Genomic DNA, 84,582 nt, shown 5'->3' with positions numbered 1-84,582 from the left:
ACTTAACTTAGAAAAGAAAGCGAATAATAAATAGAATGCCGCCAGATTATGACTCTGGTGAGAATACATCTTCGATGTTAGGCATTTTAAGCATCACGCGCTTGGCATAGGAACAGTGCGGATGAACCTGCCAACCGTGTTCTCGAGAAAAGACTATGGCTTCTTTGACCAACATACGCCCGAAGCCACGCCCCTTCATAAGCGGGATAAACGTTCACAAAGGAGATAATTAAAGTGTTTTTCTCAGGCATAATGGTGTAAGTCAATCGCCCAACTTCTTCCTGATCATGACTCATACTAAGATATCCACCGTTTCCAGATTGATGATTTTTAAAATTCATAATGGTGTATTTTTTACATTAACCTATCAAGTTTAGTGCTAAACTGGTTTGTATGGAAAAAATGACAATGCCTTGACTGATTTTTAAATCCTTTTGATAAGGGACAATATTGAACATTATAATAGCGTTATTTTAAAAGAGAGCATTTTGAAATATATCTCTAAGGCGTTCTTATTGAAGTCCTATTGTCTTATTTTAGGAAAAAATGTCTTAATAAAAATCAATTTATTTTAAATTATCGGAAAAAATGTCTCGTTTTGCTTGCTTTTTTCTAATAGAATGGTTTTTGATATAGAAGAGATGTAAAAGATTGTATAACGAAAAAAAATAATCACATCAAGATATGAACTTAAACCAATTTACTGTAAAATCTCAAGAAGCCATCCAGAAAGCCCAACAAGTGGCTATGGAATTTGGCAACCAAAGCATAGAACCTCAACATATTTTGGAAGGTGTTTTCCAAAGTGATGAGACTATTTCAACTTTTTTATTGAAAAAATCCGAAGCCGATGCCAGCCTCGTTAGAGAGCGAAATAGAGAGAGCATAGAAGCACTACCCAAAGTAGAAGGGGGCAATTTATACCTTTCTCAATCGGCGAATAAAGTTTTATTAGAAGCAGCCAACATTGCCAAAAAAATGGATGATGAATTCGTGACTATTGAGCATCTTTGGTTGGCTTTAATTGATGTCTCTTCTCCTGTAAGCACTTTGTTAAAGGATATGGGCGTGACCAAAAGCCTGTTGGAAGGTGGAATAAAAGAACTTAGAAAAGGCAGCAAAGCCAATTCAGCGAGTTCCGAAGAAACTTATCAGAGCTTAAGCAAATACGCTAAAAACTTTAATGAATTAGCAGCGGAAGGCAAGTTAGACCCTGTGATTGGGCGTGATGAGGAAATCCGCCGTGTATTGCAGATTTTATCGCGGAGAACCAAGAATAACCCTATTCTCATTGGGGAACCTGGGGTTGGTAAAACTGCAATAGCGGAAGGCATTGCCCACAGAATTATCTCGGGAGATGTTCCTGAAAACCTGATGGACAAGACCTTATATTCCTTAGATATGGGGGCGCTTGTTGCTGGAGCCAAATATAAAGGCGAGTTTGAAGAGCGTTTAAAATCTGTGGTGAATGAGGTGACCAAGTCCAATGGACAAATTATTTTATTCATCGATGAAATTCATACTTTAGTAGGTGCTGGCGGTGGTGAGGGCGCAATGGATGCAGCTAATATCCTAAAACCAGCATTGGCAAGAGGCGAGTTGAGAGCCATTGGTGCGACTACGCTTAATGAATATCAAAAATATTTTGAAAAAGATAAAGCTTTAGAGCGTCGTTTTCAAAAGGTGATGGTGGAGGAGCCAGATGTAGAATCTGCGATTTCCATTTTGCGTGGTATCAAAGATAAATACGAAGCCCACCACAAAGTGAGAATTAAAGATGAAGCCATCATTGCCGCAGTAGAGCAATCTCAGCGCTATATTTCTGACCGCTTTTTACCAGATAAAGCCATTGACTTGATTGATGAAGCCTCTTCTAAACTCAGAATGGAAATCAACTCTAAGCCTGAAGAATTAGATGTTTTAGACCGAAAGTTGATGCAGATGGAAATAGAATTGGCAGCCATTTCCAGAGAAGGCAACCAAGTGAAAATAGACCATCTAAAAGAGGATATTGCCAAAATTACTGAGCAACGCAATGAAATCAATGCGAAGTGGCTCAATGAAAAACAAAAATCTGAGGACCTTACACACATTAAAAAAGAAATAGAATCTCTAAAATTAGAAGCTGAAAAAGCCTCTCGTATGGGGGATTATGCTAAGGTGGCAGAAATCCAATACGGAAAACTGCGCGAGAAAGAAGATGCCTTGCAGACTTTAGAATTAGAGATGCAAAACCATCAAAACGAACTCATTAAAGAGGAAGTAACGGCAGAAAATATTTCGGAGGTTATTTCTAAATGGACGGGCATTCCAGTTACCAAATTGGTGCAGTCCGAGAGAGAAAAATTGTTGCATTTAGAAGATGAACTCCACAAGCGTGTGGTGGGACAGGAAGAAGCCATACAAGCCGTATCAGACGCCATCCGTAGAAATAGAGCTGGGCTTAATGATGAAAAACGCCCTATCGGTTCTTTCCTTTTCTTAGGAACCACTGGGGTGGGGAAAACGGAGTTGGCAAAGGCGTTGGCAGAATTCCTTTTCGATGATGAAAACAATATGACCCGTATTGATATGAGTGAATACCAAGAGCGGCATTCCGTATCGAGATTGGTGGGTGCGCCTCCGGGATATGTGGGCTATGATGAAGGCGGGCAACTGACAGAAGCCGTGCGCAGAAGACCTTATTCCGTGGTGCTTTTAGATGAAATAGAAAAGGCACACCCTGATGTTTTCAACACGCTATTACAAGTTTTGGATGACGGAAGGTTAACGGATAACAAAGGTCGGGTGGTGAACTTCAAAAATACCATTATCATTATGACTTCTAATTTAGGTTCTCATATCATCCAAGAGAATTTTGAGCAACTTAATGACAGCAATGAGGAAGAAATTATCGCTAAAACGAAAGAAGAAGTCTTTGGCGTACTGAAGCAAACTTTGAGACCAGAGTTTATCAACCGTATTGATGAAGTGGTGCTCTTCCAGCCATTGAGCAAGAAAGATATTGGTAAAATTGTCCACTATATGCTGAGAGGATTTAACCAAATGTTAGAAAAACGAAACATCATAATGACTGCAACAGAAGATGCTGTAGCCTACATCGGCGAGAAAGGTTATGACCCAGTATTTGGCGCGAGACCGCTCAAGAGATTACTCCAACACGAGGTGCTTAATCAGCTCTCAAAAGAGATTCTCGCAGGGAAAATCAACGATGGCGACCGCATTACGCTGGATTACTTTAAAGAAAGTGGTTTGGTATTTAGACCTACAGAATAGAATAAAATATAAATAATTGAGAAAAACAGGCACGCAATAAGTAGTGCCTGTTTTTTTTGTTTTCTATGATGATTTTTTACTTTTAATCATCGCCTCTAAGGCATCCCACATTTCAGTAGGGATTTGTTCCAACATATTGAATTCGCCAGCCCCTTGCAGCCACTCGCCACCATCTATGGTAATCACTTCCCCATTGATGTAAGCGGAAAAATCGGACACCAAGTAAGCCGCTAAATTGGCTAATTCCTGATGCTCGCCCACTCTTTTTAGAGGTACTTTTTTTCTCATATCAAATTTTTCTGCCAAATCGCCAGGCAGCAATCGCTCCCACGCTCCTTTGGTAGGGAAAGGTCCAGGTGCTATAGCATTGGTTCTAATATCGTATTTCGCCCATTCCACCGCGAGACTTCGGGTCATCGCTAAAACGCCCGCTTTGGCACACGCAGAAGGCACCACATAGGCGGAGCCTGTCCAAGCATAAGTGGTTACAATATTGAGGATGGTCCCTTGTTTTTTCTGGTCTATCCAATGTTTCCCTACAGCGAGGGTACAGTTTTTAGAGCCCTTAAGCACGATGTCAATAATCACATCAAAAGCATTGGCAGAAAGGCGCTCGGTAGGGGAGATGAAGTTGCCCGCAGCATTGTTGAGGAGGATATCAATTGACCCAAAAGCTTCCAACGTTGCCTCTACCATAGCGGTAACCTCGTCGTAATGGCGAACATCGCAAGGCAAGGCTAATACTTGCCCACCAGTTTCGGCTTCTAACTCTTGTGCTGTGGCTTTCAGTTTTTCAAGGTTTCTTGAGGTGATCACCACTTTGGCACCTAATTCTAAAAAATATTTGGACATCGCCTTCCCAAGTCCACTGCCGCCGCCCGTTACTATAGCGACTTTATCTTTTAAAGCGCCAGAAGGCAGCATCGGTTGTGTATAGTTCATCGTAATTTTTTTGATAAAGATAAATAATTTTTTGATATGAAGAAGGTTGGGGCGCAGATAATCTCTTTCAATCAAAAAATAACGAGATGAAAAAGCACCGATTTTATGGTAATAATAATGAAAATAAGGGCTTAAATAAAAGGGAGGGTTTGTTGTATAGGATGTATTTTTTGAGTAATTTTGCAAAAATTTAGACTACATTTTAAAGATAAAATATGAATATCACTATCGTAGGAACAGGCTATGTGGGTTTGGTTACAGGAACTACCTTAGCTGAGTTAGGAAATACTGTATTTTGCGTAGATATAGATGAGCAAAAAGTAGAGGGAATGAAGAAAGGCATCGTGCCAATCTACGAGCCGAACTTGGAAGAAATGTTTTTGAGAAATATCCACGCCCAGCGCTTATTTTTCACTACAAAATTAGAAGAGGCTGTCAGCCAGTCCGAAGTGATATTTTTGGCATTGCCAACCCCTCCAGGGGAAGATGGCTCTGCGGATTTGTCTTATGTTTTAAAAGTTGCTGAGGACATCGGTGAGATGATGACGGAATACAAGGTGATCGTGAATAAATCAACGGTACCCGTGGGAACCGCAGACCAAGTGAGAGCGGTGGTCGCTTCTAAAACTTCAGTAGATTTTGATGTGGTTTCCAATCCAGAATTTTTGCGTGAAGGCTTTGCTGTAAAGGATTCTATGAACCCTGCGAGGGTTGTGGTGGGCACTTCTTCTGAAAAGGCTAAAAATATTATGGCAAAAATCTACCAACCTTTTACCAATACGGGAGTGCCTATTATTTTTATGGATGAAAAATCATCGGAATTAACTAAATATGCAGCCAATTCCTTCTTAGCGGTTAAGATTACCTTTATGAACGAAATTGCTAATTTCTGCGAAAAAGTGGGTGCAGATGTGGATAAAGTTCGCCTTGGTATGGGGAGTGATGATAGAATTGGGCACCGTTTTCTATTCCCAGGGATTGGCTACGGTGGCAGTTGCTTTCCGAAAGATGTGAAGGCTTTGATAAAATCAGGGAAACAACAAAACTTTGACTTCCAAATTTTGGAATCTACCGAAGAGGTCAACCAATCGCAAAAAGTCGTGCTGGTATCAGATATAGAAAACTATTTCGGTGGTGATTTGAAAGGTAAAAAAATTGCACTTTGGGGCTTAGCTTTTAAAGCCAATACCGATGATATCCGCGAGGCTTCTTCTTTGGATAATATTAAAATCCTTTTAGATAAAGGGGCTACAGTAAAGGCTTACGACCAAATAGCGGAAGCGAATGTTAGAAAGATTTTAGGCGACCGCATCAGCTATGCGGAAGATATGTACTCTGCATTAGAAGGCGCAGATGCCCTATTGATTGCGACAGAGTGGTCAGAGTTTAAAAACCCCAACTTCCAATTGATGGCAGAAAAAATGAACCACCGCGCTATTTTTGATGGTCGGAATGTCTTTTCTTTAGACCAAGTAGAGGGCAGTGGATTTTACTATAAAAGTATAGGTAGAAAAATCATAGAAGGCTAATGGATACCAAAGAAAATAAAATATCAACCTTAGGTTTTTTCAATTACTTCAAAAAATTGGTAGGGTGGCATATCTACGGATATATCATCCTCAACTTTTTGGTGGGGCTTATGGATGGTTTGGGGTTGACAATGTTTATTCCTGTGATTAAATTAGCCACACAACAAGGACAAAACGATGATGAAAATTTAGGGAAATTTCAGATTATTGCTGATGGTTTTCATTGGGTGGGGTTAGATTTTAACTTGACCAATGCTGTGCTACTCATCGTGTTTATATTCATTATAAAAGCGGCTATTGTCTACGCTAAATTGATTTATTTTAATAAACTTCGGCTTTCATCTATGCGAAAAGTTAGGTTGAAATTAGCCGATGCTTTATACCACCTCTCATATGAAGGATTCACCAAGATGGATTCTGGAAAACTACAAAATAGTATGACACAGGAGGCGGTACGCGTTATTGCAGCGATGATTGGCTATTTTACCTCCATACAAAATATCGTAATGCTGACTACTTATGTAGGTTTGGCGGTGGTATTGGATTGGCAGTTTGCTATTTTAGTGGCTATCGGAGGGATTTTATCCAATTTCTTCTACAAATATTTAAACCATTTTGTGCGTGAAAAATCACGACAGCTTACTGCGATAGGAGAGGATTTTTTCGGACATTTGGTACAAGCCATTCATAACTTCAAATACCTGAAAGCCACCAATTCTTTTAACAAATATATCGGTCGGCTGAAAAAAAATATTCTATTAGGAGAGGAAGTAACTTATAAAATGAATAAAATTACTTCCTTATCAGAGGCGCTACGGGAACCCTCTATTATGATTATTATTTGTGCCGTTTTGATGATTCAAATCCAAGTTTTGCACAAAGATATTGGACCTATATTAGCCAGTCTTTTAATGTTTTATCGTTCATTAGGTTATTTGGTATCAATGCAAAACTCTTATATGAGTTTCATCAGCTCATCGGCAGGAGTAGAAGCAATTGAAAAACTATTCTCACAATTGGATCACTATTCAGAAAAGGAATACGCAGAATCCATTGAAGATATAAACACTATTTCAGCAAAAAATATTACGCTAAACTACGGCACCAAAACGATATTAGACCATATCAATTTAACCATCAAGAAAAATACTTCGGTGGCATTTGTGGGAGAAAGTGGAGCGGGAAAAACCACTTTGGCAAACATTATTTGTGGACTACAAGCCCCAACTTCGGGAACATTAATGGTAAATGACAAAAGCATCTACCACACCAATTTAGCTTCTTACCGAAATAAAATAGGCTATATTACCCAAGAGCCTGTCATATTTGATGATACTTTATTTAATAATGTAACCTTTTGGGCACCTAAAACAGAAGAAAACCTCGAGCGATTCTGGCGAACTTTAGAGATGGTTTCTTTAAGAGCCTTCGCCCTTGATTTAGAAAATAAAGAAGATGCGCCTTTGGGGAATAATGGAATTTTAATCTCAGGAGGACAAAAGCAGAGAATCTCCATCGCCAGAGAATTGTACAAAGATATAGAGCTTCTCATTATGGATGAGGCAACTTCTGCATTAGACTCTGAAACAGAGAGGTTTATCAAAGAAAATATTGATATGCTGCATGGTAAACTGACTATGGTAATTATTGCCCATAGGCTCTCAACCATTAAAAATGTAGACCATATTTGTTTATTAGAAAAAGGAAAAATCATCAATAGTGGGCAGTTCCAAGAATTGGTAGACCAGTCGGATAAATTCAAAAGAATGGTAGCCCTACAAGAAATTTAAAAAAAATAGAAAAAAATGACCACCTTAAACCTTATCGGCAGGGATAAAGAATTATTTACCACAGATATAGCCACGCATCGTGAGGTGTTGGCGGAGATCGTTTCACGCTCCAAGTTTTTAGTGATAGGCGGAGCGGGATCTATCGGCAGTGCTACGGTGAAGGAAATTTTTAAAAGAAACCCCAAAAAGCTCCATGTGGTGGACATCAGCGAGAACAATATGGTGGAGTTGGTGCGTGATATCCGCAGTGCCTATGGGTATATTGATGGTGATTTCCAGACCTTTGCGTTGGATATTGGCTCTGTGGAGTACGATGCTTTTTGGGCTGCCGATGGCGATTATGATTATGTGCTCAATTTTTCAGCATTGAAGCATGTTCGCAGTGAAAAAGACCCTTATACACTGATGCGAATGATAGAGGTAAACATCCTCAATACCGATAAAACCCTGCAACAAGCCATTGACAAAGGGGTGAAAAAATACTTTTGCGTATCTACCGATAAAGCCGCCAACCCTGTGAATATGATGGGTGCATCTAAGCGGATTATGGAAATGTTTTTGATGAGAAGGAGCCAAGAGATCACCATTTCTACCGCTCGTTTTGCCAATGTTGCCTTTTCCGATGGCTCGCTATTGCACGGTTTCAACCAACGATTAGAGAAAAAACAGCCCATTGTGGCACCCAAAGATATCAAGCGCTATTTCGTGATTCCCAAAGAATCTGGCGAGCTGTGCCTGATGTCCTGCATTTTTGGCGAAAATAGAGACATTTTTTTTCCGAAACTCAGCGAGCATCTACACTTGATCACCTTTTCAGACATTGCAGTTAAATATTTAGCCGCCAAAGGTTACACGCCTTATCTCTGTGATACAGAGGCAGAAGCACGAAATTTAGTCCAGACTTTGCCCAACGATAAAAAATGGCCGTGCCTATTTACGCTGAGTGATACCACGGGCGAAAAAGACTTTGAAGAATTCTATACCACGCAGGAAACCTTAGATATGGAAGCCTTTGAAAACATTGGCATCATCAAAAACGAACTGACTGTGGAGGAAGATAAATTGGCACTTTTTGAGGAAACCATAGCCCAACTTAGAGCCGATAAAAAATGGGATAAACCCCAGATTGTAGATTTATTTATGAAAATGCTCCCTAATTTCAACCATAAAGAAACGGGCAAATATTTAGACAGTAAGATGTAATTCTGATATGGAAAAAGCCGACCAACTGATACAATTCGTTCAGGAACAATACCAAACCACCGATTTTATTCCGCTGCACGAGCCTCGGTTTCGTGGGAATGAGAAAAAATACCTTTTGGAGACCATCGATTCCACTTTTGTGTCCTCTGTGGGGGCTTTTGTAGATGCTTTTGAAGGGCAGATGCAAGCCGTTACGCAGACCCAAAAAGCCGTTGCCGTGGTCAATGGCACTGCCGCTTTGCAGGTAGCACTTCGGTTGGTGGGCGTGGAGGCTGGCGACGAGGTCATTACACAATCCCTCTCCTTTATCGCTACGGCGAATGCCATCAGTTACAACCAAGCCATCCCCGTTTTTGTAGATGTAGATTTAGACACGATGGGACTGTCGCCCAAGGCATTAGAAGCGTTTTTGATAGAAAATGCCGAGCTGCGTGGCGAGGCTTGCTACAATAAAAAAACAGGTCGGAAAATCGCTGCCTGCGTGCCGATGCATACCTTCGGATTTCCAGTGCATATGAATGAATTGATCGCCGTTTGCCAAGCGTGGCACCTTCCGATTGTAGAAGATGCCGCCGAATCTTTGGGCAGCGAGTACCACGGCAAACCCTCGGGATCATTAGGTTTGATGGGCTGTTTTTCGTTTAATGGAAACAAGATTGTGACCTGTGGCGGTGGCGGTGCCATCGTTACGAATGATGAACATTTAGGTACCCAAGCAAAATACCTGACCACCACAGCAAAAAAGCCACATCCGTATGAATTTTTTCACGATGAAATTGGCTATAACTACCGAATGCCCAACCTCAACGCCGCGTTGGCGTGTGCCCAATTGGAGCTGTTGCCTCGTTATTTGGAGGATAAGAGGGCGTTGGCAAAAGCCTATGAAGCCTTTTTTGCTGGCACCGATTTTAAATTTCGCACTGAAACGCCCAACACCCGAGCAAATTATTGGTTGATGTGCGTAGAATTAGAAAACCGAAAAGAGCGAGATGCCTTTTTGCAATACACCAATGCCCACCAAGTGATGACACGCCCCATCTGGACGCTGATGCACCACTTACCAATGTATGCCCATTGCCAAAAAGATGCCCAAACCAACGCCGAGTTTTTAGAAGACCGAATTGTAAATATCCCAAGTAGTGTAAGATAAATGATGGATTTAAGACAAGATATTTATTATCAAAAAGATTATGTAGCACTCTATTTAAAAGAGGGTGATTCTATTTTTGAATTTGAATATACTGAGGGTGATAAAACATTTTATCAACTCACCATAAAAAGACCCATACGCCAAGTGGGCGAGGTGCTGTTAGATGAAATTTATTACGACTTAGAAACCGCTTATGGTTATGGTGGTTATCTCTGCAATACTGATGATATGGTATTCATCGAAAAAGCGTGGACAGCCTATCAAAATAAATGTAAAGAGGAAAATATCATAGCGGAGTTTGTGCGTTACCATCCTTTTAATGAGAGTCATTTTATTTTAAAAAATCAATTTTCTTTCTATACTAAAGATAGAAATGTAGTATTGATGGATTTGAGTTTATCAGATGAAGAAAGATGGGAAGGCTACGCATCAAGAACAAGAGGCAAATTACGAAAATGTGATAGAGAGTTGAAAATAAGAAAGAGTGAAGATATAGGAGCATTCATGAAATTGTACAATGAAACTATGGATAAAAATAATGCTCAATCTTTTTTTTATTTTGATAAAGATTTCTATAATAAAGTTCTAAAAATAAAAGAAATAGAATTGTATAATATCTATTATGAAGAAACTATACTATCATCTTCATTTTATATTTTTAGTCGAGATTTTGTTCATTATTTTCTTTCAGGTAATAATTATAATGTACAGAAGAATCATAATGCTAATTATTTTATTTTTGAAAAAATAGCGAGTATAGCAAAAGAAAGAGGTATAAAATATTTTAATTTAGGAGGAGGACGTTCAGGTGATCCCGAGGATTCTTTGTTTAAATATAAATCCTTATTCTCAGATTATAATCGTCCATTTTTCCTTTCAGGTGCTATTTATAACAAAGAAAAATACGATGAACTCAATCAATTATGGCAAACTCAAAACCCTGAGCATGAGGTTAAATTTTTTCTAAAATACAGAATATGAACAACAGTAGTGTATTCATCATAGCGGAGGCAGGCGTTAATCATAATGGAGATATTGCATTAGCCAAAAAACTCATCGATGCCGCCGCAGAGGCAGGTGTAGATGCCGTAAAATTCCAAACTTGGAAAACCGAATTATTGGTAACCCCAGATGCTGTGCAGGCAGAGTATCAAACAGAAAATACAGGCAAGGAAGAATCTCAGTTTGCTATGCTTAAGCGTTTGGAGTTATCTTATCCAGAGTTTGAAGTCCTCAAAAGCTACTGCGAGCAAAAAAACATTCGTTTTCTATCTACCCCAGATGAGGCGGTTTCTGCCCAGTTTCTCAATAATTTACAAGATATATTTAAAATAGGTTCTGGAGAATTGACCAATATTCCATATTTAGCATTCATCGCACGGTTGGGCAAAACGGTCATTCTCTCCACAGGAATGGGGGATATGGAAGAAATTCATACCGCTGTGAGAACCCTAAAAGAGAATGGGTTAGAAAATCATCAGATTAAAATTTTGCACGCCACCACCGAATACCCCACGCCTATGGAGGAGGTCAATCTCCGTGCGATGCTCCAAATCCAAAGGGAAACAGGCTTAGAAGTGGGTTATTCCGACCATACTTTGGGCATAGAAGTCCCTGTGGCAGCGGTAGCATTGGGGGCTAAGGTGATAGAAAAACACTTTACTTTAGACAAAAATATGGAGGGCCCCGACCATAGAGCCAGCTTAGACCCACAAGAATTAAAAGCCATGGTGGTTGCCATTCGGAATGTAGAAAAAGCCCTCTCGGGCAGCGGCATCAAAGAGCCTACGCCTTCGGAGATGAAGAACAAACCCATTGTGCGAAAAAGCATCGTGGCAGGGCGATTGATTAAGGCAGGTGAGGTGCTTTCGGAAGAAAATTTAGCCATCAAACGCCCAGGAACAGGAATTTCTCCGATGAAATGGGCGGAAGTCATTGGCAATAAAGCCATAAGAGATTTTGAACCCGATGAGATGATCGTATTATGAGAAAAATTTGCATCGTTACAGGAACCCGTGCCGAATACGGCTTGCTCAAACCGCTAATCCGAAAAATAGAGGCAGACCCAGACTTGGAGTTGCAGCTCATTGCGTGTGCGATGCATCTGTCGCCCACTTTTGGATATACGGTGCAAGAGATTGAAAAAGACGGTTTTAAAATCAGCAAAAGGGTGGAGTGTTTGCTCTCATCGGATAGTGCTGTGGGCGTGTCTAAGTCCATTGCTTTGGCGGTGTCGGGCTTCGCTGATGCCTATGCGGATTTACAACCCGATTTGGTGGTGGTATTGGGCGATAGAACGGAAATTTTAGCCAGTGTGATTGCTGCCAGCGTTGCCAATATTCCCATTGCTCACCTCCACGGCGGCGAGACTACGGAAGGGGCTTATGATGAAGCCATTCGGCACAGTATTACCAAATTTTCGCACCTGCATTTTGCCTCTACAGAGGTGTACAGACAGCGGATTATCCAACTGGGCGAACAGCCAGATACGGTGTTTAATGTCGGTGCTATCGCCATTGATTCGATAAAAAATCTACCTTTGCTATCCAAAGAAGAATTTGAACAATCTATTCATTTTCAATTGGATCAAAGGAATTTGCTGATCACCTATCACCCTGTAACACTGGAAAAAAATAGCCCAGCGGAAACCTTTGCCAACCTCCTCCGTGCGGTAGATGCCTTGCCAGATACCCACCTGATTTTTACCCACGCCAATTCGGATAAAAATGGGCAAATCATCAATGAGATGATCAAAAACTTCGTGGCACAGCACCCTAACAAGGCGGTAGAAATTCCGTCTTTGGGGCAGTTGCGGTACTTGTCGGCATTGCAGTATGTAGATGCTGTGGTGGGCAATTCTTCCAGCGGCGTGTCGGAGGTGCCAGCGTTCCACATTCCTACGGTCAATATCGGCGATAGGCAAAAAGGGCGATTGATGCCAGAGAGCGTGATCAATTGCGGCAACTCTTATGAAGAGATTCAGCACGCCCTCGCCCAAGCGTTGGACCCTGATTTTGTGGAGCAAACCAAGCATCAGCCCTCGTTATTTGGCGAAGGAACGGCAGCGGAACAGATGCTCACGATTATCAAAAATCATCAAGATATTGCGTTGAAAAAATCGTTTTATGATTTAAAAACGGATAAAAACTGAATACAATGAAAAAATTTCCCCTCATCCACCAAAAAGCCACCATCACCGAAGGATTGAGAGCCCTCAATCAGGTGCAGCATTTGAGCCGATTGATTTTGTTTGTGGTAGATGATCAAGAGCGCGTGATAGGCTCGGTAACCGATGGCGATATCCGGCGTTCCATCGCTGCGGAAGAGAATTTGCAGAAGACCTTAGGCGAGATTTGCAACACTTCGTTTCGGCATTTGAAACAAGGCGAGACGTTCCAAAGTTTTGAGGCTTTTCGCAAGGCGGATATTAAGATTTTGCCTGTTTTAGATGCGGAAAATAGAATGGTAGACCTCTTTGACCTCAATAAAATCAAAGCGAACCTTCCCTTAGAAGTGATGCTGATGGCTGGGGGCAGGGGCAAACGCCTAAGTCCGCTCACGGATACCACGCCCAAACCGATGTTGCCACTGGGCGGAAAACCCATTATAGAACACAATATAGACCGCCTGATTTCTTTCGGGATAAAGAAAATTTATATCTCCGTGAAGTATCTGGCAGAACAGATTATAGACCATTTGGGCGATGGTAGCGAGAAGGGAATCGAGATAGAATACATTCGGGAAGACCAACCGCTGGGCACGGCAGGGGCATTGAGTTTGGTGGAGAAATTCAACACCGATTATGTGCTTCTGATGAATAGCGACCTGTTCACGAGTGTGGATTTTGAGAGTTTGTATAGAAAAATTATAGATGAAGGGGCAGAAATGGCGATAGCCTCCACAGAATACAAGGTAGATGTGCCATATGCGGTGTTTGAAACCGAGCAAGACCAAGTGGTGGGCTTTAAGGAAAAACCCTCGTATATTTACCACGCCAACGCTGGGGTGTATATCCTAAAACGAGAGCTCATCAATGAGATTCCTAAAAATCAGTTTTTTGACATTACAGACCTGATGGACAGCGTAGTAGACAGCGGAAGAAAGTTGGTTTACGACCCGATTATCGGCTATTGGATAGACATCGGCAAACCCGTAGATTACACCCAAGCCCAAGAATTTGTAAAGCATTTGGAAAAATAAACAAAGTATGTTAGCATTGATTCCTGCCCGAGGCGGCTCCAAAGGTTTACCAGGGAAAAATATAAAAAACCTCAACGGCAAACCACTGATTGCCTACACGATAGAAGCGGCATTGCAAGCCCAAAAGATCAGCCGAGTGGTGGTCAATACGGATAGCCCAGAGATTGCCGAAGTGGCTGTAGCCTATGGTGCCGAAGTGCCTTTTATGCGTTCGGAGGCGTTGGCGACTGATGACGCCCGCTCGATTGATGTGATGAGAGATGCCATAGAGCGAATGGAGCATTTAGGTGGCGTGGCGATTCCTCATTTTGTGCTTTTGCAGCCGACGAGTCCCCTGCGAACGGCACAACATATCGATGAGGCAGTGCAACTTTTTTTAGACCGAAATGCCGATGCGGTAATCAGCTGCAAAGCCGAAGAACACCCTATTTTTTGGCATAAATACCTAACGGAAGATGGCAGATTTGAAGAGATCTTCCCCAATGATGACCTAAAAAATAGGCAAGATATTAGACCCACCTACTGTCCTAATGGTGCCATTTATGTATTTGACAAAACGGTACTACAAACCGAAAAGTACTATACACCAAACACTTACGCCTACCTGATGGACAGACGCCATTCCATCGATATAGACACCATAGAAGATTTTGAGTATGCGGAATATATAATAAATAAACAATGGTAGATTATAATCAACAAGAAGAAGTAACCCTCTTTCTCCAAGGTATAGAGCGAGAGTACGCCGTGGATACATGGACATTAGGTGGTATTCATATATGGCCATTTGTGAAGGTAAGTCTTTATTTTTACATTTTTGGCTTGCGTAAGGATACGAATTTAATTTCTCTTCCGGAGTGTTCCAAACCTTCCTCTCGCCCTAGCCAAACAAAAGGGCTATTGCATAAGACTTTGTTTAGGATAACACACCCTCTCAAATTCAAAAAATTTCTATCAACATTACCAGAGAAGGACATCCTTTTCTATAGTCATTCTACATATAGAACGCTCCATAAAGGCAAACAGTTCAATAAGTTTTTTGATACTTTAATAGAAGAAGAATTTTCGGAGCAGCGGAACCAAATCGCATTCATTGAAGATTTTTATAATTATAACCCTGCTGATTTAGCCCATTCAGACTTAATTGTAGATGTAAGACAGGCTTTTAATTATTTTTTAACCACAGCCACCCAAAGGACACCGCCAAAATTAGAAGGTGCGGATTATCAGGAATTTATAGATCATTTAGATGAAGGCTTTGCGCTATTTAAATCTCAATTTAGCACCGAAAATTTTTTTAGTTTTTTCAGTACAATTTATTATAAATCTTTATTTTTTGAAGCGATTTTAAAGAAAATCAATCCTAAACAGCTGTATATCACTTGTTATTATTGCAATAGTAGTTTTCCGTTGATTATTGCTGCAAAAAAATTAGGAATAGAAGTGATAGAGATGCAGCACGGCGTTATGGATACCCACCACATTCCTTATGGATTTTGGACCAAAACACCACCCAATGGTTACGAAATGATGCCTGATGTCATCTGGAATTGGGATATTATTTCGGCTCAACTGATCCAAGAAAACTTTAAAAACACCCCTGTGAAACCTATGGTAAAAGGAAATCCTTGGGTAGATTATTTGAAAAAAGAGAAAATAGAAGGATTAGATGCTCAGTATATTCTATACTCGTTGCAGCCTTTTTTAGAAAATGAAATGTTATTTCCACCAGAAATGATAAAAGCCATCAATGAACTGCCATACGTATGGTATCTTAGGCTACACCCAAGGCAGGTATTAGACCAACCGATGCTGATAGATTATCTGAAATCCCAAGGAACAAACATGGCAAAAATCAACTTTGATTTGGCGACAGAAGCGTATTTACCACCTTTATTAGAACATGCTAAACTTCATATTACCCAATATTCTTCTTGTGTGATAGAAGCCGCATTGCTCAATAAAAAAACTTGGTTGATCTATGCCGATGCACAATTGTATTTTAAAGAATACATCAAGGCAGGAATGGCGGAATATGTAGATCCAGATCAATTATTTAACAAATTATCCAAAATCACAACCTATGATTAACCGAATAAAAAACACAATTCAGGTGCTGTTGGGCATCAAAGAAGCGCAATATCCTATCCAAAAGAAAGAGAAAGCAATTAGTTTTAATGATACCCCTTTTTCTTCTGAGGAACAGGAGTTTATAGACCAAACCTCAATGGAATTTATCTTTGCGGAGTTTGGAGAAGATAGAGTGAACGCTGGCGGGGCTGATTTGAGTGGGAAATCAAGGTTAGACCCTACGCTGAGTAGCTTAAAAAAATATTTCCCCAATGCGACCTACACGGTTTATACCGATTTTGATTTACAGATAGAAGGCGTGCAGACCAAGCGCGTGGTATCACCAGTAAAAAATGAGGACAATAACCCCAGATTTGGGCATCGTACCAGCGTGTATTTCCGATTTTTAGGCTTATTGGAATCTCACGCAGATTTTAAATGTGCCATTGATTCGGATATGGAAGTGGTCTCTACGGACATTCTCTCATTGGTCTATCTCACGCAAAAATTTGGTTTCTGTGTTCCGTATAATGCTCGTCAATTACTGCGACAAGATGCTAAAATGTCCTTGGATACCCACCCAATTACCGATGAAAGTAAAGGAATGGGAAGAGCCTATAACCAAACACCTATGACGCTCTGGAAAGGTTGCATTGATGGAGAAATTTATTATAAAAAAGGAGCGGAGTTGATGAAAAACAGCCCTGCGCGAGGTTCCTATATTATGTGGAAAGCCGCTTGGGAAACAGGGAGATTCCCATATGTATTACCCAAACAATTTTGTGTCTGTACCGAGGATATCGGCTGTGGAGATGAAGTGATTCTCCATGTAGGGCACCCTGCTGTAGAACAATATTATCATAATTAATACCTAAAATGATTCCTAAAAAAATACACTATTGTTGGTTTGGAAAAGGCGAAAAATCCGAGTTTATACAATACTGCATAGACACATGGCGACGGGTACAGCCTGATTTTGAAATTATAGAATGGAACGAAAACAATTTTAATGTAGAAGCCATTCCGTTTACACGCGAGGCCTATGCACAGAGAAAATGGGCATTTGTCTCTGATTATGCCCGTGCCAAAGCCTTGTATGAACACGGCGGTTTCTATATGGATACAGATATGGAGCTGCGGCTTCCTTTGACTGAATTTTTACCTCACGAAGCTATTTGTGGCTTTGAGATGGCAGGTGTACCTTATTCTGCATTTTGGGGTGTCGCGCCACAGCATAGCCTCGCCAAAGATATTATGGAATATTATGAGGTATTAGAAGGTTTTCAAGAAGTAACCAATACCGCTATTTTTTCTAAATTATTGGTAGAAAAATATGGTGCTGAGGCGTATAAAGATGAATATCAGGAGCTAAAAAACGGAATTAAACTCTATCCTTCCCATTATTTTTCGTTAGATTTGCCGAAAAATTTTGTGGTTCATCATTTTTCAGGTTCATGGCATGGGGCATGGTCGCATGAGGAAAATAATTTTAAAAACTTGGTTAATACCTATGGTTTAATGCATTTGTTTTCCAAAATCCCACAAGGTAAAAAAGAAGTGAAAAATGTAATATATAACCATCAACTGATGAAAATAGATGCTGTATTAGATCAAATTCCGCTTTCCTATATTGCAAAATACTTGAAAACTAAACTGTTAGAAAAACTCAATCCCCCAAAATAATAATACAAAAAAGCATGATAACCGTTTTTACCCCTACTTACAATAGAGCACATTTACTCTCTCGGGTTTTTGATAGCCTTAAAAAGCAAACCCATCATCATTTTGAGTGGATTATTGTAGATGATGGTTCCGAAGATGATACCAAAGAAGTTGTACAAAACTTCATCAAGGAAAATACACCATTTAAAATCCATTATTATCATCAAAAAAATCAAGGGAAGCATATTGCAATAAATCATGCAATAACCAAAGCTAATGGGGAATATCTATTAGTCTGCGATAGTGATGATTACTTAGAGCCTCAGTGTATAGAAACCGTGTATCAGTTGATTTCAAAAATTAAAGATAAGCAAGATTTTTCGGGCGTGGCTTATATTCGTTATTCGGATAAAATCAACTATGATGAGCGTAAATATAATAATAAAGTATGGGAAGGTACTACTACTCCTTATTACGATTGGGAGTTTCATGGAGAATTTCAAATAGTATATAAAACTTCTATTTTAAAAAAATTTATGTTCCCAGTATTTTCTGGGGAGAAGTTTTGTAGAGAATCATTGATCCATAGAAGGTTGCGTAGAGCGGGTTATCAAGTACTATACTCTAACTATGTTTTAGCTCATGGCGATTATTTAGAGGAGGGGCTGACCCAAAATTTTAATAAAGCATTATATGGAAGCCCGCGCTATAGTTTGCTGTATATCAAGGAGATGATTATAGATGAGAAAAATACAAAAGCAAAATTACAATTGGCTAAACAATATTACAACCTAATACGCCAGCACAAAAAATATTGGTATAAATTATTGGAATTACCATTTTCTCTTCATTTAAAAATGATAATTTCTCGTTTTAAAAGATAGTGTGAAAAAACTCAATCTCAAAAAATAAATATGTTATTTAACTCATTAGATTTTGCGATATTTCTACCCATAGTATTTATTCTGTATTGGTTTGTAACGAATAGGAACTTAAAATTACAGAATCTTCTTATTGTGGCGGCCAGTTATGTTTTCTATGGCTGGTGGGATTGGCGCTTTTTGATTTTGATTATTCTCAGTTCTGTGATAGATTTTGTCGCTGGGATTAACATTGCCAATGCTAAAACAGAAAAAAAGCGAAAATTATTCCTTTCATTGAGTATGTTAACCAATTTGGGGTTGTTAGGCTTTTTTAAATATTTCAACTTCTTTATTGATAATTTTACACAGGTATTTTCTTTCTTTGGACACCCTATTTCGGCATCTTCGCTGGATATTGTGTTGCCCGTGGGGATTAGTTTTTACACCTTCCAAACCATGAGCTATACCATAGATGTGTATAGGTGGCAGTTGGAACCTACACGAGATTTTATCGCATTTTCTGCCTTTGTGAGCTTTTTTCCGCAGTTGGTGGCGGGACCTATCGAGCGGGCAACACACTTATTACCACAGTTTTATAAAAAACGAACTTTTGATTATGAATTTGCCAAAGATGGTATTCGGCAGATGCTTTGGGGCTTCTTCAAAAAAGTGGTGATCGCCGATAATTGTGCGCATTTTGCCAATATTGTATTCAATGATTATGGTGATTATGGTGGCACTACCTTGGCTGTGGGTGCGGTGTTGTTTGCATTCCAGATTTATGGCGATTTCTCAGGTTATTCAGATATTGCTATAGGATTATCCAAATTATTTGGTTTTGATTTGATGCGAAATTTTGCCTATCCCTATTTTTCAAGAGATATTGCTGAGTTTTGGCGAAGGTGGCATATCTCCCTCTCCACTTGGTTTAGAGATTATCTCTATATTCCGCTGGGAGGAAGTAGAGGAGGCAATTGGATGCGGATTCGTAATACTTTTATCATCTTTTTGGTCAGTGGATTTTGGCATGGTGCCAATTGGACTTTTATCGTTTGGGGTGCCCTCAATGCTTTTTATATTTTGCCCTCCATTGTCTTGAAAACCAATCGTAAAAATCTGGATATTGTAGCGGAAAATACCCTATTGCCCAACTTTCGAGAGTTTTTGCAAATGGGAATAACCTTTTCGCTGGCGGTATTGGCGTGGATATTTTTCAGAGCACCGAATGTCAGCACGGCAGTAGATTACATTAAATCCATGTTCGTCAAGTGGAATGTAGGCATAGGCTATCCGATGAAGTTATTGAGCGGCAGTTATTTCATCTTGTTCTTTTTGGCGATAATGCTGTTGGCTGAATGGCTGATGAGAACCCGAGAGCATCCGTTTCAATTTGCGAGAATGAAGATTCCGCTTTGGACAAGATGGTGTATTTATGTATTTTTCACCCTGTCAATTTTATGGTATGCAGGTGATCAAGAGGATTTTATCTATTTTCAATTCTAACCCATTATCTCAACGAATGATTGTATGAAAAAATTGATTACACGGCTTTTAGTTTTTATTGGACTTATCGCATTAATTTACTTATTAATGGGTATAGATTTGGCAAATATGATAGAACAGAGAAGAATAAAATTAGATAAAAAAAACATTATTTTGGGCGATTCTAATACTAGGAATGGCATAGATGATAAAATTTTTACCGATTTTAAAAATTTCTCTCAAGGTGGAGAGTCTTACCTTTTTGCGTATACCAAACTGGATCTTTTCCTAAAAGAAAACAATAAAATAGATACTATTCTACTCGCGTTTGCACCGCATAATTTAATAAGCAACAAATGGGTAAATGGTACAGAGGCAGGGAATTTGCGTTACCGAATGGTAGAATATTTTCCCTATTATACCTCAGAACAGCATAAGGAGTTGTTTACAGGAAATCCTAAAAGTTATATTTCTTCATGGCAATATATGTGGGAAAGTTGGAAGGGTAAAAAATTCAATCCAGAACAGTGTACAAATCTTTTCTTTTTAGGTGGATTTCTTCCAAATAATAAAATTCAGAATGATAAAAATTTCACTCCAAAAGAATATGAACCTGCTGAAATCACGCCAATAGAAGTCAAGTATCTCAATAAAATTATTGCATTGTGTAGGGCCAATGGGATTACGCTTATTTTCATTGCTACTCCAAAAAATTACCTGCGAAAAGATTTCAAAAATTACTACAGACCAGAGTTTTACGAATATTATCATAACCATTACTCAGATATTCCTTATTTAGATTTTTATAGTCTCCCAATGCCGAAAGATAGCTATGCAGATATAAGCCATTTGAGTTATATTGGTGGAGAGTATTTTTCAAAATTTCTAAAAAATAACGGAATACAGAACTTAATTAAAAATCCACAATATAATAAACAATTAAAATGATAGTAGGCAATGGCTTAGTGGCACAGTTGTTTAAAGATACGGATTCGGATGCGATGGTGTTTTTTGCATCGGGTGTGTCTAATTCTTTGGAGACAGATCAACAGCAATTTCTGCGAGAGGAAAACCTCATTAGGCAAACGATAGCGGAAAATAGGGATAAGATTTTTGTGTATTTTTCCACTTGTAGCGTGTATGATTCTTCCAAAACAGAGAGTCCTTATGTGTTGCATAAATTGAGAATGGAACAGTTGATCGCAGAGCAATGTCCTCATTATATGATTCTTAGGGTGAGTAATGTGGTGGGCAAGGGCGGAAATCCCAATTTGCTGATGAATTATTTGATTCGTGCGGTGCGAGCGGGCGAGACGATCAATGTACACACCAAAGCCACGAGAAACCTCATCGATGCGGAGGATGTGAAAAATATAACGATTCAACTCATTGCCGAGCGCAAACTCAACCGCATTGTGAATTTGGCATATTTGGAAAATTACGGTATCATTGAAATTTTACAAATCATTGAGCGTCAGTTAGATCTGAGCCTTAACCTCAACCTCATCAAAACAGGGGCGGGCTACCAAATTGCCATTCCTGATGTGGAGCGATATTTTATTGAAAATCAACTGAGTAATAAAGAACGCTATATCAGCCGAATGTTGGAGCGGTATTATTTATAAATTATGCACCCCATCTTTTCTTGAAAATTTTCATACCCAAAGCGGTGGGCAAGGATTGGAGCAAGGCATTTTTTTTGGTTTCTTTAGAATATTGGTTAGAAAAATAATCCGTAAGGCTTAGCGTACTCAGTGTTTTATAATTGGCATATGATTCCATCCAAAGCGTTTCATTTTGTTGGGCTTTCCAGTTCATTTTTAATGTAACATCTTTAAAATGAATGAGATATTTCATTACCATAGCGTGGCGCTCTGGATTTTTTTCTGATTTTAATGCTTGGTCGATGTATTGCCCTATGGTAAACCAATTATCAAAATTCCGCTTCCCACGGTTGTGAATCACAGATTTTGGGTGGAGGAAATAGGTGTAAGTAATGCCTTTATGGATAGCAATATGGTTCATTTTGAGGACCAAATGAAAAGTCCAAAGTTCATCTTGGGCAAATAATCCTTTTACAAAATAAAGTTGGTTTTTTATTAAATAATCTACAATGAATAGCTTATTTACGGCGTAAGTTACTAATTTTGAATTTGAAAAAGCCTTTAAAATATTGTTATTACCTTTGATTTCTGATGCTTCAGCATTGATTTTGATACAGAGGGATTTTTTTCCAGTGCTTGATTCTTCGCATTCCAATTGAGAAATGGTCATTTCGGCACCAGTATTTTCGGCAATTTCCACCAAAGTGGAGATGCAATTAGGAGTGATGGTGTCATCGGAATCCAAGAAAAACAAGTATTTCCCTTCGGCGGTGTCTATGCCTTTATTCCGAACTACGGAGAGCCCCGAATTTTCTTCCAAGTGGTAGATTTTCCAGTTGTTTAATTGGTGCTCGGCAATGTATTTTTCAGCAATTTCCACTGAGCGATCAGGCGTTTGGTCGTTGATGAGGGTTACTTCTATATTAGGGTAATCTTGCTTGCGAACACTCTCCAAACACGCCACGATAAAATCTTCACACTTAAAAACAGGAATTGATATAGTAACTAATGGTTTCAAAACTCAAAATTTCCACAAAAATACAACTATTTTTTATATCTTTGCTGGGGAAAATAGGGTTAGTCATGAAAATGATGATTGTTAAAATATTTACACTTTTTAATAAGGTTTTAGAGTACGCGGAGCGAGAAAATACGAAGTTAGTACTAAAACGCGCAGGGCAAGTAGACGCTTCTGTTAAACCTGGTAAAAACACTTTTTTACAGATACAACCGAAGATCAAAAAACTCATAATAGAAGAAAATGTGTCTTGGAAAGATAACAATGCCATTAGAATTTATAATGGCGCAGAGTTTATTATGAGGAAGAATACTTATTTTAGTGATAGAGTCTCCATTAACTGCTTAGATAAGATAGAAATTGGTGAAAACTCATGGATAGGCGAAGGCTCTAAGTTGTATGACCATAATCACAAATATGTTACAGAACCTGAATACGAGTGGAAAATTAGAGAGTTTGACACGGCGCCAATCATTATCGGGAAGAATGTTAAGATATATAGTGATGTTACTATTTTAAAAGGCGTTACTATAGGGGATAATTGCATTATAGGTGCTAAATGTACGATATATAAGGATATTCCGCCGTATTCTATTGTAATCAATAAAACTGAAAATATTATTAAACCGATTTTAAAATAAGATAATGCATAATCCTCTCATTTCTGTAGTAATGTCGGTATACAATGCGGAAAAATATCTTGCTAAAGCTATAGATTCTATTTTAAATCAAACTTATAATAATTTTGAATTTATTATTATAGAAGATTGCTCTTCGGATGGTTCTTTAGAAATAATTAAAGAGTATGCAGCTAAGGATAACAGAATCAAAATACTCCAGAAAAAAGAAAATAAAGGAACACGCGGATTTATAGAAAACCTCAATTGGGGAATACAATCGGCAAAAGGAAAATATATTGCTCGGATGGATGCAGATGATATAAGCCATTTACAAAGGTTTGAAAAACAAGTTCAATATCTCGAGCAAAATCCAGAAGTGTTTATTGTAGGCGCCCATATCAATTTTATTGATGAGGAAGGAAAAATTATAGGAGAAAAAAAAGCACCAATTACTCCAGAACAAATCTCTTATACGATACTAAAAAGTATTCCGTTGTTTCATCCGGTGATTATGTTTAGGAATGAAGCGGTACATTATAGAGAAAATATTTGGTATTGTGAAGATTATGAATTGTATTTGAGGCTGATGACAGAGGGGAAAATTATGACTAATCTTGACGAAAAATTATTGGATTATAGATTGCTTACCTCTTCTATCTCTCGTAAAGGTCGCTCTTTGGTGAAATATATGTTTCTCAATAAAGCGTTTCAAATGTATCATGAAAGATTAAAAGAAGGGAAAGATAGTTATAAGAGTCTAAATCCAGATGACTATGCCAATATTCTCAATTTAGATTATAAAAATGAATGGACTGATTTGAAAATAGCAGCAGAGATTTGTGTGAAAAATCAATATAAAGAAGATTTGAAAATAATCATTAAAAAAAGAAAACAATTATATCCGGCTAAAAATTTAGGCTATTTAGAAAAAATGAGCCTATTACCTGATGTTTTATTCTCTATTACCTCTAAAATTTATAAGCGTATATGATGGATGTTTTTATAAAATCCTTTAACCGAGCGTATTATTTGGATCGTGCCATATATAGTTTGAAAAAATACCTTGTAGGTGAGTATCAAATTACGGTCTTAGATGATGGTACACCGCAGAGGTATTTGGATAAAATCAAAGAAAAATATCCTGAAGTTGAAATTAAAGCGAATGAAAGTGCAGCGCGAAAATCAAAAGCCATACGCGAAAATATAGAGAAGGGTACTGAAATCAATGGTTTTATAATTCCGACTAAACTTTGGAAAGAAGCTGTCAAAAATGCATCTTCCTATTTCATTATGACTGAAGATGATGTGTGGCTTACAGAGGAGGTAGATTTATCAAAATCGGAATCTATAATGATTTCTCATAAAAGTGTTTTGCTAAAAATAGGTTGGATTAGCCAGAGAAAAATCAATGCGAAGCTACATTCGTTATCTCAGGATATAGAAACTATAGAGCCTCGTTTTTATGTAGGGCCAAGAGCCTTAATGAAAGCTCTATTTGAAAATAAATTAAAACTATATTCCTTATTGCGTCGGCTGAAGGTTGTTACATCAGAAACATTTAATGATTATTGGGTTATGAATTCTTTGCTCATGGGCGTTTATAGAAAGGATTATTGGCTTTATTTATGGAATGGAATTGAAGGAAGGGTAGATGAACAGATGCAGTTACTTAATGCAACCCAATGGTATAGAAAATATAAAAATAATCTACATAATTATAGTAAGTTTAAAAAGTTGAAAATGAATACAACTTTTATCTCGTCAGCCACAAATTCTTACCATAAATATAAAGTAGACTGCGATATCAATTATTTTAATTATATAATGAATGAAGCGTGGTATGCGGGTGAATTTGATTCATTGAAAAATTTTCCTAAAGATATTCCAGAGGATTACTATATCCAATTTTTAGAAAAAAACTATTCTGAAAGGTGTACGCCTGAAAATTGGAAAAAATGGGCCTCGTATTTTAAAGAGCAATATAGAAGGCAAGAGGTGGATGTGGATTAAATAGAATATAAATTATTTATTATATAGAGATATATTTTTAAAATCTTTTAGCCACTCTTCGTAAAAGGATGATAACTTTCCATAATTATTATCTAATATTACAACATGTTTCCCCATTAGCACAGCAAGTATCATTCCGTGTAATCGTGTTGTATAGATGGTTTCGTATGAACTGAAAAATTCAATTCCCATATCAATGAATTTTTCTTTACGATGATTATCTTTAATACCGTATCTGTCATCTATAAAAAAAGAGAATAGGGGCATTTTTTTTAAAAAAATTGCAATGCGGTCTAACCGATGTTCAAACCTTAATTTTTTGTGTCTTTTTTCTACGGAGGTGTTAAATGTTGGCCAATCCAGTATATCATAAGGTTGTTCTAACTGTATGCTTAGTTTAATGTTTTCATTATCTTTTCTGTTCATGATAAGTGTTTTTGAGCCTTTATTAGATGTAGAAAACCGATCCAAATCTATGCAGAAAGCCATATCAGGTAGTAATAAAATGGTAGCTTTGTGGAAATATTTAAGGGCTAAATCATAAGATTTTTTATCTCTACAGCATATGGTAATATCAGGATGCTGGTTAATAATTTGAGCGTCTCTCAATAAAATATCTTCTGACTGATAATGTAAAGTTTGGGGTAAAATAATAATCTTATTATTTTTAAATTGGTGAATTAGTCTGATTCTAAATTCATTAACTACAGGGTAGATGTCTCCAAAATTACCACCACCATGCATAAGTAAGGTAGTGTTAGTCCTTATTTTATCAGCAGAAAAGAATTTTAAACTACATTCATAATATTTTTTATAAGGAATGTTTTTTAAAAAATAAAGCTCCCCCTCCCAAATTAAGTTGTCTCCAATATTATCATGGTCAGGAATATCAATAAGGGCAAAGTCTTGAGAAATTAAGGGGGTAAGACTCTCTTCTAAGATGCGTTTTAATTTGATTATTTTGTCAGAATTTATCATACAGCAAAGATATTAAAATATATTTGAAAATAGATGAAAATTATTATACCTTTGCAATCATTATGGCAGTATCACAAGACAAAATAAAAGTGTTATTTCGGCACCGTTCTATGGAAATGGGGGGCGTGGAAAAAGTGCTTCTCAGTATGCTTAATCATCTCGATAAACAGAAATTTGAACTTTCTGTGGGCATCAATCTGCACCAGGGCGAACTCCGAAATGCCATTCCCAGCGATATCAAAACTACTTTTTTAGCCAAAGGAAAAGAGGATTTTTCCAAGAATAAAATACTATATTACACCCAGTTAGCCTTAAGAAAATGCCAACTGAATTTATATAAAATTTGCCCTTGGATTCTGCATCAGTGGATTATGAAAAACAATGCCGATGTAGAAATCGCCACGGGGTATACCATGTTTGATGATGTGTTGAGGTCTGCCAATAAAAAATCAAAAAAAATCGGCTGGTTTCACTCGGATATCACTTTTCCCAAATTACAGCCCATTGTCCCGAAATTATTGCAACAAATCCCCAAATTTGATTACTTTATCTTTGGTTCTCAACAAGCTCACGATATTTTTGTAAGCACTTATCCAGATGTGGAATTGCCACCTAACCAAGTGGTTCTCAACGCTATTCCGATTGAAGAAATTAGAGTCAAAGCGGCACAAGAAACCATACAGCGAGAGGCTGTTCCTACTTTTGTAGGGGTTGGAAGGTTGCACAGTCGCAAAGGATTTCATACTTTATTAGAGGCGCATGCTCAGCTTTTAAACGAGGGTTTTGCCCATCAAATTTGGATTATTGGCGATGGCGAGGAATACGAGGCATTGCGACAACAAATCCAAGCCTTAGGCGTGGAGAAAAGTTTCTTACTATTAGGCACGAAAATGAATCCTTATCCGTATATTCAAGCGGCTGATGCATTTATTATGCCTTCGGAATCAGAAGGTTGGCCGCTCATTATTGCCGAAACGCTCATTCTCAAAAAACAGATTATCGCCACGCGCGTAGGGGGCATTCCAGAGATGATTCAAGATAGAGAAACAGGATTATTATGTGAATATAGTATTGCAGATTTAGCAAAAACCATGAAAATTTTCTTTGAAGATAAAGGCACTATTTATCACATTGAAAAAAATCTACAAGATATTGATAAGAAATTTGATAATCAGAAAATATTTAATACCGTTGAGGATATTATAATTAAAACCGTTAAAAAATGATATTTCTTTATAGAGCAATACTTAAACTTCATACCCTATATCAGGCATTTATAGGTCGTATTTATATAGAAGTGAGCAAGGCGAGAGGACTAAAAGTAGGGAAAAATGTTCAATTTATAGAGGCACCTGATTTTGGTTCCGAGCCTTTTCTTATTGAAATTGGGGACAATACAAAAATCACAGCAAATTGCACTTTTATCAATCATGATGGGGCGATGTATGTGATTCGCTCAATGGAAAAGTACGAAGATGCGCGAAATTTTGGACGAATTAAAATTGGAAAAAATTGCTTTATCGGGAATAACTGTACCCTTCTACCGGGCGCGTCTATGGGGGATAATTGTATATTGGGAGCGGGTTCCGTACTTAATTCCTCTATGCCAGATAATGCGGTCTATGCGGGGGTTCCAGCCAAAATGATATGCACCATAGAGGAGTATGGAGATAAAGCCCTGGCGCATAATGTTATGTATCCCCGCGAGCTGGAAGCCGACAGAAAAGCCTTAGAAGCATATATTGCAAAAAATTTACCTCATTCTTATAAACCCATCAAAACCTACCATGCCCACCAAGAAAAAAATCCTTATTAGAATAGGCTCTATGCGCCATGGCGGTGCCGAAAAAGTGCTGGCGACTTTCCTTAAAGAATTGCCACCAGAGCGGTATGAAGTGGATTTGTTGCTCAATCTCTATTCGGGGAAATATCTGTCCGAAATTCCAGATTGGGTTAATGTTTTGTACCTTAATCGAGGCGAAATGATTACCACCAACCGACCGCAGGACATTCCGAAAAAAGCGTTTAGAGTCCTGTATCAGTGGGTGTTGAAGAAATTTCCGAAGTTGTTGTATTCCTTGATTTTGAAAAATAAAAAATACGATGTAGAATTCGCAGCGATACACGGTTTTAGAGATGAAATTCTCAATTCGCCGCTTCGGGGTTCTAAAAAAATCGTGTGGATACATAACGACCTCCGAAAAACCGAGTTTTACAACTATACCGATGACGAAATTCGGAAGTTTTTTGGGTTTGATAAAATTTTAGTGATCTCAGAGCATATTCAGCAAGATTTTGAAAATTTAGCCCAAACCGATGAGGAACGACAAAAAATAGAACGAATTTATAACCCATTAGATACCCAAGATATCATCAATAGAAGTTTGCAATCTCTTGATAAAGAGGAATTTAACTTGTCTGTTTTCCTTTCTGTGGGAACTGTTTTTCCTCAAAAAGGTTTTGACCGATTGCTCAAAGTTCATCGAAGATTGTTAGATGAAGGCTTTCCGCATCGGGTTCAGATTTTGGGCGATGGCTATGATTTTCAGAATATTAAAAAACTGGTGGAGGAACTTGGCGTGGCAGAAACGGCAACGATGGTCGGCTTTACGGATAATCCATATCCGTATTTTAAAACGGCGGATTTTTATGTCCTCAGCTCCCGCTACGAGGGCTATCCAACGGTATTGTTTGAGGCGATTACACTAAAGAAAAACATCATCGCTACCGATGTTTCTGGGGTTAGGGAGATGCTTCTCAATGGAGATTTGGGCTGTATTGTAGAAAATTCCGAAGAAGGCATTTATCAAGGTATGAAAAGAGCACTCACGCAGCCAGAGGCATTTCAGCCGTATCAAGAGCGTTTGGCAGATTATCAGATGCCGTTTAATTTAAAAAACTCGGTTGAGAAAATCACAAAAATTATAGACCAACTTTAGCAATTATGAAAACCATTATACAAAAAGATTTTTACCGAGCAACGGGACAGTGGCTTTCTCCGTTTTCCATTTTGAAGAAATGTTGGAGCCCTAATTTGCATTATATTTATTGTTTTAGAAAGGCACAGCACTACTTGCATACCCCTATTTTAGGCGCGTTTTGGAAAGTGGTACTTCGGCATTATCAAATCAAATATGGTTTTCAGATTTATCCTGAAACTCAGATTGGCGAGGGTTTTTATCTTGGACATTGGGGCGCCGTGGTGGTCAATCCTAAAACGATTATTGGCAAAAACTGCAATATGGCGCAGGGCGTGACCATCGGACAACAGAACCGAGGCAAAAAACAAGGTACACCAATCATCGGAAACCAAGTCTGGATAGGGGCTAACGCTGTGATAGTGGGCAATATCAAAATCGGAAATAATGTGCTGATAGCCCCCAATGCCTATGTGAATACCGATGTTCCCGATAATGCCATCGTGGTCGGAAATCCCGCAGAAATTATCCCTAACGACAACGCTACCGAGGGGTATATCAACCATATGATCTCTTAAAAAACTGTTAAAATACTTTTACAACGATAGATAACAACAAAATTTGCACAATTTTTGATGCGGAAGGGCAGTGTCGGAAATTATGGAAAAGCGATGAAACTAATTTTTAAATTTTATATATGATGAGTAGTAATTCGTACGAAGTAATTTTCGAAAACAACAAAAAATGGGTAGAAGGAAAACTTCACCAAGATGCCAATTTTTTTAAAAAATTAGCCGAAACACAAACGCCTGAGTTTTTGTACATTGGTTGCTCTGACAGCCGTGCTACAGCGGAAGAACTGATGGGGATGAGCCCTGGCGAGGTCTTTGTTCATAGAAATGTGGCAAACATCGTGAACGCCTTGGATATGAGCTCTACCGCCGTTATTCAGTATGCTGTGGAACACTTGAAGGTCAAGCACATCGTGGTCTGTGGGCACTACAATTGTGGTGGCGTAAAGGCGGCGATGACCTCCCAAGACTTAGGTTTGCTCAATCCTTGGCTTCGTAATATTCGAGATGTGTACCGCATCCACCAAGCGGAGTTAGACAAAATTGAGGACGAGGGCAAGCGCTATGATAGACTTGTGGAGCTTAATGTGCAGGAACAATGCATCAATGTGATTAAAATGGCGTGCGTGCAAGAACGCTACATCTTGGAGGAATTTCCTATCGTACACGGTTGGGTGTTTGATTTAAGAACGGGCAAGTTGATAGATTTAGAAATTGATTTTGAGAAAATATTGAAAAATATTCAAAAAATCTACAACCTTACCGATTCTGATTGGGTGATGAGGCGCAGAAAAACCTCTAAACCTTAAAAAATATCATTTTTAAGATGAAACTGAGAAGCATTTTTGTATTATTGATTTTCCTTAATTTTATGGCGTTACCGAGTATCGCTAAGGTGATGGATTGGGAAATTCCAATGGCAAATATCACAGTTTCTGAAGAAGAAACCCACACGGCTCCGTTTTCGTTTTCGGAGAAAATACTTCCTGAGCAGATGAGCCTCAAAGCGCTTTTTGTCCACTTAGAGATAGAAAAAGCACCCCGTGTTTCTATACACACAGAGCCCGCTCATCGGTCGCCAATATTATCTATAACCACGCCGCCTCCCGAGGCTTAGGCTTTTTCTCAATTCCCAATTTTTATAACGATTTTTTGACTTCTTAGCGATGCTTTGGAGGGCTGATGTTTTGTATTGAATTTGCAGATAATCATCGGGTTAAAAATCGCGTTCAACTTATTTTTACCTTAATCTATAAGGTTAAGGCTTCACGATTATAATTTAATTTTACAAATGAAAAAAACATCATTGATAGGGGGGATTAAGGAAAATTTCCCTGCAGGACTTGTCGTATTTTTAGTGGCTTTGCCGCTTTGTTTGGGGATCGCTTTGGCATCTGGCGCACCGCCGTTATCTGGCGTTATTGCGGGGATTGTGGGCGGTCTTGTGATCGGTGTGATAAGTAATTCTCATATTTCAGTGTCTGGACCTGCGGCGGGTCTGGCAGCCATTGTTTTAGCCGCCATTTCTGATTTAGGCTCCTTTGAGCTCTTTTTGTGCGCAGGGATTATTGCGGGATTGATCCAGTTGACCTTGGGCTTTATAAGGGCGGGCAGCATTTCTAATTATTTCCCTAATAATGTGATAGAAGGGATGTTAGCAGGGATTGGCGTGATTATTTTCTTGAAACAAATTCCGCACGCGCTGGGCTATGATCAAGATTATGAAGGCAATATCACCCTTTTTGAAAGCGGTTACAATTGGGATTCTATACAAAATTATGTCGTTAATCTCTCGCAATCTGTACATTTCGGAGTGATGGCGGTTACAGTGGTTTCGCTGATGATTTTGCTGATGTGGGAGCGCATTTCAGCATTAAAACAATTGAAAATGTTGCCAGGAGCCTTGGTGGCGGTGCTTGCAGGGATTTTGCTCAACGAGGTTTTTATCCAAACAGGAAGCACTTGGGCTATACAATCAGAACATTTGGTGAAACTCCCTGTGCCACAGTCGGTTCAAGATTTTAAAAATATGGTTACCCTTCCTGATGTTTCTGGTTTTTTAAATGTTAAGGTCTGGATTCTTGGGGCAACCATTGCGGTGGTGGCGTCTATTGAGACTTTGCTTTGTATAGAGGCTGCCGACCGTTTGGACACGCACCGAAGAATTACCGATACCAATTTAGAACTAAGAGCGCAAGGCATTGGTAATATCGTTAGTGCGTTGATTGGGGGCTTACCGATGACCTCTGTGGTGGTGCGTTCTTCCGCAAATGCGAATGCTGGTGCGACTTCTAAACTCTCCACGATGACACACGGTGTGTTGCTTTTGGTTTGTGTTTTGACGATTCCAGCGCTACTCAATAAAATTCCGTTGGCAACTTTGGCAGCCGTGTTATTGCTGATTGGCTACAAGCTGGCGAGCCCTTCTAAACTGATTCATTTCTGGAAAAAAGGAAAATATCAGCTGATTCCATTTTTGGCAACGGTAATAGCGGTGGTGGCTACAGATTTGCTGAAAGGGGTAGGGATTGGTTTGGTAATTTCCGTTTTCTACATCCTACAAGGGCATATGAAAAGGGCTTATTATTATAGCAAAGAAGATTTAGGCGATGCCGATGAGGTGACCATTAAATTGGCAGAGGAGGTGTCGTTCCTCAATAAAGCCGCCATTAAAAAAACGCTAAAAAATATCAAGCCTGAGTCTAAAGTCATTATTGATGCTCGAGGCACTTCTTATATTACGGTAGATGTGATAGAGCTGATTCAAGATTTTACCAATATCCGCGCTCAAGAGGAAGACATTACGGTAGAACTTTTAGGCTTCAAAACCTCATACCGAGACTACGAAAAAGACCAACATTCTCACATTAAAATAGAGCACCGAAGAGCTATGTAACCTTTATTTAATAAAGAATTTTATCCTCCGTCATCAATTTAATTGATGGCGGAGGATATAGTTTAAAATGATGATACTCCTCTATCTAAATAAATATGAAATTAAAAAGCTTAAGGTAATATAGAAATATTGATTTAAAATTAATATTTCAGCGATTTTTTATAAAGTGTAGCTATTATCATAAAAAAAGAACCATTGAAAATTCCAATAGTCCCTTTTTTAGTCCTTAATACTTTTAATCAGTTGATTGTAAGTGTGTTTTGTGGAGCTGGAGGGATTCGAACCCTCGTCCAAACAAGCAATACGCAAGCTTTCTACATGCTTATTTTGCTATTCATTTTCGACCTAAAACAGAGAGCAAACACTCAATTTCAAGCTTATCTTTTAGAGTTTTCGTCCTTTGGTCAAAGCCCCCAAAGGCTTATTTCTGCATTTCCTATGCCTCAAACTCGGTCGCCGCAGAACGGAGCTACCGTGAGACATCTTGTTTCCTTACTATACTTCGGGAAAAATGCTTATCCTACTATGCTTCGGATTAAGCAGCAAGAGCAAACTCTTCGTTGCCAGTTAAAATCTTGTAGCAAGGGATTAAAGAGATCGCGCTACGGTTCTCTGCATGCTTACTTACCCATTGACCTTGCTGTCGAAACCAGTCAGCCCCATAGGAAAAGTCTACAAAGTTAAGAAAATTTTAGATGAATACAAAAAAAAATAATTTTATAAAAATAAAACATTAAGGTTGATTTTGTTAATAAATGATAAATTGATGTTAAATAGGGTTGATTTTAATCAAAATAGCATTTAAATATTTACTTTTGAATTAATAAATAATTCTATATGGTAAAAACTTTATCCTTTCTCCTTTTATTTTTATCGATTATGGGGTTTGCCCAACAAATATTGAGCGGCTATATCACTGATGAAAGCGGTTTCGCCCTTTCGGAGGTCTGGGTGGTCAATCTGAGTAACGATGAGAAAACCAAAACCAATGCACAAGGCTTTTTCCAAATTAAAGCCCAAACAGGAGAACGCCTCCGTTGGGTCAAAAATGGCTTTGAAAGAAGTGAACATCAGCTCAATGCGCAAGATTTTAGTTCCATTTTTAAGTGGAAATTAAGGATTGAGGTAAGGGAAATTCCAGAAGTTAAAATTAGCATAAAAGCGACAGGCGATTTAAAAAATGATGTCCGCCAATTCCCTGCCCAGAAGGCGTTAAAGAACCTTAAACGCGATATTTATTTGGATTATCAAACCAAAACTTCAGCCGATTTACAGGAATTTTCACTGCAAAATGCAGAGCGTTTTATCCAACCCAAAGGTGACGGTTTTAGTGTGGGCAAGGTGCAAAATCAGTGGCAAGAGATAGATTTAATGATTCATTTGGTTGAGCATTTGGGCGACCATTATTTTGAAGCCTTGGGAATTTCCAAAATGGATAAGACCGCTTTGTTACCTTTGTTCTTCAAGATTTTGATAAGGCTCAGATATTAAAATATGGCAAACTATCGCCTGCGGATATTACCAAATTTATGATGAAAGCCGAAGCCGAAAAAGCCAAATTCCTCAATCAGAATGTTCGGTAGAAGAGTAAACTACCGCGTGAATTTCCTTAATGAGCGCCACCTGATTTTCTATGGTTTGATTTGCCATAAGATAGAGGTTTAAAGGGCTTTTTGAAGCCTCATAAGGCGGTTGTATATAGTCGGTGTCTATAACGACAAAGCCATTTCTGATGTAAAAATTCAAGCGTCTTTCTGCAATAGAATTGAGATGTGGAGGTTCGGTTTCCAAAATCACCGTTCCAAATTGAGTACCCAAGGATTGCAATACTTGAGAACCTAAATTTTGACCTCGGTAGGCAGGAAAAATTTCAAAATGTTCAATAAAAATCCCCGCAGAAACAGTCCATAAAATAAGATAGCCCACCATATCATCACCCTGAAAAATAGCGTGTGCCGAAGCCAAAGGTTGGTTTTTAACCAAAGCCCAAAATTGACTTTTGCTCCGTCTTTCGTCTTCTGGAAAAGCTTGACAATAAGACTGATAAACGAGTTCTAACTGCGCTATATCGGTGATTGGAATAGGGGTAATGCTCAACATCGATTGAAATTATAAATCAAAAACGCTGGGTCTTCGGATGATAAAAATGTCTTTAATCCACAGCATAAAAGCCATCCCAAGATAAAGCAAAAAGAAAAAGCCCGCCGTGGCAAAGGTGGAATAGATAAAGAACACCCTGAGTTTAGAAACGGGAATGCCCAATTTGGAGCCTACACGGGTAAGAACGCCAAACCACTCTCGCTCCATTCGGTGTCTCATATTTTGAAACATCATCTGTTAAGGTTTTAATAATTGATAACCAATGCTGCAAGTTAGACATTTTTTATGATTACAAAAAATTTTCTTTAAAAATAAAAATGCTTGGGTATCTTTCGCTGATTGAAAATGAACGCCTAAACGCTTCCAATAGGTTATGATGCTGTTGTGCTCTGCGGGAATTTCTTGATAAAAATTGAGAATATCATCAGAAATATTTTCTTTTTGATTTTTAAAATAGGCATATCTTAAAGGCAAAACGGCATTGATGAGAATCAAATGAATAAAAGCGGCGCTTAATTTTTTAGGCTTTTCTTCTGGGGTCGTTTTTCCAAAAGTATAATGCTTGTCCCAATAGGCAGAAGCGCTAATAGGCTGAAAAATAGTATATAAATCGTTGAGGTTTTGTGCTTCAATCACCTTAGAAAACAAATGCTGATGGGTAGCGTAGAGATGCGCCAGCTGAGAAAGCCTAATGGTAGGGAAGTTAGGCGGTCTCAACCTTAAAAATAACGGCGAAACCAAGCGCTCGGGTAGTTGATATTTGGCTTTTAGAAAATCAAACTCTCGTTTCCAAATGCCCATTTCGGGGTCTTCGGGTTTTTCTAACCAGCCACAGAGCCCAAAAAATAGGGCTTCTAATTGGGTTTGCCGTTGTCGTACTTTATTGATGATAGAAAAATCAAGCCCTTCCGCTAACTGTTGAAAAATTTCCGCATTGATTTTCAGTCCAAAAGCATATGCCAAATACCGAAAAAGCACCGCCTCGTAGTCGTTTTTGGTTTGGGTTAGCGCGTGCTCTATCTGCGTGGCTTTTTCATCTAATTTTTTGAGTAAAAGTTCATCAGAAAATAAGGGCGGTATTTTATTTTTATCAAAAAGACCTTCGCAAGGAATGCCTTGCTGTGCCGTCATCATTTTTTGATATTTATTCAGCGTAGCACCGTCTATATAAGGCTTTAGCGCTATGGTTGGAATGTTTTTCTGGGCTAAAACTTCAATCGTTTCATCGTGTTCATAAACGGCGTGCAGGATTAAATTATCATACTGCGGATTGTGCTGATGTTGGTGCTTAAGGTAATCAGAGGACCGCAGATGGAACTCTATATGTCCGACCAAAATAAGCCCTTGGTATTCTATTTTTGCCAAAAGAAAGTCTGGACCTGCGTTGGTATTCCAAGTGCCAAAGTTGAGAATTTTCACCGCAAAACCTTGAGTGTCAACTAAATTCTGAGCTTTAATCAACTTATGATGCCAAAGATATTGCAGTAATTGTTCTGTCATTCAGTCGGTTTTAGTTGAAAAATAAAATGCACAAAACCAGATTAACGCCAGTTAATAACAGAGATTGAAGCCGTGTTTTCATCAGTTTAAATTTAATGATGACTTGCTTACAAATATAAATGTTTTTTCTTTAAATCTTACTTTTTTTGATAAGAATTTAAAGTTTCTTGATACATTGCTTCGTATTGCGGAATAATATTTTTGATGTCAAACATATGAGCTATGGTTTTGGCATTGGCTTTCATATGAGCTAAAAGCGCCTCATCTTGGAGGAGTTTAATGGTATTGAGCGCCATATCCTCCACATCGCCTACGGGAGAAAGAAAGCCCGTAACCCCTTGAATATTAACCTCAGGAATGCCGCCAGCGTTACTACTAATCACCGCGTTGCCTGCCGCCATCGCTTCCAGAGCCGCCAGCCCAAAACTTTCTTGTTCGGAGGGGAGCAAGAACACATCCGTACATTTCAGCACCTCATAGAGGTTGTTGGTCTTGCCGAGCAATCGCACTTTATCAATTAAATGCGGATGTTCCACTAAAAAATGATTGATTAACTCCATTTCGGGACCCTCGCCAATGATGATGAGCTTGCTTGCCACCACTTTTTGAACGCGTTTAAACACCGCTAACACATCAGGAACTCTCTTGACTTTCCGCAAATTAGAAACATGGATCAGAAGTTTTTCATTATCCTCAGCCAGTTGATTTCTATGGCATATAGCATCAAGGCGATAGAGGGAATTATCGATGAAGTTCGGAATAACCAATATCTCTTTTTTGATATTGAAGGCTTTTAGCGTGTCCTTTTTTAGGCTCTCCGATACGGAAGTAACCGCATCAGAATGGTTGATAGAAAACTGTACAGCGGCTTTATAGCTGGGGTGCTGTCCCACCAGCGTGATGTCTGTGCCGTGGAGCGTGGTCACCACAGGAATTTGAATGTCTTCATCTTCTAACATTTGCTTGGCAACATAGGCGGCATAGGCATACGGAATGGCATAATGTGCGTGGATGAGGTCCAGTTGGTAGAGCTTAACCACCTGATAAATAGCGGAAGACAGAGCAATATCATAAGGTTGATATTTAAACAAAGGGTAGGTTTCCACATTCACTTTATGGAAGAAAATATTGGGATTGGTCATATCCAGCCTCGCAGGGAGGTTGGAGCTAATAAAATGAACTTCATAGCCTTTTTGGGCGAGGCTCATCCCCAATTCGGTGGCTACAATGCCGCTACCGCCATAGGTGGGATAGCAAAGAATTCCTATTTTCATCGTGATGGGTTTTCGTTGTTGGGTAGAATATCAATGCCTGAACCTTCCAAAATCTGTGGATTGACTACCACAGGTAATCTGCCGTGTATTTTGGTTTTTCCTTGCAAGGCTTTGGCGGTGGCAATCATCGATAAAGGATGATTTTCATAAGATACCAAAACCGTAGGGATTTGCCGAAGGTCTACCTCTTTAAGCGCATAAGGACTTCCAAAAATATCTAAAATAACTTGATGTTTTGCCGCGATGTTCTTGATTAACAGAAGACTGGCAGCGGAAATTTTATAAGGCTTGTACGCCGTGCTATTGTCTTTGTGAACGCTAATGATAATTTTGGCGTTGGCAGGCAGCGTAGCGAGGTCTTTTTTAGAGATAAGCCGCACTTGGAGCCCTTGTTTCAGCGTTTGATAAAAATCTTGATACGGCGCTTCCTCCAATGGGAGAAGGTAATAGGTCTCATCAGATTTTAAAGGCAGAGCGTGGGCATCATCTTTTATAGCGGTAAGGGCATTGGCAAAAAGTTGCTCCGTTAGCGCTCGGTGTTTTTCATTATTGAGTTCATATTCCCAATTTTGTGGTGAGAGATGTTGATTATGCGTTAACCCTAATAAATATTTGGTTTCCAAAATTTTAATAACGCTCTCTTTAAGGCGTTGCTCCGAAATCTGTCCCTCGGCGAGGGCTTGTTTAATCAGGCGTTTTCCAGAAGGGACATCTTGCGAAAAGAGCATAATATCATTGCCCGCTTTAAAGGCTCTAAGGTCAAGTTCCCCAGGGCTAAATTTCTTCGCTACGGCGTTCATATTTAAGGCATCAGTGATGATGAGCCCTTTATATTGGTACTGATTTTTAAGCAAATCCGTGATGATATGCTGAGATAACGACCCTGGAATTCCCTTTTGAGGCTCCAAGGCAGGGATATAAAGATGCGCCACCATAACGCCGCCAATTTTTTTATCCATCAAGGCTTTAAAAGGTGCCAACTCCACTTGGTTAAGGCGGTTCAGAGAATGTTTGATAACGGGCAAATCCAAGTGAGAATCGGTATTGGTGTCGCCGTGCCCAGGGAAATGCTTGATGCTGGCTAAAACGCCGTGGTCTTGGAGCCCTTGGCTATAAGCCAAACCTTTGGCGATAACGCGGTCTACATTAGACCCAAACGAACGGTTGCCAATAATCGGATTCTGAGGGTTGGTATTGACATCTACCACGGGTGCAAAGTCCCAATAGATGCCCATTTTCTTGCAATCTTCGGCAATTTGGCTTGCCATTTTATAAATCAGTTGGTTGTCTTGTACGGCACCGAGCGTCATCGCCCACGGAAATTTATGCGCTATCGGCAGTCTTTGGTACAATCCCCATTCGGCATCCATACCAATCAACAATGGGATTTTAGATTGTCCTTGAAATTCATTGACTAAATTGAAATGTCTATCGGCATCATCTTGCATTAAAATAAGCCCACCGATGTGTTCTTTCTCAACTAAATGTCTTACATTTTGAATAAAATCTTCGCCTTTATTGGTGTAGAGCGCCACGATGAATAATTGTCCTATTCTATCATCTATGGAAAGCTGTTGATAGGTTTTTTCGGCGTAAATTTTGGCTTCTTTTAGGGTTTCTGGCGAGGCATTTTTCGGCATATACTGTGCTTGAAGTCCCGCATAGCATAAGATGAAAAGTAAAGAAAGGTAAAATTTCATTAGAATAAAAATTAAAGTCTGATAAAGAAGAACAAATATACAATTTTTAGTCTGTATTGTGGCTTTTCATAAAAAAATCTTCCCCATTGGAGGAAGATCTGAGCGTTTATTGGTCGAGCAAGTGTCCGAAATAATCTTTCTTCACTTGCAGATAATCGCGGTTGATTTCGTTGGGTTTTATTTGGAGCGGAATTCTTTGTTTAAGCTGAATAGGGCTCTGTTCCACCAGTTTTACTTTGTCTGGATTGTTGGTCATCAGGTTAATAGCCTTGATGTTAAGATACTTTAAAATATCTACAGCGATGTTAAAATCCCGACCATCTGCGGGCAGCCCTAATTCTACATTGGCAGCCACGGTATCCAGCCCTTGTTCTTGCAGCGCATAGGCTTTGAGCTTGTTGATGATGCCGATGTTTCGCCCTTCTTGCCTTAGGTAGATGATCACACCGCCGTGTTTTTGCATATAAGCCATAGCGGCATCTAATTGCTGTCCGCATTCACATTTTTTGGAATGAAAAATCTCCCCCGTCATACACTCCGAGTGGAAACGGACATTAACAGGCTGGCTAAAATCTGTGTTTTCGGCGACTAATGCGAGGTGCGGCATCCAATCTGATGCGCTCTCAGAAAAAGCCATCATTTTAAATACCCCAAATTCTGTGGGTACATTGGCTTCAGCTTGGAGTTTCAACATATTTAGTTTTGAGAGTGAGAAGCATTTTTAGAAGCTTCTATTAAGGTAATATTGGTTTTTATTTTTACTAAATAGAAATTCAGCAATTCGTCTTGCTCAGCGGAAAGGTTTTTCCTTAACTTTTGTATTTTCTTATAAACGCCTTGTAGGTTATAGAGCACCTTGGCTCTGCGGTTTTCGTTGTACTCTCTAACGGCGTAGAGGTATTCTGTAACATTGAATTTAAGGGCGTCTATGGCTTTATTGAGTTTTTGATTTTCAAAAGTAGGGAGCGCCACAATAGCGTTAGAAAGCTCCGAGGCGTACTTAATCTGTGCCACATTGGTCTCTGTGGTTTTTTCAATATCCTTTAAGCTGAACCCCATTTTGCTGCTTCGGCTATGGCTCACGCTTTCTGACAGCGGAGAGAGATTCATTTTCTCCACTGAACACGAGGCAATTATCAGTCCCAATATCAATAATAAAAAGTAAGGTTTTCTAATCATTTTGCTTATTCTGATAGAGAATAGGGTTAAGGCTGTCATCATTATACATCTTCATTTGCTTATAAGTTTTAATCTTATTGTTACCGTTTTCTATATCAAAAAGCAATTGGTCTATCGCTTGGCTTAAGTCCTTTTTTTGTTCCTTTAAAATGGCTAACTTATCAGCGCACTTTGCTTGGTGTGCGGCGCTGGCAGATTCTCGCTGCGTTTCTATCTGCATATGATAGATTTTAAGAGCGAGTATAGATAGCCTATCAATAGCCCAAGCGGGACTTTCTGTATTGATTTTGGCATCAGGATGAGGCACTACCGATTGGTATTTATCCAAGAAAAAATCATCTATAGACTCCACTAAATCCGTTCTGTCTTGGTTAGAGCGGTCTATTCTTCTTTTGATTTTAAGAGCTTCCTCGGCAGAGATATTCTCATCTCGGATAATATCTTCCAAATGCCACTGAACGGTATCAATCCAATTTTTGGAATACAAAATATGTTCCAAAGTGTCATTAGGAAATGGATTTTTTTCTAAAGCATCTACGGAGTCCTCAGTATGATAATCTGCAATGGCTTGGTTAAAAACAGACCAAGCATTTTCTGAAAAAGACATTCTAAAAAAGTTTTTATAAGGCTGAAATTAAGGTTGTTGCTGTTCCTCTTTTTGGGGCACTTCTTTTTTATCATCCTCTTTTACCGCATCTTTAAATTCCTTGATGCCAGAGCCCATCCCTTTCATTAGTTCAGGGATTTTTTTACCTCCGAATAATAATAATAATATCACGACAACCAATACGATTTGCCATGGTCCTATGGCACCTAAAATTGTTATTAACATATCTATATTTTTTACAAAGTTACAATAAAATTTATTTAGTTAGATACCCAACCTAATGGGTCTACTGGTGTGCTGCCATTCCAAATTTGGAAATCTAAGGAATAAGAGCCCTCAAAATCTTGGGCAATAGTTCCAATAGGCGTACCAGCCGAGACTTTCTGGTTTGGAGAAACCGACACGCTCGAGAGGTTACTGTAAATGGTAAAATAATTACCGTGCTTTACAATCACCGTTTTGGTCCCCCCCACGAAAGAAATTCTGGAAACTTCCCCAGGGAATACGCACTTGGCGGTGGTTCCTGGCGCTACTGCAATCCTAATGCCGTTGTTTTCCTCCACAATATTTTTGAAAACAGGGTGAGGCTGTCGCCCAAAGCGGTGGGTCACTTGCCCTCTGTCCACAGGGAAACCAATTCTCCCTCTATTTTCAGCGAAGTTGGAACCCGTGGCGGCGCCTACACCAAAGGCGGTCATGGTTTTTTCTTCTACTTTTTTCTTCTCTTCGGCTTTCTTTTTAGCGAGTTCTGCTTCGGCGGCTCTTGCAGCGGCAGCTTTATTAGCGGCGGCTTTGGCTCTGTCGGCAGCTTCTTTGGCATCTTTTTCAGCCGCTATACGGCGGGCTTCGTTTCTGGCGTTTTCTTCTGCTTTGGCTGCCTCCGCTTGTTTTCTGGCATCTTCCGCTTTTTTGCGCTCTATCTCTGCGAGCCTCGCCGCTTCGGCTTCGGCTTTTTTGCGTTCTCTTTCTAAAGCTTCAGCGCGGGCTTTGTTTTCGGCGTCTATTCTGGCTTTCTCTCTGGCTGCCGCTTCGCGGGCTATTCTCTCGCGCTCCAATCTCGCTTTGCGCTCTGCCTCGGCTTTTGCTTTGGCAGCGGCTATTTCTTCATTGATGATTTTGCGGATTTCGCCTTCTATTTTTTTAGATTGTACTTGCTTTTGCTTCAACTCTTCTGTTAATGCGGCTTCGTGCTTTTTAAAGTCTTCTAATAAGAGTTCTTTTTCCTTCCTTTCGCGTTCTATTACGAGGAGATCCTTCTGTTGCTGGGCGAGTAGTTGGTCTTTCTCTTTTACAGATTTCTGTTTTAGGGTAATGGTTTTTTGTATTTGCGCGGCTTTGTCATTGATTTCTGCTGCTTTTTTATCTTGATAATCAGAGTATTGTTTTAAATATTGTACACGCCGTAAGGCTTCGCCTAAATTTTTGGAAGAGAGGATAAAGGTCACTTTGTTTTGGATACCTTTATTTTTATAAGCTTTTACTAAAATATCCGCATAATTTTTCCGTAAAATCGCCAATTCTTTTTTGTATTGGTTGATTTCTTTTTGGCGCAGATAAATATCGTCTTCTATAAATCTTTTTTCCTTTTGTGTGTTGTTATAAACCTTCTCTCTAAGTTGGATTTTTTTATTGACATTATCCAAGTACGCCACAGAAAGCCTGGCTTCTTTTTGGGTTTTAGCGAGGTTGGCGTTGATGATGGCAATTTGTTTTTTAAGCTCTGCACTTTGTTTTTGTAGCTGTTCTTTCTTTTGTGAGAACGCTAAACCAAAATACAATATACTGACGATAAGACTTAACTTTTTTATCATTTAATTTCTTTCTTTTGATAATTGTTGGGCACGGCATAAGGTGTGCTCATAGTAGAAAAGTCAAATTTCGTGTTTTCTATGAAAATTTGATCTACTTTGTCAGTTTTTATAATAATTTTAACATTTTTCGGGAGGTAGGTTTGGTCAAAACTTTCCCAGTTGTCATAAAAAACTTCTAAATAATCAGAGGTTTTAAGGTCGGACAACTTCACTTTTTGGAGTAGAAAATGACTGTTATAAGTCAAGCTGACATTGTATTCTTTGGTTTTTCCATCCACCACCACTTTCTGAGGTCGGGCAGAAACCAAGCTGTAGCCTTGTGCATTTTGGGTTAAAGTAAAATCTCGCTCGCGGACGGGGATAAAAGTTTTGCCCACCAGTAGATTTTGGAGCGCAGTATAGTCGATAAAGTTGACATTCAGCAATTGGTTGAGGTAAGAAAAATCAGAATCTATATAGGTTTTGTTGTATTTTTCATAACCTTTGATGCCCGCTGGCGTGGCTATACCTCTGGCAACATTAAAAAACAGCGCAGAGAGGTTGATCCATACTTTTTTCTCGTTTTCTATATAAACCAAGGCGTCTAAAGTCGGGATAAATTTGCCATTTTCTATTCGGATTTTACTTGAAATCTTAACGGCTTCAAACTCCGATTTTTTAGTAATGTTATCAAAAAATCCTGCCTCTTTACCGATGGGCTTTTGGGTATCTATGGGTTTATGGTTCACCGTTTTTTGCGAGCCACAAGAGAAGAGCAATAGCCCCATAAAGAGCAATACAATCTTTTTCATTTGGAATAGGTTTATATAGAAAACGAAAAAATGATGCTGTTCTTATTTAGATAAAAAGTCTAAAACAGAGTAATCTCCTAAGGAAATCTCTCGGGATACGCCAAAATATTTAGCGGAATTCCCAATCATAGAATTGCTGAGGTTCCCGTGGTTGATTAAAGTTTTCTCTTGGATTAAAGAATGATCAATGTTAGAGTTAATCACTTGAGTATCATTACCTAAGGAAACATTAGGTCCGATTTTTGAATTTTTAATGACCACATTTTCACCAATAAAGCACGGTGGAATAATCAGGCTGTTTTCTATCTTTGCAGAGGCAGGATAAGAAGACATGGCTTCTTTTTCGTATTGTAAAATTTTCCCATTGGTTTCTACCGTGGCGTTTTTATTTCCGCAGTCCATCCAATCGTTCACCTTGCCGAGGGAGAATTTTGCCCCTTTCTGGCGAAGATTTTCTAAGGCTGTGGTCAGTTGGTACTCGCCACCTTGCATAATATTATTGTCCATAATGAAATTGATTTCATCCATCAATTTCTCGGCAGATTTAAAGTAATAAATCCCGATAATGGCTAAGTCAGAGACGAAAGTTTGCGGCTTTTCCACAAAATCCGTAATGAATCCGTAATCGTCTAATTTAACCACGCCAAATGCCGATGGATCTTCTACTTTTTTCACCCAAATTACGCCGTCAGAATTGGTGTCTAAGACAAAATCAGCACGGAATAAAGTATCGGCAAAAGCCACCACCACATCGCCTTGCATAGAGTCTTCGGCGCACTTGATGGCGTGTGCGGTGCCCAGTGGTTCATCTTGGGTATAAACGCTACCTTTGGCGCCTAATTTTTCGGCAATTTCGATTAAAGATGCCTTCACTTCATCACCAAAATCTCCGATGATAAAAGCGACTTCTTCAATGGGTTGTCCTGCCACTTTGGCAATATCTTCTACCAATCTTTGAACGATGGGTTTTCCAGCGATGGGAATGAGCGGTTTTGGAACGGTTAAAGTATGAGGTCTTAGTCTGGAACCGCGCCCAGCCATAGGTACAATAATTTTCATATGTTGTGTGTTTTATATATTATTCATTTTTGCGCGTCAAATATACCAATTAAAATTGATAACCCAAGCCCTTGATTTCCTAAGAGATGTCAGCTGGGTTGAGAATGGCGCTTGTGGCGGAGTTTGAGCAAGTTGTTTTTCTCATTCCATAAAATCCCTGCTGTGAAGATGAACAGGAGCGCATTGCCGAGCCAAACATTGGCATTAAAAACTTGGTAAGATAGGAATGAAAAAATAGCCAAAACCAATAGCACGAGGCTCATTTTTTTTACTTTATAGGGAATAGGATAATGTTTTTGACCTAAAAAATAGGAAATCAGCATCATACTTAGGTAGGCGACGAGCGTTGTCCACGCAGAAACCATAAAGCCGTAAGTCTTCAAAAAGAGAAGATGCAGGATGATCGTAATGCCGGCTCCAGCCCAAGAAATCAGCGTACCGTAGCCTGTTCGGTCGGTCACTTTGTACCAAGTGGAAAGGTTGTAATAAATCCCAAAACAAAGGTTAGCAATCACGATAATCGGCACAATATCTATGGCGATCCAATAAGAACTATCGGTAATAAAAATGGTTTTGAGCCAAGAGATATTCGCGATGATGCCCAGCGCAGCAATAGAGGCAAATAGTGTGAAATATTCCGTTACTTTGGCATAAGTTTTAGGGGCATTTTGTTGGTTCATTTGTTTGAAAAAAAACGGTTCTACGCCCATTCTATAAGCGGTAACAAAGAGCGTCATCAGCACCGCTAATTTATAACAGCCGCCATAGGCACCCGCATCACCTTTCGGAATGATACCATATTGCACGGTTTTATCAAAATTCTCATTCACCATAAACGCCAATCCAGCCAGCATAATAGGATAGGAATATTTAAACATTTTCTTAAATAAAGATGCAGAGAATGATAATTTGACCTTTAAAATCACAGGAATGAGCAAGATAACACCGAAAACACTCGCCACCACATTGCTTACAAAAGCATAAGAAACTTGGGTGTTCATCCCAAATTTTGCAGAAATATTTTTAGGAATAGCCAAGAATAGAACCAATACGCAAAGCACTTGCACCAAAACTTGCAACACTCTAATGGCGGAGTATCGTATCGGGCGGTTGTGGAACCTTAGCCACGCCAAAGGAATCACGCACAAGGTATCAAAAAACGCAATCAGTCCAAACCAGCGGATATACTCGGGGTGGTGGGCATAACCGATAGCGTTGGCGATAGGCACTCCAAAAAAGAAAGTGGTCAGCAAAAATAAAGATGCGGTAGAAAATAAAAACCAAAACGAAGTGTTAAAAGTGGATTGGGCTTGATTTTGGTCAGAAGAATATCGGAAAAAAGAAGTCTCAAACCCCAAAGTGAGCAAGATATTCACATAAGACATATATGCATAAAGGTTCGTAAATTGGGCAAACTCTTCCTTATTGATATAATAGATGAAAAACGGATTGAGGATAAAATAAATCACCCGTGGGAGGATGGCACCAATGCCGTAGATGATTGTTTCGTTGAGTAATTTTTTCAAAATTTTAATTTTGGCAAAGATAGAAAAATTTAAAACCAAAGTAGAGTGGTGGCGTTAAGTTTTGAAACTCAAATTTTGGCAGATTGCTAAAAACTAAATAACTTTACCCCTACTAAAATCTTAAAAAAGATAAGAATGAAAACCTTGATTAAAAATGCCTACATCGTTAATGAAAACCAAGTGCAGAAAGGCGATGTGCTGATAGAAAACGATAGGATTTTAAAAATAGCCCCAGAGATTACGGGAGTTCCAGAAGCACAAGAAATTGATGCTACAGGGCAATATCTGTTGCCAGGTGTTATTGATGACCAGGTGCATTTTAGAGAGCCAGGGCTAACGCATAAAGGAACCATTGCTACGGAAAGTAAGGCGGCGGTGGCAGGGGGTGTGACCAGTTTTATTGAGCAGCCCAACACAGTGCCGAACGCCGTTACACAAGCCCTTTTAGAAGAAAAATACCAAATAGCGGCGCAAACTTCTTTCGCTAATTATTCCTTCTCTATGGGGGGCACCAATGATAATTTGGAAGAAGTGCTCAAAACCAACCCTCGGAATGTGGCAGCGGTGAAGCTCTTTTTGGGCTCCTCCACGGGTAATATGTTGGTGGATAATCCAGAAATTTTAGAAAATATTTTTTCCAAAGTTAAAATGCCCATTTGCGTACATTGCGAAGACGAGGCGACCATAAAAGCCAATACGGAGCGCTACAAAGCGGCGTATGGCGATGATATTCCTGTGAAGTTTCATCATTTAATCCGAAGTGAGGCGGCGTGTTATACATCCAGCGCTAAGGCCATTGAGCTGGCGAAGAAAACAGGTGCGCGCTTGCATATTTATCACATTTCTACCGCTAAAGAAACGGCATTGTTGGATCATAAAACGCCATTAAAAGACAAGAAAATAACGGCGGAAGTCTGTGTGCATCACCTATGGTTTACCAATGAAGATTACGAAACCAAAGGAGCTCTCATCAAATGGAACCCAGCGGTAAAAACAGCGGAAGACCGTGCGGGGCTTTGGGCGGCATTGTTAGATGATAGGATTGATGTGATTGCAACCGACCACGCGCCACACACTTGGGAAGAAAAGCAGAAACCTTATACCCAATGTCCTTCGGGGGCGCCATTGGTGCAGCATTCGCTACAAGCGATGTTGGAGGCGGTAAAACAAGGTAAAATCACAATAGAAAAGGTGGTGGAGAAGATGTGCCATAATCCAGCGATTATTTTCCAGATTGAAAAGAGAGGTTTTATCCGCGAAGGTTATAAGGCAGACCTTGTTTTGGTGGATTTAAACCAAGAGCAAACGGTGGAGCCCGCTAATTTGCATTACCATTGTGGCTGGAGTCCTTTGGAGGGTACGGTGTTTCATTCGGTGGTGACCCACACTTTTGTGAATGGACATTTGGCGCACCATAACGGCACTTTTTCCGAAAAACGCACTGCAGAACGGCTGTTGTTTGAGAGGGGAGAGAGTGTGTAATTATTGCCTTTAACTCAACTTAATTTTATTAAAAAATATTGAAAAGCCTAAAATAAAAGTTTAGAATAAGGCGTGTTTGCATCCTTCCGATGCCTGCAATGCTATGAAATTCTGGCTTAAATTTGGTTGGCTTTCAAAAAATGATTATCTTTGCCAAAGATTTACGGATAATAATGAAAAGGCTTCTAAGGAGAAAGCCTTTTTTCGTACTATAAATTTGGCAAAATTAGACCACAAAATGGAGTTTAAAGCACAAATAGAGCATTGGCTCAACCAGTTTTTAGCGGAGCGCCCCGATTTATTTTTAATCGAGCTGAAAATCTCTGCCCATGATGATGTTATCGTGATTTTGGATGGAGATCAAGGCGTGTCTATTCAAGATTGTTTAGATGCCAGCCGTGCCATAGAATTCAATATGGATAGAGAAGCCCACGACTTTTCCCTGCAGGTGATGTCCGCGGGGCTTAGTGAACCCCTAACGATGCCAAGGCAGTTTAAGAAAAACCAAGGTCGCCAATTAGATCTTTTACTGAACGACCAAACCAAAATAGAAGGCGAGCTGGTAAAGGTGGATGATAACGGCATTACGCTATTGTTGAGGTACAGAAAACCGAAAGACATCGGTAAAGGAAAGGTAGATGTAGAGGAAGAAAGAGCGATACCATACGCTGAGATAAAAAAAGCAATGGTCGCGATTAAATTTTAAGAAAAATATAAATTCAAGAAAAATCTAAAAAACATAAATATAAATGGATAATTTAGCTTTAATAGAAGCATTTACAGATTTTAAGGACGAAAAAAACATTAGCAAGATAGACCTAATGGCAATTATTGAAGACGCCCTAAAAGTGTTTCTTAGAAAAAGATATGATTCTGACGACCATTTTGATGTGATTGTGAATCCAGATAAAGGTGATTTCCAGATATTTCTAAATAAAACTGTGGTGGAAGATGATATGTCCGAAGATGATGATTTAGAAATTGAAATCTCCGAAGCTCGCAAAACCGATCCTACATTTGAGGTGGGCGAGGAGTTTACGCAAGAAATTAAAGTTTCTCAGTTAGAGAGAAGGAATATTTTAACCCTGAAACAGATTTTAGCCACCAAAATCCAAGAGCATTATAATGCCCATCTTTACGAACAATTTAAAGACAGAATAGGCGAGATTATGGTTGGCGAGATCCACCACATCCGCTATAAGCATGTGATTTTGTTAGATGAAGATGGCAATGAGTACATTTTGCCAAAAGAAAAACAAATTCCTGCGGACTTCTTTAGAAAAGGAGATAGCGTGAGAGCGGTGATAGAAAGTGTTGATTTCAAAGGTTCTAAGCCACAAATCACGGTATCCAGAGTATCGCCGAAATTCTTAGAAAGGCTATTGGAATTAGAAATTCCAGAAATTCAAGATGGTACGATTATTTTGAAAAAAGCCGTAAGAATTCCAGGGGAGAAAGCGAAAATCGCGGTAGATGCTTATGATGATAGAATAGACCCTGTGGGCGCTTGTGTGGGCGTTAAAGGTTCCAGAATTCACGGGGTAGTTAGAGAGCTCAGAAACGAAAATATTGATGTGATCCAATGGTCTAAAAATCCAGAAATTTTGGTTAAAAGAGCCTTGGGGAATGTGACCATCAATAAGATAGAAGTAGAGCCAGAAGAAGCCCGTGCATTGGTGTACACGCCATCAGACGAGATCGCAAAAATCATCGGAAAACAAGGGCAAAACATCAAGTTGGCGTCTTGGCTAACCGATTATGAAATTGATGTGTACAGAGAAGGCGCCGAAGATGAGGATGTAGACCTTGATGAATTCCGTGATGAGATAGAAACTTGGGTGATAGAAACCTTTAAAAAAGTAGGTTTAGACACAGCAAAAAGCGTGATTACCAAGGATAATGAAACCCTAATCCGCCTAACCGATTTAGAGGAAGAAACCATAGATGAGGTGAAGAGAATTCTCCGCGAAGAATTTGAATAGCCTTATCATAACCAAAGCAGAGAGCGCTTTGAAGATTTAGAACAAAACCATTAACATTATAATTAAATTAGTGCAAAGAGTTCCAAAACTCAATGCCGATAAAAAAATATTATGCCAAAAAATATTAGATTAAATAAAGCAGTTAAGGAACTTAATATTTCCATCCCTCGTGCCGTAGAATTTTTAGCATCTAAGGGGATAGAGATAGAGAGTAACCCTAATGCTCTATTAGCACCAGAGGCATATTCTGCATTAGAAGCTGAGTTCAAAAAAGATGGAGAACAGAAAAAAGCATCTAATGAGGTGGTCATCTCTAAAGTTCCTGAAGAAAAAATAGAACTTAAAGAAGAGAAAGCCCCTGAGGTTATAAGAGCCAAATCGACTGAAAAACCAGAACAACCTAAAATTTTAGGAAAAATCAACCTGAACCAAGACGCACCTACTGAGCCCGTGCAAGAAACACCTGCCCCTAAAAAAGAGGAAGAGGCAAAGCCTGCCGAAGAGCCAGTAGAGAAGGAGGAAGCCAAGCAAGAGCTTAAAGTATTGGGACAGATTGATATTTCTCAATTGGAGCCTTCTAAGAAGAAACCAGCCAAAAAATCGGCTAAGGAAACGGCGGCTAAAACTGAGCCACAACCGAAGAAAGAAGCCGAGGCTCAACCTAAAAAAGAAAAGGTTGAAAAAGTAGAAGCATCAAAAGAGGCGCCTAAGACCGAGCAGCCTGCACCAGTGGCAGAAACGCCTGCAGTAGAGGAACCACAGAAAATCGAGACCAACTACCAGAAGCTGGAAGGTCCTAAAATTCTTAAAGAGAAAGTAGACCTCTCCCAGTTTGAGACGCGTCCTAAAAAGAAAAAGAAAAGAAAGAGAATTACCCCAGCAGGCGAGGCAAAACCAGCCGATGGCAATGCCAATAGCACCAACCAAAACAAGCCAAAACCTGTCAATAAGAAAAATGATGCAGGCAGAACGCGTGGCGGTAAGAAAAAGCGCAATGAGAAAACAATGCCTGTGGAGCTCACAGAAGAGCAGGTAAAAAATCAAATTAAGGAGACTTTAGAGAAGCTGACCAACAAGGGTGGTAAATCTAAGTCGGCTAAGTATAGAAAAGAAAAAAGAGTTCAGAGAAGAGAGTTAGATGCCGAGCAAGAAGAATTGGCAGCAATGGATAAAACCCTCAAAGTCACTGAGTTTATCACGGTAAGTGAGTTGGCAAGTTTGATGAATGTCTCTCCAACCGAGGTGATTTCGGCGTGTTTCTCATTAGGCGTTATGGTAACGATGAACCAGCGCTTAGAAGCGGATACGCTCACTTTGGTGGCAGAAGAATTCGGATATCAGATCGAATTTGCAGATGCCGACCTTACTGATGAAGCTGCTGAAGATGAGATGGATAACCCTGAAGATTTACTTCCTCGTGCGCCTATCGTTACGGTAATGGGGCATGTGGACCACGGTAAAACTTCCCTCTTGGACTACATCAGAAAAACCAATGTTATCGCGGGTGAATCGGGCGGAATTACGCAGCACATCGGCGCTTATAATGTGAAGTTAGAGAACGGCGAGCGTATTACTTTCTTAGATACACCTGGTCACGAGGCGTTTACCGCGATGAGAGCCAGAGGGGCGCAAGTTACGGATATCGCCATCATCGTTATTGCAGCGGATGATGATGTGATGCCACAAACTAAGGAAGCCATTTCTCACGCGCAAGCGGCAGGCGTTCCTATGATTATCGCCCTCAATAAAGTGGATAAACCGAATGCCAACCCTGATAAAATCAGAGAGCAACTTTCAGCGATGAATATTCTCGTGGAAGAATGGGGCGGTAATGTCCAATCTCAAGAAATATCAGCTAAATTTGGTAATAATGTAGACTTGCTTTTAGAAAAAGTATTGATACAAGCCGAGTTATTAGAGCTCAAAGCCAATCCGAACAAAAATGCCCAAGGGGTGGTTATAGAAGCCTCTTTGGATAAAGGGCGAGGCTATGTGGCAACTATGCTGGTGCAAGCAGGAACGCTTAAAGTCGGCGACTATGTATTGGCAGGTAAAAACCATGGTAAAGTGAAGGCGATGCTGGATGAACGAGGCAAAAATATGGCAGAAGCGGGACCTTCCATTCCTGTGACCATTCTCGGTTTAGATGGCGCACCTACTGCAGGGGACAAATTCAAAATCTATGATGATGAGAAGGAAGCCAAAACCATTGCCAATAAGCGTGAACAGCTTCAGCGTGAACAGTCTATCAGAACTAAGAAGCACTTAACCTTAGATGAAATCGGTAGAAGAATTGCCTTAGGCGACTTTAAGGAGCTTAATATCATCTTGAAAGGGGATGTGGACGGCTCTGTGGAGGCATTGTCAGATATGCTCCAAAGACTTTCTACGGAAGAAATCCAAATCAACATTCTTCACAAAGGCGTGGGACAAATTACGGAAAGCGACATCTTGTTGGCAACAGCATCAGATGCGGTGGTAATCGGCTTTAATGTAAGAGCTGGTGCCAATGCCAAAGACTTAGCCGATAAAGAGGAAATAGAAATCAGAACTTACTCCGTAATCTACGATGCAATAGATGATGTGAAAGAAGCGATGGAAGGGATGTTGTCGCCAGAAATCAGAGAGCAAGTGATTGGTAATGTAGAGATTAGAGAGGTGTTTAAGATTTCTAAAGTCGGCTCCATTGCAGGTTGTATGGTGCTGAGTGGTAAGGTAACCCGAAACTCTAAAATCAGATTGCTTAGAGATGGCATCGTAAAATACGACGGCGAGTTGGAGAGCTTAAAACGCTTCAAAGATGATGTAAGAGAGGTCACCAAAGGCTATGAGTGCGGTCTGAACCTCAAAGGTTATAATGATATAGAAATCGGCGATATTTTAGAAGTTTATGAAGAAGTAGCCGTTAAAAAGAAACTGAAATAGCGTTATGTGCTCAGTTTCTGAGTAAATTAATAATCGGTTCTGAAGATTTTTCAGAGCCGATTTTGTTTATAATGATTCTAAATTGAAAAGTATTTATCAATAGTGTTAATAAATGTTAATTGTTTTTAACGTATTGATTTTTAGTGTTTTTTTTGTTATTTTATTGCGGTGTTTTGTATCTTTAAAAACCAAAGTTAACATAGAAATAACGGTTTTTATTTGGTTATGTTAAAATTTATTAACATTTTTGTAGGGTATAATATTAAAATTTGTTAATATGAATGTGAAATTAAGAGTGCTAACGGCTGGAGCGGTTTTCTTTTTAGGCGCCCAAAGCGTAGTAGCACAAAAAACTAAAAACGATACCGTTAAAACCAAAGACATCGAAGAGGTGGTAATGGTGGGGTATAGAAAAACTGATAAGGCAGATATTGCACAAGCAGTTTCTACTATTACAGCTAAGGATTTAGCTAAACAATCACCTACGCTATCTATGTCGAATATGTTACAGGGGAAAGCAACAGGGGTACTTGTACAAACTTCTTCAGGTAAACCAGGAGATACAGGTAATATTAGTATTCGTGGAGTAGGAAACCTCTCTAATACTCCGCCACTAATTGTGATAGATGGTAATTATGTATCGTTAGCTCAATATAATGCATTATCTCCATCAGAAGTGGAAAGTCAGGTTATCCTTAAGGATGCAGCAGCCACAGCTCAATATGGTTCTAGAGGTGCTAATGGAGTAATTGTAGTAACCACTAAATTAGGGAAGGGAAAAACAAGGTATTCCTTTACTACAAAAATAGGTACGGCTCATAAAATTTCGGATAAAGAACTAAATTTTGAGATGATGAATTCGTCTCAGAAAGTAGATTATGAAAATGCCCTTGCACCGTATATTAGTAATTCGCAGAATTATTTGGCTTTAGGTTTAACAGAAGCTGAGGCAAAGGCTATTAACACTAACTGGGAGGATGAAATTTTAAGATCTTCTTTTATTTCTTCGTATTTATTAAACGCTTCTGGAGGAAATGATAAAAATAGATTTTTCTACTCATTAGGATATGACGAAGATACAGGTATTGTTAAATATTTAGATGGGTTAAAAAGATATACAGGGAGGTTTAATTTTGAAAATAAACTATCAGATAAACTAAAGGTAGGGGTTAATTCTTCTGTTCAATACCAAGAAGTAGCAAATCAGCGTGATCGTTATAATGCACAAAACCCTTTTGTATTTGCTTATCAAGCTAATCCTTATGAGAAAGTATTTGATTCTGATGGAAGTTATAACCCAACAACGGTTGGTTTTCCTATATTAGAGGCTTTACAAACTAATACATCCGTTGGAAGTAATTTAAGAATTAATGGTGTAGCATTTGCAGAATACCAGATTTTAGAAGGACTAACCTTTAGATCTCAGTTTGCAGCAACATATAATGATTTAAATAGAAAAAATATAACCAAAAAAGATTCATATTTAGACCAAATCCTTAAATTAGGAGGAGCAATGAATCAGAGAAAAACAAATTGGTTTAACTATACCTTTTTGAATAGATTGGATTATACTAAATCATTTGGATTAAATAATATTAATGCAACAGCGTTTTATGAATTTAATTCTATTCATATGACTGATCTATATGCTGCAGGAAAGGGATATAAGACCGATATTTTTGATTATTTAGATAACATGAATACTCCTACAGCTATAGGAGGAAGCCGCGAGGAAGAAAGAAGATTGGGTATGGCTTTATTAGTAGATTATTCATATGACAAAAAATATATACTAACAGGAGCTATTAGACAGGATGGAAGTTCTAGATTTGGATTAAATAATCAGAAAGGAGTATTTTGGAGTGGTAGTGCAGCATGGAATGTTGCGAGAGAGTCTTTTATGGATAATACCCCTTTTAATAGTTTAAAACTTAGAGCATCTTATGGTATTTCTGGAAATGATGCTTCATTAGGAAACTATCAAAATAAATCATATGTCGCTTTTGGCAGATATGGTCAAGCTTCAACGACTTATATCACAACAACATTAGGTAACCCAGATTTAAAATGGGAAAAAGTGAATATTACTAACTTGGGATTAGACTTTGGTATATATAAAGATAGAATTTCTGGAGCAGTAGAAGTTTTTAGAAATAAAAGATCAGATTTCATTCAATTAGTAAATCTCCCTAATGGTTATAGAAGATATGAAAACACGGGAGAGTTAGTAAATGAAGGAATAGAGATTGCATTAGCATTAGATGTTATTAGAAAAAAAGGATTTAACTGGTCTATCAATTTAAATACATCAGCTGTTAAAAATAAACTAAACCGTCTTGCAACAGATGATGAAAAAGAGAGGATAGTAGGTAATAATATTTTAAAAGTAGGAGAAACTCCTTATTTATTCTATTTAGTTAGAAATGCTGGTGTAGATCCAGAGACAGGAGATATGCTTTATTATACTAATAGAGATGTAAATGATAAAGTTTCTGCCTCTGAAGTTATAAAAGATACAGAGAATGGACGAGTGACAAATGTTTATTCATCTAGAGATAGACAAGTAATAGAAGGGAAAAGCCCTGCGCCAAAATGGTTTGGAGGTTTTGGAACATCTATATCTTATAAAGGGTTTGATCTAAGTGCAGATTTTGTCTATAAATTAGGAGGATACACATATAATAATCAAGCGTTAGACAGGTTGGATCCTGCTCAGTATAATTCAAATAAAGCTGTAGAGGCTATTAACTTTTGGAGAAATAAAGGGGATACCAATGTTCTTCCAAAACCAACTTCAGACGGTCTTTATGGTTCAGACTACTTTTTACAAAAGTCAGATTATTTAAGGCTAAGATCTCTTAACTTAGGATATACATTTGATAAAAAAAATTGGGGAGAAGCGTTACCATTATCATCTGTAAGAGTATTTGTACAAGGGCAAAACCTTGTAACTTGGACAAAATTCCAAGGTGATCCAGAGGTTTCTATCGGTTCAGGTGAATCTAAAACACCTTTTATCCCTAATGCTTATACATTGTATACTTACCCTACAACTAAAATATATACTTTTGGGGTTGAAATAAACTTTTAAAAACATAGAAAAATGAATAAAAATATAATAAAAATAGCATTACTAGCAATACCTTTATCATTAATATCGGTATCTTGTGATAGAGAATTAGACCAAAACTCATACTCTAAAGTAAATGATGAAGTTGCTTTTCAGGATCCAAGTAATTTTACAGGGGCGCTTTTATCTTCATATGCACAGGGTAGACTTAATTATTCTGGAGATACAGGCAATTTATTAGGTATTACGGATATATTTACGGATAACTTAATCTTATCTCCAGATGGGAGATATTCTAATTCTTCTACATATGTTTGGAATATAACTCCTACTAACGCAGGAGTAACAGGGGTATACACAAATGCTTATCTTTCTGTTAATAGAGCTAATACAGTCCTAAAATATTTAAATAATCTACCCACGGGAGAGTTTAGAACAAATGTAGAAGCTGAGGCGAGAGCTCTAAGAGCTTTATGGCATTTTGATATTGTAAGATCCTATTGTAAAATACCTACTCAATCTTCAGATGCTAATGCTTCTTTAGGGATTGCTTATCTGACAGAGTTTGCTCCTGAGACATATACTACTAGAGACTTAAATGTTTCTCAAGTATATGAGAAGATAGTTTCTGACTTAGAGTTTGCAGCAGAACACCTTACAATAAAGTCTCCTGATAAAAATAGATTCACTAAGGAAGCTGTATTAGGGTTATTATCTAGAGTATATTTGTATATGGGAGAATACGATAAGGCTATTGAAGCAGGTAAGAAATCTCTTGCTATTGTTGATGATCCAGGCTCATTGAATTCTTTTAATAAAATTTTCACAGAGGATGACGCTACAGGAGTATTGTTGAAGTTTAGTAATTCACTATTAGATAATATTGGCGTAGGTACTGTATTTCAACAAGATTTTGGCAAAAAAGGAATAAAAGCAGAGTATGCCGTAGAAAAGGATTTGTATGATATGTACAGTAATGATGATGTTAGAAAATCTACATATATTAAAACTACTGTATATAATAACAATAGCTATAATGTTGTAGTTAAGTATCAGAATGCGGGACAAAATAGACCAGATAATGTGGTTGATGTAAAATATCTAAGAACCGCAGAGGTGTATTTAAATGTAGCAGAAGCGGCTTATAGAAAAGGAGATGCTCAATTAGCATTAGAGATGCTTAATGCATTAAGAACTAATAGGTATCAAAATTATACTATAGGTAATGAGTCAGGTAATGATTTACTAGATGCAATTTTGAAAGAAAGAAGATTAGAGTTAGCTTTTGAGGCAGATAGATTCTATACACTTAAGAGATTAGGTCTTTCAGTACAAAGAAGTGGTAAAGGACCTTATGCTGATGGGTCTGGTAATCCAAACAGTAAACAAAATTTACCAGCTTCATCTAACTACTGGCAATGGCCAATCCCTCAGAGTGAAATAAATATTAATAAGGATCTAAAGCAGAATCCTGGATATTAATATTTTCCCTAAATTTGTACCTCATAAAATCATTATGAGGTACATTTTTTTTATCCTACTATTGTGGATTTCCAATATTAAAGCGCAGGTTTTAAGATCTGCAGATGGTAATACAAAACTAAACGAAGACTCGTTGGTGGTGGATAGCGGGCGCCGAGATTCTACGGTCGTTTTCATCCCAACCGCCCAAGATTACCAATTTAAAACAAGGCTCGGTAACTATAAAACCTTTGATACCGCTTTTACCATCAACCAATATGAGCGCTTTACCCAGTATAATAATCAGGACAATTTTGGGAAAATTCCGTTTTTAAATATCGGTTTAGGCTTTCAGGATTTGGTATTTAGCACCAATGAAGAACAGAATTTAAACCTATTGCCCACCAATAAATTCCACATTATTAAAGACATTGATGACATCCTTTATTACGATGTGAAAACGCCTACCACAGCCTTTGTTTACCACAATGGCGTGAACAATGGCGGCGCTCTCCAATCCACTTATACCCAAAATATAGGGCAAAATTTCAATTTTGCAGTAGAATATTCAGGTTTGCGTTCCAAGGGCTTCTATCGCCGAAGTTTGGCGGCAAATAACCGCTTTACGATTTCCGCCCACTACCTTTCCAAAAATAAAAAATATGAAGCCTACGCCCACTACACCCATCAGAATATCAATGCGGAAGAAAATGGCGGCATCAACAGTTTAGACCAGTTTCTTAACGATTCTCGCTTTAAAAATAGAGAAAATTTAGAGGTCAATCTCTCGGCATCAGATAGCCGATTTTCATACAGAAGATATTATTACAGCCACGAATTCCGCCCATTGAGTAGCGAAAAATTTCCGTTTAAACTGAGGCATACCATTTATCATCAAGGCAACAAATACGATTTTAACCTCTCCACAGCGGAGGCGTATTGGCAGAATCAAGGCGGAGGGCAAGTGCTATCAGGAATGCCTTTGGGGAGCCGAAAATATTCAGAAAATCTAAGCAATACCGTGAGTTTACTTTGGGATGATCCCCGATTTAAATTAGATGCAGGGCTGCGCCATCAGCACTTGCAATTGGGAACGACCAACCCACTCAAAGACCAGTTGATGCAGGAAAATCGCTTGGGAGCTGTGGGGCATTTGGATATCAATCTTTGGGACAAATTACGGCTGAATTCCTTCTTGGAATTTTCTAAGGGGAACGCTTTTGGAACCTATTTGAGAACGGCAAATGCGCTTAGTTTTGAACCGATTAAAGATTATTTTTTAGATGCAGAGGCTAATTTCCAGTCAGTGGCACCCAGTTTTAATGCGTTGGTCAATAGCTCGCCATATGAGAATTTCAACTACCAACTCACCGATTTTAAAAATGAAAATACCTTAGAAATTGGCGGTAGGTTGAAGCTCAAATGGTGGGGTACACAAGTGTCTGCAAAATATTTTAGGGTAGACCACTACACTTATTTTGATGCTCTGGGGCAGCCACAACAGAGCGGAACAGCGCTTAATATTTCTCAAATTGGAGGCGAAACGACGCTCAAATATGGCAAATTTCACTTAAATCCGAAGATTTTGGTGCAGTCGGCGCTGTCTAATACAGATTTATTCCCAATGCCGAATTTTATTGGGCGGTTACATTTCTACTTCCAAACGCCAGCATTTAAAAAGGCTGCCGATATCCAAACAGGGCTTAAGATCTACTATTTTTCAAAATTCAACTCCCGAGTTTATCTCCCTATGCTTAATGAATTTGGACTTCCTAACGCTCAAAGTTACAGCATAGGTGGGCAGCCCATTGCGAGTGCTTACTTTAATATGAAAGTGAAAAGAATGCTGATTTACGCTGAGGCACAGCATTTTAACACCACTTTTATGAAAAATCAATCTTATACCGCCCCCTATTATCCCATTACGGATTTTCGTTTAAATTTGGGCATTGTATGGTATTTGTTTTATTAAAACTAAGAGAAAAATTAACTATTGATGGTCACACGCATTCCTTTTCAAAATATCCAAAGTATTCCCCCGATTATTAAAGATTTCTTAAATGGTCGGTGGGAAGATTTTGAGCCTTATCGCTTCAATTTAGACACGATAAAATCCACGATACAAAACAAATCAAAATTCTACACACCGCAACAGCGGGAGGTTCTACACCGTGTGATAACCCAGCAATATCAAGGAATTCCGCTTTCAGATTTACAACAGAATCACCTGGATTTATTGTTGGAAGACAACACTTTTACAGTAACCACAGGGCATCAGCTGAATTTATTTACAGGTCCCGTGTTTTTTATCTATAAGATATTACAAACCATTAAAACTTGCGAATATCTTAAAAATTATTATCCAGAATATCATTTTGTACCGATATTTTGGATGGCAACGGAAGATCATGATTTTGAGGAAATTAACCATTTTAGAACACCAGAGCATTATTATGAGCTCAATGCCAAAGCGGGTGGTGCTGTGGGGCGCATTAAAGTGGAGCATCCAGATTTTGTGGCGCAGTTTGCGGAAGATTTTAAAGATGAACCTTTGGGCGCGACTTTAATACAATGGATGCAGCGGGTGTATCGTGTAGAAAATACACTAACCCAATCGATTAGAATTTTGGCTCAAGAGCTCTTTTCGGCGTATGGTTTACTCTTGTTAGACGGCGATGAGCGACAACTCAAAACCCAAATGATACCGCTCTTCAAAGAGGAATTACAGCATCAAACTTTAGAGAAAACCACCACCGAAACTGTAGAATTTCTCTCCGCAGAGTACGGCAAAGTGCAGGTTAATCCACGAGAAATCAATTTATTCTACCTATCGGAAACGAGAAATAGAATAGAAAAAACAAATAGTGGTTACCATGTTGTGGATACGCCAATTCAATTTTCGGAGGAAGAGATGATGTTGGAATTAGAGCGTTATCCAGAGCGTTTTAGTCCCAATGCCCTTCTCCGCCCTGCCTATCAGGAAACGGTACTCCCCAATATTGCTTATGTGGGCGGCAATGCTGAGGTGGCTTATTGGCTGGAGCTGGTGAACTATTTTAAAGCGGCAGGTCTTAATTTTCCAACTTTGGTACCTCGCCATTCTTTGTTGTTTATTTCTGAGAAAACAGCAAAAAAAGTGGAAAAATCAGGCTGGCAGGTGGAAGATTTCCTTAACGATGTTCAGGCGCTATTCAATCAAAAACTATTGGATGCAACGCCACTTTCCACTTTGATTGATGAAAAACAACGCTTGCTACAACAAGGTTTTGATGAGTTGAAAACGCAAGCCGCTCTGACTGAAAAAACATTTTATAATTTAGTAGAAGCCGAAGAAACCCGCCAACTGAAAACTTACGAAAGGATGAAAAAACGCCTTCTAAAAGCTGAACGCCTCAAAAATGCAGAGCAATTAGACTGGCTATTAAGGCTAAAAGAAGAAATTTCACCCAACCAACAGTGGCAAGAGCGCCAGTATAATTTCAGCACATTTTACAAAAATCAAGGCGAAAAATGGCTCCAAACCTGTTATCAATTGCTCAATGCTGATAATTCTGAGCTGATAGTTTGTGCTATTTAATCTGAAAAATGTATTTTTGTGGTCTATTTTAGAACGATGAAAAAAATATTGATAGCACCGCTTTTTCTATTGAGCTTTTGGATGCAGGCTCAAACACATACCGTTTCGGAAAAGGAAACCCCATATTCTATTTCCAGAAAATATGGACTTTCGCTTCAAGATTTGTACCGTCTCAATCCAGAAATTAAGGACGGAACACTCCAAATAGGACAAGTCATTAAAGTGGGGAAAGGCGCCGCCAAAACCACAGCACAACCTACGAAAACCAGCACTTCGGTGAAGACAGGAACCATTATCCTACAGCCTAAACAGACCATTTATGGCATTACGAGACAGTACCACATTTCGGAGGCGGAGCTTAGAGCGCTCAACCCTCGTTTAGAGATGAAAATCGGTGAAGAAGTGACTTTGCCGTTGGATAAAATCAACCAATATGCTGACCAAAGGGCGCAGACACCAGTGACTACGATCACTTCGGAAGAGGTCAATACGCAACCTGTGGAAACGCAACCAGCCTCGGAGCAAAGGCCCATTGGTGCAGATGAATATCAAGTGCAGCCAAAAGACAATTATTATAAAATCAGTCGCCGTTTTAAAATCAGCCGAAAAGATTTATTCGCCCTCAACCCAGGGTTAGAAGAAACAGGGCTAAAAGTAGGCGATGTGATTAAGGTAAGATATGCTGAAAACCAAGCGCCAGCACCTACCAAGGCCGCTCCAGAACAGACTTATAGCACCACAAGTACACAAGATGATTATGTGACATATACCGTGCAAAGTGGCGATACCATTTTCGGAATTCTTAACCGTTTTGATGTTGATTTAGAAGAATTGATGCGCCTCAACCCTCAACTTGCCGATGGCTTGAAAGCAGGAATGGTGCTTAAAATAAAGAAACTCAACCCAGCGTATATCAAGAAAAATGAAGATGCCCTTAGCGTGGTGCTGATGTTGCCCTTCGGTTTTGATACAGGCGATGCGAAGTACAGAAGCCTATCCACAGATTTTATGGCAGGGGCTAAATTGGCGGTGGAGATGAACGCCGCAAAGGGGCAGAAGTTAGATTTCAGAATCATAGATGCTGGCAATGAAGGCTCTTTCAAGAAAAATTTAATGCAAATCAACACGGCAAACACCGATTTAATCATTGGACCGTTATTTAAATCCAATGTGATAGAGGTGTTAGATTATGTGAAACAGAGCCAAATCCCTGTGGTGGCACCGTTTGCCAACAGCCCAGAGATGTATGACTACAGTAATTTAATCATTGCGGAAACGGATAAACTCATCTATGCGGATAGGATTGTAAAAGAGGTTAAGGAGGCGTTTTCTAATCAGAAAATTTACATTGTGGCAGGCAAGTCGCAGGACAATGCTCGCTATATCCAAAACCAATTTCAAAAAACCTTGAAAAATGCAGAGGTTAAAATCGTGGCTCAACCTTCAGAGATCGCATTGGAGCAAAATATGATGACGGGACAGAGCGCACCAGTCATCGCTATTTTAGCCGATGATACTGATGCTGTGGGTGCAGCATTTTCATCAAAAATCATAGATTTAGCCAAAGAAACCAAAGGCATTAAGGCGTTCAGTATGTTCTACACGCCATCTTTTGATAAGAAAGTAGATGAGCTGAGCCAAGCCTCGTTGGTGTACATTATGGACAGAAAAATTAATACCGATGGTAGTTTTGAGAAAGAAGTGCTTAAGGCTTATCAGAATAAATATTGCAAAGCACCATCTAAATACGCCGTGATCGGTTTTGATATTGTGAATGATATGCTCTCCAGAGAGAACGCTAAAGGCGAGATTTTCAAGCAAATGGGTAAATCTCAAACCCAGTTAGCAACCAAATTTGAATTTGAACGCGTGAAGTCTGGCGGCGCCTATGTGAATGTAGGTTACCGCGTGGTAAGGCTTTTACCGTAAATATAAAAACAACCAATTATTATGAAAGCATTAGTGTTCCCAGGACAGGGGTCTCAGTTTGTAGGCATGGGGAAAGAACTTTACGACAGCCGTAAAGATATTAAAGAGATGATGGAATCCGCAAACGATATTTTAGGATTTAACATCTTGAAAATGATGTTCTCTGGCACAGATGAAGATTTAAAACAAACCAAAGTAACACAACCCGCTATCTTTATCCACTCGGTAGCGATGGTAAAAGCCATAGATGCCACGGGGACTCAGATGGTGGCAGGACACTCGTTGGGCGAGTTTTCGGCATTGGTAGCAAGCGGTGTGTTGTCCTTTGAAGATGGTTTGAAGTTAGTCGCTCAAAGAGCCGAGGCGATGCAAAAAGCCTGCGATGCCCATCCTTCTTCTATGGCGGCTATTTTGGGCTTAGAAGATACCAAAGTGGAAGCCATTTGTGCAGAAATTGATGGCATTGTGGTGCCTGCCAATTACAATTGCCCTGGGCAGTTGGTAATTTCTGGCGAAACCCCAGCCGTGGAAGAGGCTTGCGTTAAAATGAAAGAAGCGGGTGCTAAAAGAGCGTTGCTACTCCCTGTTAATGGGGCTTTCCATTCGCCGTTGATGAAGCCTGCACAAGACCAACTGGCAGAGGCTATAGAGCAAACCCGATTCAGAAAAGCCAGTTTCCCTATTTATCAAAATATCACCACTACGGCGGTTTTAGATGAGTCGGAAATTAAGAAAAACCTTATTGCCCAGCTGACAGGACCTGTAAAATGGACACAGTCGGTGCAAAATATGATTAAAGATGGCGCCACCACTTTTATAGAAGTAGGACCAGGCAAAACTTTACAAGGACTGATAAAAAAAATAGATCCAGAGGTGAGCGTATCCTCACCGATGTAACCCATAACAAAGCTTCTTTACCCACCGTAGAGAGGCTTTTTTTATTTCAATTTTATCCCATATTTGCCCATTTAGGCTGAGGAAGGCTGTTGCTCATCAATTATGAGGTAGAAAATCATTATTTTTGTCCAATGGAAACATTTTTTTCTTCGGGGAAGTTGCTCCTCACTTCGGAATATATGGTGCTGGAAGGCGCATTGGCATTGGCTGTTCCCACAAAATTAGGGCAGTCGCTACAGGTGGAACATCAGCCAGAGCGAGAGCCTATTCTCCTTTGGCAGGCGTATCATCAAAATCAGTTGTGGCTTAGCGTGGAGATAGATTATCAAAATGAGGACATCCTCCGCACCAATCATCCAAAGTCGGCGTATTTCGTGCTTAAAGTTTTCCAAACTTTGAAAAAAATAGCCCCTAAAGTGTTCCAGCAAGGCGGAAGGTACAGTTTCAAAACCAACTTAGAATTTCCAGCCGATTATGGCTTGGGGAGTAGCTCCACGCTGATGGCAAATTTAGCGAAGTGGGCAAAGGCAGATCCCTATCAACTCAACGAATTGAGTTTAGGAGGCAGCGGTTATGATGTCGCAGTAGCGATGTTGGGGCAGTCCATACTCTATCAACTTAAAAATGGACGACAGATAACGCCCGTGGTGTTTGCCCCAGATTTTAAAAACGAATTATTATTGATACACCTCAACCAAAAGCAAGATTCTCGCGAGGGCATTCGTTGGTTTAAAAATAGAGCGAAAACACAGGCAGAAGTGGATTTTTTCTCAGAGCTGACCCAATCGGTGTTGGAGAGCCGCTCTATTTCTGATTTTTCCGAACTGATGACGGCGCACGAGGCTCAACTATCCACTTTATTAGGGATGCCAACGGTAAAAGAGCGTTGGTTTTCAGACTGTCCAGTATTTGTTAAAAGTTTGGGCGCTTGGGGTGGAGATTTTGTGCTTACGAGAACTTTTTCTGGTGATCAAGATTATTTTCAACAAAAAGGATTTTCAACAACCTATGCTTATTCTGATTTAGTTCTTTGATATTCAGTGGTTTGTAATGAACTTGCGTTATCTGATGAATATCATTATATTTAACCCGATTTTAAACTTTAAGAATAATTAAATTTGTAATCTAAAAAAAGTAAAAAATTATTAAGTTATTTATATTATGGAAAAAATCAGACAGTATTTAGAGAAAAACGGTATTAAAAACCCGACAGAAATCGTTTATAATCCGTCTTATGAAAGGTTATTTCAAGATGAAATGAGCGAGGCTAACCAAGGCTTTGAAAAAGGAGAATTAACCGATTCTGGCGCTGTAGCTGTTAAAACTGGAATTTTTACAGGGCGCTCGCCAAAGGACAGATTTATTGTAAAAGATAAAACCACAGAAGATACCATTTGGTGGGATGGAAAAATCAATAGACCAACCACAGATGAGGTTTTCCAAAGCTGTAAAAAATTGGTTACAGATGAGCTTTCTAACAAAAAACTTTATGTGGTAGACACTTTCTGTGGTACCAACCCCGATACCAGATTAAAAGTAAGATTTGTAATGGAGGTGGCGTGGCAGGCGCATTTTGTGACCAATATGTTCATCCGCCCATCTCACTATGAATTAGAGCATTACGGCGAGCCTGATTTTTTAGTTATGAATGGCTCCAAAGTGACCAACCCGAACTGGGAAGCACAAGGGCTCAATTCAGAAAATTTTGTGATGTTTAACCTAACCGAAAAAACACAAATCATCGGTGGAACTTGGTACGGTGGTGAGATGAAAAAAGGAATGTTCTCTATGATGAACTATTACCTACCGCTTAAAGGTATGGCATCTATGCACTGTTCTGCCAATGTAGGCGAAGAAGGCGATGTAGCGGTATTCTTCGGGCTTTCTGGAACAGGGAAAACCACACTTTCTGCTGACCCTAAGAGATACCTTATCGGTGATGATGAGCACGGTTGGGATGATAATGGCGTGTTCAACTACGAGGGCGGTTGCTATGCTAAAGTGATTGACCTTTCAGAAGAAAAAGAACCAGATATTTGGAGAGCCATCAAGAGAGATGCTTTACTTGAAAATGTGGTGGTAAAAGAAGACGGAAAAGTAGACTTTGCCGATGGTTCTATTACCGAAAATACCAGAGTTTCTTATCCAATTTATCATATCAATAAAATTGTATTGCCATCTAAAGCAGGGCACGCTAAAAAGATTATTTACCTTTCTGCAGATGCTTTCGGGGTATTGCCACCAGTATCTATTTTAACAGATGAGCAGGCACAGTACCACTTCCTTTGCGGTTATACTTCTAAATTAGCAGGTACAGAAAGAGGCATTACAGAGCCTACACCATCTTTCTCTCCAGCGTTTGGTGAGGCGTTTTTATCCCTCCACCCGACTATGTATTCTAAAACTTTAATTGGCAAAATGAAAGAACACGGCGCCAAGGCCTACTTAGTTAATACAGGTTGGAACGGTACGGGTAAGAGAATTTCATTAAAAGACACCAGAGCGATTATTGATGCCATTTTAGATGGTTCTATCGATAAAGCGGAAACTGCAGTGATCCCAGTGATGAATTTAGAATATCCAACATCACTACCGAATGTGACCGAAGGAATTTTAGACCCAAGAGCCACTTATGCTGATGCTTCTGAATGGGAAGAAAAAGCGAAATTTTTGGCAGCTAAATACATTAAAAACTTTGAGCAATATACAGATACTGAGGAAGGTAAAGCTTTAGTAGCTGCAGGACCTCAGTTATAAAAAATAAGGGTTGAAATCAATCATTTGATTGTAGAAAGGGAGGCACTTTTATGGTGATCTCCCTTTTTTATGCAGCATGATGCAGAATTTGTAAAGTTAAGGGCAATAATATTAAACCAGAAGTTTTTGAGCACTCCCAAAATTATCCTCTCAAGGTTGTCCAATTATTTTAGCTTTTCCATTTGAGCTTTCAATCTCTCAACCTTTGAATTTGGGATAAAACCATTCAACCTCTCATCATAGAAAAGGCTTTCGGAGGTTCACTGCCAACTTTACCAATTTACATCTTCACCAATTTTTACATCACTTAATCATTCAATCAAAAACTGAAATATTCTTATAATCATCAATATAGAGGAAGCCATCGATTTGCACGAGGCGGATGCGCCATTGGCAAGAAATAGACTGATCATTAGGGCGATCGCTATAGTAAACGGTGAGGTCTACGGTGTAGAAATAAGGCTCTTTTTTCTCGTTGCTAAAAGTGGTTTTCGTGACCAAAGGCGGTGCATCACCGTTGCCACATTGGTAAAGAAAGTCGTACGGATATTCGTAGTTTTCGGTGGGATAAATGCCCTTAAAATCGCTTAGATCCTCCTCATCGGTAGGCCGTATTTCATATAGATCCAGCCACCAAAAATAGTCGCGCAGTCGGTGGGTGTAGTAGCTGTAGCTGTCCATTTTAGGCGACTGATTTTGATGCAAAGAGTTCATCAAATCTTGGCGAATAAACGCTTGAATTTGCGCTGGCGAATACTTGATTTTCTCAAAAAAAGCTTGCTTTTTTTGCTGAGATTGGTACGGGTGGTCATCTATTTTGAAGATGAGTTGCAGCCCTTGGTTCGTTATTTTATACTCGCCGATGAGTTCAAAATCAAAGGAAATATCATCGCTTTCGCTCGTTTTTTACAGAAAACCCAAAGACGGTCGCCCTCCGCAGTCCCGATATAAATATTACCCGTATCGGCATATTCGGTGTAGAAATTAAACACGATATTTTGGCTATTTCTTCCATTAACCTGATCATTATCAAAACCTTGTTTCATCTCTGGGTAGAAGTTCAACTCGGTGCTACCAGGCACATCTACAGGAAACGCCACCTTCGGAAAATCACGGTATTGAATGTAAGTGCGGGTCACATTTTCGGTGTATTCGCTATGAGACATTGGGCGCTCGTAGGTCTCGCCAAAGAGGATTTTGAAGTCCTTGGCTTGGGGCTGAGGCGTGGCGTTTTCGGTGGAGGTGTGGGCAACGCTAAGCGGCTGATCTGCCTCTGTGGCTGTGTTTTTTGTGGATTTGCCTTAACATCCAAACAGCAATAAGCCCGAAAACATAAAGCATAGTGGCATCATTTTTCTTTTCATAAGAATAGATTTTAGAATTTATATGAAAACAAATATACAAGTTTATTTGTAAATATAAACCTAAAGATTAAAAATGATGATAAAATTTCAATTGAGATCTACTTTCTAATTGACTTGAAACATTTAATGAATAAAGGCAAAAATCTATCTACCCCTCAACCAAATTTTGTACAGCCAAATGGTAGCCTTTAACGCCAAAACCAGAAATAATACCATCGGTATAGGGCGCGGTTACGGATTTTTGTCTAAAAGCTTCCCTTTTGTAAATATGGCTGATGTGGACTTCTATTTTAGGCTTTTTTAAATTGGCAAGGGCATCAGCAATGGCGTAGGAATAATGCGTGAACGCCCCAGGGTTGATGATTAGCGCATCATAATCCTCCTCTTGAATTCTGTTGATCAGTTCCCCCTCTATATTAGATTGATAGTATAAAATCTCGTGGTTGTATCTATTTTGTAGTTCGCTGAGAACCGTTTCCATACGGATATTGCCGTAAATTTCGGGTTCTCTGGTGCCGAGGAGGTTGAGGTTGGGACCGTTGATGATGAGTATTTTCATAGGAGTGATTTTTGTGAGGCTTAAAAATAAAAAAACCTCAGATATTATCTGAGGTTTGTAGCCCGTAGGGGAATCGAACCCCTCTTGCAAGAATGAAAATCTTGAGTCCTAACCGATAGACGAACGGGCCATCTATTAACCTAATTTATTAACATGCTTAGTCAACTTGCTCTTTAAATTAGCTGCCTTATTCTTATGAATAATATTTTTCTTTGCTAATTTATCGATTAAAGAGATTACTTTTGGTAATTTCTCTGTAGCAACTTGTTTGTCTTCTTCGTTTCTTAATACTTTTACAGCAGTTCTGGCTGTCTTGTGATAGTATCTGTTGCGAAGTCTTCTTGCTTCGTTTTGTCTGATTCTCTTAAGTGCTGATTTATGATTTGCCATAACTTTCTAAAAACTTGGTTGCAAAGATATGCTAATTTTTTTAATTACAAAACTTTTTTAATATTTTTTTACTTCGTTAAGAAGTTTTTGTAGCCTATAGGGGAATCGAACCCCTGTTGCAAGAATGAAAATCTTGAGTCCTAACCACTAGACGAATAGGCCGCTTTATTTCGGACTGCAAAAATACAACTATTTTTGTTTTTGCAAAATATTTTTTCAGATTATTTTGATTTTTTTTCTATCACAATGTTCTTAATACCTTTGGATTCTAAGTTTTTCATCTCTTTTACCGCCTCTTCTAAGGTGTAGAATTTGCCATAAGTATAGTAGAATTTACCATTATTGCGGGTTCTTTCTACCTCATTTAGGGTGTTCAGGATGTAAGAATCTCGCCCTAACTTGCGGTCGGTTACTGCAACTTCTAATGTATAATAGCCTTGTGCCAACTTCTGGTTAGGAACAAAACTGATGGCTACGGCGTTTCTAAATCCAGCATCTTTTGCCGTTTTAACATTGCTATTTTTAACAGAAGCATAGTTGGTGGTGCTGTAATAATATTTATAGAAGCCATTTTCTTTGAGCGTGAGGATATAGTTGAGCCCTTTTAAGGCAGGATCCCCTTCGTTAAATTTATCAGGAGAGCTCATCAATAATACTCTGAAATCATTTTTGAGTGGTTGCTCTTTTGGTTTTTCAGGAATTTGGTTGGCGGTAAGTTGTCCACCCGCGCGGTCGGCTAATTTTTTATAATCGGTAATGGCTTTATAGATGCTCTCGGCGATGGCTTTTTGCCCAGAATAGGAGCTCAGCAGCGCCGCTTCATCATAATTGCTGATAAAGCCCATCTCGATTAAAATAGAAGGCATCGCGTTAAGCCTGAGCACATGGAGATTTTTCTGTTTAACCCCTCTGGAATAGCGGTGGTCTTTATTGGTGAAATTCTCTTCCACCAAACTACCGATGATCAGGCTTCGTTCTAAATATTTCTGTTGTTGGAGTTTAAGCGCAATCAGCGATTCTGGCGATTTTGGATCATAGGAAGCGAAGGTTTGTCGGTCTTCTTTATCCAAATAAATCACATCATTTTCAGATTTGGCAACTTCTAAATTCACATCGTTTTGGTCGGGACCCTGCACAAAAGTTTCGGTGCCGTAGGCGGAATTTCTATTGACCGCATTACAGTGGAGAGAGACGAATAAGTCTGCCTTGGAGCGGTTGGCAAGGTTGGTTCTGGAAGTCAGGTTGGGGTAAACATCACTTTTTCTGGTATAGATAACCTTAAAATCTTTGTTTTTCTCCAATAGCGCACCGAGTTTTAGGGTAACGGCCAAGGCGATATCTTTCTCTATGACATGACCTAAATCGCTATATTTTCTATTGGCGCCAAAATCACTGCCGCCGTGCCCTGCATCTAATACAATGGTGAATTTCTTCTGTGCGGAAGAGGCTAAAAATAGAAGACTCAATAGGAGAGTTAAAGGTTTTTTTATGTTAAATAAACGGCTACCTGTGTTCATATTTGATAAAAATTATTATTTTTGACGCTTAATTTTCAATACAAGACCTTGATAAAAAACGGCTTCAAAAATACTTTACATATTTTAATTATCCTAATTTTTAACAGTTTTTTAGCACAAAATACATCATTAAAACAGGTTAAAAATATCAAGGATAGCGTAGCGGTGTCTCCTAAGGATACATTGCCACAGAAGGAGTTTATAGAAGGGCAAGTGAAGATGAAGGCGGATTATAACCGCAATGATATTCCTAAAAAAAATGTCTTATCTCAATAAAAACGCCCAAGTGCAGTATTTGGATATGACGATAGATGCGGATTATATCTCCATCAACTGGGAGACTGGCGATATTTTTGCCCGTGGTGAGCAAGATGAGCAAGGTAAGATTATCCATCCTGCTACCTCTACCCAAGCGGGTAAAAAATACGAATATAACGAGGTTAAATTCAACTTTAAAAATAAAAGAGCCATCGCCTATAATGCCCGCACTGAGGAGCAAGAGGGCGTGATTGTCGCTCAAAAAACCAAAAAGGTGAACGACTCTATTTTTTTTTATGCGGAATGGGCTCTACACCACAGATGAAATGTTCATCAAGAAAAAAGACACCGTGGCAGACTATTACTTGCTGGCGCCCAACATTAAACTCATCAAAGGGAAAGAAAACTCCCGAGTGATTACAGGCCCCATCCAAATGTATATAGAGCGAGTGCCTACGCCATTGGTGCTGCCTTTTGCTATTTTGCCATTTTCGGAAAAGAGAACGGCAGGGATTTTAATTCCCAGCTTTGGGGAGCGAGAAGACGTGGGCTTCTTCCTCAATAATTTAGGCTATTACCAGCCCATTGGCGAGCATTTTGACCTTAAAACCTATTTTGATTTTTATACCAAAGGCAGTTGGAACATCCGCCCCGAGTTGGGATATAAGAAAAATTACAAATACAGCGGTAGTTTTTCTGCGGATATCGGCACCACCGTGCGAGGCATCAAGGGCTTAGATGATTACTCCAAATCCAATACTTATAGAGTGGCTTGGCGCCACCAACAGGATACGAAAGCCAATCCTTTTTTCAACTTTTCGGCATCGGTGGATATGGTGAGCAGCAAGTTTTATAACAATACCATTAACAATAATTATATCTTCAACCAAGATGTGCTCCGAACGCAGCAAAACTCGTCCATCAGCGTTACGAAACGATTTCTAACCCTGCCGATCATCATTACGGGGAGCGCTTCTTATTCTCAAAATTTTACCACTGGCGAAGCCAATATCCGCTTGCCACAGCTCAATGTAGCGGTTAATCAGTTTTACCTCTTTAAGCCTAAAACAGGCGTGCGACAAGGGCTGATTGAAAACATCAATGTGAACACAGGTTTGGCGCTCAACAATTATGTGAATATTGCCCAAGGCGAGGCTTTCACCAAAGCGATGTGGGATAAAATGCAAACAGGGATTAAAATTCCAGTTTCTCTGTCTACCAACACGACGGTGTTTAAATATTTTACCTTCTCTCTCGGCGTAAATATGGAGAATGTGCTCACCACCAAGACACTCCACAAAACCTACGACCCTATTAAGGACAAGGTGGTGGATAATTACCAAAAAAACATCGCGGGATTTACCACTTTTTCCACTTCGGCGAGTTTACAAACCATGCTTTATGGACAGGCTAATTTTAAAAAATCCTCATTAATACAAGCGATTAGGCATACCATTTCGCCGAGTGTTAGCTTTTCGTACACACCAGATTTTAGCCAAACCAATTGGGGCTATTACCAAAATTATTATGCCGCAGATGGTGCCATTACGCCGTATTCTATATTTGATGGCGGTGTTTTTGGATCGCCTTCCCGAGGGCTATCGCAGTCTATAGGTTTTAATATCAATAATAATTTGGAGATGAAAGTCCGCTCTAAATCCGACTCCACAGGGGTTAAAAAAGTGAAGATTTTTGAAAATATCAACATCTCTGGAGGGTATAATTTTGCAGCGGAAAAATTCAAATGGTCTATGATTAACATCAGCTCCCAGTCTTCATTCCTGAATAATCAGCTCAATGTGAATACCAGTTTATCGTTAGACCCTTATCAAATCGTTTATGAACCTGGTGCTACCACGGGCACGCGGCTTGAAAATTTTGGACATTTTAGCGTTCAAGGCTTTAACATTCAGTTGTCTTATCCGCTGTCCAACGCTATTTTCCAAAGCAAAGACAAGAAAAAAAAGGAATACAAAACCCGAGGTGCTGTTATGCAAGAGGTCTATCAGTTTGATGATCAGCATTATGCCTACTTTGAGCAGCCTTGGAATTTAAGCATCAATGCCAATTATAGTTATTCCCGCTCTCTTTCTAAATTTGGGACGAAAGTGGGTGCCATTGGTTTAAATGGAAATATCAAGCTAACGCCGTACTGGAGCCTTAATGGCAGTACCAATTATGATTTCATCAACAAAACTTGGGGCTACACCAGATTGGGCTTTTCAAGAGACCAGCGGAGTTTTACCATCAATTTTAATTGGGTGCCTTTTGGGGCGTACAAAGTTTATGATTTCTTTATTGGGATAAAAGCCAATATTTTACGAGATGCCGTGAAGTACGAAGACCGAAGTTTCCCACAGACTGGAGATTTTTAGTGCCGCCTATTGAAAAAATATTATATTTGTAATCTTAAAAGTTTAAAAATGAAAACCATTATATCCACAACAGGAGCGCCAGCCGCCATCGGACCTTATGCACAAGCCAATATGGTGCAGGGCGTGCTGTATATCTCTGGGCAAATCCCCATCAACCCAGAGACAGGCGAGGTAGAGCAAGGCATAGAAGCACAAACCCATAGGGTGATGAGGAATTTAGTCGCCATACTATCTGCAGCGGGCTTGTCTTTTTCTCATGTGGTGAAAGCCACGATTTTCCTCCAAGATATGAACGATTTTGAGGTGGTCAATGGCATCTATGCTTCTTATTTAGATGAAACGATGCTCCCCGCGAGAGAAACCATTCAAGTGAGCCGATTACCGAAAGGGGTGAGTGTGGAAATTTCTATGATAGCACATCAATTCTAATGGATTTTTTAAGAAATACCATAGGCGTTTTGTTGGGGCTCGCGGTGGCGGGGCTCATCATTACCTTTGGCATCAGGCTCAATCCATCGTGGATTAGCGGTGAGGCTTTCTCGCCGTTTGAACAATGGGAGCGCGTGCTTTTTAAGGTAAGGCATCAGGATTCTTTTTTTGTGGTGCTGTTGTTTTCTTCAGGGATTGCCGCTACGGTGGGCGGTGTGGTGACTGCCATAGTGGTTAAATACGCCAAAGTGGCTTATGCCATTCTCATCGGATTTATCTTATTATTTTTAGCGATGTTAGATGTGATGATTTTCCCTTATCATCCTACTTTTTATAAAATCGCGATATTTTTAATCTTTTTCCCATTCTCTTGGCTCGGCGGCAAGATTGTGGAAGTCCTCTACGAGAAGAATAGAAAAAAGAAAATACCGCCAAAAGCATAGCGTCATCATAATGTATTAAGTAAAAAACAAAAAACCTTCCTCATCATTGAGGAAGGTTTTTCTATGGTCTTATGAAAAATTGGTGTGACTATATTAAGGCATATTGAAACCTCTGCTGGTCAGTCTGCCGTACACATCTAAAAACTTGATGGATACAGGACCTTTGTAACCGCTAAGGATTTTCTCAATGTCTTTTTGAGAGTTTACAGGTTTGCCATTCACTTCTGTGATGATGTAGTTATTGTCTATCCCTGTTTTGGTGGCCAGTAGGCTGTTTTCCTCTAAGTTGGTGACTACAACACCACTTTTTAGACCATAATAAACCTTATTATCCTCACTAAGTGGCTGGAACTGGGCACCTAATTTTTCAATAACAGTTAAGTCCGCTTTAGTACGAGTTTTGGTATTCCCTTTTTGATCTTTTAGAGTTGCCGTAACAGTATAGGTTTTACCATTTCTTAGGTAGGTTACACTCACCTCATCGCCAGGTCTTTTTCTACCAATAGCTAAAGAAAGGTCGGCATAATCAGAAATATTTTGATTGTCTATTTTAGTGATAATATCTCCTTTTCTGATACCAGCATCCTCCGCACCGCTGTTGTCGGAAGTATTGATAACATACACACCACTGCCTATTTTTAGGTTGGTTTTCTCATTCTGATTGTAGTTTTTTACTGCCATTTCATCAGAAAGGTTTAAAACATTAACACCTAAGAAACCACGCTGTACCATTCCGAATTTTTTGATGTCTTCCACTACTTTTCTAGCAAGATTAGAGGGTACGGCGAAGCCATAACCTTCATAGTATCCAGAAGAAGAGGAAATTGCGGAATTAATACCCACCAAATCTCCATTGATGTTCACTAAGGCACCACCACTATTACCACGGTTGATAACGGCATCGGTCTGGATAAAGCTTTCAATAGGTGTTTTAGATTGTTGTCTTAGCAAATCGATGCTTCGCCCTTTGGCAGAAACGATCCCTGCGGTTACTGTAGAGTTAAGCCCCAAAGGGTTACCCACAGCCACTACCCATTGCCCAACTTCTAACAAATCCGAATTGGCAAAGTTAAGATAAGGCAAGCCGCTATCTTCTATTTTTAACAAAGCAATGTCGGTAGAAGGGTCGGTTCCGATGAGCTTTGCTACATAGGTTTTTTTATTGTTAAGGGTCACTTCCAGTTTGTTAGCCCCTGCCACCACATGGTTGTTAGAGATGATGTAGCCATCAGGAGAGATGATAACGCCAGAACCCAAGCCAGAAGGCATATCCTGAGGCATCTGCTGTTGCTGTCTTCTCTGTTGGCTTCTACCAAAAGGATCGCCAAAGAATAAATCAAATAAATCTTGGTCAGAAGCGCCTTGTCTTCTATTGCTGTTGTTTTGATAGTTCTTAATGGTAACCACGGCGGGTACGGTGGTTTTTGCCGCCTTCACGAAATTATTGCTTATTGCCGCTGCATTAAGGCTTGCAAATTGGCTATCGCTTTTCGCAGTGTGGAAGTAAGAGGTATCTTCAGTTTTGTCTTTGTGAAAATACTCTATAGTCCCGAAAGTTGTTGCGGCAGAGATCACCCCTACGGCAGCTAACGGAAGTAGTTTTTTAATATTATTTCTCATCTTGTCTTAATTTAATTGTTCTCAACTTGTTTAACAAATACTATGCAAAAATAAGTCAAAGTATTTTTTATTTGGTGGTGTGTTGGTCGTATTTAACTAATTTTTAACAAGGATTAAGATTTATTTTGAAATAATACTTGCTTTAGCTCTATTTTTGTGATGATTTTTTAAGTGTCAAATTGTCAGTTGTTGGTTTTCTGTGCCAAGTCTCGGTAGCTTTTAGGAGAAATGCCCACAATCTTTTTGAAAACCTACGCAAAATGAGAAGGCGTTTGGAAATTCAGCTCATAGGCAATCTCTGCAATGGTCTTATCGCCTTGTAGTAGGTGTTTGCTGTGGTTGATGTCCACCTCATTGATCCACTGTTTAGGGCTTTTGCCTGTTACTTCTTTTAAGCATTTGTTGAGGTAGTTTTCGGTAACGCCCATTTTATCTGCGTAGAAGAGTACCTTTTTTTCTTCCTTATGGTATTCATACAGCAAATTACGAAACTGAAAGGAAACCTCCATAGCGCGGCTGATATTCTTAGGATATTTGTCTGTTTGCTGTAACATTTTGGGCAAGACAATATGCAGGTAGGAACGGACAATTTCGTTATCTCTATAATGGCTGATGAGCAGCTCATACTCCATTAATTCTAATGTTTTGATGAAATGGCTAAACCCAATATACTGAGAGTTAAAATAAGGCGGAATAAAGGATAGTTTAGACGGATTAAGCGCAAAATTAGGGTGGCTATATACCTCGTTTTCATAAATGAGAAAGTAGCCCTTTGCATTACTATCTATCTCCAAAGTTGCGGTAATAGAACCTTGGCGAATGTATAAAAATTCCCCAGCGTTCACGGTAAATGCCTCACCATCTGAATGCTGTTTTATATAACCTTTTGTTACAAATAGCAAGAAGTTAAAGGTAGTACGGTAGGGTTTTACAGGGATGAGAATATCCCGAAGATAAAACTCTAAACGGTACAGTTGGATATTGGAGCGGTTGTTGAGAATTTCTTCCGTAATGTTAGGTAAGAACAGCCGCTTGTATTCAAAATTGCTAAGGATACGAATCTCTTCTGGGTCTTTCATCGGTTATTGTGATAAGGAAAAGGGCGTTCTCTTGAGGTCAAGATATGGCTTGCAGAGAACACCCTTTTATGATTTAAAATTTAACAAATACCCCTGTTTTAATAAAGAAAGGCGTACCTGGGGTATAGGTGAGGTCTGTAATCGGTTGAGGCTCTCCGCGGAGTTGTGTTTCCGTAGCGAACTGCGCTTCGTTCCATTTTACATTGAAGAGGTTCTGGATTTGTACAGAAATACCCCATCTTGGGCGCGTGTAGGAGAGGAGCAAATCGTTTACAAAATAAGATTTTGTGGTGATGCTGTTGTCTTCTACAGCTGGGTTTTGTCCCATCATACGGTATTGCAGATTTGCCGTAAAACCATTGAGGAAATCCCAACCGATACCGCCCGTGCTTACCCATACAGGTGCCAATGGAATATAATTTTCACCTTGAGGCTCGTGGATAAATCTGGCGTGGGCATAGCTAACATCAGCATTAAAATAAAGATGTTTATTCGGTTGATAGCGGATTCCTAAGTCTGCGCCCAATCTTCGGGTACTGCCAGAAGGCTCTACCACCGCCTCATCTCCTACATAGACAAACTCTTGCTGCAGGTAGGTGTACCAAATGGTAGGTGTAATGATTAAACTCTCAGTAGGTTTTAGGCGCACCCCAAAATCAGCACCGATGCTGTATGGCAGAATATTTTTCCCCTTTTGAGCAATAACCACACGGATATCATTAGAATGGAAGCCCATTCCAGATTTTAAGAACCATAGCGCATTAGGGCTTTGTTCATAGGAAATATCCAGTTTAGGGCTAATGGCGGTTTTGCTTTCATCTTCGGAGATAGGGAGCCCTTGGTGGAGGCGGTCCTGAAGATTAAAAATAAAATGATCCGCTCTTAGGGCAGGGCTGAGGGTCCAACCATCTTTTCTCCAAGTGAACCCCGCATAGGCGTGGATGTTGGTTTCTCTACCGAAGACATCAGAAAGGGTGCCCAAGAGTTCATTGCGCTGGTGCACTCGGTTGAGGCGTAGGGTGTTGATGACATCATGGCGGAAGCCTGCTCCTGCTGTCCAAGTGATATGATCTGTGTTTTTGGTCCATTTACTTTCGCCACCGAAGATGTGTCTGCCATCGGTCTGTTGGATTTCATCACCTTGAGTTGGGTTTTCCATATAGAAAGTAAAATTAGAAAAGAGGTTAAAGGCATAGCGGCTATACCAGAGGCTGCTTTCCCAATTTTCGCCCTCGCCGAGGTTTTGTTTATATTGAAGCAAAGCATTGATGCGGTGTGTGCTGCCGCCTTCGGTGGGGTCTATGCTGCCCCAACGGCTGATGATGCCCTCTTCCACGGCGCGCGTAGGGATTTGCCCAGAGGCGTTCCACGCGGAACTAAAGGCGCTCACCTGCAAGTTGAGGTATTGCGTAGGGCTGAGCCAGCGGTTGTATTTACCAAAAAAGTTAATTCTGTTGAAGTTTTGTTTTACATCAAAAGGACCATCCGTGTAGTTGTAGGAGGCGGCTACATAGGCATTTTCTGTTTTATAATCATCTTTGATGAGGTTCAGCTGCGTGTAGAGGCGCTGGGTGTTGAAGCTGCCTGTCTCCAACTTGACCATACTATAAGGCAAGGCTGTATAAGTATGGAAATCCACATAACCAGAGGTGTTGAAGTCCCCTCTATCGGCATAATAAGCCCCTTTGCCAAAATCAATGGTGTTGATGGTTTCTGGGATGAGGAAATGCAAATCTGCATAGCCTTGTCCGTGCGCGTGGGACACGATGTTCACAGGCATACCATCAGCATAGACCGCAACATCTGTTCCGTGGTCAGAGTCAAAACCTCTTAGGAAGAGCTGCTCCGCCTTGCCGCCGCCTGCGTGCTGGGCGATAAATAGCCCTGGAACTTTGCGCAGGAGGTCTTGGGAGGTATTTACAGGGATTTTGTTGAGGTCTATTTTAGCAATAGTTTTCGTAAAATCATTGCCCCTTAGCAGAACTTCCTTAATCGCGATGGTTTTTTCTTTGCCAGAAAGGCTGTCTTTTTGTTCTTGTGCGCTCATAGTGGCGCTACATAAAGTAGCTAATGCTACAATAGCAAAATGTTTTTGATTCATAGATATTATTTTTTGTAAAGGTACGGTTGTTTCTAATAGCAAGCTACATTTTTAGGGCTGTATTTTATCACTATGGTAAAGTTTCGTCTTAATTTCTCTCCTAAAAAATGCTAAATATTTTTTATGCTCTCAATTATTTTTGTATTTTAGCATTACCATTTGTTGAGCAAGTGTCTCAATAGTAAAGAGTAGTTTTTTCATTTTTTGTGATCCCCTATTTTTGTTTTATCGCTTATGATAATATAAAGATAGGGGATTGCTTTTTCTTATCAATGAAAGTCCTCTGGTTCATTGGTATACTGGATGCTCATTGTTTTAAGACTCTTGCTTTTTGGTAGGGATTAGATTTTTCAAAAGTAGTGTTACCCATGTTCCTGCCACAAAAGGGAAAGTGAACACGCCACCAAAATCATCTAAGATATGGGTTTCTACAAAAGCAATGTTAAGCACCCAAGTACTCACCACCGCAACGAGCACCCACAGTCCGTCCATCTTTTTCCACCCTGCAAAGACAATGGCGGAAAGCACCACATTAAAGCTGAAAAACCCTAAGTGTACCGTTTCCGAAGGTTCCCCATAATGATGGGAGAGGGATGCCCCCAATAGCGAGGCAAATAGGCCATATAGCGCTGCCGCAGGGTTGTTGATGAATACCGCAATAAAAAACAATACGCCAGAGATAAAGCCCCCTTGGAAAATCACCTCGCCAAAACCGTTGGTAGAGGTCGCAAAATCGTCTAAATCTGTGATGGGGGGTGCTGCAGATAGCGCTTGCGAAGGAGCGATATGGGTAAATTTATGCAAGACAAACATCAGCCCCCAAGTAATGAGGATAAAAGGTAAGGTAAACACAGGAATTTTCTTTACAAAAAAGAAATGCTGGATCACGGCAGCCAGAGCTCCACCAATGATAACCAGTGCCCAAATGAGCGGCGTGGCTTCAAAGAGGAAAGTTAGGGCAACACCAACCAGCGCGGCACTAAAGCCATAGAGTCCTTGCTTTATTTCTTCCTCATCGTATTTTAAAAACTGAGCGGTCAGCGTCCCCGAGGCAGTGGCTAAGATGGCGGCAATCCCCATCTCCCAACTGCCTAAGAAGATTCCGATGATAAATAACAACCCCGTAAGGCTATTTTCTTGCAATATAATCTGCCTCATACCTTTAAGGATTTTATCTACAAATGGAGCTTGTTTTGCTAATGATTTCATATCGTTTTTTCAATGTTTTTTATGTTATTATTTGATTTGATCGGTTCTATCGCAATGCGTTGAGGGCTTTAAAACACACCCTGTCGGTATTAAATTAAGGGTTACAGGCTTTAAAGCACACCCTGTCGGCATTAAATTAGACCCTATTGGGTATTAAATTAAGGGTTGCAGGCTTTAAAACATACCCTATCGGTATTAAATTAGACCCTATTGGGTATTAAATTAAGGGTTGCAGGCTGTAAAGCATACCCTATTGGTATTAAATTAGACCCTATTGGGTATTAAATTAGATCCTATTGGGTATTAAATTAAGGGTTGCAGGCTGTAAAGCATACCCTATTGGTATTAAATTAGACCCTATTGGGTATTAAATTAGATCCTATTGGGTATTAAATTAAGGGTTGTAGGCTTTAAAACACACCCTATCGGTATTCAATCAAACCCTAATGGCTTCTTTTTTTTGAGGAATATGGTATCTATAATAGGATAGAAATTCTTTTTTCTACCATTCCTACCAATCTAAGAAGAGCACCCCGATGCCGCAGAGGGTGACCACAGCACCGCTAATCACATTCATATACCGTTCTATTTTGTCGGACTGTACCAAGGTATAGCCGTACCTTCCCAAGAGCCCCATCACAAGTATTGTGAGAACGGTGGTTAGTGTAAATGCTGTGATGAGGACAATAATTTCAGTGACAGAATGCTTGGTGCCAGAGTAAAACAACAGCGGAATTAGTGGTTCACTGGGCCCCATCACGAAGATGGCAAATAGCACCAGTGGCGTCACCTTCACTCGGTTCTGTGGCATTACCATTTCGCCGTGGTTGTGCTCATAGACATAGATATCTTCACCCATAACATCAAAATGCTTGTGTGGTTTATTACGATAGGCTTGCACTATGGCATAGAGGAGATAGCCCACGCCAAAGATGAGCAACACCCAACCCGAAAAATGACCTTGTATGCCTTGGAACCACGAAATTTTATCCAGCTGCCAGCCTAAAAATACACCGATAAGCCCCAAAATAACAGAGCTGAGGATGTGTCCAAAGCCACACAGTACCACCCAAAAGATGGTTTTGCTTTGGCTCCACTGTTTGGAGCGAGATAGCACGATGAGGAGCAAATAATGGTCTGGACCAGAAGCTGTATATATAAAGCTAATAGAGACAGCGGTAATGACCAATGCCCATAAGGTTGTATCCATAGTTTATTCCGTTTTGGTTAGTGTGTTCTCCCAGAGGAGTTCTTGGATTTCTAAAAAGAATTGATAGAGCGCCTCGTCGCCTTGCCCTAAAGCTCTAACTACCAAACCTCCTTGCTGCATTAGAGAAACGTCCACTTCCATATCTGCTTGATGAGAGGAAAGCGTATAAATCTGTTCTGCCAATTCTGGGAGGTGGTCTTCTACTGTCATTTTCAGATGGTAATGGTCGCCACTGAGGATCCCTGGCGAGGAGCTCATCACCATAGCGTAGAGTTTGCCATCATTCTTGCGCTGCCCCGTGGGCACCACTCTAAATGGTAGGGTAACAAAAGTGTCTTTAAGGTAAGACTGTTGGTTTTTATACCCTGCAATAATATTTAAGTGACAATCCATGATTATCTTACCAATTGAGGTTCTTCTATATCTTCTAAAAGGGCATATTTTTTAATCCAGCCGATAACGGATTCTAAGCCTTCATCGGTTTTGAGGTTGGTGAAGACAAAAGGTTCTCCGCCGCGCATTCTTCGGGCATCGTTCTCCATGACCTCTAAGCTGGCTCCCACATACGGTGCTAAGTCAATTTTGTTGGTAATGCCAGGGCCGCCTTTTCTTGGGATTTTCTCGCCCTCTGCTACATCAATAATAAAGATGGTAACATCTGCTAAATCTGGGCTAAAGGTGGCAGAAAGGTTATCACCTCCACTTTCAATCAGGATAAGCTCAATGTCTGGAAAACGATTGACCAGATCATCTACAGCTTCTAAATTCATACTGGCATCTTCTTGGATAGCGGTGCGCGGGCAGCCACCAGTTTCTACCCCAATGATGCACTCTTGTGGAAGGAGGCTGTTTTTTGCCATAAACTCGGCGTCTTCTTTGGTGAGATATCATTGGTAATCACGCCTAAGTTATAGCCTTTCATCATATGGTGGCTAAGGCGTTCTAAAAGGGCTGTTTTTCCTGAGCCTACGGGATCTGCTACCCCTACTTTAATGTATTTTCTTTCGGTATTCATTATGGTTTAGTATTAAATTGTTATGGTAATTTTGTTTGATGTTTTGTGATGATTTGTGATGATTTTTTTTAAGACATATACAATCTTGAATATAGCCTTTCGTGCTGCATACAGCGGATGTCAAATGCAGGATTGCATAAACCTACAAGCTCTCGGTCTAAGGCGAGGGTTTCTTGGGCTACGGTTTCCATAACTGGCTGCAAGCGGAAGAGCATATCCTGACCATCTAACTGCCCCAGTGGCACCAGCTTAACGGCATTAGTGATCAATACCCACGGCAGAGGTGTAGTAGAAGGCAAATATCGCCTCGTGGAGCGGAATCTGCATCAGTTGAGCAAATAGCCCAAAGACGATACAGTAATGGGTTTCTGCAGTTTTATCCTTGATGCATTGTTCATAGTCTCGGAGGAAATCAAAATCCCGATGTCTTTGGAAAATCTTAACCACTCTAAGCCCCAGTTTTTGGCTGGCTTCTCGGATTTCGCGAGGGCATTTTAGTGCGGTGCATTCCTCATCTAAGGCTAAGAGGGCACTGAGGTCTTTTCTCTCGGCGGCTTCGTAGGCTAAGCGGACAAAGGCACCATCATTATACTTCATATTAAACTGAAGCATATTGCGCACGAAGGTCTCTGCAGAGGCTACATCTTTCACGATTTTTTTCTGCACATAGGTTTCCAATCCGTTCGAGTGGGTATAGCCACCAATGGGGAGGGTAGGGTCTGCCAAGTGCAAGAGGTTACCTAAAAATGAAGTTTGCATAGAGGTTATTCTTTAGATGAAGCTAAATTGAGTATTTTGGTAAATAACGAAGTGCCACTGCCACCGTGTGCATGCGGTTCCACATTAGATTTGAGGAGGTTGAGCAGCTTTAGCGTTTCCTTTTGAGGTTGGTAGCTACTGGTTTCTAACCATCGGAACATAGGGTGCTCAAAGGGCATCAGCACGCGGTTATCTTGAATGAAAAGCGGCATATGCTTATTCTCGATTTCGTAGCAAACCGTGCCCATTTCCAGCATAGATTGTGGGGTGAGGACAATGGCTTCTGTTTCCAAAATATTAACGACAATAGCGGACTGACTGCTCATCGGTGTAGAGAATATCGCCCTCGTGGAGGCGCTGCCCCTCTCGTAAGAATTTGATAGCGATGTCTTTGCCATTGCGCGTCCGTTTGCGCTGTATTTTTTTGGTGGTTTCAAACCATTGTAAGTCTAAATAATCAATGGTTTTGCCCTCGATGGGCGTATCGGCGATATTGCCAATGGCTTGGTTGATGAGCATAGCTGTTTTCTTCTAAGGTTAAAGGTTTTGGAAATCCCTGTGCCGAAGGTGGTGCCGCTAAGTCCTGCCACGGTATCTGTAGTCCAACCAGCGCTGTTTTTAGTGGAAAGTAGGGACAGCTCACCAAATTTGAATTTAACCGACCAACCGTTGCCTAAAAATAAGGCTAACATAGGGTAGGCTCTCAAGCGGTAGCCGTTATATTTTTCATTATTTTGTTCGCCCCATACATAGTGTGCATCAAGCTGAGCGATTAGCCCAAAATATTTGCCTAACATAACAGAGGGGCTATACCAAAGGCCGACTTCTTTTTGACGGTTGGTGGTGGTACCATTCACTGCATTTTGGGAAAACGCAAAATTAACCCCAATTAAGTCGTTATTATTGATGAAATATCCCACTCCAATAGGAATGCCTGCGCCAGGATCAGTGCTGAAGTTAGAACTGCTCCCCGTTGGGGTATTGGTTTTAGAGTAATCCAAAGCGCCGTAGATTAAGATATTGCCTTTGGAGCCTGGTTCATCTGCTCCTATACGGTGTCCGAAGAGTTGTGCGTTCGCCGTCTGCCATCCTAAAAGGGTAAATAAGGCAAGACTGGCTATTTTGATTGGTTTTAAAATTGACATTATTTTCTGTTTTTTAATGATAAAGAAGAAGATAAAGCCCACCCGAAGACGAGCTTTATCCTTGTTTAAGGTTTAGAATAAGTAATGCAATTGAGCCAATGGAAGTTTTTCTGCTGGTTCACAGGTAATCCATTCTCCGTCTACGGTTACTTTATAATTTTCTGGGTTAACCTCAATTGTTGGGGTTTTATCATTGTGGATCAAGTTGGCTTTAGAGATACCACGGCAGTTGCTTACGGGAAGAACCAATTTCTGCAATCCGTATTCTGCGATGCTTCCGTTATCCAGAGAAGTTTTGGAAACAAAGGTAGCGCAAGTGCCATATTTAGCTCTACCGTGAGCACCAAACATATTGCGGTATACAATAGGCTGTGGTGTAGGGATAGAGGCGTTAGCATCTCCCATTTTGCTTGCGATAACAAAGCCGCCTTTAACAGTCATTTCTGGTTTTACTCCAAATAAGGCAGGTTTCCAAATCACGAGGTCTGCTATTTTGCCCACTGCAATGGAGCCCACATAGTTAGAGATACCGTGTGCAATAGCTGGGTTAATGGTGTATTTTGCCACATAGCGTTTCACACGGAAGTTATCATTGCCGTGTCCTTTGTCTTCTGCTAAATCGCCTCTTTGGTCGTGCATTTTGCTTGCGGTTTGCCAAGTTCTGGTAATAACCTCGCCTACGCGCCCCATAGCCTGAGA

Annotated in this window: 74 protein-coding genes, 2 tRNA genes, 1 other RNA gene and 4 pseudogenes (1 of these 81 running past the window's edge); 44 read left to right on the top strand and 37 right to left on the bottom strand. The window is 39.6% G+C overall.

The features are described 5' to 3' along the window. Positions 1 to 46 precede the first annotated feature (46 nt). Positions 47 to 199, bottom strand: coding sequence for a GNAT family N-acetyltransferase (locus tag NYR17_RS09675; RefSeq protein ID WP_367997956.1), 153 nt, complete (start codon positions 197 to 199; stop codon positions 47 to 49). 485 nt (positions 200 to 684) lie between these two features. Here NYR17_RS09675 and clpB point away from each other — a divergent pair, with 485 nt between their 5' ends. After that, positions 685 to 3,276, top strand: coding sequence for an ATP-dependent chaperone ClpB (clpB, locus tag NYR17_RS09650; protein WP_302505488.1), 2,592 nt, complete (start codon positions 685 to 687; stop codon positions 3,274 to 3,276). A 63-nt stretch (positions 3,277 to 3,339) separates the two neighbouring features. Here clpB and NYR17_RS09645 read toward each other — a convergent pair whose 3' ends face one another. Next, positions 3,340 to 4,218, bottom strand: a complete 879-nt coding sequence (locus tag NYR17_RS09645) for an SDR family oxidoreductase (protein ID WP_302505487.1) — start codon at positions 4,216 to 4,218, stop codon at positions 3,340 to 3,342. Positions 4,219 to 4,433: 215 nt separating this feature from the next. Here NYR17_RS09645 and NYR17_RS09640 point away from each other — a divergent pair, with 215 nt between their 5' ends. The 16 genes from NYR17_RS09640 to NYR17_RS09565 are packed head-to-tail and all read left to right on the top strand — an operon-like array spanning position 4,434 to position 21,792. Next, on the top strand, positions 4,434 to 5,747 hold the full coding sequence (locus NYR17_RS09640; protein ID WP_302505486.1) for a UDP-glucose dehydrogenase family protein: 1,314 nt from the start codon (positions 4,434 to 4,436) through the stop codon (positions 5,745 to 5,747). After that, a complete protein-coding gene (locus tag NYR17_RS09635) occupies positions 5,747 to 7,537 on the top strand; it encodes an ABC transporter ATP-binding protein (protein WP_302505485.1) in 1,791 nt (596 codons plus the stop codon). The genes NYR17_RS09640 and NYR17_RS09635 overlap by 1 nt, the downstream gene beginning before the upstream one ends. Positions 7,538 to 7,552: 15 nt before the next feature. Beyond that, a complete protein-coding gene (locus NYR17_RS09630) occupies positions 7,553 to 8,740 on the top strand; it encodes a UDP-N-acetylglucosamine 4,6-dehydratase (protein WP_302505484.1) in 1,188 nt (395 codons plus the stop codon). Positions 8,741 to 8,747: 7 nt separating this feature from the next. Then, positions 8,748 to 9,890, top strand: coding sequence for a LegC family aminotransferase (locus NYR17_RS09625; RefSeq protein WP_302505483.1), 1,143 nt, complete (start codon positions 8,748 to 8,750; stop codon positions 9,888 to 9,890). After that, on the top strand, positions 9,891 to 10,871 hold the full coding sequence (locus tag NYR17_RS09620) for a GNAT family N-acetyltransferase (RefSeq protein WP_302505482.1): 981 nt from the start codon (positions 9,891 to 9,893) through the stop codon (positions 10,869 to 10,871). It begins immediately after the preceding gene. After that, positions 10,868 to 11,878: an N-acetylneuraminate synthase gene (gene neuB / locus NYR17_RS09615; protein ID WP_302505481.1), complete on the top strand. Its 1,011-nt coding sequence runs from the start codon at positions 10,868 to 10,870 to the stop codon at positions 11,876 to 11,878. The genes NYR17_RS09620 and neuB overlap by 4 nt, the downstream gene beginning before the upstream one ends. After that, positions 11,875 to 13,041, top strand: coding sequence for a UDP-N-acetylglucosamine 2-epimerase (gene neuC / locus NYR17_RS09610; protein ID WP_302505480.1), 1,167 nt, complete (start codon positions 11,875 to 11,877; stop codon positions 13,039 to 13,041). Before neuB ends, neuC begins: the two co-directional genes overlap by 4 nt. A gap of 5 nt (positions 13,042 to 13,046) precedes the next feature. Beyond that, on the top strand, positions 13,047 to 14,090 hold the full coding sequence (locus NYR17_RS09605; protein WP_302505479.1) for a nucleotidyltransferase family protein: 1,044 nt from the start codon (positions 13,047 to 13,049) through the stop codon (positions 14,088 to 14,090). A 7-nt stretch (positions 14,091 to 14,097) separates the two neighbouring features. Further along, positions 14,098 to 14,778, top strand: coding sequence for an acylneuraminate cytidylyltransferase family protein (locus NYR17_RS09600; RefSeq protein ID WP_302505478.1), 681 nt, complete (start codon positions 14,098 to 14,100; stop codon positions 14,776 to 14,778). Continuing rightward, the gene (locus NYR17_RS09595; RefSeq protein WP_302505477.1) at positions 14,772 to 16,181 is read left to right on the top strand and encodes a hypothetical protein; all 1,410 of its coding nucleotides are present in this window, start codon (positions 14,772 to 14,774) and stop codon (positions 16,179 to 16,181) included. Before NYR17_RS09600 ends, NYR17_RS09595 begins: the two co-directional genes overlap by 7 nt. Further along, the gene (locus NYR17_RS09590) at positions 16,174 to 17,028 is read left to right on the top strand and encodes a hypothetical protein (protein ID WP_302505476.1); all 855 of its coding nucleotides are present in this window, start codon (positions 16,174 to 16,176) and stop codon (positions 17,026 to 17,028) included. The genes NYR17_RS09595 and NYR17_RS09590 overlap by 8 nt, the downstream gene beginning before the upstream one ends. 8 nt (positions 17,029 to 17,036) lie before the next feature. Next, positions 17,037 to 17,843, top strand: a complete 807-nt coding sequence (locus NYR17_RS09585; protein ID WP_302505475.1) for a glycosyltransferase family 32 protein — start codon at positions 17,037 to 17,039, stop codon at positions 17,841 to 17,843. A gap of 14 nt (positions 17,844 to 17,857) precedes the next feature. Next, on the top strand, positions 17,858 to 18,706 hold the full coding sequence (locus NYR17_RS09580) for a glycosyltransferase family 2 protein (protein WP_302505474.1): 849 nt from the start codon (positions 17,858 to 17,860) through the stop codon (positions 18,704 to 18,706). Positions 18,707 to 18,736: 30 nt separating this feature from the next. Then, the gene (locus tag NYR17_RS09575) at positions 18,737 to 20,188 is read left to right on the top strand and encodes an MBOAT family O-acyltransferase (RefSeq protein ID WP_302505473.1); all 1,452 of its coding nucleotides are present in this window, start codon (positions 18,737 to 18,739) and stop codon (positions 20,186 to 20,188) included. A 24-nt stretch (positions 20,189 to 20,212) separates the two neighbouring features. After that, entirely contained in the window at positions 20,213 to 21,115 is a 903-nt protein-coding gene (locus NYR17_RS09570; protein WP_302505472.1) for a hypothetical protein, read from the top strand. Then, complete coding sequence (locus tag NYR17_RS09565; RefSeq protein ID WP_302505471.1) at positions 21,112 to 21,792, top strand: NAD-dependent epimerase/dehydratase family protein; 681 nt, start codon at positions 21,112 to 21,114, stop codon at positions 21,790 to 21,792. The genes NYR17_RS09570 and NYR17_RS09565 overlap by 4 nt, the downstream gene beginning before the upstream one ends. A 1-nt stretch (position 21,793) precedes the next feature. Here NYR17_RS09565 and NYR17_RS09560 read toward each other — a convergent pair whose 3' ends face one another. Further along, positions 21,794 to 22,789, bottom strand: coding sequence for a glycosyltransferase family 2 protein (locus NYR17_RS09560; RefSeq protein WP_302505470.1), 996 nt, complete (start codon positions 22,787 to 22,789; stop codon positions 21,794 to 21,796). Between NYR17_RS09560 and NYR17_RS09555 the strand changes: the two genes are divergently transcribed. The 3 genes from NYR17_RS09555 to NYR17_RS09545 are packed head-to-tail and all read left to right on the top strand — an operon-like array spanning position 22,780 to position 25,419. Next, on the top strand, positions 22,780 to 23,430 hold the full coding sequence (locus tag NYR17_RS09555) for an acyltransferase (protein WP_302505469.1): 651 nt from the start codon (positions 22,780 to 22,782) through the stop codon (positions 23,428 to 23,430). The genes NYR17_RS09560 and NYR17_RS09555 overlap by 10 nt on opposite strands. 4 nt (positions 23,431 to 23,434) lie before the next feature. Then, positions 23,435 to 24,400 carry a glycosyltransferase family 2 protein gene (locus tag NYR17_RS09550; protein WP_302505468.1) on the top strand — a complete coding sequence of 322 codons (966 nt, stop codon included), beginning with the start codon at positions 23,435 to 23,437 and terminating at the stop codon, positions 24,398 to 24,400. Then, positions 24,397 to 25,419 (top strand): glycosyl transferase family 2, encoded by a 1,023-nt coding sequence (locus NYR17_RS09545; RefSeq protein WP_302505467.1) that lies wholly within the window; start codon positions 24,397 to 24,399, stop codon positions 25,417 to 25,419. Before NYR17_RS09550 ends, NYR17_RS09545 begins: the two co-directional genes overlap by 4 nt. A gap of 12 nt (positions 25,420 to 25,431) precedes the next feature. On the opposite strand, the gene NYR17_RS09540 is transcribed toward NYR17_RS09545, so the two are convergent. After that, positions 25,432 to 26,397, bottom strand: a complete 966-nt coding sequence (locus NYR17_RS09540; RefSeq protein WP_302505466.1) for a polysaccharide pyruvyl transferase family protein — start codon at positions 26,395 to 26,397, stop codon at positions 25,432 to 25,434. A 23-nt stretch (positions 26,398 to 26,420) separates the two neighbouring features. On the opposite strand from NYR17_RS09540, the gene NYR17_RS09535 reads away from it, so the two are divergent. The 7 genes from NYR17_RS09535 (at position 26,421) to NYR17_RS09505 (ending at position 32,783) form a co-directional block, all read left to right on the top strand. Next, positions 26,421 to 27,623, top strand: coding sequence for a glycosyltransferase (locus NYR17_RS09535; RefSeq protein ID WP_302505465.1), 1,203 nt, complete (start codon positions 26,421 to 26,423; stop codon positions 27,621 to 27,623). Then, positions 27,620 to 28,213 (top strand): acyltransferase, encoded by a 594-nt coding sequence (locus NYR17_RS09530; protein WP_302505464.1) that lies wholly within the window; start codon positions 27,620 to 27,622, stop codon positions 28,211 to 28,213. The genes NYR17_RS09535 and NYR17_RS09530 overlap by 4 nt, the downstream gene beginning before the upstream one ends. Further along, entirely contained in the window at positions 28,185 to 29,336 is a 1,152-nt protein-coding gene (locus NYR17_RS09525; RefSeq protein WP_302505463.1) for a glycosyltransferase, read from the top strand. Before NYR17_RS09530 ends, NYR17_RS09525 begins: the two co-directional genes overlap by 29 nt. A gap of 5 nt (positions 29,337 to 29,341) precedes the next feature. Then, positions 29,342 to 29,893, top strand: coding sequence for a serine O-acetyltransferase (locus tag NYR17_RS09520; RefSeq protein ID WP_438826603.1), 552 nt, complete (start codon positions 29,342 to 29,344; stop codon positions 29,891 to 29,893). 122 nt (positions 29,894 to 30,015) lie between these two features. Further along, positions 30,016 to 30,696, top strand: a complete 681-nt coding sequence (locus tag NYR17_RS09515; protein ID WP_302507067.1) for a carbonic anhydrase — start codon at positions 30,016 to 30,018, stop codon at positions 30,694 to 30,696. A 17-nt stretch (positions 30,697 to 30,713) separates the two neighbouring features. Then, positions 30,714 to 31,004 carry a hypothetical protein gene (locus NYR17_RS09510; RefSeq protein ID WP_302505462.1) on the top strand — a complete coding sequence of 97 codons (291 nt, stop codon included), beginning with the start codon at positions 30,714 to 30,716 and terminating at the stop codon, positions 31,002 to 31,004. A 174-nt stretch (positions 31,005 to 31,178) separates the two neighbouring features. Next, positions 31,179 to 32,783 carry a SulP family inorganic anion transporter gene (locus tag NYR17_RS09505; RefSeq protein WP_302505461.1) on the top strand — a complete coding sequence of 535 codons (1,605 nt, stop codon included), beginning with the start codon at positions 31,179 to 31,181 and terminating at the stop codon, positions 32,781 to 32,783. 260 nt (positions 32,784 to 33,043) lie between these two features. On the opposite strand, the gene ssrA is transcribed toward NYR17_RS09505, so the two are convergent. Next, positions 33,044 to 33,444: a transfer-messenger RNA gene (gene ssrA, locus NYR17_RS09500) on the bottom strand. Between the two features lie 176 nt (positions 33,445 to 33,620). Between ssrA and NYR17_RS09495 the strand changes: the two genes are divergently transcribed. Then, positions 33,621 to 34,274: a hypothetical protein gene (locus NYR17_RS09495; RefSeq protein WP_302505460.1), complete on the top strand. Its 654-nt coding sequence runs from the start codon at positions 33,621 to 33,623 to the stop codon at positions 34,272 to 34,274. Positions 34,275 to 34,346: 72 nt separating this feature from the next. Here the strand turns inward: NYR17_RS09495 and NYR17_RS09490 are convergent, their stop codons facing one another. The 13 genes from NYR17_RS09490 to NYR17_RS09430 all read right to left on the bottom strand — a co-directional run bounded on the left by NYR17_RS09490 (position 34,347) and on the right by NYR17_RS09430 (position 46,330). Then, the gene (locus tag NYR17_RS09490; RefSeq protein WP_302505459.1) at positions 34,347 to 34,883 is read right to left on the bottom strand and encodes a GNAT family N-acetyltransferase; all 537 of its coding nucleotides are present in this window, start codon (positions 34,881 to 34,883) and stop codon (positions 34,347 to 34,349) included. Between the two features lie 9 nt (positions 34,884 to 34,892). Beyond that, positions 34,893 to 35,114: a PspC family transcriptional regulator gene (locus tag NYR17_RS09485; protein ID WP_302507065.1), complete on the bottom strand. Its 222-nt coding sequence runs from the start codon at positions 35,112 to 35,114 to the stop codon at positions 34,893 to 34,895. Positions 35,115 to 35,120: 6 nt separating this feature from the next. Next, positions 35,121 to 36,383, bottom strand: a complete 1,263-nt coding sequence (locus NYR17_RS09480) for a DUF2851 family protein (protein WP_302505458.1) — start codon at positions 36,381 to 36,383, stop codon at positions 35,121 to 35,123. 137 nt (positions 36,384 to 36,520) lie between these two features. Continuing rightward, complete coding sequence (gene bshA / locus NYR17_RS09475) at positions 36,521 to 37,657, bottom strand: N-acetyl-alpha-D-glucosaminyl L-malate synthase BshA (RefSeq protein ID WP_302505457.1); 1,137 nt, start codon at positions 37,655 to 37,657, stop codon at positions 36,521 to 36,523. Continuing rightward, a complete protein-coding gene (locus tag NYR17_RS09470; RefSeq protein ID WP_302505456.1) occupies positions 37,654 to 39,357 on the bottom strand; it encodes a glycoside hydrolase family 3 protein in 1,704 nt (567 codons plus the stop codon). The genes bshA and NYR17_RS09470 overlap by 4 nt, the downstream gene beginning before the upstream one ends. Positions 39,358 to 39,463: 106 nt before the next feature. Further along, positions 39,464 to 40,051: a GTP cyclohydrolase II gene (ribA, locus tag NYR17_RS09465; RefSeq protein WP_302505455.1), complete on the bottom strand. Its 588-nt coding sequence runs from the start codon at positions 40,049 to 40,051 to the stop codon at positions 39,464 to 39,466. Between the two features lie 2 nt (positions 40,052 to 40,053). Beyond that, entirely contained in the window at positions 40,054 to 40,536 is a 483-nt protein-coding gene (locus NYR17_RS09460; protein WP_302505454.1) for a hypothetical protein, read from the bottom strand. Next, positions 40,529 to 41,143 carry a DUF4254 domain-containing protein gene (locus NYR17_RS09455; RefSeq protein ID WP_302505453.1) on the bottom strand — a complete coding sequence of 205 codons (615 nt, stop codon included), beginning with the start codon at positions 41,141 to 41,143 and terminating at the stop codon, positions 40,529 to 40,531. Before NYR17_RS09455 ends, NYR17_RS09460 begins: the two co-directional genes overlap by 8 nt. A 27-nt stretch (positions 41,144 to 41,170) precedes the next feature. Next, on the bottom strand, positions 41,171 to 41,368 hold the full coding sequence (gene tatA / locus NYR17_RS09450; protein ID WP_302505452.1) for a twin-arginine translocase TatA/TatE family subunit: 198 nt from the start codon (positions 41,366 to 41,368) through the stop codon (positions 41,171 to 41,173). Between the two features lie 35 nt (positions 41,369 to 41,403). After that, positions 41,404 to 42,954 (bottom strand): murein hydrolase activator EnvC family protein, encoded by a 1,551-nt coding sequence (locus NYR17_RS09445; RefSeq protein ID WP_302505451.1) that lies wholly within the window; start codon positions 42,952 to 42,954, stop codon positions 41,404 to 41,406. Next, positions 42,951 to 43,745 carry a DUF4292 domain-containing protein gene (locus NYR17_RS09440; RefSeq protein ID WP_302505450.1) on the bottom strand — a complete coding sequence of 265 codons (795 nt, stop codon included), beginning with the start codon at positions 43,743 to 43,745 and terminating at the stop codon, positions 42,951 to 42,953. The genes NYR17_RS09445 and NYR17_RS09440 overlap by 4 nt, the downstream gene beginning before the upstream one ends. A gap of 42 nt (positions 43,746 to 43,787) precedes the next feature. Then, positions 43,788 to 44,804 (bottom strand): sugar phosphate nucleotidyltransferase, encoded by a 1,017-nt coding sequence (locus NYR17_RS09435; RefSeq protein WP_302505449.1) that lies wholly within the window; start codon positions 44,802 to 44,804, stop codon positions 43,788 to 43,790. 89 nt (positions 44,805 to 44,893) lie between these two features. Beyond that, positions 44,894 to 46,330 carry a lipopolysaccharide biosynthesis protein gene (locus NYR17_RS09430; RefSeq protein WP_302505448.1) on the bottom strand — a complete coding sequence of 479 codons (1,437 nt, stop codon included), beginning with the start codon at positions 46,328 to 46,330 and terminating at the stop codon, positions 44,894 to 44,896. Positions 46,331 to 46,465: 135 nt separating this feature from the next. Here NYR17_RS09430 and NYR17_RS09425 point away from each other — a divergent pair, with 135 nt between their 5' ends. From NYR17_RS09425 to pckA, 12 genes are all read left to right on the top strand, one after another. Further along, positions 46,466 to 47,812 carry a dihydroorotase gene (locus NYR17_RS09425; protein WP_302505447.1) on the top strand — a complete coding sequence of 449 codons (1,347 nt, stop codon included), beginning with the start codon at positions 46,466 to 46,468 and terminating at the stop codon, positions 47,810 to 47,812. Positions 47,813 to 48,050: 238 nt separating this feature from the next. Then, complete coding sequence (rimP, locus tag NYR17_RS09420) at positions 48,051 to 48,518, top strand: ribosome assembly cofactor RimP (protein WP_302507063.1); 468 nt, start codon at positions 48,051 to 48,053, stop codon at positions 48,516 to 48,518. Positions 48,519 to 48,561: 43 nt separating this feature from the next. Continuing rightward, the gene (gene nusA / locus NYR17_RS09415) at positions 48,562 to 49,794 is read left to right on the top strand and encodes a transcription termination factor NusA (RefSeq protein ID WP_302505446.1); all 1,233 of its coding nucleotides are present in this window, start codon (positions 48,562 to 48,564) and stop codon (positions 49,792 to 49,794) included. A 111-nt stretch (positions 49,795 to 49,905) separates the two neighbouring features. After that, complete coding sequence (infB, locus tag NYR17_RS09410) at positions 49,906 to 52,719, top strand: translation initiation factor IF-2 (protein WP_302505445.1); 2,814 nt, start codon at positions 49,906 to 49,908, stop codon at positions 52,717 to 52,719. Between the two features lie 277 nt (positions 52,720 to 52,996). Then, the gene (locus NYR17_RS09405) at positions 52,997 to 55,810 is read left to right on the top strand and encodes a SusC/RagA family TonB-linked outer membrane protein (protein WP_302505444.1); all 2,814 of its coding nucleotides are present in this window, start codon (positions 52,997 to 52,999) and stop codon (positions 55,808 to 55,810) included. Positions 55,811 to 55,822: 12 nt separating this feature from the next. Beyond that, positions 55,823 to 57,271 carry a RagB/SusD family nutrient uptake outer membrane protein gene (locus NYR17_RS09400; protein ID WP_302505443.1) on the top strand — a complete coding sequence of 483 codons (1,449 nt, stop codon included), beginning with the start codon at positions 55,823 to 55,825 and terminating at the stop codon, positions 57,269 to 57,271. A gap of 34 nt (positions 57,272 to 57,305) precedes the next feature. Then, a complete protein-coding gene (locus tag NYR17_RS09395; protein ID WP_302505442.1) occupies positions 57,306 to 59,222 on the top strand; it encodes a putative porin in 1,917 nt (638 codons plus the stop codon). Between the two features lie 24 nt (positions 59,223 to 59,246). Further along, positions 59,247 to 60,827, top strand: coding sequence for a bacillithiol biosynthesis cysteine-adding enzyme BshC (gene bshC, locus NYR17_RS09390; RefSeq protein ID WP_302505441.1), 1,581 nt, complete (start codon positions 59,247 to 59,249; stop codon positions 60,825 to 60,827). A 36-nt stretch (positions 60,828 to 60,863) separates the two neighbouring features. Next, positions 60,864 to 62,756 carry an amino acid ABC transporter substrate-binding protein gene (locus NYR17_RS09385; RefSeq protein WP_302505440.1) on the top strand — a complete coding sequence of 631 codons (1,893 nt, stop codon included), beginning with the start codon at positions 60,864 to 60,866 and terminating at the stop codon, positions 62,754 to 62,756. Positions 62,757 to 62,777: 21 nt separating this feature from the next. Next, entirely contained in the window at positions 62,778 to 63,653 is an 876-nt protein-coding gene (gene fabD, locus NYR17_RS09380; protein WP_302505439.1) for an ACP S-malonyltransferase, read from the top strand. 131 nt (positions 63,654 to 63,784) lie between these two features. Beyond that, a complete protein-coding gene (locus NYR17_RS09375; RefSeq protein WP_302505438.1) occupies positions 63,785 to 64,687 on the top strand; it encodes a GYDIA family GHMP kinase in 903 nt (300 codons plus the stop codon). A 127-nt stretch (positions 64,688 to 64,814) separates the two neighbouring features. Continuing rightward, positions 64,815 to 66,410: a phosphoenolpyruvate carboxykinase (ATP) gene (gene pckA / locus NYR17_RS09370; protein ID WP_302505437.1), complete on the top strand. Its 1,596-nt coding sequence runs from the start codon at positions 64,815 to 64,817 to the stop codon at positions 66,408 to 66,410. Positions 66,411 to 66,725: 315 nt separating this feature from the next. Here pckA and NYR17_RS09365 read toward each other — a convergent pair whose 3' ends face one another. Then, on the bottom strand, positions 66,726 to 67,127 hold the full coding sequence (locus NYR17_RS09365; RefSeq protein ID WP_302505436.1) for a hypothetical protein: 402 nt from the start codon (positions 67,125 to 67,127) through the stop codon (positions 66,726 to 66,728). A gap of 128 nt (positions 67,128 to 67,255) precedes the next feature. Next, positions 67,256 to 67,576 (bottom strand): hypothetical protein, encoded by a 321-nt coding sequence (locus NYR17_RS09360; protein WP_302505435.1) that lies wholly within the window; start codon positions 67,574 to 67,576, stop codon positions 67,256 to 67,258. Between NYR17_RS09360 and NYR17_RS09355 the strand changes: the two genes are divergently transcribed. Further along, positions 67,568 to 67,732 (top strand): hypothetical protein, encoded by a 165-nt coding sequence (locus tag NYR17_RS09355; RefSeq protein WP_302505434.1) that lies wholly within the window; start codon positions 67,568 to 67,570, stop codon positions 67,730 to 67,732. The two genes, NYR17_RS09360 and NYR17_RS09355, sit on opposite strands and share 9 nt — an antisense overlap. A 190-nt stretch (positions 67,733 to 67,922) precedes the next feature. Here the strand turns inward: NYR17_RS09355 and aroQ are convergent, their stop codons facing one another. From aroQ to NYR17_RS09330, 5 genes are all read right to left on the bottom strand, one after another. After that, positions 67,923 to 68,333, bottom strand: coding sequence for a type II 3-dehydroquinate dehydratase (gene aroQ, locus NYR17_RS09350; protein WP_302505433.1), 411 nt, complete (start codon positions 68,331 to 68,333; stop codon positions 67,923 to 67,925). A 58-nt stretch (positions 68,334 to 68,391) separates the two neighbouring features. Then, positions 68,392 to 68,463, bottom strand: a tRNA-Glu gene (locus NYR17_RS09345). 5 nt (positions 68,464 to 68,468) lie between these two features. Then, positions 68,469 to 68,723 carry a 30S ribosomal protein S20 gene (gene rpsT, locus NYR17_RS09340; protein WP_302505432.1) on the bottom strand — a complete coding sequence of 85 codons (255 nt, stop codon included), beginning with the start codon at positions 68,721 to 68,723 and terminating at the stop codon, positions 68,469 to 68,471. Positions 68,724 to 68,813: 90 nt separating this feature from the next. Beyond that, positions 68,814 to 68,885 (bottom strand) — tRNA-Glu (locus tag NYR17_RS09335). Positions 68,886 to 68,944: 59 nt separating this feature from the next. Beyond that, positions 68,945 to 70,240, bottom strand: coding sequence for an N-acetylmuramoyl-L-alanine amidase family protein (locus NYR17_RS09330; RefSeq protein ID WP_302505431.1), 1,296 nt, complete (start codon positions 70,238 to 70,240; stop codon positions 68,945 to 68,947). A 21-nt stretch (positions 70,241 to 70,261) separates the two neighbouring features. Between NYR17_RS09330 and NYR17_RS09325 the strand changes: the two are divergent. The 3 genes and pseudogenes from NYR17_RS09325 to NYR17_RS09315 all read left to right on the top strand — a co-directional run bounded on the left by NYR17_RS09325 (position 70,262) and on the right by NYR17_RS09315 (position 73,745). After that, positions 70,262 to 72,873, top strand: a pseudogene (locus NYR17_RS09325) (putative LPS assembly protein LptD). Positions 72,874 to 72,921: 48 nt separating this feature from the next. After that, entirely contained in the window at positions 72,922 to 73,302 is a 381-nt protein-coding gene (locus tag NYR17_RS09320) for a Rid family detoxifying hydrolase (protein ID WP_302505430.1), read from the top strand. Next, on the top strand, positions 73,302 to 73,745 hold the full coding sequence (locus NYR17_RS09315; RefSeq protein WP_302505429.1) for a hypothetical protein: 444 nt from the start codon (positions 73,302 to 73,304) through the stop codon (positions 73,743 to 73,745). Before NYR17_RS09320 ends, NYR17_RS09315 begins: the two co-directional genes overlap by 1 nt. A 93-nt stretch (positions 73,746 to 73,838) precedes the next feature. Here the strand turns inward: NYR17_RS09315 and NYR17_RS09310 are convergent, their stop codons facing one another. From NYR17_RS09310 to ureC, 12 genes and pseudogenes are all read right to left on the bottom strand, one after another. Further along, complete coding sequence (locus tag NYR17_RS09310; RefSeq protein ID WP_302505428.1) at positions 73,839 to 75,365, bottom strand: Do family serine endopeptidase; 1,527 nt, start codon at positions 75,363 to 75,365, stop codon at positions 73,839 to 73,841. Positions 75,366 to 75,616: 251 nt separating this feature from the next. Next, the gene (locus NYR17_RS09305; RefSeq protein ID WP_302505427.1) at positions 75,617 to 76,444 is read right to left on the bottom strand and encodes an AraC family transcriptional regulator; all 828 of its coding nucleotides are present in this window, start codon (positions 76,442 to 76,444) and stop codon (positions 75,617 to 75,619) included. A 73-nt stretch (positions 76,445 to 76,517) separates the two neighbouring features. Further along, positions 76,518 to 78,545, bottom strand: a complete 2,028-nt coding sequence (locus NYR17_RS09300; RefSeq protein WP_302505426.1) for a TonB-dependent receptor — start codon at positions 78,543 to 78,545, stop codon at positions 76,518 to 76,520. A 315-nt stretch (positions 78,546 to 78,860) separates the two neighbouring features. Then, the gene (locus NYR17_RS09295) at positions 78,861 to 79,754 is read right to left on the bottom strand and encodes an urea transporter (RefSeq protein WP_302505425.1); all 894 of its coding nucleotides are present in this window, start codon (positions 79,752 to 79,754) and stop codon (positions 78,861 to 78,863) included. Positions 79,755 to 80,265: 511 nt separating this feature from the next. Then, entirely contained in the window at positions 80,266 to 80,964 is a 699-nt protein-coding gene (locus tag NYR17_RS09290; protein WP_302505424.1) for an urease accessory protein UreH domain-containing protein, read from the bottom strand. 3 nt (positions 80,965 to 80,967) lie between these two features. Continuing rightward, a complete protein-coding gene (locus NYR17_RS09285) occupies positions 80,968 to 81,357 on the bottom strand; it encodes a hypothetical protein (protein ID WP_302505423.1) in 390 nt (129 codons plus the stop codon). Between the two features lie 2 nt (positions 81,358 to 81,359). Then, positions 81,360 to 81,979: pseudogene (gene ureG, locus NYR17_RS09280) on the bottom strand (urease accessory protein UreG). A 68-nt stretch (positions 81,980 to 82,047) separates the two neighbouring features. Next, positions 82,048 to 82,738 (bottom strand): annotated as a pseudogene (locus NYR17_RS09275) (urease accessory protein UreF). 5 nt (positions 82,739 to 82,743) lie between these two features. Next, positions 82,744 to 83,064: a hypothetical protein gene (locus NYR17_RS09270; RefSeq protein ID WP_302505422.1), complete on the bottom strand. Its 321-nt coding sequence runs from the start codon at positions 83,062 to 83,064 to the stop codon at positions 82,744 to 82,746. After that, positions 83,036 to 83,257 (bottom strand): hypothetical protein, encoded by a 222-nt coding sequence (locus NYR17_RS09265; protein WP_302505421.1) that lies wholly within the window; start codon positions 83,255 to 83,257, stop codon positions 83,036 to 83,038. Before NYR17_RS09265 ends, NYR17_RS09270 begins: the two co-directional genes overlap by 29 nt. Continuing rightward, positions 83,188 to 83,883 carry a hypothetical protein gene (locus tag NYR17_RS09260; RefSeq protein WP_302505420.1) on the bottom strand — a complete coding sequence of 232 codons (696 nt, stop codon included), beginning with the start codon at positions 83,881 to 83,883 and terminating at the stop codon, positions 83,188 to 83,190. The genes NYR17_RS09265 and NYR17_RS09260 overlap by 70 nt, the downstream gene beginning before the upstream one ends. Before the next feature lie 72 nt (positions 83,884 to 83,955). Next, a pseudogene (ureC, locus tag NYR17_RS09255) lies at positions 83,956 to 84,582 on the bottom strand (urease subunit alpha) (it continues 998 nt past the right edge of the window).

Source organism: Riemerella columbina (assembly GCF_030517065.1).
Taxonomy (GTDB): Bacteria; Bacteroidota; Bacteroidia; order Flavobacteriales; family Weeksellaceae; genus Riemerella; species Riemerella columbina_A.
Note: the sequence above shows the minus strand (reverse complement) of the source record. Positions and strands in the feature narration are given on the sequence as shown.

What these genes read in the sequence shown, in the direction of transcription:
- NYR17_RS09635 (WP_302505485.1), top strand. Translation starts at nt 5,747, where the DNA reads ATGGATACCAAAGAAAATAAAATATCAACCTTAGGTTTTTTCAATTAC.
- NYR17_RS09505 (WP_302505461.1), top strand. Translation starts at nt 31,179, where the DNA reads ATGAAAAAAACATCATTGATAGGGGGGATTAAGGAAAATTTCCCTGCA.
- NYR17_RS09400 (WP_302505443.1), top strand. Translation starts at nt 55,823, where the DNA reads ATGAATAAAAATATAATAAAAATAGCATTACTAGCAATACCTTTATCA.
- NYR17_RS09520 (WP_438826603.1), top strand. Translation starts at nt 29,342, where the DNA reads ATGAAAACCATTATACAAAAAGATTTTTACCGAGCAACGGGACAGTGG.
- NYR17_RS09285 (WP_302505423.1), bottom strand. Translation starts at nt 81,357, where the DNA reads ATGGATTGTCACTTAAATATTATTGCAGGGTATAAAAACCAACAGTCT.
- neuC (WP_302505480.1), top strand. Translation starts at nt 11,875, where the DNA reads ATGAGAAAAATTTGCATCGTTACAGGAACCCGTGCCGAATACGGCTTG.
- NYR17_RS09270 (WP_302505422.1), bottom strand. Translation starts at nt 83,064, where the DNA reads ATGAGCAGTCAGTCCGCTATTGTCGTTAATATTTTGGAAACAGAAGCC.
- NYR17_RS09495 (WP_302505460.1), top strand. Translation starts at nt 33,621, where the DNA reads ATGGTAAAAACTTTATCCTTTCTCCTTTTATTTTTATCGATTATGGGG.
- tatA (WP_302505452.1), bottom strand. Translation starts at nt 41,368, where the DNA reads ATGTTAATAACAATTTTAGGTGCCATAGGACCATGGCAAATCGTATTG.
- NYR17_RS09300 (WP_302505426.1), bottom strand. Translation starts at nt 78,545, where the DNA reads ATGAATCAAAAACATTTTGCTATTGTAGCATTAGCTACTTTATGTAGC.
- NYR17_RS09445 (WP_302505451.1), bottom strand. Translation starts at nt 42,954, where the DNA reads ATGATAAAAAAGTTAAGTCTTATCGTCAGTATATTGTATTTTGGTTTA.
- NYR17_RS09460 (WP_302505454.1), bottom strand. Translation starts at nt 40,536, where the DNA reads ATGATTAGAAAACCTTACTTTTTATTATTGATATTGGGACTGATAATT.
- NYR17_RS09675 (WP_367997956.1), bottom strand. Translation starts at nt 199, where the DNA reads ATGAAGGGGCGTGGCTTCGGGCGTATGTTGGTCAAAGAAGCCATAGTC.
- NYR17_RS09265 (WP_302505421.1), bottom strand. Translation starts at nt 83,257, where the DNA reads ATGCTCATCAACCAAGCCATTGGCAATATCGCCGATACGCCCATCGAG.
- pckA (WP_302505437.1), top strand. Translation starts at nt 64,815, where the DNA reads ATGGAAAAAATCAGACAGTATTTAGAGAAAAACGGTATTAAAAACCCG.
- NYR17_RS09640 (WP_302505486.1), top strand. Translation starts at nt 4,434, where the DNA reads ATGAATATCACTATCGTAGGAACAGGCTATGTGGGTTTGGTTACAGGA.
- bshA (WP_302505457.1), bottom strand. Translation starts at nt 37,657, where the DNA reads ATGAAAATAGGAATTCTTTGCTATCCCACCTATGGCGGTAGCGGCATT.
- NYR17_RS09515 (WP_302507067.1), top strand. Translation starts at nt 30,016, where the DNA reads ATGAGTAGTAATTCGTACGAAGTAATTTTCGAAAACAACAAAAAATGG.
- infB (WP_302505445.1), top strand. Translation starts at nt 49,906, where the DNA reads ATGCCAAAAAATATTAGATTAAATAAAGCAGTTAAGGAACTTAATATT.
- NYR17_RS09510 (WP_302505462.1), top strand. Translation starts at nt 30,714, where the DNA reads ATGAAACTGAGAAGCATTTTTGTATTATTGATTTTCCTTAATTTTATG.
- NYR17_RS09645 (WP_302505487.1), bottom strand. Translation starts at nt 4,218, where the DNA reads ATGAACTATACACAACCGATGCTGCCTTCTGGCGCTTTAAAAGATAAA.
- clpB (WP_302505488.1), top strand. Translation starts at nt 685, where the DNA reads ATGAACTTAAACCAATTTACTGTAAAATCTCAAGAAGCCATCCAGAAA.
- NYR17_RS09490 (WP_302505459.1), bottom strand. Translation starts at nt 34,883, where the DNA reads ATGTTGAGCATTACCCCTATTCCAATCACCGATATAGCGCAGTTAGAA.
- NYR17_RS09540 (WP_302505466.1), bottom strand. Translation starts at nt 26,397, where the DNA reads ATGATAAATTCTGACAAAATAATCAAATTAAAACGCATCTTAGAAGAG.
- NYR17_RS09605 (WP_302505479.1), top strand. Translation starts at nt 13,047, where the DNA reads ATGAAAAAATTTCCCCTCATCCACCAAAAAGCCACCATCACCGAAGGA.
- NYR17_RS09590 (WP_302505476.1), top strand. Translation starts at nt 16,174, where the DNA reads ATGATTAACCGAATAAAAAACACAATTCAGGTGCTGTTGGGCATCAAA.
- NYR17_RS09310 (WP_302505428.1), bottom strand. Translation starts at nt 75,365, where the DNA reads ATGAGAAATAATATTAAAAAACTACTTCCGTTAGCTGCCGTAGGGGTG.
- nusA (WP_302505446.1), top strand. Translation starts at nt 48,562, where the DNA reads ATGGATAATTTAGCTTTAATAGAAGCATTTACAGATTTTAAGGACGAA.
- NYR17_RS09530 (WP_302505464.1), top strand. Translation starts at nt 27,620, where the DNA reads ATGATATTTCTTTATAGAGCAATACTTAAACTTCATACCCTATATCAG.
- aroQ (WP_302505433.1), bottom strand. Translation starts at nt 68,333, where the DNA reads ATGAAAATACTCATCATCAACGGTCCCAACCTCAACCTCCTCGGCACC.
- NYR17_RS09575 (WP_302505473.1), top strand. Translation starts at nt 18,737, where the DNA reads ATGTTATTTAACTCATTAGATTTTGCGATATTTCTACCCATAGTATTT.
- NYR17_RS09355 (WP_302505434.1), top strand. Translation starts at nt 67,568, where the DNA reads ATGAGACATTGGGCGCTCGTAGGTCTCGCCAAAGAGGATTTTGAAGTC.
- rimP (WP_302507063.1), top strand. Translation starts at nt 48,051, where the DNA reads ATGGAGTTTAAAGCACAAATAGAGCATTGGCTCAACCAGTTTTTAGCG.
- NYR17_RS09630 (WP_302505484.1), top strand. Translation starts at nt 7,553, where the DNA reads ATGACCACCTTAAACCTTATCGGCAGGGATAAAGAATTATTTACCACA.
- NYR17_RS09315 (WP_302505429.1), top strand. Translation starts at nt 73,302, where the DNA reads ATGGATTTTTTAAGAAATACCATAGGCGTTTTGTTGGGGCTCGCGGTG.
- neuB (WP_302505481.1), top strand. Translation starts at nt 10,868, where the DNA reads ATGAACAACAGTAGTGTATTCATCATAGCGGAGGCAGGCGTTAATCAT.
- NYR17_RS09405 (WP_302505444.1), top strand. Translation starts at nt 52,997, where the DNA reads ATGAATGTGAAATTAAGAGTGCTAACGGCTGGAGCGGTTTTCTTTTTA.
- NYR17_RS09625 (WP_302505483.1), top strand. Translation starts at nt 8,748, where the DNA reads ATGGAAAAAGCCGACCAACTGATACAATTCGTTCAGGAACAATACCAA.
- NYR17_RS09595 (WP_302505477.1), top strand. Translation starts at nt 14,772, where the DNA reads ATGGTAGATTATAATCAACAAGAAGAAGTAACCCTCTTTCTCCAAGGT.
- NYR17_RS09565 (WP_302505471.1), top strand. Translation starts at nt 21,112, where the DNA reads ATGATAGTAGGCAATGGCTTAGTGGCACAGTTGTTTAAAGATACGGAT.
- NYR17_RS09330 (WP_302505431.1), bottom strand. Translation starts at nt 70,240, where the DNA reads ATGAACACAGGTAGCCGTTTATTTAACATAAAAAAACCTTTAACTCTC.
- ribA (WP_302505455.1), bottom strand. Translation starts at nt 40,051, where the DNA reads ATGTTGAAACTCCAAGCTGAAGCCAATGTACCCACAGAATTTGGGGTA.
- NYR17_RS09305 (WP_302505427.1), bottom strand. Translation starts at nt 76,444, where the DNA reads ATGAAAGACCCAGAAGAGATTCGTATCCTTAGCAATTTTGAATACAAG.
- NYR17_RS09585 (WP_302505475.1), top strand. Translation starts at nt 17,037, where the DNA reads ATGATTCCTAAAAAAATACACTATTGTTGGTTTGGAAAAGGCGAAAAA.
- NYR17_RS09555 (WP_302505469.1), top strand. Translation starts at nt 22,780, where the DNA reads ATGGTTTCAAAACTCAAAATTTCCACAAAAATACAACTATTTTTTATA.
- NYR17_RS09570 (WP_302505472.1), top strand. Translation starts at nt 20,213, where the DNA reads ATGAAAAAATTGATTACACGGCTTTTAGTTTTTATTGGACTTATCGCA.
- NYR17_RS09580 (WP_302505474.1), top strand. Translation starts at nt 17,858, where the DNA reads ATGATAACCGTTTTTACCCCTACTTACAATAGAGCACATTTACTCTCT.
- NYR17_RS09470 (WP_302505456.1), bottom strand. Translation starts at nt 39,357, where the DNA reads ATGAAATTTTACCTTTCTTTACTTTTCATCTTATGCTATGCGGGACTT.
- NYR17_RS09375 (WP_302505438.1), top strand. Translation starts at nt 63,785, where the DNA reads ATGGAAACATTTTTTTCTTCGGGGAAGTTGCTCCTCACTTCGGAATAT.
- NYR17_RS09395 (WP_302505442.1), top strand. Translation starts at nt 57,306, where the DNA reads ATGAGGTACATTTTTTTTATCCTACTATTGTGGATTTCCAATATTAAA.
- NYR17_RS09620 (WP_302505482.1), top strand. Translation starts at nt 9,891, where the DNA reads ATGATGGATTTAAGACAAGATATTTATTATCAAAAAGATTATGTAGCA.
- NYR17_RS09260 (WP_302505420.1), bottom strand. Translation starts at nt 83,883, where the DNA reads ATGTCAATTTTAAAACCAATCAAAATAGCCAGTCTTGCCTTATTTACC.
- NYR17_RS09360 (WP_302505435.1), bottom strand. Translation starts at nt 67,576, where the DNA reads ATGTCTCATAGCGAATACACCGAAAATGTGACCCGCACTTACATTCAA.
- NYR17_RS09600 (WP_302505478.1), top strand. Translation starts at nt 14,098, where the DNA reads ATGTTAGCATTGATTCCTGCCCGAGGCGGCTCCAAAGGTTTACCAGGG.
- NYR17_RS09455 (WP_302505453.1), bottom strand. Translation starts at nt 41,143, where the DNA reads ATGTCTTTTTCAGAAAATGCTTGGTCTGTTTTTAACCAAGCCATTGCA.
- NYR17_RS09440 (WP_302505450.1), bottom strand. Translation starts at nt 43,745, where the DNA reads ATGAAAAAGATTGTATTGCTCTTTATGGGGCTATTGCTCTTCTCTTGT.
- NYR17_RS09385 (WP_302505440.1), top strand. Translation starts at nt 60,864, where the DNA reads ATGAAAAAAATATTGATAGCACCGCTTTTTCTATTGAGCTTTTGGATG.
- NYR17_RS09320 (WP_302505430.1), top strand. Translation starts at nt 72,922, where the DNA reads ATGAAAACCATTATATCCACAACAGGAGCGCCAGCCGCCATCGGACCT.
- NYR17_RS09525 (WP_302505463.1), top strand. Translation starts at nt 28,185, where the DNA reads ATGCCCACCAAGAAAAAAATCCTTATTAGAATAGGCTCTATGCGCCAT.
- NYR17_RS09485 (WP_302507065.1), bottom strand. Translation starts at nt 35,114, where the DNA reads ATGTTTCAAAATATGAGACACCGAATGGAGCGAGAGTGGTTTGGCGTT.
- fabD (WP_302505439.1), top strand. Translation starts at nt 62,778, where the DNA reads ATGAAAGCATTAGTGTTCCCAGGACAGGGGTCTCAGTTTGTAGGCATG.
- NYR17_RS09550 (WP_302505468.1), top strand. Translation starts at nt 23,435, where the DNA reads ATGCATAATCCTCTCATTTCTGTAGTAATGTCGGTATACAATGCGGAA.
- NYR17_RS09480 (WP_302505458.1), bottom strand. Translation starts at nt 36,383, where the DNA reads ATGACAGAACAATTACTGCAATATCTTTGGCATCATAAGTTGATTAAA.
- NYR17_RS09295 (WP_302505425.1), bottom strand. Translation starts at nt 79,754, where the DNA reads ATGAAATCATTAGCAAAACAAGCTCCATTTGTAGATAAAATCCTTAAA.
- NYR17_RS09435 (WP_302505449.1), bottom strand. Translation starts at nt 44,804, where the DNA reads ATGAAAATTATTGTACCTATGGCTGGGCGCGGTTCCAGACTAAGACCT.
- rpsT (WP_302505432.1), bottom strand. Translation starts at nt 68,723, where the DNA reads ATGGCAAATCATAAATCAGCACTTAAGAGAATCAGACAAAACGAAGCA.
- NYR17_RS09545 (WP_302505467.1), top strand. Translation starts at nt 24,397, where the DNA reads ATGATGGATGTTTTTATAAAATCCTTTAACCGAGCGTATTATTTGGAT.
- NYR17_RS09290 (WP_302505424.1), bottom strand. Translation starts at nt 80,964, where the DNA reads ATGGATACAACCTTATGGGCATTGGTCATTACCGCTGTCTCTATTAGC.
- bshC (WP_302505441.1), top strand. Translation starts at nt 59,247, where the DNA reads ATGGTCACACGCATTCCTTTTCAAAATATCCAAAGTATTCCCCCGATT.
- NYR17_RS09425 (WP_302505447.1), top strand. Translation starts at nt 46,466, where the DNA reads ATGAAAACCTTGATTAAAAATGCCTACATCGTTAATGAAAACCAAGTG.